Below are 115,343 nucleotides of genomic sequence, written 5' to 3'. Positions count from 1 at the left end.
TAATAAGCAAAATCCAGCGGGGTAGAATAAACCGGTAAATCAATAACATCGCCTTTAGGGGTAAAAACGTATACGCGATCATCAAATACTTGGCTGCGTACTTCATCCAGTATAGCGCCCGAATCTACCATTTCTTCTTGCCAGGAAATCAATTTTCGTAACCAAGCAATCCGACTTTCATAGCCTGCTCGCCCTACCGTAGTACCCTCCTTATATTTCCAATGAGCGGCAATGCCCAGTTCGGCATTTTCGTGCATTTGGTTAGTGCGAATTTGAACTTCTAATGTTTTTCCTCCTGGCCCCAAAACGACAGAATGAATGGATTGGTAACCATTCGGTTTAGGATTAGCGACATAATCTTCAAATTCATCAGGTAAGTGGCGGAAATGCGTGTGGACAATACCTAGCGCCGCATAACAGTCTTGTAAACGTTCCACGACAATACGAACCGCACGTACATCAAACAATTCGTCAAAGGTTAACGATTTCTTCTGCATTTTACGCCAAATGCTGTAGAGATGTTTTGGTCGACCGCAAATTTCAGCTTTAATGTCCTCATCTGCCATTGCTTTACGTAATGTCGTGGCAAAATTGGTGATAAATTGTTCGCGATCAATGCGGCGCTCATGCAATAATTTGGCGATTTTTTGATATTCAGTGGGATGCAAATAGCGGAAAGAAAGATCTTCTAGCTCCCATTTCATCTGACCAATACCCAGTCGATTGGCCAGGGGAGCGTAGATATTTGAACATTCTTTCGCTACCAATAGCCGCTCTTCTTCTGGCGCATTTTTCACTTCTCGTAGCTGCGTGATCCTTTCTGCCAACTTGATAACGACACAGCGAAAATCTTCGACCATCGCTAGCAACATACGTCGGACATTATCTACTTGATTGGCGTTTGTTGCATCATTATGAACCGCCCTCAATTGGCGAATAGCATCCATGTCGCGCACACCTCGAATCAATGCGGCAATATCTTTGCCATGCTTTTCGCTGAGTGTTTTTCCCTCCAGCAAATTGGTATTTACCAAAGGAAATAACAGTGCGGCGCACAGACTGTCATTATCCATACTCAGTGTGGCAAGAATTTCAACCATTTCCAGGCCACGCCACAGTAGCAATGAAGCCTCTGGATGATTTTTCGTCTTTTGTTCACAGTAATGCCAGGTTTCAGCGAGTTTTTTAGATGAATGTAAATTGCTTAGTCCTAAATTAGCGATCCAAGTGTCGAGAGAAAATTCACCTGTTGAATTCAAATGTGTCCTTCTGATAGCAACCATAATTTTCCTCTAAGAGCCTATACCCTTCGCCTTTCAAGTTACGGCGGCGTTAGCTGCGTGTGTTCGCCTCATCAGGTAGCCTGTCTATGCTCATCGGTCGGTCGCCCTTGCCGCCTTGCCGTAACTCGAAATTCATTGGGTATAATCCAGATCTTTTTCCTTTTCAGGCGCATTCAACAAATCTCATTAAATGTCGATATTGGCCGCTTTCAATGCATTTTCTTCGATAAATGCGCGCCGAGGCTCTACGGCATCCCCCATTAATGTAGTAAATAACTGGTCTGCAGCAATGGCATCCTTGACCATAACACGTAACATACGGCGATTCGCTGGATCCATCGTGGTTTCCCATAATTGGTCAGGATTCATTTCACCTAATCCTTTATAACGTTGAATAGTCAAACCGCGCCGAGACTCTTTTACTAGCCAATCTAGTGCCGCTTCAAAACTGTCAACAGCTAAGCGACGTCCCCCACGCTCGACGAAGGCATCTTGTTCCAGTAGGCCACGTAATTTTTCACCCAATTGACAAAGTTTTCGATATTCACCACTGTGGATGAAATCAAAATCTAGAGGGTAGTCAGTATCAACACCATGAGTACGGGTTCGTAATAGGGGTTCAAATAATTGGCGCTCGGTGTTTTCACGTACGATAGCGCTATAGTGGCTACCCTGTTGTTCATTTTGGTTTAATAAAATCACCAGCGAGTCGATCCATTGCTGAACAGTTTCTTTATTAGCCAATGTTTCTTGCAGTAAATTGGGTTGATAAATGAGATGATTCAACAAAGCGCGGGGATAGCGACGCTCCATACGGGCTATGATTTTTTGCACCGCATAGTGCTCTGTAATCAATTTCTCCAGTGCTTGACCCGCTAACGCAGGAGCATAAGCATTAGTATGTAACGCAGCGCCATCAAGGGCTAAGGATATCTGATATTGTTCCATTGCCTCATCATCTTTGATGTACTGCTCTTGTTTACCTTTTTTAACTTTATACAGTGGGGGCTGCGCGATGAAGACATGGCCACGTTCAATAATTTCGGGCATTTGACGGTAGAAAAAGGTCAACAACAACGTTCGGATGTGTGAACCATCGACATCGGCATCGGTCATGATAATAATGCTGTGATAGCGTAGTTTATCAGGATCATATTCGTCTCGCCCGATGCCACATCCCAGGGCGGTGATAAGTGTTGCCACTTCTTGTGAAGATAGCATTTTATCGAAGCGGGCTTTTTCTACATTGAGGATCTTACCCTTTAGCGGCAAAATCGCTTGATTTTTACGATTACGACCTTGTTTTGCCGAGCCACCTGCCGAATCACCTTCGACTAAATAGAGCTCCGATAGCGCCGGATCACGTTCTTGGCAGTCCGCCAGTTTACCCGGCAATCCGCCTAAATCTAAAGCGCCTTTACGCCTTGTCATTTCACGTGCTCTACGCGCCGCTTCACGTGCACGAGCTGCATCGATAATCTTATTAACGACAATTTTAGCGTCAGTCGGATTTTCTAATAAATACTCTATTAATTTTTCATTCATCAAAGTTTCAACGGCGGTTTTCACTTCTGATGAGACCAATTTGTCTTTTGTTTGTGAAGAGAATTTAGGATCAGGCACTTTAACCGAAACCACCGCGATCAAACCTTCACGAGCATCATCCCCTGTTGCGCTGATTTTTGTTTTTTTGTTGTAACCTTCTTTATCCATATAACTGTTCAAAGTACGTGTCATTGCCGTACGAAATCCCACCAGATGGGTGCCCCCATCACGTTGTGGAATATTATTAGTAAAACAGTAAATATTTTCTTGAAAACCATCATTCCACTGCAAAGCTACTTCTACACCGATGTCATCTTTTATAGTGGAAAAGTAAAAGATTTTAGGATGGATTGGATTTTTATTTTTATTTAAGTATTCAACAAAAGCCCTGATCCCCCCTTCATAATGAAAATGATCTTCTTTATTATCACGTTCATCATGCAATTTAATGGAAATACCCGAGTTAAGAAAAGACAGCTCTCGCAGTCGTTTTGCCAGGGGATCATATTGAAATTCGGTGTTATTGGTAAATGTCTGCAAACTGGGCCAGAATCGCACACGGGTTCCGGTTTGTGCTGTTTCACCAACGATTCGAAGGGGCGTCTGGGGCTCTCCCATCATATAAGTTTGTTCGTGAATTTTCCCTTCACGATGAATGACCAATTCTAGTTTTTCAGATAAAGCATTCACTACCGATATACCGACACCATGCAACCCGCCGGAGACTTTATAGGAATTATCATCGAATTTACCGCCAGCGTGTAACACTGTCATGATAACCTGCGCTGCGGAAACCCCTTCTTCTTCATGTAAACCAGTAGGGATCCCGCGCCCATCATCTTGTACAGATACTGAATTATCCATATGGATCTTAACGATGATCTCTTTACAATGGCCGGCAAGCGCTTCATCGATAGCGTTATCTACCACCTCGAATACCATGTGATGTAGACCAGTACCATCATCAGTATCGCCGATATACATGCCCGGACGCTTACGAACCGCGTCTAGTCCTTTTAATACCTTGATACTTGAAGAGTCATAAATATTTGACATCAACGTTTCTCGCTTATTTGTAATCCTGTGATTGAAACTCTATTTTGCCATGTTCGATACGGAACATCTTGCCTTTATTAGAGCCTATACCCTTCGCCTTTGAAGCCGCTGTGTTGTTGGCTGCGGGTGCTCGCCCTCATGGTATGTCTATGCTCATCGCTCTCACCCCCTGCCGCCTAGCGGTAACTTGAAGGACTGTGGGTATATTTAAAGACGCATTGGCATCACAATATAGGTGGTGATTTGATTTTCAATATTTTCAATTTGTACACTAGAAACCGAGTCAATCAGTAGCAGCTTGACTTTGTCGCATTTAAGCGCATTAAGGACATCCAGCAGATAACCTACATTGAAACTGATTTCAATATCCTCGCCCTGATAGTCGACATCGAGGGTTTCTTCTGCCTCTTCTTGCTCTGGATTATTTGCGGTAATTTTAAGTTTACCCGCGCTAATATGCAGCCGGACACCCCGGAATTTTGCATTGGATAAAATCGCCGCCCGTGAAAAGGCTTGTTTAAGTTGCTCACAGCTTGCAATAACTATTTTTGACGGATTTTTAGGAAAGACACGTTTATAGTCAGGGAAACGGCCATCAACTAATTTTGAGGTAAAAATAAAGCCATTGAGATGAACACGGATATTATTGCTGCCAATTTGTAGACACAACCTATCCTCGCCACCACTGAGTAAGCGCGCTAATTCGATGACAGCTTTACGTGGTACTATCACCGAATATTTTTTCAACTCTTGCGCGGTGTCTTTTTGAATTACAGAGGTTGAACAGACTGCCAAACGATGACCATCAGTGGTGATCGCACATAATTTTTCACCTTCAACTTCGAATAACATTCCATTGAGATAGTAGCGTACATCTTGATGCGCCATAGCAAATTGAGTTGAATCGATCAAACACTTTAAGGCTGCCGGTGAAACAGTTAATTCGACTTCTTTTTCTTTTTTCAAATCGGCCAGATTAGGAAAATCGCTAGCGGACAGTATGGAAAGCGAAAAACGGCTATGACCTGAACGTATTGATAAACGTTTAGTTTCTAGTGTCACGGTGATTTCAGCGTCTTCCGGCAAACCTCGACAAATATCGAAAAACTTGCGGGCGGGTACCGTAGTGGATCCAGTTTCAGTTTTATGAGACTGAGACAAAGCAATTGTTGCCACCATCTCAATTTCTAGGTCAGTACCGGTCAAGGTCAGTGTGTTGTCGCTAACTTGTAGCAGTAAATTAGCCAGAATCGGCAAGGCTGTACGTGCACTGAGCGGACCACTGACCTGTTGTAAGGGTTTGAGCAAATGTTCACGTTTAATAGTAAATTTCATGGCGCTTAGGCGGATAAGGTTCTAATTAGATTTAAGAAATCTTCTTTAAAATGGTGATTTTCTTCACGCAATTGTTCAATTTTTCGACAGGCATGCAACACCGTGGTATGGTCACGACCTCCAAATGCATTACCAATTTCAGGCAGACTATGGTTGGTTAATTCTTTGGCCATGGCCATGGCCATTTGACGCGGTCGTGCTACTGAACGAGAACGCCGTTTGGAAAGAAGATCGGTGACTTTAACTTTATAATATTCAGCGACCGTTCTTTGAATATTATCAATGGTAACAAGCTTTTCTTGCAATGCAAGTAAATCACACAGTGCTTCGCGCACAAAATCAATGGTGATTGCTCGGCCGGTAAAATTGGCATTAGCAATCACGCGGTTTAAGGCCCCTTCTAGTTCACGTACGTTAGAACGTAAACGTTTTGCGATAAAAAAAGCGACTTCATTCGGCAAAACAATATCATTCTCATCTGCTTTTTTCATCAAAATAGCGACACGGGTTTCAAGCTCTGGTGGATCAATGGCGACTGTCAGACCCCAACCAAAGCGAGATTTTAGCCGATCTGCCACGCCATTGATTTCTTTTGGATAACGATCTGATGTCAAAATAATTTGCTGATTGCCTTCCAATAATGTATTAAAAGTATGAAAAAATTCTTCCTGAGAACGTTCTTTGTTGGAAAAAAATTGAATATCATCAATGAGTAAAGCATCAAGTGAACGGTAATAACGTTTAAATTCTTCAATCGCATTGTTTTGTAGTGCTTTAACCATATCCTGCACAAAGCGTTCAGAGTGCATATACACTACTTTCGCTTTAGATTTATTAGCAATAATACCGTTACCCACTGCATGCAAAAGATGCGTTTTACCTAAACCGGTACAACCATACAGAAATAAGGGGTTATATGCTTTACCAGGGTTATCAGCAACCTGACGTGCGGCTGCTCGAGCCAACTGATTAGATTTTCCTTCTACAAAATTATCAAATGAATGCTTCGTGTTGATATTTGAACGGTAATCACGCTGAGGTTGCGTAAGCGCACTATCCCAACCAAGTCGCCCAGTGACATTGTGAGTGATAGGCACGATTGGTACACCAACACTGCTTATCGCCGACGGGTTAGTCGTTTGTATTACAGGTTTGTTCCCGACTTCAAAACGCAGCAAAGGAATATTTTCCCCGCAAAAATCATTAAGTAATCCATTGATATTGTTTAAATATTTATCGCGAACCCAGTCTAAAACAAAACGATTAGGGGCGTAAAGAGCTAGTGTGTTATCACTCAGTTCCGCCTGTAATGGGCGGATCCACATACTAAATTCTGTGGCAGGTAATTCTTCCTGCAATCGGGCAAGACATTGCTGCCAAAGCGAAAGTGACACGGTAAACTCCACTCTAACAAGACCAATAAAAAGAAATAAAAAGAATAGGCTATGAATTCATCATACGACAACGACCTGCTACGTGCTGTCCAATTTGGAGTATCGAGATCACCAACAGGGCAGAAGATCATAGCGCAAACGCAGCAATATATCTTCCCCTTAACTTGCAGATTCAAGCCTTTTTGTCGACAGACGATTTGCTGACAGGCGATCATTATACCGAAGCGGCTAATTCATCACAGTTTTATACCCAAAGGCTTTCAAGTTGCTGCTAGGTGGCCAGAGTGTGAGGCCGATGAGCGTAGACATACTCTAGCTGAATCATTTTAATTTGATTCAGGCGAACACCCGCCGCCAACAACGCGGCAGCTTGAAAGGCGAAGGGGATATGCCGTAAAACCTCGGTCTTCAAGGCGAGGAAGATGTCAATTACGGGCTAAAAAAATTCTCCGGATATGTTCTTGCGATTTGAACGGGAGTCAGTATAATCGCCGTCTTCGCCCTGTTATATTAGGTAAAATTGTTATGAAACGTACCTTTCAACCATCCGTATTGAAACGTAATCGCAGTCACGGTTTCCGTGCTCGTATGGCGACAAAAAATGGCCGTCAAGTGTTGGCACGCCGTAGAGCAAAAAGCCGTGCTCGCCTGACTGTGTCTAAGTAATTAAGCTCACCGTTTAAGTGGTTAAGTTAGCATTTCCTAGGGAGTTACGTTTGTTAACTCCTGCTAGTTTTGCTTTTGTTTTTCAACAGCCAAAACAGGCTGGTACACCGCAAATTACGTTCCTTGGCCGTATGAACGAATTAGGCCACCCTCGAATAGGTTTTGCCATTGCAAAAAAGCAGATTAAACGAGCACATGAGCGTAACCGGATTAGACGTCTAACCCGCGAAAGTTTTCGTTTGCGTCAGCATCAGTTGCCATCTATGGATTTTGTGGTGTTGGCTAAAAAAGGTGCCGTTGAGCTTGATAATTTGGTACTGGCGAAAATGTTAGAAAAATTATGGCATCGCTATTGTCGTTAATACCGCTAATTTGCCATGTTCTGATCGGACTGATTAAGGGATATCAGCGCATTATTAGCCCATTTTTGGAGCCTCGCTGCCGTTTTTATCCGACCTGTTCCGATTACGCAATTGAAGCCTTGATTAAGTTTGGCCTGCTAAAAGGCAGTGGGTTAACACTGAAGCGTGTATTAAAATGCCACCCTTTGAACCCAGGTGGCACTGATCTTGTGCCGCCAAAACCCGAAGATAATTTAGAGAACACTCACGATGGCTCCGCAACGTAATCTCCTCCTCATCGCTTTGTTGTTCGTCTCTTTCATGATCTGGCAAACGTGGCAAGTGGACAATAACCCACCATCCTTTCCCCAGACTGCGCAACAGAGTACGGATATGGCTAGTATGGCAAACCAAACGGCAGCTGATACTCAAAAGCAATTGATTAGAGTACAGACTGATGTATTGTCTTTGACCATTAATATGCGTGGAGGTGATATTGAACAGGCCAATTTACTCGCCTATCCAAATGTATTAGGTTCAGATAAGCCTTTTGAACTATTAGAAACCACCCCGGCTTTTATTTATCAAGCCCAAAGCGGTTTAACCGGCAAAAATGGGCCGGATAATCCTGCTAACGGGGCTCGCCCGTTATTTACGGCCACTCAGGATCACTTTGTACTGGCTGAAAACCAAGATGAATTACGTATCCCATTAACTTTCACTAGCCAAGAAGGCGTGATATTTACTAAAACCTTTGTGCTGAAGCGTAACGATTATGCGATTGGAGTGCATTATCGGGTTAAAAATACCTTGGCTACGCCCTTGGAATTCAGTTTATTTGGTCAATTGAAACAAAGTGTTAACTTGCCTCAATACCGCGATACCGGCAGTAGTAATTTTGCGTTGCAGACTTATCGTGGAGCGGCATACTCTTCCGATGAGACTAAATATAAAAAATACAGTTTTAGTGATATTGAAGAGACTAACTTAAATACGGTAACCCAAGGTGGCTGGGTTGCGATGTTACAGCAATATTTTGCCACTGCTTGGATCCCAGCTGCTCAAGAAACTCACACTTTCTACTCCAATAAGCTCAGCAATGGCCTGGCTGCTATTGGTTTTAAGAGTATGCCAGTGGTTATCCCTCCGGGGGAACAAAAAGATTTAGCAGCGACGTTATGGATCGGTCCAGAGATCCAGGACAAGATGGCAGCAATTGCCACTCATCTCGATTTGACGGTAGATTATGGTTGGTTATGGTTTATTTCTCAGCCATTGTTTAAGTTATTGCATTTTATTCAAGGTTTTATCGGTAATTGGGGTTTTTCCATTATTGTTATTACCTTTATTGTCCGTGGCATTATGTATCCACTGACAAAGGCTCAATATACTTCGATGGCAAAAATGCGGATGCTTCAACCCAAGCTTACCGAAATGCGTGAGCGTATCGGCGACGATAAGCAACGCATGAGCCAAGAAATGATGGCGTTGTATAAAACTGAACAGGTTAATCCGTTGGGCGGTTGTTTACCGCTACTGATTCAGATGCCGATTTTTCTAGCATTGTATTATATGTTGATGAGTTCGGTTGAACTGCGCCATGCCTCCTTTGTATTGTGGATCCATGACTTATCAGCGCAAGATCCTTACTATATCTTGCCGATTCTGATGGGTGTCACCATGTATTTTATTCAGAAGATGTCACCAACCACTATCACCGATCCTATGCAGCAAAAAATCATGACGTTTATGCCTGTTATTTTTACGGTATTTTTCTTATGGTTTCCCGCTGGTTTGGTGCTGTACTACATCGTCAGTAATTTGGTGACTATCTTGCAGCAATATTTGATTTATCATGGTTTAGAGAAACGCGGCTTACATCAACGCGAAAAAAAATGACTTGAAAGGCGAAGGGTATAAAACAGAAATTTCAGTGGAGCTTTGTATGAAAGTATCCTATGTTTTTATTTTTTTATTAGGTTTTATTTTATCATCTGAGCTCATTGCACAAGAAAAGCCAACGATTTATCTCATATCAAGCTCTAGTGAATATAACGAGGAAGTGATCCCTAGCATAATTACCATGTTCGAGGAAAAAGGGCATCTTGTGGATACTCGATACCTCGATCAACAGGTTTCTGATTTCGGTTATGTTAATACGGATAAAAGCAGAGCAAAGACCCTTATTAACGCCCTGACCGACGATAATGTTAAATATTTATGGTTTGTACGCGGTGGGGCAGGGGCATTAAATTTATTACCCTATCTTTATGCTGCTGAAGATAAGATAAAAAAATCCACGCCAAAAATTATCGTCGGGTTTAGTGATGTTACTGCCATCCATTATTTTATCAATAGACAGATAAAGTGGCCTTCTGTTCATGGGGTTTTGGCTTCTTTCAATAAAAACCTGTATGTTCCCAATGAAACAAAATCAGAAATCAGTAGGAATAGTGATGTAGAGGATATTTTTTCTTTAGCGGAAAAGGAGATTAAATATCGTGATGTGATACCACTGAATAATCAGGCTAGAAAAAATATTGCGGGTAAACTTTTTGGCGGCAACCTGACTTTATTACAATCTCTCTTCTCAACAAAATACGAAACGGTAAGCGCTGACGATATTTTCATTGTTGAAGATGTTGGTGTGACCTATCGTCAACTTGACCGCTCCTTACATCAATTGCTTTATAAAAATCAATTCAAACCTAAAGGCATCATCTTTGGGCAGTTTTATTCTCTTTCTGCTACAGATGAAGAGCGGTTAATATTTAAAACAGTGATTAAAGATTTTGCAGCTAAAGCACCTTATCCTGTTTACTATTACCCGCTCTTTGGACACGGCAAAACTAATAAACCACTGATTCTTTTTAATGATGTGAAGATCAACTGCAACAAAAATGATGAATATTGTTCTTTGACGCAGAAAAAAATGGCGTTATCGAATAAATCAAAATAGTTTTAGAAGCCACGAGGATCGCATAGAACGTTATAGTGGGGAAGATGTAAAAATGTTATTGCCCTGGCTGGCAAATAAAAAGGTAGATTTTACTTATAAATGGCGTATATTAGCCTCTTCCCTGGTATTAGGCCGGAATTGGCAACCTTTCTTCAGCTCAGGCTGCAGAAAGGTTTTTTTTTAATAGACTTCTTTCCAAACCGTAGCGAGTGAGGCTAATGCAAGGCGCTTGGCGCACAGCAACCTTCGTTGCCAAACATGAGGATTGCTCGCAGCGGGCACCGCAGGATCCGCGTCACGCAGTAGGTTTGGAAAGAGGTTTAATGATGGTGTCGTTGTGTATGCAACATATAATTAACGTCTACCTTGTAACCCAGATTAAAATTATCATTGAATGGATTGTAATGTAGTCCAATGATGTGACGTTCAATTAATGATGTTGACTCTAGCCATCTTATTAGTTCCGCCGGTCGGATAAACTTTTTCGCATCATGTGTCCCTTTCGGAACCAGGCGTAAAATATATTCCGCTGCAACTTTTGCCATTAACCAAGATTTAATATTGCGATTGATGGTAGAGAAGAAAACATGTCCCCCGGGTTTAACTAATTGCGCGCAAGCATGCACCACCGATGCGGGATCAGGAACATGTTCTAGCATCTCCATGCAAGTGACTAAATCGTATTGTTCCCTGTGGGTTTTTGTATGCTCTTCGACTGTTTGCTGAATGTAATTGAGTTGTACTTTATTTTCTAAGGCGTGCAATCGTGCTACTTGTAACGGTTCGCTACCCATGTCCAGTCCAGTCACCTCTGCACCTTCTCTGGCCATACTTTCTGCGAGAATACCGCCACCACAACCAACATCTAATACTTTCTTCGCAAAAATACCTTCTGCGCGTTGTAAAATATAGTTAAGGCGCAATGGATTAATGCGGTGAAGCGATTTTAAATCACCTTGTAAATCCCACCAGTGAGACGCGATGGCTGCAAATTTAGCTATTTCTTGTTGATCAATGTTAGGTGGATTATTGGTGAGTTTGGCGTGCATAAATCAGTATCTCTTGAATTGATCGTTGAGGAAAATTATACACATGAATTACTAAGAGCCATTTGAAATCTTTTGTGTTCGTCTGAGTATCATTCAAGAAGATTTGGAACAGGCTCTTAGTGCCCCTAATGTAAAATCATTCATTAGACCTCTTCGGAAACCTACTGCGTGATACGGATCCTGCGTTGTCCGGTGCGCGCAATCCTCATGTACTTTATGTTAACGAAGGTTGCTGTGCGCCGGGTGCCTTGACTCCGCATAACGAACTACGGTTTCCAAAGAGGTCTATTAAAAACAAATAAAACATTTTCGTGTAAATGACAGACAACGCTTTCTTTCACTTAATTATCATGCAAATAATAATCAAACATCAACACAGCTAGCGACCAAGGGTATGATCGGTTAACATTTGGCATCGTTTAATGCAAATCACGGTTAAAAATATTCTCTTATGGATAAAATGGCAAAAAAAATATTGGTAACGTGCGCATTACCCTACGCTAACGGCGCTATTCATCTTGGCCACATGCTTGAACACATTCAGGCTGATATATGGGTTCGCTATCAACGAATGCGTGGCAACGAGGTTTATTTTATCTGTGCGGATGATGCACATGGCACACCTATTATGTTAAAAGCACAGCAGCTAGGGCTAAAGCCAGAGCAAATGATTGCGGAAATGAGCCAGGAGCACCAACAGGATTTTGCTGGTTTCTCCATCAGCTATGATAATTATCACTCCAGCCATAGCGAAGAAAATCTGGAACTATCAAAGTTAATTTATTGTCGTTTGAAAGAAAAAGGCTATATCAAAAAGCGTATTATTTCTCAATTGTATGATCCTGAAAAAGAAATGTTCTTATCGGATCGCTTTGTGAAAGGCAGTTGCCCAAAGTGTCAATCCCCAGACCAATATGGTGATAATTGTGAAGCCTGTGGTGCAACATACAGCCCGATAGAGTTGATGGATCCAAAATCTACACTTTCTGGCGCTGTCCCCCTGATACGTGAATCTGAACATTTTTTTTTCGATCTACCTGCTTTTAGTGACATGCTGCAAAGTTGGATCCATTCAGGAACCTTGCAAGAACAAGTTGCCAATAAAATGCAGGAATGGTTTACATCAGGTCTACAGCAGTGGGATATAACGCGCGATGCACCCTATTTTGGTTTTGAAATACCCGATGCGCCTGGTAAATATTTTTACGTTTGGTTAGATGCTCCTATCGGTTATATGAGTGCATTTAAAAATCTCTGTAGCAAACGCAGCGATCTGGATTTTAATGCATTTTGGTGTGAAGGTGCGACTACTGATTTATATCATTTTATCGGTAAAGATATTGTGTATTTTCACAGTTTATTTTGGCCAGCGATGTTAGACGGAAGTGGTTTTCGTAAACCAACTAACTTATTTGTTCACGGTTATGTCACGGTTAATGGCGCTAAAATGTCTAAATCACGAGGCACTTTTATTAAAGCTAGCACTTATCTGAACTATTTTGATCCTGATTGTCTACGTTATTATTATGCGGCTAAGTTATCTTCTCGTATTGATGATATAGATTTAAATTTAGCAGACTTCGTGCAACGGGTTAATACCGATGTCGTTAATAAATTGGTCAATTTAGCTGCCCGCAATGCGAGTTTTATTAATAAAAAATTTGCTGGCAAGTTAGCGCATCAGCTTGCTGATGCGGCGCTGTATAAAACCTTTACTGATGCAGCTGTTACTATTGCACAAGCCTATGATAACCGTGAAAACGGTAAAGCTATCCGCGAAATTATGGCGTTGGCTGATTTAGCTAATCGTTATGTAGACGAACAGGCTCCCTGGGTGGTGGCAAAAGACGCGAGTCGCACCACAGATTTGCAAATGATTTGTTCTATGGGAATCAACTTATTTCGAGTACTGATGATCTACCTCAAACCTGTTATGCCAAGCTTAAGTACTCGCAGCCAAGCTTTTCTAAACAGTGAATTGGATTGGGATAAGCTTGCTTTCCCCTTGTTGAACCATCAAATAAATAAATTTAACGCCCTGTTTAACCGTATTGATTTAGATAAAGTTAACCAAATGGTCAATTCATCGAAAGAAAATCTTGAGAGTAAAACCGATGGAACTTGAATGCGAAAGTAAACGCCCACTTTATATTCCTTACACCGGCTCGATACTGCTGGAGTTTTCATTACTCAATAAGGGAAGCGCCTTTACAGAAGATGAACGTAGCCATTTTAATCTGCATGGTTTACTGCCCAAAGAAGTAGAAACAATAGAGGCTCAAACTCAGCGCGCCTATCAACAATATCAAGCGCTTAATAATGACAATGATAAACATATCTATCTACGTAGTATCCAAGACACTAACGAAACACTATTCTACCGCCTACTCGACACGCATCTTAGTGAAATGATGCCTATTATTTATACTCCTACTGTTGGTGAAGCTTGTAAAAATTTTTCGGCTATCTATCGGCGCGCACGAGGGTTATTTATCTCTTATCCTAACCGTGTTCAGATTGATGACATGTTACAAAATGCCACTAAACAAAATGTAAAAGTGATAGTGGTTACGGATGGTGAACGTATTCTTGGCTTAGGTGATCAAGGCATTGGTGGTATGGGGATCCCTATTGGTAAGCTTTCACTTTATACGGCTTGTGCCGGTATTAGTCCCGCCTATACATTGCCGGTGGTACTTGATGTTGGCACCAATAATGAAAAATTACAAAGCGATCCTCTGTATATGGGCTGGAAACATCGGCGTATTGAGGATGATAAATATGATGCTTTTGTTGATCTATTTATTCAAGCGATAAAACGTCGTTGGCCGAATGTACTCTTGCAATTTGAAGATTTTGCTCAAAAAAATGCCACCCGATTGTTAAATCGCTATCGTGATGAACTATGTTGTTTCAATGATGATATTCAAGGAACAGCGGCAGTGACACTCGGTAGTTTAATTGCCGCTAGTCGGGCGGCGGGCTGTCAGCTACGTGATCAAACCGTGGCTATCCTTGGTGCCGGTTCGGCGGGTTGTGGGATCGCGGAACAAATTATCGCGCAGATGCGGTCAGAAGGATTGAGTGAAGTAGAAGCCCGTGATCGGATCTTTATGGTAGACCGCTCTGGTTTAATGACTGATAAATCATCTCACTTACTCGATTTTCAAAGTAAATTGCAACAAAGCAGTGATAAGTTACAAAGCTGGGGCTTACCGGTTGATAAGATTTCCTTATTAGATGTGATACGTCATGCTAAACCTACCGTTTTAATTGGTGTCTCTGGTCAGCCAGGGCTGTTTGATGAAGAACTTATCCGCGCCATGTGCCATGATTGTAAACGTCCTATTATCATGCCATTATCCAACCCGACGTCAAAAGTTGAAGCGCTGCCAGAGAATATTATTACTTGGACAGAAGGCAGAGCAATTGTCGCGACTGGGAGTCCATTTCCACCAGTAAGCTACAAAGGACAACTTTACCCTATTGCCCAATGTAATAATTCTTATATTTTCCCCGGAATTGGTTTAGGTGTATTAGCATCAAACGCCCGTAAAGTCACTGATGGTATGTTGATGGCGGCAAGTCTTGCCCTGGCGGATCTTTCGCCATTGGCCATTGATGGGAAAGGTGCCTTATTGCCTGATATAAATGATATCCAAAAGGTATCAAAAGAGATTGCTATGCGGGTAGGTAAAAAAGCACAAGCAGAAGGGGTGGCAATAATGGTATCCGAGCAAGCTTTAGCTGAATCTATCAAAAGTAATTATTGGCGGCCACAATATCGTATGTATAAAAGAACCTCCTTTTGATCTTAGCGCCTGTTCGAAATCTTTTGCGCTCGCTGATACTTCGTCAAAAACGAGCTCAAAATGCTCATTTACGCTCTTCATTAAGTACAAAAAGGAACTACGCTTTTTCGCCCATTTTTTCCTTGTCTTAGCGTCGCTCAAGAAGATTTGGAATAGGCTCTTAGGCTGTCCACTGAAATAGAAGCCCGACACTGTGATCAGTATCACTCTTTAATGGAGATCCAGTGCTGGAGTGAGTCTTGCTTCATCCTGTTAGCTGCAGTAGCCTAGTGACAGATTCATTAAAGCAATGTGCGAAGGTGACATAATGTTAAAGCGTATAATAATTAGCTTATTAGTCATTTTCGGGTTTTTTATAATAATGGTGATAGCCATTGATCGTTGGGTGAGTTGGAAAACGACGCTTTATATCTATGAAGAAGTTCAATTATTACCACATCGAGAGGTTGGTGTGGTTTTAGGCACCGCAAAATATTATCGCAGGGGGGTAATTAATCAATTTTATCGCTACCGTATGCAGGGCGCACTTAATGCCTATAACAGCGGAAAAATAAGCTATTTATTACTGAGTGGTGATAACGCGCAGCGCAATTACAACGAACCGAAAACGATGCGCCGTGACTTGATCACTGCCGGTGTTGCTCCAGCTGACATCGTATTGGACTACGCCGGATTTCGTACCCTAGACTCTATTGTGCGGACACATAAAGTCTTCGCTACCAATGATTTTACTATTATTACTCAACGCTTTCATTGTGAACGGGCATTATTTATTGCGTTTTATATGGGTTTACAAGCGCAATGTTATGCTATCCCATCGCCTAAAAATATGTTTTTAGTTCGCATACGTGAAGTTTTTGCACGCTTTAGCACCTTTGTTGATCTCTACATTTTTAAACGTGAACCGCGCTTTCTTGGCCCAAAGATCCAAATTCCCGCGGTAATTATTCCCAGTGATACAGGATATCCTGAACTGAGTGAATTAGGGCGGGAAAGAGGCATAGAGAAAAGAAAAAATCATTAATTTGAATACGTTGAACGCAATCCTACTTCTTTAGGGGCGGTTCAAGCAAACGGTGTTGTCTAATTTTACACAATCTCTTCGATGCTTTAGCAGCATTTTCAGAAGGGGGTATTTGTTGATTTTTTATATAATCTCGTACGACATCTAAACTAGCTCCCCCGCAGGAAACAACACAGTAAAAGGGTGACCAAAAATGATTAGCCCATAGCATCTTGCGTACTCTTTCCCAATACTCTCGCCACATTATGTAAGAAGATTTGCTTTTTATTTAGAGCTAATCCAACTACCTGCGCAAAAAAAATTTTGTCGCAATGGATGGGATGCGCTCGATTTATTTGGAATGCTAAATGTGATGAGCATCGCTATTATTCGATTTATACGCGGAAATATTTTCCCCTTGGTACTTATGCTCCCGTCGATCAAAAAGCGGCGCAATTTAAATCAAAAAAATTAACCTCGTGGTTTTATCAGTATCCAGGTCAAATTATTCGTAATTCGGCAACGAATTGGTGTAATACTTATCAAAAATTCATGAAAGGTATTTGTGGGAAACCACGCCGCAAACGCAAGACCGATAAAGCCAGTATGTACCTGACGAGAGAAGTTTTTAGTTTCAATGTTGTTGGCATCGACCGCGGGGTTGTGGTACCGGCTCACAGTGACGATATCGCCTATGATTTCTCTGATGGGGCAAAGAAAAAAACAGATTAAGTATCTTCGCTACATAAAACGTTATCAACGCCAATTAGCGAAACAGGTAGAAGGCTCCGCGCAGCGCAATAAAACTAAGTTCACTCTTGCTAGAAAAAGATAGCCAATATAGCCAAATCATTTTAATTTGATTCTGTGTTGTCGTCGCTTGCCGTACTATTTGTACTGTTTGTGCTCTTCCGCCTTGAATCAAATCAGATTGCTTCGGCTATAATTACTGGGCGTGGAGCCAAACGTAAGACGGATAAGAGCAAGCTTTTATCCGCAGTTGGCAATGAAACGTCAAAAAAGACAAGATTACACGTTACTCCCGTAGCTGTTTGAGCTTAGAAGCTGGTGAGTAGTTTACTTAATCGTTATTATTAACTGCCCGTAAAAATTCTTGCCGCGTACTTTGATTAGATTTAAATAATCCACCGAGAGAAGTGGTGGTGGTTGCACTGGTTGCATCACAGATCCCTCTGGCTTTGACACAAAAATGAACCGCATCAATCGATACAGCTATATTTTCCGTATTAAGTAAAGTCTTTAACGCCAGAAAAATCTGTTGTGTTAGCCGCTCCTGCACTTGTGGCCGTTGAGAAAAGAAACGGACGATACGGTTAATCTTTGATAAACCAATAATACAATCTTTTGGAATGTAAGAAACGGTTGCTTTACCGTCAATGGCAACAAAATGATGTTCACAGGTACTCGTCAAGGTAATATTGCGGACTGTAATCATTTCATTGATTTTCATTTTATTTTCAATGAGAGTAATTTTAGGAAAATTAGCATAATCTAACCCGGAAAAAATCTCATCAACGTACATTTTAGCTATTCGATTCGGTGTTTCAGCCAAGCTATCATCGTCTAAATTAAGGTTAAGTAACCCCATAATTTCTTTCATACGCTCTTCAATACATTTTTTACGCGTTTTAGCATCTAACACTTTACCTGATAATGGTGTTTCAAGGCCTTCCTTTTTCAGCGTATCACGGACTTTTTCTGCTTCTTTATTCATTTTTTCTGCTTTTTTATTTATTTGGCTCGTTTCTTCACTTAGCAACGGCATTATTTTTTCCCACCGTTTTTTTAAATAAAAAAACCCCGCATTGCAGGGTTTTATACATAAGAAATTGATCCAGCTTATTGTTGCTGCTGAACAACCGCTTCTTTTTCACCTTTTACTTCGATTACTACGCGCCGATCTGGAGCCAAGCACTCAATCTTCGCTGCTCTTTTCATATCGTCACCACAAGTGGAGCCTGTTACTGGGTTTGCTTCACCCATACCCCGCGCTGATATTTTATCAGCTGGGATGCCTTTAGTAATCAGATAATCCATAACACTTTGTGCGCGTCTTTCAGACAGTGCTTGATTATATGCCTCTTTACCAATACGATCAGTATAACCTAACACCAGCACACTACCATTTTTAGGATTGATGCTGCTTAACTGGCTATACAGATCATTCAGCTGTGTCAGACCTTCTGGTTTTAGCTCAGACTTGTTAAAACTAAATAAAACATCCGCGTTCAACGTGAATCTCTCAGGCACTGCAGGCACAGGCGGAATCACCGGTACCGGTGCATCTTGAAAACGATACGCCACACCCAAACTTAGCATAGCGTTATCTGGACGCGCACCAATAGTCGCTTCATCGCCGATATTATTAACCCACTGGTAGTCCAAACGTGTTACCCAATTTTGGGTAAGGGCGTATTCAAGACCCACGGCAGCTACTGGAGAAACACCTATGTCATAATCTTTAATTTTTTTGCTAGGGTCGCCGAGGTTACCTGTAGAATCAGCGCGCCAAAGCATACCACCCAGACGAGTATAAACATCCAGATCTTCTAAGACCGGGTAGCTCAGTTTAGCTGCAAGTTGAACCCCATGTGCTTTAAAAGCGCCATTCTTGACATCGCCGCTGTAATGCATGCGACCAAACCAATCGTATCCCATTTCTAAGCCAAGATATTGGTTTATCTGATAGCCTAAAAATGCACCCGCACCGACTTGGTTTTTATTAGTTGAACCATTACCCACACCTTTGTAAGCATGGTTCATAAGTGTATCATGGTACCCAGACCAACCTACTTTAGCGCCAGCGTACCAAGTTTTATCGCTAGGGACGGCTTGCGCTACTGTAGCGAAACCAGCCAGTGCCACTGCTAATGCTATAGCTGTCTTTTTCATTTTACGCCTCGTTATCATCCAAATAGGCAATGAGCCTGAAACATTATTTAAGCTCTTGATTAAAATTTTCGCCAAGATTTTTATGCTCCCGTTTATGACGTTGCCAGTGTAATTTGGCATTATAAAGCAACCCCGGCGATGTAAAGTCTACAACGTAGTAGAAAACTTACAAGTATGATGTGGTAAAGCGCCCTAAAAAAACATGAAATTATATCTAAAGTTTAATGATTATCGTCATAAATTTAACGAATAAAGCTTGTTTTATCTATGTTTTATAGATGTTTTTTGTGCCATAAGATAATAAATTGTTAAAATTTTTTATCTCGAGCTGATGCCCGCTAAAAACGTCACTGTGAAATAGACTTTTTGTGCAAACCTATTGTGCGGCAGAAAACGCTGTGTTACAGGACATTCACAATCCTAATGTACTTGCATGTGCACAGCGGTTGCTGTGTGCCGTGCGCTTTAGAGCCTGTTCGAAATCTCTTGTACTCGCTGACACTTCGTCAAAAACGAGTTCAAAATGCTCATTTACTCTATGTAAACTGCGTTTTTTTGCCCATTTTCTCCTCGTTTGAGCGTCGCTCAAAAAAATTTGCGACAGGCTCTCCGCAAATTTTTTATTTTGACAGTCGACTCGCTAATATCTGATGCTCTGTTTTAGTCTATTTAGTCAATTTTATATCACTTAACCTGTATTTAAACATACTTTTCAGTGTTGTGTTGAAGATCAAGTCAATTTTTCAAAGCGCTTCGCAGAATTATGATGTAAGTAGATGAAAACGCACTTTGTATTTGGATACCTGGTGCATATTGCGTATTTTTTATGTTAGTTGTTCCTGTAACACTTATTACAACGGAATAGTGATTTTAATTCTACTAAAGGAGCAGTTAAATGAAGCACTTATCAGAAAAAATAATCGCTCGAATTAAGACAGATTTTACCTTTCTTGCGCCTATCACCTCTCGTTCACAGTTCGGGGGATATGGTTTGCTATCTAATAATGTCATGTTTGCACTTGTCTCCGAAGGTGAGCTTTATTTAAGAGCCAACGATAATGTTGAACACCTATTTATTGAGCGTAAAATGCCCAATTTAGTTTATGCTAAACGGGGAATACCCGTTTTATTGCGTTATTATTGGGTTGATCCAGCATTATGGATGGAAGATAACGATACCTTGATTAATTTTGTTCAACTTGCCTATCAGGGTGCTGTAACTGAAGCGCTAAATAAAAAACATAAAGCAATTAGGCTAAAAGATTTACCTAATTTAAGTATTGGTATTGAACGGTTACTATGGAGAGTTGGAATTAGAAATGTTAGTGAATTGCGACTTAAAGGCGCAAAATCAAGTTATTTACAACTCCGTGCACTCAAAAGTTCATTGGGTGTTAATATGCTGCTGGCACTGGCTGGAGCCATTAATGGTTATCATCATGCGGTATTACCCAAAATTCTCCGCCATGAATTACTTGAGTGGTTTGAGGGGATAAAGGAGCCGATAAGTGGCACTCATTAATCAAAAATCTTGAGTAGAAGATTTTAGATTAGTAGTGATGATTTCCTATACATCCTCATATTCATAATTTATTATTTAGCAAAATTCGCCGTAAACCCTCGCTGAATACGGGCGGGGATATAAAGTGAAAAGCCCGAGGGCTTAAGAATGGCTACATTAACGCCGCGCTGAATATCAAGCAGCAAAGCATATTTGATTACAGGCGGCGAGTCTCGTCGTTTCTGCCCATGGAGGCCTGCGTAAGAGCCTATTCGAAATCTTCTTTGAGCTGTGCTCAGACAAGGAAAAAACGAGCGAAAAAGCGCAGTTGTCTTTTTTGTACAAAACAAGAGAGTAAATGAGCATTTTGAGCTCGTTTTTGACGAAGTATCAGCGAGCACAAGAGATTTTGAATAGGCTCTAAACTTGTCATGCACAAGTGGCGGCCTTTGAAGTGAGAAGCCTCTCCCAATAGTGCGGGGAGCAGTCACCTAAAAGGATGGTTTATGATTTCCCTAGAAAATGTATCTAAGTGGTATGACAGTTTTCAAGTTTTAATAAACTGCTCTACTGAAGTAAAAAAGGGTGAAGTAGTAGTAGTTTGTGGCCCTTCAGGTTCAGGAAAATCCACTTTAATTAAGACGGTTAATGCCCTAGAGCCTATTCAAAAAGGAAATATTATCGTTAATGGTATTTCCATTAACGATAAAAATATCAATTTAGCACAATTACGATCTAAAATTGGCATGGTATTTCAGCACTTTGAACTATTTCCACACCTCTCTATTATTCAAAATCTGACTCTAGCACAGATGAAAGTACTCAAACGCAATAAAACTATTTCCCGTGAGAAAGGCATGCAATTATTAGACCGCGTGGGGCTTGCTTCTCATGCAGAAAAATTTTCAGCCCAATTGTCTGGTGGTCAGCAACAACGTGTCGCTATTGCAAGGGCGTTATGTATGGATCCTATTGCAATATTATTTGATGAACCTACCTCTGCACTCGATCCGGAAATGATTAATGAAGTATTGGATGTTATGGTTGAATTAGCGGATGAAGGCATGACTATGATGGTGGTAACCCACGAAATGGGTTTTGCTCGTAAAGTCGCTGATCGAGTTATTTTTATGGATGAAGGTAAAATTATTGAAGATAGTAATAAAAATGATTTTTTCAATTATCCGAAATCTGATCGTGCTAAAGATTTTTTGGCGAAAATTATACATTAAGCATATAAGCACGCTTTTTCTAAACTTAGAGGAGCGATGAACTTTGGTATGGTTGGCATCAATCATCAGTTATTCGCTGAAGCTTGTTGCTTTGTTTTCAACAAAACGCTGGCATTGCAGAATGAATAATCACATGAGGGAAGGAAAGATAAACATCCTAATGGAATTATGATGATGTCTCTAGTATGAAAAATGAAAATCATGTGGAAGGAGTGTGGTGTTTTTTATGTCTTTAAATTGTGTTCGGTGAGCGTCTTGTTTGGAGGTGTTTGAAGAGAAGGGGATAGCTATTGGGAGATATTTTTTCGCAAAAATTTCTTTTGCTACTAAAGTTAATAATGAATTTTTTTTGAATGTGCACCGAAATGGTCTGGGTCTGGAATGATGAATTTTGTGACAATAAAGCGATTGTAAACAAAACTATAAAATGCCAGAGGGGGTATAATCCCTTGTTGAAAAGTTTTGCTACTGACACCAAAAATAGACTCGTTGCTGATGACGAGCACCAGCAGAGTTTAACATGTAATAAAACGCCTCACCGCAAAACATTTTCTTGTTTTTGTGTTTTTTTTATTGTTTTTGCTCTTCTTTCTACATTTAGCATGTGTCTAGCGTCCCCGTTCCCTACACTTGAAATTGGAATTTTATTTTCTTTGCCCCACAGGGCGCAGGAAGAGAGCCAAAAGCTTTCTGGGGAGGTGACGCGCCGGTTAACCGCTCATTTTCCAGAGGATCCAACAAAAAACATCCCTCATATTTCGCTATTCCAATTAAAAATAGAGGAACGACGGTTGCCGCAATTGATTGAAAGGCTTTCCGTTTTTCTCGAAAAAAATACATTCTTGCCAACTCTGACGATGCGCTCTTCTCTAACCGATACCCAGGAAAATATTTTTTGGATTGTTGAAAAAGTTGATGCTGAAACGAGGCTGAATGATCTTCACACAAGCATCGTAGAGATAGCGAGGGTTTATCGTTCGAGTGATCTCATGGAACAGGTCAGTAGTACACTTGGCGCACTTTCACTAGACCAACGCAAAAAAGTTGAAAATTACGGAATTTTCTGGGGGATTCCAGGCAATCTCAATCCCCATATCACTCTTTTTTACGATTCAGGAGTAGACCGAAAAGATCAAAACAAGACATTCGTTTCTATACAAGATCTCATTGGAGAAATAGCTGTCACACCAGGGTTTGTTTTTACAGCTGAAAGTCTGGCTATTGGAAAGCTTGGGCGAGCTGGTAACGTTGAGGCGATCCTGCACAGGTTTGATAGAGGAGCTTAAAATCTCATTGAAAGTGCCTGAGATTGGGATCAACAAGTGTTTCAGCTTTGAGTGCTTTTTTGTGGAAACTGTAGTGCTTTTATTTATCTGCACAGGAGAGAGCACACACATTAATATTTAACATAATACTCCCGATTTTATATTAACGCTGCTAATTGTAATACCGCCGTTGTAAATGACTTTTAAAAATCGGGTCATCACTCACAAGGATTATAATAATGTTTTTCGGGTCAAGAAAAGCGTCATTTTCCAGATAGAAATAAACTTTAATTTGATTCTCCGCTAAAATTATAAATGAGCTTAAGAGATTGATTTATTTCCAGTAATATTAATCCTATTTAAAGGGCATAATATATGAATATGTATTTAGAAAAAGATATTGATTCTGATGTTGTATCCATTGTCAAGAGTCACCTAAATGAAGATCGTGACAGTAATAAAAATTTAATTAGTAACAGTTGGATTGAAAATAAATATAATTATGCTAAGCAATTAATTAGTCGCAGTAGAATAAAATGTGAATATCGCACTAATAAAATAGTGCGTCAAATTGAAGATCACTATGATGCTGCCAGCCGATTTATTGGACGGAATGAAATTAACTATTATTACCAACACGGCCGATTAATACGTCAAACTGAATCGAGTTATGATGCTAATTATCAACCTACGGGTTACAGTTCTTCCGCTGATTTTGGCAATGGTAAAGATTTTATTAGTATTGCACATCAAGGCTATCCACTCTCAGTAGACATGATCAGCGCCTTTGATACTGAAGCAGAATTTAATTTTACTTCAGCATTAAAGGCTGGCAATGATCACTGTGTTCAGCGTAATATTTTGGCTATACTCAATGCTTATTGATTGACGGTAATAGGTTAATCTTTAAAAATAGGATGCGTTATTTTCTTGTTCAACATAGGGAATGTTACGGTATGGATATATTTTTTGCCCGCAATGATGATACTAAATTTCGATTAGTGGTTCGGCAAGATGTGAATGAAGAACATGATGATACTGATCAACTAATCAGTAATAATTGGCTGGAAAAAGAATACGATGCGCAAGGAATACTCATCATTCAAAGTAAAATAAAATGTGAATATGAACATAACAAATTAATTCATCAGATTAAATATCAACATAGTCCCCGTGGTGAATTAATGGGGCATACTGAAACCTTTCTTGAATATGATTCAACGCAAAAATTGACCTATAAAAAAGAAATGATATTCAATGCGGAAAGTCAGATAATCGGTAAAAATGAATTTTACTATAATGAACTTGGTCAGATAAATTTCAGCAAAAAATTTGAATATACTGTGGGTATGTACAGCGCGGGTAAAAAAGCCGTTTTTAAAAGCAATAGTAAGTTTAGTTACGATATTGATCACCACGTATTAGAGGAAGAAACCAGCAGCTATTCTAATGGCCGGTTAGTTGAGATGTATAACATTGAATATTATGCTAATAAAATAGTCAGTAAAAATATTAGAATTTTTAACTATCAAGGGCAGCTGTTGAGTAAAAGTCTATATAAATACAACGATAAAGGTAAATTAGTTGAAGGCATTGAATTTGAATATGATAAGGATAATAACGTTGTTGGAAAATGTAGAATGTACTATGGCAGTGATAATAATATCGCCCGAAAAAAAATGTTTAAATACAATAGCGATAACCGTGTAATAGACGCCGGAGAATTTTGCTATGATGAAAAAGCACGGTTAACTTGTTACAAAAAATCTAAATACGATGATAGTAAAATTGTCGGCAGTAGCCATGATGATTATGATACAGCTGGCCTGCTGAAACAGGCGAGTCTATCTAAATATGCTGATCGACAATACATCGGATACGATGAATCCTTTTATAAATATGACAGTGATGGTCATGTGGTTAAGGTAAGCACGTGCAGGTATGATGCGAATGGAAAATTTACCGATCGCAGTGAGATTAAATACCAATATCATGATGGTAAAACGGTGCTCCAAACTGAACAGCGTTATGATGCGAATAACCGTCTTCTCAAAAGTAGTGAATCAGATTTCGGGGATGGTGCGGCATTTACTTCCGGCGATCTTAGAACTGACGCTACCCTTGCCAATAAAAAATTAACACAAGAGATCCATAGTTGGGTTAATGTCAGCAAACAGGCTGTCTCGATCAGCGCGCCTAATCCAGCCAGGCCACTTTTACACAGTATTGTTCAAGGATATACTGGCCAACATCGCTGACGAATTACCCCTTCATATAGCCGAATCATTAGACCTCTTTGGAAACCGCAGTGAGTGATGCGAAGTCACGGCGCACAGCAACCGGAATGTACATGCAGTACATGAGGATTACGCGCACCGGGCAACGCAGGATCCATTACGTAGCAGGTTTCGAAAGAAGTCTATTCTTTTGCTAGCCACTTTAACAAGGTATGCCCATGACCCGAAGGCACCATTGTTTGGTGCAGCCAAGGTAACAAGGTTTTCATCTGCTGCTCTAGTTTCCAGGGTGGATTAATCACAATCATACCTGAAGCCGTCATGCCATGATGGTTGCTGTCTGGCTGTACTGCTAACTCAATTTGTAGCATGTGTTTGATTTTACCGTTCTGTAGTGCTCGTAGCATATGTTTGATCCGTTGACGCAACACGACGGGATACCATATTGCGTAAATACCATTGGCAAAGCGTTGGTAGCCTTCTTGAAGGTGGGTGACGACATGTTGATAGTCAGTTTTTATTTCATAAGAGGGATCGATAAAAATCAATCCTCTGCGTGAAGCAGGGGGTAACTGTGATTTAAGCTGCGTATAGCCATCGACGCGCTGCACTTTTGCCTGCTTATTGTGAGCAAATTCTTTTCGTAGCAACGGGCAATCAGTGGGATGCAACTCGGTGAGGTGAATTTTATCGCCTGCCCGTAATAAATACTGAGCAATCAGCGGTGAGCCAGGATAATAGCGTAAATTGTTATCTTTGTTGCATGCTTTTATTGCGTCGAGATAACAGCAGATTTCCTTGGGGTGATTATCTGCTTGCCAAATTTTAGCGATCCCGGCCAAATATTCCCCCGTACGTCCGGCATGTTCACTCCGTAATTGATAACGCCCGGCGCCAGCATGGGTATCTAAGTATAAAAAATTTTTTTCTTTCTCTTTTAAATGCTCAATAATCAGGCTTTGAACGCTATGTTTTAAAACATCGGCGTGGTTACCTGCGTGAAAACTGTGGCGATAGCTCAACATGGTATTTTTATACTTTCCTATTTTTATAAGGTGTGTAGTGTACACAAAATACATAAGGATGGTGAGCACCGCGTTTGCATCTTGCGGTAGGCTCTTTAGAGGTAGGATAAAAAATCACTGACTTTATTTATGATAAAAAACGATAAACAGATTACTGATTATTGATTATTGATTATTGATTATTGATTATTGATCAATAATCAGTGATCAAGATGATATTAATTTGCTTTTATTGAATCTACTTTAGCATTCCTTGTAATTTTATCATGTCAGTTCTTATTGACCTCAGTAATCCTGCGATCTCACCCTTTTTTTCTGCCACTTCCTTCACTCTCTCGTTCTTTTTCTCATCGTTTTCAGCCAGATTGAAATTTTCTTGAGCATTTTCAATTTCTTTCATCGTGATTTCTGCTTTCCGTTTGTTGTCAAAAATGTTATTCACAAGCGTATTAGCTTCTTTATAAAGGTATCTATTATTGCTATTCACTTGAACTTGACTTTTAAAGTTTTTTAACCCCATGACCGCGTTGGTTTCTATCAATACTAAATAGTCTCTCGAATCCTGTACGTTTTTTATCAATTTTGCTAAATTTTCATCAGTCACTATGGTTTCAGATTTTTTTACTTCTTCAGAGCTCTCGTCAGCAGTGTGAAGTAGTACTCTTGGTGTTTGCTGAGTTTCTGATTTTTTATCAGTCACTATGGTTGCAGATTTTTTTACTTCTTCAGAGCTCTTGTCAGCAGTGTGAAGTAGTACTCTTGGTGTTTGCTTAGTTTCTAATCTTTCATTAGTCGCGGTGGTTACGGGTTCTTTTTTAGGGAGTTGGCTAGCTGTTTGAAGTGGTATTCCTGGTGTTTGCTGAGTTTGCTTTTCTACGGATACAACTTTTTTAAAGTTATCTCTAATATAATTTATGAAAGATTGAGCTGAACACTGTATTTTACATAATATTCTCTCGATAAATGTTAATCGTTTATCTGAATTGCCTACATTAATTATAGTGTTAGCACAAGGTGTTCCCTCTTTCACGCGTTTTTCACTCTGTACTTTTATGGCCGGATTTCCGCGGTTAATTTTCGATATGAATGGCATAATGATTTTCTCGTTGTTATTAATAATTAAGTGAGAACATTATGTTTATTTTTTGTTTGAAAAATACAAAAAATCGCTTATCGGATAAATAAATACCCTGACAAAAAATAAATAACTTTACTTATTTATAAAATTTTTTAAAGTGAAAAATATAAACAGAAAAAATAAATTAGCTTTATTTTTTCTGTTTATTCTAATACATAAAATTAATGCAGAAAAATCCTACTGGTTATCGCAATAACGATATATCGGCTATTTTTAAAAACAGGGCACGGAGTTTATTGAGTAACGTCAAGCGATTAATGCGCACGCTGTTATCTTCAACCATCACCATCACATTGTCGAAAAAACGATCTACCACTTCCCGCAATGCGGCTAATTTGCTTAATGCTTCCTGATAACGACCGCTGGCAAATAATGGCTCCAGCTGATCACTGAGCGCAATTAAATCCGTCGCCAATGTCAATTCTGCCGGATCGGTTAACAATGAAACATCAACATCATCAGGTAAAATATCCGTGGATTTGGCCAAAATATTAGACACCCGTTTATTGGCTGCCGTTAAAGCTACTGCGGCGTCTAGCGTGCGAAAATGGCTCACTGCTTTTATTCTGGCGTCAAAATCAGCGGGTTTGGTTGGATGGCATGCGAGCACCGCTTGGATGGTGTCAACACTGTGTCCTTCCTCTTGATACCATGCGCGAAAACGGCCTAGCATAAATTCAACTACCTCATTGACCCCCTTTTTATTGATCAGTTTGCTGCCGTAAAGGCGTTCCGCCTGTTGGCTGAGTGTTTGCAGATCTAACGGCAGCTTATTGAGCGTGATAATACGTAAAACACCCAAGGCGGCGCGCCTTAGTGCGAAGGGATCTTTATCACCCTTGGGCGGTTGGCCAATACCGAAAATACCGACTAAGGTGTCTATTTTATCGGCAATCGCTAACGCGCAGGAAACCGGTTTTGATGGCAATAGATCGCCGGAAAACCGGGGTAGATATTGTTCATAAAGTGCCAATGCGACCTGTTCATCTTCACCGTCGTGGCGCGCATAATGCATGCCCATCACCCCTTGTGTCTCAGTGAATTCGAATACCATATTGGTCATCAAATCACATTTAGATAATAAGCCTGCCCGGATCGCATGTGGAATATCTGCGCCAATCTGTTCAGCAATCCAACCGCTTAACGCTGAAATTCGATCGGTTTTATCCCGCAAGGTGCCCAGTTGCTGCTGAAATAATACGCTTTCTAAGCGAGGTAAATAATCTACCAAAGGTTTTTGCCGATCAGTGTTAAAGAAAAATTCAGCGTCTGCTAAACGGGGTCGGATGACTTTTTCGTTACCGGCGATGATCTGCTGTGGATCTTTAGAAGCGATATTGGCGACAAAGATAAAGTTTGATGACAATTGACCGACCTGATCATAAACCGGAAAGTATTTTTGATCCGCTTTCATGGTGTGCACCAGCGCTTCTGCCGGTACCAGCAAGAATTTTTTTTCAAAGCTGGCGGTGAGTACCACAGGCCATTCCACCAATGAAGTCACTTCTTCTAGCAGATCTTCATCTATATCAGCAATACCACCGAGGGTTTGCGCGGTTTGTTCAATTTGAGATTTGATTTGTGCTTTACGGGTTTCATAATCCGCAATCACTGATCCTCGTGTTAACAAGATTTGTGGATACTGTTCAGCGTTATCTAAGGTGAGTGTGGCTTCTCCCATAAAACGATGCCCTCGGATCAGGCGAGCAGAATCGACGCCGAGCAGGGTGCCAGGAATTAATTCATTACCTAACAATAGCGTCACCGTATGGACTGGGCGTACAAATTGCGTGCTTTTATCTCCCCACCGCATCAGTTTTGGGATCGGTAATTTACTTAGCGCGGTATTGACCAAACGGGGCAGCAGTGATGTTGCTGATTGACCTTTTATCTGTGCACGATACAGCAACCACTCGCCTTTTTCTGTACGCAGACGCTCAGCCTGATCGAGCGTAATGCCGCATCCACAGGCCCAGCTTTCTGCTGCTTTGGTTGCCTTGCCAAGGGCATCATAGGCTTGCGTTATCGCCGGCCCGCGCTTTTCTATTATCCGGTCGGCCTGTGTGGTACTGAGATCCGTTACTTGCAAGGCTAAACGACGCGGGGTAGCAAACCACTTCAGGTTGCCATGTGATAAATGGGCATCATTGAGTTCAGTGATAAAGTGATCGGCAAAAGATTGCGCTAAAGAGCGCAGCGCCTTCGGTGGTAGCTCTTCTGTGCCGATTTCTACCAGGAAAGTTTGTTTCGTCATCACTACCTCTTATCCTGATTTTTACACATAGGGAAACCTAATGCTGCACGGGCAGCATAATAGGCTTCAGCGACGGCTTTGGTGAGGGTACGAATACGTAAGATATAACGTTGGCGTTCAGTTACGGAAATGGCTTTTCTCGCATCGAGCAAATTAAAAGCATGTGCCGCTTTCAGAATGCGTTCATAGGCAGGCAGCGGTAACGGTTTTTCCAGTGCTAATAATGATTTCGCTTCTTTTTCATATTGATCAAAACAATAAAATAAAAAATCCACGTCGGCGTATTCGAAATTATAGCGAGATTGCTCTATTTCATTTTGGTGGTAGATATCACCGTAAGTGGTTTTACCTAATGGGCCATCGCACCAAACAAGATCGTAAACACTTTCTACGCCTTGGATGTACATGGCCAGTCGTTCCAAACCATAGGTTATTTCACCCGTCACCGGCTTACATTCCAACCCCCCAACTTGTTGAAAATAAGTAAATTGAGTGATTTCCATGCCATTGAGCCACACTTCCCACCCGAGCCCCCAGGCGCCCAGTGTGGGGTTTTCCCAATTATCTTCGACAAAACGAATATCGTGGATAGTGGGATCAATGCCCAATTGTTGTAACGAGCCTAAGTAAAGCTCTTGCATGTGTTCAGGTGAAGGTTTGATGATCACTTGAAACTGATAATAATGTTGTAGACGATTAGGATTTTCACCATAACGACCGTCAGTAGGGCGCCGCGAAGGTTGTACATAAGCCGCGGCTATGGGCTCGGGGCCAATGGCGCGTAGACAGGTCATGGGATGTGAAGTGCCGGCACCAATTTCTATATCCAGTGGTTGAATAATGGTACAACCTTGGTCTGCCCAATAGTCTTGTAGTGTCAGTATTAAGCGCTGAAAAGTTTGCTGATGAAATGGTGGCATAGTAAATCCGCACAGGAATCGAATGCGGCAGTATACCTTTTGGCAATAACATATGCAGCTCGGATCTACAGGTTTAAGCTTTATGGGCAAACGATGGAGAAACTTTTTTCTTCAACCTCTCCGCTGAGTTGCTTGATATTAGGTAACAGGATCGGCGTGCCGGGATAAACATTTTGGCTAGAGGGGATTTCTTGCTGGCTGTTAGGGACACGAAGATCATTAAAGCTGTTGTGTATTTTTCCCATGGCGGTCAGTTTTATTCCGCTTGGCTCCATGCATTGATATTCCCAGCGCTGAGTTTGTTGTGCAGATGCGGGTAAATGATGAATTAATACCCCATAAGCTACGCCAAAGGTTAGCGGCACGGTTATTTTTTTATCATCTATTCCCTTTATTTTAGTTTGTGTCACTGGCGTAATATAAAGACGATATAACGTTTCCTGTAGAGGCGTGGTTAAAGGAATTAAATTAATATGACGTTCTTGTTTTGCTCCTAAAGTAATACGTGTGGGATTAAATATCATTTCAGGATGTTGGATCTGGCCTATTGGTGTTTTATTTTCTGGATTCTTTCCGGGATTTTCAATACGCTCTAATATCACATTTAAATAAATAGGGATATCACCTTTATTAATCACTCGAATAGTCTGATCTTTTTCTAATCCTTCTACCGTAATTCGCGTTGGAATAGCAAGCAGTTGGGCGTGCGCTGCTGTAACGGAAAGCAATAGGGCGATTTTTAATAACAAACTTTTGAATAAGCCACTTTTTAATAAAAAATAAGGGAATATCATAATTTTTCCTGATGATTGAGGGTGGGTAAATCAGGCCGACAAAAATAGTAATAGTTGTGATGTTGGCGCATATCACAACTATAGCGCGCAGATTGGTTATGAATGCTGATGTATTTCAGCATCCGATGGGCATTCATGGAAAATAGGCCATTAGGGTGAATGACATCACCGGTTTCATCGATGATACCGGATATCGGTTGATGGTGAGCATCAACAAAAAAGCCATTGTAAAGTAAATTTAATTTGACATCGGCAGTGACTGAAAATACTTGACCAGGGTGCCCTCGTACTATGTCTGCTGGCAACTTCAGTGCCATATCGACATCACTACGACGCCAATCTGTGTGAGCAAAGCGGCGATCTTGATAGCGAGATACGGGTACTGCATAAGTTCCGCCATGTGCTACCGGGAAGCCTTCAACGTTAAAACTATAGGGGGTATCGGCTAAATTGGGTGTTTTTACCAGCATGGCTACACCGCTGTGATGACTAGATCCTAACGCGATACCACCGCTATTGGCGGCTAACATACCATCGTAATGCAAACGACTATTGATTACTTGATCATGGATGCCGACACGTAGCCAGCTATTCCCTCGGCTACCTAAGCGTTGAATATCGCTGCTGAAATGGTAATTTTTTCCAGTGATATCACTGTCGACACCAAAAATGGTAGCACCATAGTCATCAACTCGCTGTTGTTTATATTGCGCACTCATGGTGAGTTGTTTATCGCTGTAGGTATTATCAATATTGAGATTGATTTGATTAAAAGCGATAGCCGTATTGAGGAATATACTGTAATTATCGCCTCTTCTTTTTGCTGCTAGTGTAAAGAGGGTATTAAAAATCGGCTGAGTCCATTGCCAGCTTGCCTTGATGCTTTGCTCGACAGTGCGGTTGGTGTGATCAAAACGGTAACTAAGCTGAAATGCGCCGAAATTACGATGATAAGAAAGGATGCTATTTTTTCTGTCAGAAAGGTAAGTGGGAATAGAAGGGAGTTGGTAATAGGATAACGTCAGATAGCCTAGGGCGTGATTACCTGCCCTCAAACGGCCATAACTGCCTGCACTATTCCTGCTTGAAACTAATCCTAAGGTTGGATTAATTTGTATATTTTTAAAGCGCATGGGGCGTGATATATTCGTTTCCGCTATCCATTGATGATCGGTATCGCCGAGCAGTGTGACGTTGTACTGAAAGTAGCGATTATGTTGGCTACCGCCAAGTTGTAATAAATTGGCTTCATTTTGTCCTCGTCCAGCAGTGACGAACCAACCTTGATTATTTTGATAATCGACATTACTGATAGCTACGTTTTCTCTGCTAATTTCAGATCCGATGCTGTCGATTAACCGAATATCCAGCTGATAATACCCACTCGGCAATTGATTATAATTAATACTATTACGGCCTATTTGTGCAGGGATACGACGAATTAAATTTCCTTCACGATAAAGTTCATAATCACCACTGCGGGGAGCATAAAGTGTTAAAGCGTTGGCGGACGGTTTATTTTGCATGAGATAAGAATGACTACCCAGGGTAATAAACTGGTCTAACCAGGGATTAATCATGGTGTGGATCCGGCTTGCTTGACTGTCTAAATTATTTTTCTGGCCAGTACGTAGATAGGCTTGTGGAAAATTTTTCTGTAAATACCAAATACCAACCCTCTGACGGGTCAGAAAATGATTTTTCTGGCGCGTTGAGTTATGAAACCAATTAATATAACCAAACGATTGCATCGGTAAGCCAATATAGCCTTGTCCATTTACTGATAACATTCGATAATTATTGGCAGCTACCGCTAAATCAATGGATTGATTATGCACCAGCCCCCAGGTAGTGGTTGGCATCAGATTGCTACTTTTATTATTGGTGATATTAATGACTTGGTTAATTTTATCTAGCCTAATGAGATGGCCTGATAACACATAATCACAACCATCTTTACATTGTGTATAAGGAAATTCAGAGAAAATATTTTCTAATAAAATAATAGTTGATTCATCTACCCCATTATTACGATAAAATGGTTTATTGAAAGTCAGTCGCTGTAATTCCTCTGAAAAATAAAAGGCACCAGGTAACGGATTGCCATTGAAAACACCCAATAGCTGCATACTGTTATCATATTCGGCAGTAGAGAATCCTGTTGGCACCAAATATTCAATATCCGTTTCTTCGGCATTAATATTAAATGCTAATAATAAAAAACTAAGTATGATTTTATATTTATACTTAGACATTAAATATCCATTTTATGATTTTTAAAGTTAATAATTTTTAGTGTGTGTACTTGGCTATTATTATTTGAATAAATACAGCAGAATCAATATAACTACTGTATTTTTATTTCATTATTTAAACAGATTTTAACAATGAGTAAATTATGCAACTTCTTCAAGTTGTAATACTAAATCTCCTTTGAAAATGCCTTTTTTAGTGTCGCTAGAAGCACTTGCTTCTATTTTTAAAGCGCCACTGACTTTATTATTGACCGTATTATACAATGTGGGGCTGGCGACATTGAGTTCTTTACCATTAAAGTGAACTTTAATGTTAGCCAATTGCTGATCATCGTTAATAAGCTCTAGTGCTTTTCCTAATAAAACATTCAATCTGTTTTTACCGTTCATGCCAAGTGTTGTTATCTCAATATCTTGAGAGAATGTATAATAACCTGGTTTTTGAGCATCAGGTAACATTTTAATCTTAGTAATAGATTTACCGTCTATGGTCGTCATTTTTATATCGACAGAGGAGCTTACTTTTACCTCTATAGGAATGACACGTTCTTTTTTAATATTATCTGCACAAACAGAATGGCTCATTAAAGCCGCTGAGATTAAAGAAAATACCATTAATTTTTTCATAGTTGACACCTTAATTTTTTATAGAAGAAATAATAAAACTATATATTGTTACCATCAGCTGTGCTGGCATTTAAAACAATACATTTTTCATTTTTATTTTTCAATAAAATGCGGTGTAATTAAAATACATAAAATAGGTTATATATTTTTTATTTTTTAGTGATAATCCATTTTGTTATTATGATTTGCTTTTATATTGTAATTAATATTAAGTAGCTAAGATTATCGATTTCCATTACAATATAATTAATTTTTTTTGATGAGTTAACTTTGTCGTGTTGTTATTAATTATTACTACAGTTATATGGGCTTTTTCTTTTAGCTTGATTGGAGAGTATTTAGCAGGGCAGGTAGACAGCTGGTTTTCAGCGCTGATACGTGTGAGTTTGGCGACCTTAGTATTTTTGCCTTTTCTACGTTGGCGTATGCTTAATCTACGGATCATTTTTCTTTATATGACGGTGGGTGCTATTCAATTAGGTTTTATGTATCTCTTTAGTTTTCGTGCTTATCTCTATTTATCGGTAGCGGAATTTTTATTATTCACCGTAATGACACCCTTATATGTAACCCTTATTCACGATTTACTAAAACGTCAGCCGCTTAAATGGGGTTATGCGTCCAGTGCTGTGCTGGCGGTATTGGGGGCGCTAGTGATCCGCTATGATCGCCTAAATGAAGATTTTTGGTTTGGGTTATTGTTAGTCCAGGCTGCGAATATTTGTTTTGCCATTGGCCAAGTGGGTTACAAGCGCTTGATGGAAATTCATCCCATACCACAGCATAACGCTTTTGCTTGGTTCTATTTAGGGGCTTTAATAGTAACGCTTGTTGCCTGGTGTGCTTTTGGTAATCTTGAAAAACTACCCACGACGACAATGGAATGGGGGATCTTAGCCTGGTTAGGGATTATTGCTTCAGGGTTAGGTTATTTTATGTGGAATTATGGTGCCACTCAGACAGATGCTGGCACTTTAGGCATCATGAATAATTTACATATTCCTGCTGGATTATTAGTCAATTTTGTGCTCTGGCAAGCCCAGCCTGATTGGACTCGTTTTATTATTGGTGCAGGATTGATCGTGGTATCGCTGTGGATGCATGTGCGCTGGGTTATCCCACGCCCTTAGCGCCTATTCGAAATCTCTTGTGCTGGCTAATACTGTGTCAAAAAAAGGCAAAAATGCGCATTTATGTTATGTAAACTGCGCTTTTTCGTCCTTTTTTTCCTCAATTGAGTGTCGCACAAGAAGCCTAATGATATTAGTGAAACGATGCGGATTAATCCTTAGCTAAATCTTTATGGCTAAAACCATTGGTAATAGGATAACGTCGATCTTTACCAAAATCACGGCAAGTGATGCGTGGGCCAATAGCGGCTTGACGCCGTTTATGTTCATTGCTATCCACTAAATGGATCACCTTACGCACTGTTGCTTCGTCACAACCTTGTGCAACCAAATCAGTGACAGATTCATCTTTTTCAAGGTATCCCTCTAAAATCTTATCCAAAACAGCGTAAGGAGGTAACTGATCCTGATCGGTTTGATTTGGCGCCAATTCTGCCGAAGGGGGGCGATCAATCACGGCTTGCGGGATCACTTCTACACCATCGCGAGCATTACGGTATTTTGCTAATTTGAACACTAAGGTTTTGGAAACGTCTTTCAGCACATCAAAACCGCCTGCCATATCGCCGTACAAAGTGGAATAACCCACCGCCAATTCACTTTTATTCCCGGTGGTTAATACGATATGGCCAAATTTGTTAGCTATTGCCATTAAAAGCATCCCTCGGCAGCGGGCTTGTAAGTTTTCTTCTGTGGTATCTTTTTTTCTACCGGCAAAAAAAGGGGCTAATTGTCCCATCACTGCATCAAAAATGGGGTGAATATCAATTTCTTTTAATGCTATCTTTTGCTTCTGCGCTTGCTGTCTTGCATAGTTAATACTTTCTTCTGAGGTGTAACGGAACGGCATCATTAACGCTTGAACATTTTTAGCAGTTAAAGCATCAACCGCGATCGCTAAGGTCAACGCTGAATCTATCCCCCCAGATAGGCCAAGAATCGCTGTTTTAAAACCATTCTTATTAACATAATCACGTACCGCCATTACCAGTGCATCATAGATCTGCGCGAGTGGATGATCAGCGTCAATTGCTGTTTCTGCTATTTGCTGGCTCGCTAATTCTTTTAGGTTAAAAACAAGACTCTCTTCAGAAAAAGCTGCCAGGCGGTGGATTAAATCACCCTGCGCATTAAATACTTTTGAACAACCATCAAAAATTAATTCATCCTGAACACCGACTTGATTCAGATACACTAACGGCAGAGTAGTGCGCTTACAGTGGTTAATCAACAGCTGATTCCGAATGTAAGGTTTTTCACGGTGATAGGGTGAAGCGTTGATCGATAACAGCACCTCAGCCCCTAAATTTTTCAGTGCATCTACAGGATCGGGAGACCAAATATCTTCACAAATCAGCATCCCCAACCGGTAGCCTTTAAATTCGACAATACAGCTGGTATTGCCAGGAGTAAAATAACGTTTTTCATCAAAAACACTATGATTTGGCAGTAATTGTTTAAAATAGCGCCCGAGTAACTTCCCTTCAGAAAAAAAGGATAAAGCGTTATACAGTTGATCACCTTGTTTCCATGGATGCCCAACTAAAATTGCTGTGTGTACAGAAGCTTTCTGTAAACGCGCTAACTGCGTGATACAGAGCTGATTAAAATCAGCACGGAACAAAAGATCTTCTGGCGGATAGCCACATAGCGCTAATTCCGAAAACATGACCAAATCGGCGCGCCCTCTCTGTTGTTTCAAAGCGCGCAGTATGCGATCGGTATTGCCTTTAATGTCGCCTACTAACAAATTGAGTTGAGCTAAGGCAATGGAAAGTGATCTATTCATCATTTACTGTACTGTCTCCAATATGATAACGGTTGATACAACTGCTATTATTATGTAACCGATGTGATTATGTTGCTAACGTTAGCTCACCGCTATTGACCTTTTATTCATCTATACCCTTCGCCTTTGGAAGCTGCCGCGTTGTTGGCTGCGGGGATTTGCCCTCATCAGGTATAACATTTCATTATTATCATTAGGTTCATAAAGTCAGCCTGAGTTGCTATAAGCATAAAATCTATTCGCTCGTGCTTTCTTTGTCCATGTATTATTTAGCTCCAGGTCTTGAAGGCCATCAGGCAGAAAAAGTGCAGGGCTGCCACACTACAAAATCATCAAAAAATTCTTATCAATTTATAGATAGTATCCCGTCATTTTTACTAAATAAAAATTCAATTATTTTAATAAGATGCGATATTTTACCCTGTTTTTTCTGCAAAAATAAACTACATCATTCCTCAAAAACTTTGTTATATTTCTATGGTTTCTTGTTTTATTTTGATCTGCGTCTTGAGGTAATGTAATTATGAAAAAAGTAATGAAAAAAATAATAGGACTTTCAGTCTTAGCAGGATTGAGTGCGAATGCATTTGCTGAAGCGGGTCAGAGTACCCTTTCTGTTGGTTATGCTCACAGTGATCTTAAGTACAGCGACAGCCGTAAAGCTGATGATACGAACACTGTAAATGTTGAGGCGCGTGAGAGGCACGTCTCAGGTTTTAACGTAAAATACCGCTATGAGTTCACTGACCAGTGGGGTGCTATTACGTCCTTTACTCATGCTCAAACAAGTGGTACCCCTGGTATATCACTTAATGGCGAGGCAATTAAAGATGCTTCTGCCAGTTATAAATTGCAATATAATTCACTGATGATAGGCTCGACTTATCGTGTCAATGACTGGGTGAGCCTTTATGGGATGGTGGGTGCAAGTAATGGCCGCGTTCATCTTCATGCTGATAAGAATGTTCCTGGAGTGCAAGATAGTGCTCGCCGCCATAGCGAGAACAAATACGCCGTCGCTTGGTCAGCTGGTTTACAAGTGAACCCTCTCGAACAGCTTGCAGTGGATCTTTCTTTCGAGCAAAGTAACCCCGGTGAAATGAAGGCCAATACGGTTGTTCTTGGTTTAGGGTATACTTTTTAATTCAAGTTCCCTCTCATTTTATAGTGATAATGAATCCGCCAAACGGCGGATTTTTTATTAGGGCTCATTCGAAATCTTTTTTAGCGATGCTCATTTTTGACGAAGTATCAGCGAGAACAAGAGATTTCGAATAGGCTCTTAAACAAGCGGGCTCATCGTTAGGCAGAAAAAAAGGCTGCGCTACTCAGTGTGGCTTGTGGCATAATGCGCACATAATTTTATTGCCAATTTTCCGTTATTCAATCGAGAACAAGTCCCGTGCTAAGTACTAATAATATCACCATGCAATTCGGTAGTAAGCCATTGTTTGAAAACATTTCTGTAAAATTTTCCGGCGGTCACTGCTATGGATTAATCGGGGCTAATGGCTGTGGTAAATCCACTTTTATGAAGATCCTTGGCGGTGATCTAATCCCGAGTAACGGTAATTTTTTTCTTGACCCGAATGAACGTTTAGGCAAATTGCGCCAAGATCAATTTGCTTTCGAAGAATACAGCGTACTAGATACTGTCATCATGGGTCACACGGAGCTATGGGCGGTAAAATCCGAGCGCGACCGGATTTATGCATTAGCTGACATGAGCGAAGAAGACGGCTATAAAGTGGCCGATTTAGAAATCGCTTATGGTGAAATGGACGGTTATAGTGCCGAAGCGCGTGCGGGAGAATTATTGCTCGGTGTTGGTATTCCCATTGGACAACATTATGGTTTGATGAGTAAGGTTGCTCCAGGCTGGAAGTTACGTGTGTTGCTCGCACAGGCTTTATTTTCCAAACCCGACATTTTGTTGCTCGATGAGCCTACCAATAACCTGGATATTGATACTATTCGTTGGTTGGTACAAATATTAAACGAACGTAGCGATACCACCATGATCATCATCTCACATGATCGCTACTTCCTTAATACGGTTTGTACTCATATGGCGGATTTGGATTACGGTGAGCTAAGTATTTATCCAGGTAATTACGACGAATATATGATCGCTAAGACGCAAGCGCGAGAACGTTTGTTATCGGATAATGCGAAGAAAAAAGCACAAATTTCTGAACTGCAAGCTTTCGTCAGCCGCTTTAGCGCCAATGCTTCTAAATCCAAACAAGCGACGGCTCGGGCGCGTAAAATGGATAAAATCCAACTAAACGAAGTGAAAGCCTCTAGTCGCCAAAATCCGTTTATTCGCTTTGAGCAGGATAAAAAATTATTTCGTATGGCGTTAGAAGTTCAAAACTTGAGTAAAAGTTTTGATCAAACCGCTTTGTTTAATAAATTTAATTTGATGGTAGAAACGGGCGAAAAAATTGCTATTTTGGGAACCAATGGTATCGGAAAATCTACCCTCCTGAAAACACTGCTTGGCGAGCTAGCCCCTGATTCTGGTACCGTAAAATGGTCAGAAAATAGCAATATTGGCTATTATGCACAGGATCATGCCACTGATTTTGCGTGTGATATGACGGTTTTTGACTGGATGAGCCAGTGGAAACAGGAAAAGGATGATGAGCAGGCAGTACGCAGTATACTCGGGCGTCTATTATTTAGTCAGGACGATATTAAGAAAAAAGTGAGTGTGCTTTCTGGTGGTGAAAAGGGGCGTATGCTGTTTGGTAAATTGATGATGATGAAACCAAATATTTTGGTGATGGACGAACCAACAAATCATTTAGATATGGAGTCTATCGAATCTTTGAATATGGCGTTAGACATGTATCAAGGCACTTTACTGTTTGTTTCTCACGACCGTGAATTTGTGAGTTCGCTGGCGACAAGGATCATCGAAATGAAGGAAAACAAGGTGATCGATTTTGCCGGTAACTACGAAGATTACCTCCGCATGCAAGGCATTGGAGCCTAATTGAAATAAAAATTTTATCGCTTATTTTTTGATGTGAATTAACATCATTGTTGCAAGGTGCAGTTTTAAGGAATTAGCATGCCCGTTATTACTCTTACTGATGGCAGTCAGCGTTGTTATGATCACGCGGTTTCCGCGTTTGATGTTGCTCTTGATATCGCCCCGAGTTTAGCTAAAGCTTGTGTTGCCGCTCGGATCAACGGTAAATTAGCTGATGCTTGTGATTTGATAGAGGCGGATGCTCAACTGGCCATCATCACGATGAAGGAAAATGAAGCGCTAGAAATTATCCGCCATTCTTGCGCACATTTGCTAGGGCATGCCATAAAACAACTTTGGCCAGATACTAAAATGGCGATCGGCCCGGTAATAGACAATGGTTTTTATTATGACGTTGATTTGCAACATCCACTGACAGAGGAGCATTTGGCGTTATTAGAAAAGCGTATGCATGATTTAGCGTCTAGCAATTATGATGTCATTAAGAAAAAAGTCAGTTGGCAAGAGGCGCGTGACGCTTTTCTAGCGCGGGGTGAGAGCTATAAAACATTAATTTTAGATGAAAATATTAGCCGTGATGATCATCCTGCTTTATATCATCATCAAGAATATATTGATATGTGTCGTGGTCCTCATGTGCCAAACATGCGTTTTTGCCATCATTTCAAATTACAAAAAATCTCGGGTGCCTACTGGCGTGGTGATAGTAAAAATAAGATGTTGCAACGCATTTACGGTACCGCCTGGAGTGATAAAAAACAGCTAAATGCTTATTTACAAAAAATAGAAGAAGCCGCCAAACGTGATCACAGAAAAATCGGTAAGCAGCTCGACCTCTATCATATGCAAGAAGAAGCACCCGGCATGGTATTCTGGCATCATAATGGCTGGACGATTTTCCGTGAGCTAGAAAGTTTTGTCCGTGCTAAGCTGCAAGAATATCAATATCAGGAAGTGAAAGGGCCGTTGATGATGGATCGCCTGCTGTGGGAGAAAACGGGTCATTGGGAGAACTATGCGGAAAATATGTTTACCACATCATCAGAAAATCGTGAGTATTGCATTAAACCGATGAACTGCCCGGGACACGTACAAATATTCAACCAAGGATTGAAATCTTACCGTGATTTACCGCTGCGGATGGCGGAATTTGGCAGTTGTCATCGTAACGAATCCTCAGGTGCTTTACACGGCTTAATGCGTGTGCGGGCTTTTACACAAGATGATGCGCATATTTTTTGTACAGAACAACAAGTCCGCGCTGAAGTCAATAATTGTATTGCAATGATCTACGACATGTACCGTGTATTTGGTTTTGAAAAAATCGTTGTTAAGCTTTCGACAAGACCGGAAAAACGGATTGGTAATGATGAAATATGGACGGCGGCAGAAAACGATCTCGCTGCTGCATTGACTGAAAATGGCATCGCCTTTGATTGGCAACCAGGCGAAGGGGCGTTTTACGGACCAAAAATTGAATTCACTTTACATGATTGTTTGGATCGCGCCTGGCAGTGTGGTACTGTACAGCTCGATTTTTCATTACCGAGCCGTTTGGGCGCGTCTTATATCGATGAAAATAGTCAACGGACAGTACCGGTGATGATTCACCGCGCTATCTTGGGCTCGATAGAACGTTTTATTGGTATCCTGATCGAAGAATATGCTGGATGCTTTCCTACGTGGCTTGCTCCAGTGCAAGCTGTTGTAATAAATATCACTGATAAGCACGTAGATTATGTTAAAAAAATAACCACCGCATTGCAGCATGCAGGGATTCGGGTAAAAACAGACTTGAGAAATGAAAAGGTTGGCCTTAAAATCCGTGAGCACACGTTGCGTCGGGTTCCTTATATGTTGATTTGTGGTGATAAAGAAGTTGAATCAGGTAATAAGGTTTCAGTCCGTACCCTCGGTACTCGAACGCGTAGTGGTGCTTATCACAGTAAAGATCTGGGGAGTTGTGATCTTGATGTCATTATAGAGCGGTTATTGACAGAGATTAGCAGCCGTTGTCTTCATCAACTGGAGGAATAAAGTATTAGTACTAAAGGCGGAAAACGAGTTCAAACAGTACGACTTAATCGTATTAATAGAGAGATAACGGTAAAAGAGGTTCGCTTAACAGGCGTCGATGGTGAGCAAATTGGTGTTGTCACCTTAAACGAGGCTCTTGAGAAAGCGGAGGAGGCTGGTGTTGATTTGGTGGAAATTAGTCCCAACGCCGAGCCACCTGTTTGTCGTATCATGGATTACGGCAAATTTCTCTATGTGAAAAGTAAGACAGCACAAGAGCAAAAAAAGAAGCAAAAAGTTGTTCAGATCAAGGAAATAAAATTTCGACCCGGTACTGATGAAGGCGACTATAAGGTAAAACTACGCAACCTAATACGCTTTTTGGAAGATGGTGATAAGACTAAAATCACTTTGCGGTTCCGTGGTCGTGAAATGGCGCACCAGCAAATCGGTATAGACGTGCTTAATCGTCTCAAAGAGGATTTGAGTGAATGGGCTGTAGTCGAATCTTTCCCCAGTCGGGTTGAAGGCCGTCAGATGGTTATGGTACTTGCGCCTAAGAAGAAACAGTAAGGCATTAATTTCTTGCAGCAATTTTATCTCCTTTTAGTTTGAATGGAAGATGTAAAGTTGCTCTGTAAGATTTTGTCCAAGTAATAAGTGGTTGATATATACCTAATAGAGTTTCGAGTTACGGCAAGGCGGCAATCAATTGAATCCCAGGAGTGTACAGTTAATACATGGCTGGGGTGAATGAGAGCAGCTAACGCGCTTCTGTAACTTGAAAGGCGAAGGGTATTATAAAGCTGCTTGTTCGCCTGCTGTTGTTTAATCAACAATGCGAAGTGGATACATTCAATGTCAAAGTTAAAAATGAAAACCGTCCGTGGTGCCGCTAAACGCTTTAAAAAAACCGCCAGTGGTGGTTTTAAGCGTAAGCACGCTAACTTACGTCATATTCTGACCAAAAAATCGACTAAACGTAAACGTCATCTACGTCCAAAAGGCCTGATATCTAAAAATGATCTGGGTCTGGTTGTGGCGTGTTTGCCGTATGCATAAATGATTTTAATTCTGAATATAAGACGATAGGAGAGATAAATGGCTCGCGTAAAACGGGGTGTGGTGGCACGTGCACGGCACAAAAAAATATTAAAACAGGCGAAAGGTTATTACGGTGCTCGTTCGCGTGTATATCGTGTGGCTTTTCAAGCAGTCATTAAAGCAGGGCAATACGCTTATCGGGATCGTCGGCAACGGAAGCGCCAGTTTCGTCAGCTATGGATTACTCGGATCAATGCAGAAGCGCGTCAAAATGGCTTGTCTTATAGCCGCTTTATCAACGGCCTTAAAAAGGCATCGATCGAAATTGACCGTAAAATCTTAGCTGATATCGCTGTATTTGACAAAATAGCCTTTACCGCTTTGGCTAAAAAAGCAGCATTGGCGCTGGCGTAGATCCAGAGACGAGATAAATAAAAAAAGAGGGATCTCATCGCCTTCTTTTTTTTCATCAAAGATAACGGATCCTTTGCGAAAGGATAATGGCTTCACAAGCTGCCTGATGAAAAATAGCGCTGAACCTCCCCTGTGGAGGTTTTTTTATGTTTTGGCTGATGTATCATCACTTAGAACCTGTCCGAAATCTCTTGTGTGATATTTTAGACTTTTTGCATAACCTACTGCGAGGTGTGAATGCTGAGGAGCACAGACAGTACAAATAGTACGGCAAGCGCCGACAACACAGAATCAAATGTATATATTGCGGTCGCTGTGCGCCGAGCGCCTTGACTTCACGCCCTTCGCTACGGTTTTGCAAGCAGTCTTTTGTCAAAAAAGGACTCAAAATGCGCATTTACGTCCTTGTTTTTATACCAAAGAAGGCAATTGCGCTTTTTTGCCTATTGCGCAGCTCAAGGAAGATTTCGAATGGGCTCTTATAACAGAGGCTATAGCTTTTAGACAACTGTCAAATGGCCATGCCAGGCCAGAGGGAAAGGAAAAATGCCGCATTTTGCAGAACGGGTTGCTAAGGTTAAGGCATCCATAGAGAATGCCAAAGATATGACCACATTGGATTCAATACGTATTGAATATCTAGGTAAAAAAGGTCACTTTGCCGCTGAAATGAAGCGGTTAGCTGATCTACCAAATGAAGATCGTCCCGCCGCCGGTGCTGTTATTAATCAGGCAAAAGAAGAAATAGGGCAAATGCTTAGCACTCACAGAAAAAAGTTAGAAGCAGTAGCACTCAATGCCCGTCTGGCGGAAGAAAAAATTGATATTTCATTGCCCGGGCGGCGTACAGAGAATGGTGGTTTGCATCCAGTTACTCGCACTACTGATCGTATTGAAACTTTTTTTAGTGAATTGGGCTTCGCCGTTGAAACAGGGCCTGAAATTGAAGATGATTACCATAATTTTGACGCGCTGAATATTCCTGCCCATCATCCGGCACGCGCTGATCATGATACTTTTTGGTTTGATAGTACCCGTTTGTTGCGAACACAGACTTCCGGAGTGCAAATCCGCGCCATGAAAGCCGCGCAGGAAGACCAAAATCGACCGATTTCGATGCGAATTATCGCTCCTGGACGTGTTTATCGTAATGATTATGATCAGACTCATACTCCCATGTTCCATCAAATGGAAGGTTTGGTTGTAGATCGTAATATTAATTTTGCCAATCTGAAGGCGACTATTGATAATTTCTTGAAAAATTTTTTTGAAGGAGATCGGGAAGTTAGATTCCGTCCGTCTTACTTTCCATTTACTGAACCCTCTGCTGAAGTTGATGTAATGGGAACAAATGGTAAGTGGCTTGAGGTACTCGGTTGTGGCATGGTGCATCCCAACGTGTTACGTAATGTGGGAATTGATCCGGAGATCTATTCAGCTTTTGCTTTCGGTATGGGGATAGAACGCCTCACGATGCTACGTTACGGCGTCACTGATTTACGCGCATTTTTTGACAATGATTTGCGTTTCCTCAAACAGTTTAAGTAAGGCGGGATCTTTTTATGAAGTTCAGTGAACTTTGGTTACGTGAATGGGTAAACCCTGATAATACTAGTGGTGAGCCATTATCCAGCGAGCAGTTAGCTGATCAAATTACTATGGCAGGCTTGGAAGTTGAGAGCATTAATAAAGTAGCGGGTGATTTTCATGGTGTAGTTATCGGTCATGTTGTTGAATGTGCTCAACATCCTAATGCTGATAAACTGCGAGTAACAAAAGTTGATATTGGCACTGCTCATTTCTTGGATATTGTCTGCGGCGCACCCAATTGTCGTCAAGGATTGAAAGTGGCGGTGGCAACTGTAGGCGCCGTGTTGCCGATGGGGTATGAGATCAAAACCGCTAAATTACGTGGTGTTCTTTCAGCAGGTATGCTGTGCTCATCCTCTGAATTGGATCTTTGTGAAGAGCAAGAAGGGATTCTCGAATTACCTGTAACAGCCCCAATAGGTATGGATCTTCGTGATTTTTTACAATTAAACGATAATATTATAGAAATTAATGTAACGCCGAATCGTGCTGATTGTTTAAGTATTATTGGTATAGCGCGTGACTTGGCAGCGATTTATCAATTGCCACTTACAGAACCCGATATTATTCCGATAACTGCCACGATCAAAGAAAAGTTGCCAATTACCGTCTTAGCAGCAGCGGCCTGTCCTCGTTATCTTGGGCGAATAGTTAAGGGAATTAATTTGTCTGCTGTCATCCCACAATGGATGAGTAACAAATTGCGTCACTGTGGTATTCGCTCTATTAATCCGGTTGTTGATATTACTAATTATGTGATGTTAGAACTGGGGCAACCTATGCACGCTTTTGATTTAGATCGCATTGATAGTGAAATTACGGTTCGTTTTGCGGTTGAGGGTGAAAAGCTCGTATTATTGGATGGTAGTGAAGCTATCTTAAATACAGAGACATTAGTTATTGCCGATCGACAAAAGGTATTAGCGATGGCGGGTATCTTTGGTGGTGTGTATTCTGGTGTCAGTGAACAAACTAGCAGTGTATTGTTAGAATGTGCTTTCTTTAATCCATTGGCCATTGCTGGGCGGGCTCGTCATTATGGTTTACATACTCAAGCTTCTCATCGCTATGAGCGTGGAGTTGATCCAGCATTGCAATATAAAGCACTGGAAAGGGCAACCCGTTTATTGATTGATATCTGCGGCGGTGAGGTAGGTTCGATTATTGACGTAACGACCGGTGAGGAGCTGCCGAAGCCGGCTATCATTACGCTAAGATACAAAAAATTGTGTCATTTACTGGGTCATGTTATTCCCAGAGAGCTTGTGAATGCTATCTTACATCGTTTAGGTTGCCAAGTGACAGAACAGGAAAATAGTTGTCAAATTGTGGCACCGAGTTGGCGTTTTGATATGCAGATTGAAGAGGATCTGATCGAAGAAATAGCACGTATTGACGGCTATAATAATATTCCAAATAAGCCGATAAATGCTGCTTTGCTCATGACGGCACATAATGAGGGAGATTTGTCACTTAAACGGGTGAAGACGTTGTTGGTTGACCGAGGCTATCAGGAGGCGATTACTTACAGTTTTGTTGATCCTGAAATACAAACTTTATTGCATCCAAAGCAAGAAGCCTTGATTTTGCGAAATCCGATTGCGGCTAATATGTCCGCTATGCGTTTATCACTGTTAACAGGTTTACTCACTACGGTGTTTTATAATCAAAATCGACAGCAGACACGCTTGCGTATGTTTGAAAGTGGTCTACGCTTTATTCCTGATAATTCAGAAGAATTAAATGTTAGACAGGATCTCATGCTGGCTGGCGTCATCACCGGTGATTCTTGCGGAGAGCACTGGGATATTCGCACTCAGGCGGTGGATTTTTTTGATCTAAAGGGGGATCTAGAAGCGATTCTGGAGCTGACTGGCCGATTATCTGATGTACAATTTTGTGCTGAATCTACCCCCCATCCGGCGTTGCATCCGGGGCAAAGTGCAACTATTTATTTATCTGGTGAATCTATTGGTTTTATTGGCGTTATCCATCCAGCTTTAGAAGCTAAATTAGGTTTAAACAGTCGCACTATTGTATTTGAATTACAATGGAATAAGTTAGCAAACTGCGTAATTCCTGGTGCGCGTGAGGTTTCTCGCTTTCCAGCAAACCGTCGTGACATTGCTATAGTCGTGACTGAGAATGTCCTCGCAGCAGATATTTTAGCAGAATGTAGGAAAATTAGCGTAAATCAGATAGTTGGCGTAAACTTATTTGATGTATACAGAGGACAAGGTGTGGCAGAGGGGTATAAAAGCCTTGCGATTAGCCTGATATTGCAAGATACCGTCCGAACACTGGCGGAAGAGGAGATTGCAGCTACCGTTGAAAAATGTGTAGTGGCTTTAGAAAAAAAATTCCAAGCATCCTTGAGGGATTAAATTTATGGCACTGACCAAAGAAGACATTGCTGAATATCTTACGGAAAAACTGGGTATTGATAAACCGATAGCTAAGCAATTGGTCGAAAGTTTTTTTGAGGAAATCCCTTTAGTCTTGAAAGAAGAAAAACAACTGAAAATATCTCGTTTTGGTAATTTTTGTGTACGATATAAGCTGCAACGACCGGGTCGCAACCCAAAAACGGGTGAAGGTATACCCATTAGCGCCCGTTCCGTTGTGACATTCAAACCTGGACAACCGCTGAAAGAGAAGGTGGAGCAGCCTTCATTAAAATAAAGGTCATCTTTCATCAAGTAAGAGTAGGCGACTCCTTCTCTTCTCGTGTCTTAGAGCCTATTCGAAATCTCTTGTGCTCGCTGATACTTCGTCAAAAACGAGCTCAAAATGTTCATTTACGCTATGTAAACTGCACTCTTTCGCTCATTCTTTCTTCGTCTGAGCGTCGCTCAAGAAGATTTGGAACAGGCTCTTAGAAAAATTCGCCGTAAACCCTCGTCTAATGCGGGCGGGGAGCAGTCACAAGATGAATATCTATGCAGTCGTTTGATGTAGTTATTGCTGGTGGTGGAATAGTAGGCATGGCTTTGACCGCCGGTTTATGCCGCAGTGGTTTACGCGTTGCTTTATTGGAACGATGTCCTATTGAAGAGACATTACATGCCCTCCTCGATGATCACTCAGCGTTGAGAGTATCAGCTATTAATGCTGCCAGCGAAAGATTGCTACAACATCTTGATGTTTGGGATAGTATTGTAGCGTTACGCGTCAGTCCTTATCGTGAAATGGAGGTTTGGGATAAGGATAGTTGTGGAAAAATTTCTTTTCATGCTGATGAGTACGGTTTCAATCACCTTGGGCATATCATAGAAAACCGTGTCATTTTGCAGGCATTATGGCAACAGATTAGTCAGTTAGCTAATGTTACTTTGTTGATACCCGCCGTCCCAAAACAAATCGCTTGGGGTGAAAATGAAGCTTTTATTACTTTGAGCGATGAACGGGTACTGAGTACTCGTTTGGTGATTGGTGCTGATGGCGCCAATTCATGGCTTCGTCAGCATGCTGATATTCCGCAAACATTTTGGCACTATGGTCATAGTGCACTAGTAGCAACCATCCGCAGCGAAGTTTCACATCAATCTAAAGCCCGTCAGGTTTTCCATGGTGAAGGTATTTTGGCCTTTTTGCCGTTATCTGATCCTTATCAATGTTCCATTGTGTGGTCATTACCTCCGTTACAGGCCACAGAGCTTGCTCAAATGCCCGCGCAACAATTTAATCGTGAACTTGCGACAACATTTGATATGCGCTTAGGGTTGTGTCAGTTAGAAAGTGAACGCCAAATTTTTCCGCTAATAGCTCGCTATGCTCGTTGTTTTGCCTCTCACCGTTTAGCATTGGTGGGGGATGCCGCGCATACTGTACATCCGTTGGCAGGACAAGGCGTGAATCTGGGGCTGATGGATATTGCAGAACTCATTGATGAACTTAACCGTTTACACCGTCAAGGCAAAGATATCGGTCAGTATCTTTATCTGCGTCGTTATGAACGTCGCCGTAAGCAAAGTGCAGCGTTGATATTTGCTGGTATGCAAGGTTTTCGTGAATTGTTTGCTGCTAATCATCCTGTATCAAAATGGTTACGAGATATGGGATTAATTTTGGCAGATAAACTGCCAGGGATAAAACCCAAGCTATTGCGTCATGCTATGGGGCTCAATGATATACCGAATTGGTTGAACATAGATAAGTAATTTAGTGTTAGAGCCTGTTAGAAATCTCTTTAGACTTTTTGCATAATCTGCTGCGTGGTGTGAATTCGGTGTTGCACGGTGGTCGCAATCCTCATGTACTCGCCTGGTTATAGCCGAATCATTTTAATTTGATTCTGTATTGTCGTCGTTTCCCGTACTATTTGTACTGTCTGCGCTCCTCCGCCTTGAATCAAATTAAAATGATTCGGCTATGGCACTGTTAACAAAGTGAGTATTGAGATAAGCTCCGCTTTTTGTGGGGTTGTTAAGGATGAAAAACAGACATTATCCGATCAAAGCGTCCGATTTTATAAAAGAAATCGAGCCTCATATTCTTAAATATTACAAGCGTCCAGGCAGACCCACGGGTATCAGTCATTATCACTTTTTCTCGGCAGTGTTATACGTATTGAGAACCGGTATCCCTTGGCGTGACGTGCCTACTTTTTATGGCCACTGGCATACGATTTACACACGTTTTAAACGCTGGAGTGAGAATGGGTTATTCTGGCATTTGCTTTATCTATTGCAGAAAAAAAGAAAATCAGCCTTGACTGCGTCTGGATAGACAGCACCACAGTGAGCCTACACCGCCACGGCTCAGGGAGTTTAAAAAAAAAGGAGTTCAGTCGATAGGGCGCGGTCGCAAAGGAATGAGTACTAAAATTCATGTCGGCCTTTCAGGCGATTATCTCAGGAGTGTTTGTTTATTCTTACGGACAACGTACCGATATGAAAGTTTTTCCTATTTTGTGGGCAAAAGGAGACTGGAGACAGATAAACGATGTTATCGCGGATAAAGGCTACGATTTTTATGATGTCAAAAAGCTTATTCGTGATAGCAGAAAATACCCGGTTATCCCTCGCCGCCAAGGCGCGATTTATCCCGGTATCCCGCCAAAAGATAAAGAAAAATATAAAACACGTAATGCCATTGAACGTTTCTTCGGCAAAATAAAAGAACAGAAAAGACTCGCTTTACGCTTTGATAAGCTGGATGTCACCTTCTTTTCTTTCTTCGCCATCGCTTGTCTTAAGGTTTTTAAATTACTTTGTTAACAGTGCCATAACGAAAGCTTGCTGTGCGCCGTGCGCCTTGACTTCACCCCCTTGCTACGGTTTTGCAAGCCGTCTTTTGTCAAAAACGCGCTCAAAATATGCATTTATACCGTTCGCCTTTGAAGCCGCCGCGTTGTTGGCTGCGGGTGCTCGCCTTCATGGTATGTCTACGATCATCGGTCGGTCGCCCTGGCCGCCTAGCGGCAACTTCAAAGACGAACGGTATATATCCTTGTTTTTGCATAAAAAATTTTGTTTTTTTGCTCATGGCTCCTCGTCTTAGCGCCGCTCAACGAAGATTTCGAATAGGCTATTAGCAGGTGGTATCACACCCCTATGACACGCACATAGCCTCCAGGAACCGCAGTAATCCATCCGGCCAGTTCTAGCTCCAGCAGCTTAATAACAAGTTCTGATACCGACTGATCGACACGTTCTGCAATGATATCAACTGGTGTCACATCATATTCTATATGAGCCAATACATCAGCAAAGGGTAATGTCATCTGCTCTTTTGGCAAAGAAGGTTTTTCAGACGGAGGCAGCCATTGGAAGGAACCGCCAAGCTGTTCAATAATATCCTGTGGATCATTAGCTAGATATGCTCCTTGCTGAATCAACCAATGTACCCCCGTGCTGGTTGGACTCCCCAAAGGACCTGGCAATGCAAATACATCACGCCCTTGTTCCAAGGCGTAACGTGCGGTGATAAGAGATCCACTTTTAAGCGACGCTTCAACTACCACCACAGCAGCACTTAATCCACTGATAATCCGATTACGTCGTGGGAAATGTGTGGCCAGCGGTGGCGAGGTGACTAAAAATTCAGAAACCAAAGCACCGCCCTGTTCCACGATACGATGGGCAAGTCCATAATGGTGCCGTGGATAAATATTTTCTAACCCACTGCCAAGCACGGCAATGGTTTTACCTTGAACAGATAATGCTGAGTGATGACAGATTCCATCAATACCAGTGGCTAAACCACTGGTAATAACCAAACCCTGTTCTATTAGTTTTTCTGTAAAATACCTTGCCCAGCGCTCACCATAGTGGCTGAAATTACGACTACCGACCATCGCAATCTGTAATTGAGAGACGACAGAGATATCACCCGTAATGAAAAGTAACAATGGGGCTGAAGATATATGGCTTAATCTCTGTGGATAAGTTGGATATCCGTAAATAAGCATATGATGATCAGGATGCTCTAACCAAGCCAATGTGGCAGCAATATAATGCGCACTGGCGTGGATAAATTGTTGAGATTGCGATTCATCTAACCCCACAGCCGTTAATACATCAGAATGAATATCAGCGTAAGCGATTAAATGTTTAGCAATAGTACAGCTTCTTGCGACTGCTAGCCCTTTAACCATACTCATGCGTAGCCATATTTCTGCTGTCAGCATAGCGATTCCTGGCTGATTACGTTGTATTTTATTTACCGTAACGTCGTTCCTACCTGTACTTCTTTTTTCTTCAATAAACTTTTTCTTTCGGAAGACAATACTGTCAATTGACACCAAAAATGTCTAGAATAAAAATCATAGTGAATTCAATTTTTAGAAACAGATCTCAACTTTATATGTCAATATTAAAAATATTACATTTCCCAGATGTACAGCTCCGCAAAATCGCTAAGCCAGTTGAGAAAATTGATGCGAATATCGAGCGGATCGTAGATGATATGTTCGATACCATGTACGCAGAGGAAGGTATTGGTTTAGCCGCTACACAGGTCGATATCCATAAACAGATAATCGTTATTCATATCCCTGATGACCGTGATCAAAATGAAAGGATAGAAGCTCATTATCGCCCCTTGGTGCTAATCAACCCTGAATTATTGGAAGAAAGTGGTGAAACGGGCATTAAAGAGGGGTGCTTATCCATTCCTGGCGTGCGGGCGTGGGTAAAAAGGTCGGAAAAAGTCAAGATTAGAGCACTTGATCGTGATGGCAACTCTTTTACACTCGAAGCCGATGGTTTGTTGGCAATTTGTATTCAACACGAGATGGATCATTTGAAAGGTAAGCTTTTTATTGATTATTTATCACCGCTTAAATTTCAACTCATCCAGAAAAAAATAGAAAAAAATAGAAAGAAAGCACAACGTGACACACAATAATCAGACTAAATTCCTTGCAAAGATCATAATGCGTTATCGATTTTTTTAATTCAAGAGGTTTTCTGTGCTCGATTTTTTGCGGATTATTTTCGCTGGTACTCCTGATTTTGCAGCGTATCACCTTAATAGGCTGTTATCTTCTCAACATCAAGTCGTTGGTGTGTTAACTCAACCGGATCGGCCTGCTGGTAGAGGAAACAATTTAACTGCCAGCCCAGTAAAAATATTAGCGCAACAGCATGGAATACCGGTCTACCAACCGATATCACTACGCCCTGAAGAAAATCAACATATCGTTATGGATCTTGTGACTAATCAGCAAGCTGACATCATGGTAGTGGTTGCTTATGGTCTTATTTTACCTGCAGCGGTGCTAAATATGCCGCGTTTAGGTTGTATCAATGTTCATGGCTCTTTATTGCCACGTTGGCGTGGTGCCGCCCCGATTCAACGTGCATTATGGGCTGGTGATCAGGAGAGCGGCATAAGTATCATGCAGATGGATGTCGGCTTAGATACTGGAGACATACTCCATAAAAGTGTTTGTACTATACAATCCGATGACACTAGTGCCACTTTATACAACAAACTGTCCATTATTGGCTCCGAAGCATTGTTGGCCACGCTGCAACAATTTGCAGATAATCAAGTTCGAGCTGAAATACAAAATGAACAGCAAATCACTTACGCTGAAAAATTAACTAAAAAAGAAGCGAAACTCAATTGGTCACTTTCAGCTTTACAGTTAGAACGCTGTATTCGTGCATTTAATCCATGGCCAGTCAGTTATTTTATTGTTGATCAACATTTAATAAAGGTTTGGCAAGCACAGGTGTTAACCAGTATCGACAATGTTAAACCTGGCACTATTATCCATGCGGATAAAAAAGGTATTCAAGTAGCTACCGCTGAGGGTGTGCTTAACATCACAAAATTACAGATTGCAGGTAAAAAAGCCATGTCGGCCGCCGATGTGCTAAATGCTCGCCGAGAATGGTTTACCATTGGGCGTAGATTGACGTAGTTATTCTTTCTTTTTTATTTATTAGATTTTTTTTAAAACTGTATCTCGTGGTGCAAAATCAAGGCGCACGGCGCGCAGCCACCTTCGTTGATACAAGTACATGAGGATTGCGAGCACCACGCAACGCAGAAATTCATACCACGCAGTAGGTTATGCAAGAAATCTCAAGTATCAGCGAGCACAAGAGATTTAGAATAGGCTCTAAGAGGTCTATTGAATTTTATCCGGTGTGCCGTAAATTCTCGGCCTTCAGGTCAAGGATATAAGGCCTGGTTTTCCAACTAACCTGTGTTAAAATGCCGCGGCTAACAGCGAAAGCTTCGGCATAGCTGTGACGGCAATCAGTACCGCAGGGCATACGGGACTTTAAGCCTGTAGAGAGTCGGCGCAGTTAGGCCGCTCGAGGAAGCAGGAACCCACTGAAGCGAGTCAGGCTTCGGTCTGAACGCGGTAGGAATCCTCGCCATTTAGTGCGGGGAGGATGTCAACAAACTGTAAGGCTATGAAAACTACTTATAACATTCGTGCTATCGCCGCTAAAGTAATCAACAACGTATTAAATAAAGGGAAGTCACTGAGTGTTGTGCTGCCAGCATTACAACAAAATATTTCTGATAAAGATCGCACTTTATTGCAAGAGTTATGTTTTGGCACTTTACGGGTTTTACCTACACTTGAATTTTGTATTCAGCAGTTAATGGTTCGCCCAATGGCAGGAAAAAAACGCATTTTGCATTATTTACTGATGATAGGTATTTATCAACTTATTCATACTCGTATTCCAGCCCACGCCGCGTTGGCTGAAACCGTTGCTGGAGCGACAACGTTAAAGTGGCCACAATTAAAAGGATTAGTTAATGGTGTCTTACGCCAGTTTCAGCGTCAGCAGATAATGTTGTTGGAACAGGCGACGAATGATAACAGCCACTATCTGCATCCCAGCTGGTTATTGAAGCGTATTAAAAAAGCCTATCCTGAGCAATGGCAACAGATTGTTGTGGCTAATAATGCAAAACCACCCATGTGGCTTAGGGTCAATCGTATACATCATTCTCGTAGTCAATATTTAGCGCTGTTGCAACAAGCCGGAGTTGAGGCGACATCTCACCCCGTTTACGCTGATGCTATTCGTTTAACACTTCCTCGTCCTGTTGGTCAGCTGCCTGGATTTTCTCAGGGCTGGGTTACGGTTCAAGATGCATCTGCACAGGGATGTATCGATCTACTTGATCCGCAAAATGGTGAATATATCTTAGACTTATGTGCTGCGCCAGGAGGAAAAACGACTTATATTCTTGAAGTAGCACCCAAAGCTGAAGTGTTAGCCGTTGATATCGATAAGCAACGCTTGCGTTGTGTTAAAGAAAATTTACAACGTTTGCAGCTACAAGCCAGAATAAAAATCGGAGATGGCCGCACACCTGATATATGGTGTGGTGATCAATTATTTGATCGAATCTTGCTGGATGCCCCTTGTTCCGCCACCGGTGTAATACGTCGACACCCTGATATCAAGTGGTTACGTCGTGACAGTGATATCGCTGAATTGACTAAATTACAAGCTGAAATTATGGATGCTATTTGGCCAAAATTAAAAAGGGGAGGCATCATGGTATATGCTACTTGTTCCATTTTACCCGAAGAAAATCAAAAACAAATTGCGTCATTCTTAGCGCGACAACCGAGTGCGCAATGGATCAAAACGAGCCCAGTAGATACCTTTGGTAAGCAACAGCTGCCTCATCCTGAAGAGGGTGATGGCTTCTTTTTTGCAAAAATGATGAAAAATTAATTTTTCATCAATATACCCAATGAATTTCAGAGTAATCTTAATGCAATGAAAATAATCATTCTTGGATCGGGACAAGTAGGTGAAACGTTAGCGAAAAACTTGGTCGGTGAAAATAATGACATTACTGTTGTCGACATTGATGCCAGTCGCCTACGGCAACTACAAGATAAATTTGATCTACGTGTAGTACAGGGACAGGGCTCTTATCCGCGTGTATTGCGTGAAGCCGGTGCTGAAGACGCGGATATGTTAGTCGCAGTGACTAACTCCGATGAGACGAATATGATCGCTTGTCAAATCGCTTACTTATTATTTAAAACACCCAATCGTATTGCTCGTATTCGTTCACCTGAATATGTCCGTGAAGTAGATAAACTTTTTCAACCGACAGGGATTGTGATTGATCACTTGATTTCACCGGAGCAATTGGTTATTGATTATATTTATAAATTGATTGAATATCCTGGTGCTCTGCAAGTTGTTAATTTTGCTGAAGGAAAAGTAAGTATTGTCGCGGTAAAAGCACAGTATGGTGGTGCGTTAGTGGGTAATGATCTTGCCTCTTTACGTGAACGAGCCCCTCATATTGATACCCGTATTGCCGCTATATTCCGTCAAAATCAACCCATACGACCGCAGGGCTCGACCGTTATTGAAGCGGGTGATGAAGTCTTTTTTATCGTCGCTTCACAACATATTCGAACAGTGATGAGCGAACTGCAACGCCCCGAAAAACCGTACACACGGATTATGATTGTTGGTGGTGGCAATGTTGGGTCAGGTTTAGCGCTAAAACTAGAAAATGATTACAAAGTAAAATTAATTGAAAGTAATCTATCTCGATCTGAAGAATTGGCAGAAATACTTCATAAAACAACAGTGTACTATGGTGATGCCTCGGATCAGGAACTGTTAGCAGAAGAGCATATAGACCAAGTCGACGTTTTTATTACCCTGACTAATAATGATGAGGTTAATATCATGTCTGCTATGCTAGCAAAACATATGGGAGCCAAGAAAGCGATGGTTCTAATTCAGCGTAATGCTTACGTTGATCTGGTGCAAAATAATACCATAGACATTGTAATCTCACCACAACAAGCGACCATCTCCGCATTATTAGGTCATGTACGTAAAGCGGATATTGTCAGCGTTTCTTCTTTACGCCGTGGTATCGCTGAAGCGATCGAAGCCATTGCTCATGGTGATAAAAGTACCTCTAAAGTTATTGGACGTACTGTTGAGAAGATCGAATTACCACCTGGTACAACCATTGGGGCTATTGTGCGGGGTGATGAAGTCATTATTGCGAATAGTCATTTTATTATTCAACAAGGTGATCATGTCATTATGTTTATCACCGATAAAAAATTCATTCCCGCCGTTGAAAAACTATTTCAACCCAGTCCATTTTTTCTATAAGAGCTCTGTTAGAGCCTATTCGAAATCTCTTGTGCTTGCTAATACTTCGTCAAAAACTCGCTCAAAATGCTCATTTACGCTATGTAAACTGCGCTTTTTCGCCCATTTTTTCATTAATTGAGCTTTGCTAAAGAAGATTTCGAATGGGCTCTCAGAAATTTCCTTTGAGCTGCACTCAATTGATGAATATCAGTGGGTTGAACCTAAGATGCCTTGATTTCATATCCGGAACGGTTTTCCCAAAACAGGATTTTTCAATAAGTTTAATACATCACCCTATTTCACTTGATATTATCAGTAAACTTGTATGATAATAATTCTCGAATTGAGAATCATTTTTATTATCATTAATTACTAATAATGGAGAAGTGGCCTTTGCGTGTTTCATCTTTAAGTTTAATCGTCGTTTGTGCACTACCATTATTCACTTATGCTGCAAACGATATTATGAATAACAGCAATAATAGTCGACTGACGGAAGAGCAAAAAAAGCAACACAATAAGAATGAAACAATGACCATAGTAGCGACAGGTAATTCCCGTGACAGCTTTAGCGCCCCTATGATGGTTACTGTTATTAAGGGTGATACAGCTACAAGCCACAGCGCATTTTCTGCTATTGATATGCTACGCGCGATCCCCGGGATCACGCTGTCCGGCAGTGGCCGCACTAATGGTCAAGAAATCAGCATGCGTGGTTATGATAGCAAAGGTGTATTGACATTGGTAGACGGCGTTCGTCAGGGTATTGACACCGTTCATACTAGCAGTATTTTTCTTGATCCTAGCCTGATAAAACAGGCTGAAATTGTGCGCGGCCCTTCAGCATTGCTCTATGGTGGGAGTGCCTTAGGGGGGGTGGTTTCGTATCAAACCGTTGATGCAGCGGATTTACTCCTGCCTGATCAAAACGTGGGTTATCGGGTGTTTGGTCTCGGAGCTACTGGTAATCACAGTCTAGCTATGGGGGGCAGTGTATTCGGTAAAACGGCCAATTTGGACGGTCTGATCACTTTTAGCACCCGTGATATTGGTAATATTAATCAAGGTAAACATTTTTCAGCGCCAAATAACGAGAGTATTAATAACGTAATGACCAAAGGAACTTGGGCTATAGATGATAATCAATCTCTCAACGCTAACTTGCGTTACTACAATAATCGCTCTCGAGAGCCAGAGAACCCACAACAATCTGAAATCACTGCAAAAAATAAAATGACCAAGCGTTCAACCTTGCAGCGCGATGCACAATTAAGTTATCGATTAAATCCACAAGATTTAGCCTGGTTGGATACCACTACGGCATTGTATTACTCTGATCTTAATATTCATGATCTTGTCCTGAAAGAAGGCGAAAAAGGTTATGAACAAATCACCCGTGGCGTTAAGTTAGAAAACCGTAGCCGATTTTTCACTCACAGCCCAGCATCACATTTATTGACCTATGGCACGGAAGCGTATCAGCAGAAACAAAATCCTAGTGGTCTGGCGGAAAGCTTTCCAGCGGCAAAAATTAATGTCAATTCGGTTTGGGCACAAGACGAGATGACCCTGCGTGATCTACCTGTCTCTCTTTTGTTAGGGACTCGTTTTGACCGCTATCATGCCGAAAATAAAAAAAATCCAGATGTATCGGCGGATAAATGGTCATCCCGGGGAGCGATCACCGTCACACCTACCGACTGGTTGATGATGTTTGGCTCTTATGCACAGGCTTTCCGCGCGCCAAAAATGGGTGAGATATACAATGATTCAAAACATTACCCTCTCATTGAAGAAGATCCTATTACACATAGACGTAAAGTAGTAGGTTGGAATACTTGGCAACCGAATCCTCATTTAAAACCGGAAACCAACGCCACTCAAGAATATGGTTTCGGCTTGCAATTCGACAATGTATTGGCTAACAACGATGCATGGCAATTTAAAGCCAGTTACTTTGATACACAAGCGAAGGACTACATTTACGTTGATGTCCAGCATTACTACACAAAAGCCAAAAATATTAGACAGGCCAAAATCTGGGGTTGGGATGTCATGATGAATTACCAAACAGATTGGTTCAGCTGGGATCTCGCTTACAACCGTACTCGAGGTAAAAATCAAGAGAGCGGAAATTATATTGCTAGTATTAATCCGGATACTCTCACGAGTAGACTTGATCTCCCTATAGCGAGGACAGGATTTTCTACCGGTTGGGTACTCACTGCAGCAAAAGATAACCACTTCATGGTTACTCCTCCAAGAATCAGACCCGAGATAAAACCACAGGCGGGCTATGGCGTGAACGATTTTTATCTCAGCTATAAAGGCCAAGGCCATTTTCAAGGAATGACGGCAACCGCGGTGTTAGCTAATGCTTTCGATAAACAATACGCTTCACCACAGGGTATTCCACAAGATGGGCGCAGTGCGAAACTATTTATCAGTTATCAATGGTAATTAAAAAGGACATCATCATGAAATCCTCGCTATACCTGCAATATCTTAAAGAAAAACAGCAATATCCAGGCATGTCGACCGCCAATATCGCCAAAATGCTCAATGTCAGTGAAGCCGCCCTCGCGCATGCGCGGGTAGGACATGATGCACAACGGCTACAAGTCAATGCGCTAACGTTATTAACTAAGTTAGAAAATATCGGTCTTGTCAAATCGACGACGGCTAATCGATATGCCATCCAGCAGATGATAGGTCGTTATAAAAACCAGAAATATACTCCTCACGGAGGGATTATACTCAACCCACGCGATTTGGATCTCCGTCTGTTTTTAGACAAGTGGGACAGTATATTTGTCATGCGAGAAAAAGATGAAAGACAAGGTGAACAGCAAAGTATCCATTTTTATGATGTAGAGGGTAATGCGGTACATAGCGTTTCTCTTACTGATGAAAGCCAGCATTCCCATTGGCAAAAGTTAATAGAAGAATACACTAGCCCTGATAATCCTGAACTGTTGCTGCAATCGTTATCTCCCTCTCAGAAAAACAGCATTGATATCAACAATGCCGCCCAGATTGAAGATGAATGGCGTAAGATGACAGATATTCACCAATTCTTCCGATTACTAGAACGGCATAATGTGACTCGTCAGCAGTTATTCCGTGTGGTTGCTGACGATCTGGCCTATCAAGTTGAGCGGGGAGCCTTACTGCAAATTCTTAATGCTGCTCATCAACAGCAGAATGAGATTATGATTTTCGTTAGTAACGGCGCTTGTATACAAATTTTTACCGGATTGATTGAACAAAATGTAACACAGCAAAAAACAATAGGAGAAGGTTGGATCAGCGTCAATAATCAGCGTTTTACTCTGCAGTTGCATGAAAGTGCGATCGCCGAAAGCTGGATCACGCGCAAACCAACCAAAGATGGTTTTGTCACCAGTTTGGAATTATTTGCCGCAGATGGCACCCAAATTGCTCAATTATTTGGGCAGCGCCATGAAGGGCAGCCCGAGCAGAGTCAATGGCGTGAACAATTGTCAGCCCTGCCTGTTAAAAAGGATGTCGCTGCATGAAAATTTGGCTACTGCCGTTGCTCTTGGCATTGCCATTGTTCAATGCTGTTGCAGAGCGTATCGTCACTATTGGCGGTGACGTTTCCGAAATTACCTACGCCTTAGGCGTAGGTTCAAAAATAGTGGCGCGTGACAGCACCAGCTTAACGCCATCAGCAATAAAATCATTGCCGAATATAGGCTATATGCGTCAAATCAATGCAGAAGGTATTCTCGCGATGAAACCGACGTTAGTGCTAAGCAGTGCACTTGCTGGGTCTCCATTGGCGTTGAAACAAATTGTCGACAGCGGTGTTAAAGTGGTCTCTATTCCTAGTGATACCACCTTGAATGCCGTATCTGAAAAAATTAGCCTTATCTCTACTGCCGTCAATCAGATTGATCAAGGGAAACAGCTGGCGCAAAAGTATCAACAAGAAATAGCAGAGATTGATAATAGCCCTATCGCTGTACGGATGTTGTTTATTATGAGTTATGGCGGCAGCGCGCCCTTGGCGGCAGGGCAAAATACCGCAGCGGATGCCATGATATGCGCGACAGGTGCTCAAAATGCCATGCAAGGATTTGAGCGTTATCGGCCGCTCTCTCAAGAAGGGTTGATTGCGAGTGCACCAGACTTGATTCTGGTCACCACGGATGGGCTAGAATCTCTTGGGGGCGTGGATAAAATCTGGCAACTTCCTGGAATAGCACTAACTCCCGCGGGTAAACATCGACGAATAGTGACATTCGACGATATGGCTTTACTTGGCTTTGGTCTACAAACGCCGGCGGTTATTAAACAATTAAGACAGGCGGGGGAACTGAGTCTATGAGAGCAGCTATGCCGCCTCGGTATACCTTGGGCGGTTTATTTGTATTGTTGATTTTACTTATCATCGGATCAAGCAATTTGGGTGCACTGCCGCTTTCTTTTCGTACGCTATGGCACAGTTCATTCGATGACATCGCTTGGCAAATTTGGCTCAATATTCGGTTGCCCCGTGTGCTATTAGCGATTTTAATTGGTTTTGCGTTAGCAACCTCTGGTGCGGTTATGCAGGGACTATTCCGTAATCCTTTGGCTGATCCTGGTTTATTAGGCATTAGCAGTGGAGCCGCATTATTCGTCGCGCTGGTTATCGTCATGCCATTTACTTTTTCTATCATTTTTTACAGCCATGTTATCGCCGCTTTTATTGGTGGTTTACTGATTTCTTTGCTTATTTTATCTTTCAGCCGCACGGGGCAGGGCAGGTTATCAAGTTTATTATTGATCGGTATCGCCATCAATGCGCTCTGTGGTGCTGCTGTTGGTATTTTGAGTTATTTTAGTAATGATCAGCAACTGCGCCAATTTTCTTTATGGATGATGGGCAGCCTGAGTCAGGTTCAGTGGCCTATGTTAGGACTCGCCGCCGCATTTATTATTCCAACCATGGTAATCACACTATTACAAGCGCATAAACTCAATTTATTGCAACTTGGTGATGAAGAAGCTCATTATCTTGGTATTAATATCCAGCAAACGAAAAGCCGATTTCTCTTACTCAGCACCTTATTGGTCAGTACTGCTGTCGCGTTGAGTGGTATTATTGGTTTTATTGGCTTAGTTATTCCACATTTGATCCGAATGCATTTAGGTGCCGATCACCGTTGGTTATTGCCTGGTGCCGCTTTAGGCGGTGCTTGCTTACTCCTCAGTGCCGATACTTTAGCGCGAACTTTAGTCGCACCGTCAGAAATGCCAGTTGGATTGATTACCAGTTTGATAGGCGGCCCCTATTTTTTATGGCTAATATTACGCCAACAGGAACCGCTTAGTGGATAATTCTTTGACCCCAAACTTATTAGAGAATAGGTTTTTGGATAATCCGGCGTTAATCCAAGCACAACATCTTTACTATCATGTTGGCAAATGTAATCTAATTAAAAATGTCTCTCTGCATATCAATAGCGGTGAAATAGTTGCCATTATTGGACCAAATGGCGCAGGGAAATCTACCTTGCTGCGTTTATTGAGTGGTTATTTATCTGCTGATAGTGGAACTTGTTACCTTTTTGATAAACCTTCGCATCATTGGTTCCTCCCTCTATTAGCTAAAGTGCGCGCTCTAATGCCTCAGTCTAGCGCGCTAGAATTCCCATTTACTGTTGAACAGGTGGTGGCTATGGGGCGAGCGCCCCATGGTGCACAAACAAAGATCGAGCAGCAAAAAATAATACAACAGGTGATGGAGCAAACCGATTGTAAAACGCTGGCCAGTCGTGACTATCGAAAATTGTCGGTTGGAGAGCAACAACGAGTACAGCTAGCAAGAGCATTAGCTCAACTTTGGCATCCTCGTCCCACCCCCTGTTGTTTATTTCTTGATGAACCCACTTCTGCACTGGATTTGCATCATCAACAGCATACGTTACGTTTGTTACGACGACTTACCCAGCAACAATCTTTAGCCGTTTGCTGCATTTTGCATGATCTCAATTTAGCGGCGCTTTATGCCAATCGAATTATGCTGCTCCACAGGGGAGAGCTTGTCGCCTCTGGTTTACCCCACGAAGTATTGCGTAGCGACGTACTAACTCATTGGTATCAAACTGATTTAGGCATTTATCAGCATCCAGAAAACCAGTTACCGCAAGTATTTTTACGTCGATAAAATTAACGGTCTATACCCTTCGCCTTTGAAGTCGCCGCGTTGTTGGCTGCGGGTGCTCGCCGGATCGCGTAGTATGGCACTGTTAACAAAGTGAGTATTGAGATAAGCTCCGCTTTTTGTGGGGTTGTTAAGGATGAAAAACAGACATTATCCGATCAAAGCGTCCGATTTTATAAAAGAAATCGAGCCTCATATTCTTAAATATTACAAGCGTCCAGGCAGACCCACGGGTATCAGTCATTATCACTTTTTCTCGGCAGTGTTATACGTATTGAGAACCGGTATCCTTTGGCGTGACGTGCCTACTTTTTATGGCCACTGGCATACGATTTACACACGTTTTAAACGCTGGAGTGAGAATGGGTTATTCTGGCATTTGCTTTATCTATTGCAGAAAAAAAGAAAATCAGCCTTGACTGCGTCTGGATAGACAGCACCACAGTGAGCCTACACCGCCACGGCTCAGGGAGTTTAAAAAAAAAGGAGTTCAGTCGATAGGGCGCGGTCGCAAAGGAATGAGTACTAAAATTCATGTCGGCCTTTCAGGCGATTATCTCAGGAGTGTTTGTTTATTCTTACGGACAACGTACCGATATGAAAGTTTTTCCTATTTTGTGGGCAAAAGGAGACTGGAGACAGATAAACGATGTTATCGCGGATAAAGGCTACGATTTTTATGATGTCAAAAAGCTTATTCGTGATAGCAGAAAATACCCGGTTATCCCTCGCCGCCAAGGCGCGATTTATCCCGGTATCCCGCCAAAAGATAAAGAAAAATATAAAACACGTAATGCCATTGAACGTTTCTTCGGCAAAATAAAAGAACACAAAAGACTCGCTTTACGCTTTGATAAGCTGGATGTCACCTTCTTTTCTTTTTTCGCCATCGCTTGTCTTAAGGTTTTTAAATTACTTTGTTAACAGTACCATAGCCACAGTGCTTCCAGTTACCTCAGGCGAAGGGTATAACGTGGATTGCATGCATCATCCTTTCCATGTTGATGAACCGACTTCATCTGTGAGCAAAATCAACAAGACATCTTTACTAATGCCATGACTATCCTCTCTTAAAATACGGATGTATATCTTAATACAAGTTGGAGGCATTACCTTTTATTGATTATAGTAGACTCAAATTTACACATCGAATTGCTACCCGCTTCGCAATTATGAACACTTATGTTTTTTAGGCTTTCACATGTTAAACTGAGTCACTTATACTAAAAAATATACTTCATCCGGAGAGCGAACATGGCCAGTAGAGGCGTCAACAAAGTAATTTTGGTTGGAAATTTGGGTCAAGATCCAGAAGTTCGTTACATGACGAATGGTAATGCAGTTACCAACATCACCTTAGCCACTTCCGAAAGTTGGCGTGATAAAGCAACGGGTGAGCAAAAAGAAAAAACAGAATGGCATCGGGTCGTTCTGTTCGGTAAATTGGCAGAAGTTGCAGGCGAGTACTTACGGAAAGGTTCACAAGTCTACATTGAAGGTACTTTGCAAACACGTAAATGGCAAGATCAGAGCGGCCAGGATCGTTATACCACCGAAGTAGTGGTTAATGTTGGTGGTATCATGCAAATGCTGGGTGGACGTCAAGGAGGAGGAGCTTCTTCATCTGAATCAACCTCTTCAATAAGTCATGGAGGAAATGCAACGGCACCCACATTCGATAGTGGCCAACCGTTTAGCGATAACAAGCCTTCACGTTTGGATTCGGATATAAAACCGAAGCGCCCTCAAGAGCCTATAGCCACATTTGATGATGAAATTCCATTCTAACGGCTTAATACGAAATATTCTTTAGCAAAATTCGCGTAACCCTTTGCCGAATGCGGGCGGGGAGTAGTCTTAGATGCTAAGAGCCAGTTTGAAATCTTCTTTGAACGGCGCTAGGACGAGGATCCATAAGCAAAAAAACGTAGTTTTTCTATGCAAAAACAAGGACGTAAATGCGTATTGTTAACCTTTATTGACAAAGGTCAGAGTGGAAAAAATCTCTAACAACATTTATTTTTTTACCTGTAAAAATTACTAGGATCGTTTCATGACAAATCTGTCGTTAACTTCACCTTTGCCACAGTTTTCAGCCATTCATCCAGAAAACATTGTATCCAGGGTGCAGGCCGTGTTAGAGGAGTGTCGCCAAGCAGTTGACAATATAGTCGCGCATCCAGGTTCTTTTGTTTGGGACAATCTCTGTCAACCACTTGCTGAACTTGATAATCGACTTTCATGCCTTTGGTCTCCCGTTAGTCATCTGAATGCGGTAAAAAATAATGTAGAGTTACGAGAGGCCTACGAACAATGTTTACCATTGTTATCTGAATTCAGTACATGGCTAGGGCAGCACAAAAAACTATATCAAGCCTATCTTAGCTTGCAAACAGGGCCAACCTTCTCTGATCTGAATACAGCACAGCGTAAAGTCGTTGAAAACATGCTACGGGATTTCAAATTATCAGGTATTGACCTCGCATCTGAGCAACAAGAACGTTACGGAAAAATTGCCGCTCGTTTATCTGAACTTGCTTCTACCTATAGTAATAATGTACTCGATGCAACTATGGGTTGGAGCAAATTAATTACCGATATTAATCAATTAAAAGGCCTGCCAGAAAGCGCCTTAGCCGCAGCAAAAATGATGGCAGAAGCTAAACAGCAGGAAGGTTGGTTATTCACGCTAGATATGCCAAGTTATTTGCCAGTTTTGACTTATGCTGATAATTCAGAACTACGGAAAGAAATGTATTCTGCATTTATTACCCGTGCCTCGGATCAAGGGCCAAATGCCGGTAAATGGGATAACAATGAAATCATGGAGGAGATGCTGGGGTTGCGTCACGAACTGGCGCAATTGCTAGGGTTTGCCAGCTATGCAGATAAATCGCTGGCAACCAAGATGGCCGATAATCCACAAGAAGTACTGCGCTTTTTAACCGATTTGGCGAAACGCGCTCGTCCACAAGCGGAAAAGGAGCTAGCACAGTTACGTGTGTTCGCTAAGCAACAGGATGATGTTAGTGAACTGGCCGCCTGGGATATCACCTATTATGCGGAAAAACAAAAACAACATTTATTCTCAATCAACGATGAACAACTGCGCCCATATTTTCCTGTAGAAGGCGTACTGAAAGGTCTCTTTGAAGTAGTCAAACGAATTTATGGTACTGATATTAAAGAGCGGCAAGGTGTCGATGTGTGGCATCCAGATGTCCGCTTCTTCGATTTGTTCGATGCTAATGGAGTATTGTGCGGTAGTTTTTATTTAGATCTTTACGCCCGCGAAAATAAACGAAATGGGGCTTGGATGGATAGTTATGTCGATAGCTTTCGTTTATCCAATGGTGAATGGCAAAAACCAGTAGCCTATTTAACCTGTAATTTTAATGGCTCTGTAGGTGATACTCCTGCTTTATTTACCCATGATGAAGTGGTCACCCTCTTTCATGAATTTGGCCACGGCCTGCATCATATGCTCACTAAAATTGATATTTCTGGTGTATCTGGTATCAATGGAGTGCCTTGGGATGCAGTGGAATTACCTAGCCAATTTATGGAAAACTGGTGCTGGGAACCGCAAGCATTAGCATTTATTTCTGGTCATTATCAAACACAGGCACCTTTGCCTCAAGAGATGCTCGACAAATTATTGGCCGTGAAAAATTATCACGCAGGACTATTTATTTTGCGTCAATTAGAATTAGGTCTATTCGATTTCCGTCTGCATTATGAATATGATCCGGTGAAAGGGGCGCAAATTCTGCCCATTTTGAATGAAGTGAGAAAAAAGGTAGCAATCACTCCGGCGCCAACCTGGGGACGCTTTCCACACTCTTTCAATCATATTTTTTCTGGGGGATATGCAGCTGGTTATTATAGCTATTTATGGGCGGAAGTTTTATCAGCTGATGCTTTTTCCCGTTTTAAAGAAGAAGGGATTTTTAATTCTGTTACCGGGCAATCTTTTCTCGAGAATATATTATCGCTTGGCGGTTCGGAAGAGCCTATGATTTTATTCAAGCGCTTTCGGGGACGTGAGCCGCGGTTAGATGCAATGCTGCGTGATTACGGTATTCAATATGATGATGTAAAAAATAGTGCTATCCAAAATAACGTTATTTAACAATTGTGTCTTCCGCTGTTTGTGTTTAGCGGATAAGAGCTGCGTGTATCAACCCAAGCGAGTGCTGTAGAATCGACTTACGGGGTGGCAGAAGTTCAATCTATAGCGGCCTATTTGGCTGAGTAGTTCACTACGAAAAGATTCGGAACAAAAATAGACTGTTGAGAGACTATTCTAAATCTTCTTAAGCGACGCTCAATTAATAGACCTCTTTGGAAACCGTAGTTCGTTATGCGGAGTCAAGGCGCCCGCGGCGCACAGCAACCTTCGTTAACTACAAGTACATGGGGATTGCGCGCACTGGGCAACGCAGGATCTGTGTTACGCGGTAGATTTCGAGAGCGGCCTATTGCAATCTAAATCATATTCCAGATGAGTAAGATGAATATTTGTTTATTATGCGAGCCAGATGTTGATCCTAAAGCCTTATCAACGTTAGCTGAGCGTTGGGGGATCACTTCCGACGATAAGGCTATTATGGCATTGGTGCTAACGCCTGATAGACTTGAACTACGTAAAAGAGATGAAAAAAAGCTACATGGTATTTATGTGGATTTTGTTTCCGGGACTATGGCACACCGGCGTTGTTTCGGCGGAGGGCGGAGTGAAGCGGTAGCTAAAGCAGTAGGTATCAAAAAAAATTATCGGCCAACGGTAGTAGACGCAACGGCAGGACTCGGGCGAGATGCTTTTGTGTTAGCTTCATTGGGTTGTAATGTCAAAATGCTGGAACGGCATCCAGTTGTTGCTGCACTGCTAGACGATGGTTTGCAACGTGGCTATCAAGATGCCGAAATTGGTTTGTGGTTACGTGAAAGAATGACCTTACTGCATGCATCCAGTTTTACTAGTCTTTTGACAGGCCTAGCTAACACAGTCTCCCGGCCGGATGTGGTGTATCTTGACCCTATGTATCCTCCCCGTGCCAAAAGTGCATTGGTAAAAAAAGAAATGCGTATTTTCCAGTCATTAGTAGGCGCCGATGAAGATGCGGATAATTTATTAGCGCCTGCTTGTGCCTTAGCACTCAAGCGGGTAGTGGTTAAACGTCCTGCTTATGCACCTCCTTTAGCTGGGATCTGTACACAAGCAAAGATTCTCACTAAAAATCATAGGTTTGATCTCTACTTATACCCGCAGTCCTTCAAATTGCCGCTAGGCGGTTAGGGCGTGAGACCGATGAGCGTAGACATTACGTGATTCGGTGAGCCGCCGCCGCCAACAACGCGGCGGCTTTAAAGGCGAAGGGGATAAATCACGAATTATCATCGATATCCAAACGGGTTAAACCCTCGTATGCTAAAAAATAAACAAGCGGTCTTTATCCAACTCAATCAGTATATAAAAACTTATCCGCCTGTGGCGCATATTATACGTGCTGTCGATCGTTTTAACGATCGGCTGGGTAGCCAATTCGGTGCTGCCATCACTTACTTTTCGGTTTTATCTTTAATTCCAATGTTAATGGTATCTTTTGCCGTCACAGGTTTTTTTTTAGCTTCCAATCCTTTCTTATTGACCGAATTAATGGAAAAAATCGTTAATAGCGTGAGTGATCCCACGCTGGCAACTACACTGAAGAATATCGTCAATACTGCTGTGAAACAACGTACCACTGTTGGCTTAACCGGTTTGTCTATTGCTCTTTATTCTGGAATCAGTTGGATAGGTAGTTTACGTGAAGCTATCCGTGCTCAATCGCGTGATGTCTGGGAACGGAGCAGTGATGATAAAGAAAAGTTTTATTTCCGTTATATCAAAGATTTTATCTCGCTTATTGGTTTGCTGATAGCCTTAATCATTACACTCTCACTGACTTCGATTGCCGGTTCAGCGCAAGTGATGATTATAAATACGCTGGGTTTAAATGGAATTGAATGGTTACGACCACTTATGACCTTAGTCACTCTAGCTATTTCTATTACAGCCAACTGTTTATTGTTTATTTGGATTTTATGGATACTGCCTCGTCATCATCCTCAAAAAAAAGCCTTATTACGAGGTACTCTTATTGCCGCACTCGGTTTTGAGATCATTAAATTTGTTATGACGATGATGTTACCTTATCTTACCAGTTCTCCTTCTGGCGCAGTTTTTGGCCCAGTACTTGGGCTAATGGCATTTTTCTATTTTTTTGCACGCTTGACTTTGTTTTGTAGCGCCTGGATTGCTACAGCACAATATCCAAATAATACAATTGAGTCAGATAACCATCAGCAAATATCAAATACAGACTAAATAGTAGCAGGATTAGTTATAGCCAAATCATTTTAACTTGATTCTGTGTTGTCATCGCTTACCGTACTATTTGTACTGTCTGTGCTCCTCAGCATTGAATAAAATTAGACTGATTCGGCTATAATGTACCACGGAACCTGGCATTTGCGCTCCAGTGGTTTTTACAAGATAGTCTATTATCATGCTTTAAATTATTACCACATGTTAGCTAGCGCCGCGACTATTCCTAAAGGTGAATACATAAAACGGGGGATCTTCACCGAGGGCAATAAAGAAGAACCAGTCGCAGGCATTAACGCCATTGTTTCTGCTAATCGAGTCACTCCATTGTAAAATTCATTAGCCTTTTTTTGCTCGTAAGGTGAAGGCTGAGTTGACCTAGGAAAAGACAGTGCTAATGGATTTAATCGTAGAGGAGGAGCATGTAATTGAGAACTGAATATTCCTATCTTTTCAGGAGTAGTTGCATTTTTTTGTGTAGAGGAAATATTACTATCTGCAACTTCAGTATCGTTAATATTAAAAACAGAATTCTTTATCGTGATATTCATACTATGGCTCTCTATATTTTTGTTAACTATAATTCAATATATAAAAAAGATATTTTTTATATTACTTCTTTGCTAATAAATAAAAATATCTAGGCTAATTTTTACGTGCTTACAATATTTTGAACGCATTTTCAATAAAATAGTATCGTGTAAAATAAATTCAGAATAGGTTATAAATTTTCCTTTTATAATGACTTCTAAAATCCAGTAAATATCATCTTTTCCAAATAGAAAAATTCGGCGATAATATTAATTCCTTTTTGTATTTTCTTCTTTTTTTTTCTGTACGGTAGGTTTTTGGGCAGTGCATATTGGCATGCGTTAAAGTCAGGTACCTTGGGGTATCATCCAAATTTTACAATTGTCAGGGATCGGATTAGCAAGTGCTAAAGTTGGTATTGATAATATTTTTAAAGAAATATTTATTTTCTTCATTTGATTACCTCCTATTTTAGACTAATGTTATTTGAAGTGCGCTAATTTTAGCTCCCATTAAATATAGCCATAATAATTGTTATTTTCCATTTCAATTAAAAAAATCATATCGATCAATTGGTGAAAGAGCTCTCAAATGCCAGAAATAGATCAAATATTATCGTCATCCGGATCTGCTCAATCAGATGGAAATACATCCTCTTCGCAGGAAAATGTTGCCTCATCCCTGTCAGTTCACTCTGTAAAGAATAATGATGCCAAGCTTCTGCTAGAGACGGCTGAGAGTTCGAAAGAATTAGCCGCTTGCCATTTTCTGATTAGTGCTTTTAAATATGCTCGGATTAAAAATCAAGGAAGGGTGGGGAGTGATGACATGTGGGCCATTGATGCTTTCCTTTCGGATCAAGGTTTCCCACCGCCAACTCAGGCAATGAGCAATCCTTCTGAAAGCACTCCATCTTTTGCGCCAGGCGGCAGCGCAGCAGGCAACCAGTCGCCAGATCCCGGTGCTCCCTCTGCTAGGACAGGGGACGATTTATAGCGTTAAACATATAGCCAAATCAGTTTAATTTGATTCTGCGTTGTCGTCGCTTGCCGTACTATTTGTACTGTCTGCACTCCTCCGCCTTGAATCAAATTAAACTGATTCGGCTATAACTCCGATAGTTCTATATCCTTTGCCTTTGAAGCCGTTGTGTTGTTGGCTGCGGGTGTTCGCCCGAATCATATATAGCCAGCATTGCTTGACAAAAATACTCAAAAATTTGTGTTAACTGCGTCAGCCAATTCGGCTAGCAATTTCTCGCTATCTTCCCAATTTAAACAAGGATCAGTGATAGATTGTCCATATGTTAAGGTTTTTCCAGCAGTGATTTCCTGCGCCCCTTCCTTTATAAAACTTTCTACCATTACACCGACTATTGCTGATTGGCCCGAGTGGCACGAGCGGATTTGATGGCCTATGTTTTTTGCTACCTTTAGCTGGTTACAATAGTCATTTTCACAATTGCCGTGACTGACATCAACCATCAAATAGGGCGATAATTGACATTTCCGTAATTTCTGACAAGCGGCACTAATATCAGTTGGGTAATAGTTTGGTTTTTGTCCTCCTCGTAAAATGATATGACCCGACTGGTTGCCTGATGTTTGGTATATTGCCATTTGGCCTCTGTGATCGGGCGATAGTAATACATGACGATTGCTTGCAGCCCGTACGGCATCAATGGCGATATCAACATTGCCGTCAGTGCCGTTTTTAAAACCAATTGGACAGGGCAGGGATGAAGCCATTTTTCGGTGGATTTGGCTCTCTGTTGTACGTGCACCAATGGCTCCCCAACTGATCAAATCGACAATATATTGGCCGGTGAACATATCTAAGAATTCGGTCGCGGTGGGTAAACCTAGCTCATTTATTTTTATTAATAAATCTCTGGCTGATCGGAGGCCTTGATTAACGTTATAACTGCCATCCAGCTGCGGATCAAAAATCATACCTTTCCAGCCAACAACGGTACGAGGTTTTTCGAAATAAGTTCGCATCACAATTTCCAACCGATCTTGATACTGATTGCGTAGTACAGAAAGACGGGTGGCATAGTCGAAGGCTGACTGAGGATCATGAATAGAGCAGGGGCCAATAACAACTAATAGACGCCGATCCTCTCCTATTAGAATTTTTTTGATCCGATTACGTGACGCTGTCACGTAATCGGTGATAGCGTCAGAAGTCGGTAATTCCGTTGTCAGCTGTTGTGGCGTGATCAAGCTATCGATGCGCGCTGTTTGCCGCTCATCTTCTTTGGACATTATGAATCTCTACAAAATGCTGTATATAGGTGATTATGACGGCTAGTTTACCATCCAATCGACTGTCAAAGTAAGGTGTGATTTATGCCAGTACATTCTTAGCGCTATACCCTTCGCCTTTCAAGTTACGGTGGCGTTGGCAGCGATCTCTCATCCTCTGTTATGTACCGATTCGATTGATTGTCGCCTTGCCGTAACTCGAAATTCATGGGGTATAAAGAAGATTTTGAATAGGCTATTTTTTAACAAAAGAAATGATCAATTCTCCTGGTTTGACTTCTAGCCCTTTAGCCAGTTTTTTGGCGATGGCTTCTGCGGTGCTTTTATCTGCATTAAGCACGTAAACAGGCTGTTGATTAAAATATAATTTTAATGATTGATTGAGGTAGGGTATGAGCATTTTTATGGCCGATCCCATTTGTTCCGGCTGTACAACATAATCGGTTAAAGTGATCTCTTTGAGAAAGATAGCGCCTTTGTCACCATCAAATAATGGTTGGGTTTTCAACGTGAGTGTAATGTCTGCATTTTGTGATCCTAGCAGCGAGCCAATAACCACTTTAGCATTAGCGGTGAGTTGTATTTCGTTTGGCGCGGGGTGCCCAATTTGGCTTTTTAATTGGCTAAGGGTTATTTGGGCATCAAGTAGGCCAGGAAGCCCGATTTGTTTTTGATAATTGTTTTGCCGCTGTAAAGCCTGATTAATTTTTTGTTCACTGATGCTATATTGCATCAAAGATTTATAATTTATCATTGTTACGGTAAAAAGCAGCACTAGCGCAACATAAAGTACTTTTTTCATTATCATCTCATGTAAAGAAATGCTTTTAATAGCGGGGTGGTTAATGGGCATATTATGCCTGATATGAAAGCCTGCAGAAAGTCTATAGCCGAATCAGTTTGATCGCCTTGAGATGCATCGGTGAACTATTAGCACTACATTGGAAAATATGAATCTACTAAAATCTTTGGCGACAGTGAGTTCTATGACTATGTTCTCACGTGTATTGGGCTTCATCCGTGATGCGGTTTTGGCAAGAGTCTTCGGTGCAGGTATGACTACCGATGCTTTTTTTGTGGCTTTTAAATTGCCCAATTTGTTGCGCCGTATTTTTGCTGAAGGGGCGTTTTCACAGGCGTTTGTTCCTATTCTGGCTGAATATAAGAGCCAGCAAGGAGAAGAGGCGGCTCGCACTTTTGTCGCTTATGTGGCGGGATTATTAACATTGGTGCTAGCAATGGTTACCGTATTGGGTATGTTGGCGGCACCTTGGATTATTTTTATCACAGCTCCCGGTTTTGTCGATACTCCCGATCAATTTATGCTGACGTCTGCATTATTACGTATCACTTTTCCTTATATTTTGTTGATCTCACTCGCTTCATTAGTTGCTGCGATCCTCAATACCTGGAACCGTTTTTCTATTCCGGCTTTTGCTCCGGCTTTTTTAAATATCAGCATGATTGGTTTTGCTTTATTTGCTGCCCCCTATTTTCAACCGCCAGTGTTAGCATTGGCCTGGGCTGTGGTATTAGGTGGTGTGCTGCAATTGGGTTATCAATTACCGTATTTGAAAAAAATAGGCATGCTGGTATTACCGCGATTAGATTTGCGTAATGTTGGAGTGTGGCGGGTAATCAGACAAATGGGACCTGCTATTTTCGGGGTTTCTGTTAGCCAGATTTCGTTGATCATTAATACTATTTTTGCTTCTTTTTTGGTCTCAGGCTCTGTTTCTTGGATGTATTATGCGGATCGTCTCATGGAATTTCCCGCTGGGGTGTTAGGCGTGGCGTTAGGGACTATCTTATTGCCTTCGTTAGCGAAAAGTTTTTCCGCCGGTGATCATAATGCCTATTCGCGTTTAATGGATTGGGGATTACGCCTTTGTTTTTTGCTGGCATTACCCTGTACTATGGCGTTAGCTATTATCGCTAAGCCACTGATAATCGTTTTATTTCAATATGGTCAATTTAGTGCGTTTGATGCACTGATGACACAACGAGCGCTGGTGGCTTATTCCGTCGGTTTAATGGGTTTGATAGTGGTTAAAGTGTTGGCTCCCGGGTTTTATTCTCGCCAAGATATAAAAACCCCAGTCAGAGTTGCTATTGTTAGCTTAATTGCGACACAGATCATGAATTTACTTTTGATTACCCCTCTACAACATGCAGGGTTGTCATTATCTATCGGTCTTGGCGCTTGTGTGAATGCCAGTTTATTGTATTGGCAATTACGTAAACAAAAAATTTATCAACCACAACCCGGTTGGGGGATGTTTTTGGGCAAATTACTGATCGCCGTATTGATAATGTGTATGGTATTGCTCGTGACTTTATCGCTAATGCCCCCTTGGGATAATGATGGGATGTTGTATCGATTACTGCGTTTGTCTGGCGTGGTGTTTGTGGGGGCGGGATCTTATTTTTTAGCGCTCGGATTATTAGGATTCAGAACACGCGATTTTTCTCGAACTATCGCGTGAAATAAAGAAAAGATTGCGAGCACCGCGTAACGCCAAATTCACACCACGCAGTAGCGTTCCTTCGCCTTGAATCAAATTAAACTGATTCGGCTATATCAGCGCCGCTCAAGAAGATTTCAAACAGGCTCATCACATTTTTTCAACCGTTTGGATCCCTAAGACATCTAAACCTTGTTTTAGTGTTTTAGCGGTTAACAGCGCAAGTTTAAGGCGGCTTTGACAAGTTTGCTCGTTGCCTGCATTTAAAATAGGGCAATGTTCGTAGAAGCTGGAGAATAAAACGGCGAGATTATATAAATAGCTACACATAACGTGAGGCGTGCCATCTCGTGCAACTGTGGTAATGATTTCTTCAAATTGCAATAAACTCGTTGTTAATGCGGCCTCACGATCTTCGGTAATGATCACCGGTAAATTCAAATATTCTTCATCGATGGCAGCGCGTTTAAAAATTGAAATGATTCGAGTATAAGCATATTGAATATAAGGCGCGGTGTTGCCATCAAAAGTTAACATATTATCCCAATCGAAGATGTAATCAGTGGTACGATTTTTAGATAAATCGGCGTATTTCAACGCCCCGATACCAACAGCATCAGCGATCTGTTTTAATTCTTGAGGGGATATGTCTGGATTTTTTTCACGAATCAACTTACCGGCGCGTTCAATGGCTTCATCCAAGAGATCAGCTAGCTTTATGTTCTCGCCTGTGCGGCTTTTAAAAGGCTTACCGTCTTTACCCAACATCATACCGAACATATGATGCTCCAGGGGCATTGATTCGGGAACATAACCTGCTTGACGCGCGATCTGCCAAATTTGTGTTAGATGCTGATGTTGACGAGAGTCCGTGTAATAAAGGATCCTATCAGCACCAAGCGTTTGGTAGCGGTATTTGGCGCAGGCAATGTCCGTGGTGGCATAAAGATAACCACCGTCTTCTTTCTGGACGATGACGCCCATCGGCTCGCCTTTTTTGTTTTTGTATTCACCGACGAATACCACTGTGGCACCGTTACTCTCTACCGCTAATCCTTTCGTTTTTAGATCTGTAATTATACCCGGTAGCATTGGGTTATAGAGGCTTTCTCCCATTATGTCTTCTTTGGTGAGTGTGACATGCAAACGTTGATAGGACAGTTGATTTTGTTCCATCGTGATATCAACCAGTTTGCGCCACATGCTACGGCAATGTTCGTCGCCCGCTTGTAATTTCACCACATACGCCCGCGCGTGTTGCGCAAATTCGTTATCTTCGTCGTAATTTTTTTTTGCCGCCCGGTAAAATTTTTCGAGATCGGATAGCGCCATATCATCGGCGTTTTCACGCTGCATTTTTTCTAAATAAGCAATTAACATCCCAAATTGCGTTCCCCAATCACCGACATGATTAGCACGAATGACATTATGCCCAAGCAATGTGAGTGTGCGAGCCGTGGCATCACCGATGATGGTGGAACGAAGATGACCGACGTGCATTTCTTTGGCGATGTTGGGCGCTGAATAGTCGATAACAATGGTTTGTGGTATGACGGGGGTGAGGCCTAATTTTGGCGCTTTTAATATGTGGTCAACTTGTGTGGCCAACCATTGCCGATCGAGAAAAATATTGATAAAACCTGGCCCCGCGATTTCAATTTTTTGCGCGATACCTGCTAGGTCTAACCGTTGAACGATTTTATCCGCCAATTGACGAGGCGGTATATTCAACATTTTAGCGACACTCATCACCGCATTAGCTTGATAATCGCCAAATTGCGGTTTAGCCGATTGGCGAACCTGAGCATCTGTATCTGGGGAAGCCCCTGCGGCAATCATTGCCTGATTAATTTTATTTGAAAGAAGTGCCTGAATATTCACCGAATTACCTTAATGAAAGAAAAACTACACTTGCTATGCCTTGCTGGCGATGATTTTAACACCCACTTTACTAACGCGCTCAGCGTTCATTTCAGCAATGGTCCAAATTAAACCATCCCATTCAACTTGATCACCAATAACCGGTTTTCCTCCCAACAGATGAATAACAAATTGCCCTAGGGTTTGTTGGTTATCGGCGCCTTCTTCTAAATTTAGGCCATAAATATGGGAGATTGCTTCCAGTTTGGCATCGGCTTCTAGAATAAAATCACCAAAAAATCGTTCATCAAGCTGAATGCTCGGTGTTTTGCTAAAAAGTTTACCTAGGGCAGGTAAATCATGTTCATGGCCGATAACACATAAAATATCACCTTCTTTTAAGCGAGTTTTACCGGTGGGATGTAGTAGATCTTTGCCACGAAATAGGGCTGCTATACGTGTTTTTTTTGGCATTTCTAAATCACGAAGCGCGGCTCCGATACACCATTTATCGGAGCTGAGTTGATAAACAAACTGTTCCCATTGATTATTAATATCAATGTCTAAGCCGACACGTGAAACGGGTGCGAGTGCCGGTGGCACAACCAGTTTCGTTTTACGTGCGGCAAACGATAAAGTGGTTCCTTGCAGTAACAGAGATACCAATACGACAAAAAAGGCCACATTAAAAAATAAATGTGCGTTGGATAATCCTGCCATCATGGGGAAAACCGCTAGAATGACAGGCACCGCGCCGCGTAATCCCACCCACGAAATAAAGATGCGTTCGCGGAGATTAAAACTGCGAAACGGCAACAATCCGATGAAAACTGAAATGGGTCGCGCGAATAAAATCATCCATAGGGAAAGTATTAACGCGGGGATAGCGATGAGCAATAACTCACTTGGATTAAGAAGTAAACCCAATACAATAAACATACCTATTTGACTGAGCCAAGCAAGTCCATCGAATGTTTGCAAGATACCATAGCGGTTACGTATGGGTCGGTTACCTAATGTTAATCCACAAAGATATACCGCTAGAATGCCGCTGCCATTGATTGCCGTGGTTAAGGCAAATATAGCAATCCCTCCGCTGACGGCGAGCAGGGGATAAAGTCCATTAGCCAGTTCCATGCGGTTGATGAGTGACAGTAAAAGAAAACCACCGCCTAGACCAATCAATATTCCTAAACCAAATTGCTGTAATAAATGAACTAAAAATATCCAACTTAAGTGGCTTTCTCCGGCTGAAATCATGGCGATTAAGGTAATAGTCAGAAAAACTGCCATGGGATCGTTGCTGCCAGATTCGATCTCCAAAGTCGCGCTGACTCGTTCATTGAGCCCTTTTCCGCCCAATAAAGAAAATACCGCCGCGGCATCAGTGGAACCAATAATAGCGCCAATTAATAAGCCTTGAATAATATCTAAATTAAATAACCAAGCGGCGGCCAATCCTGTCAAACCTGCGGTAATGACCACACCAATGGTCGCCAGTGAGAGTGCCGGCCACAATGCAACCCGAAACGACGATGCTCGCGTGCGCATACCACCGTCGAGTAAGATTACCGCCAGTGCTAAATTGCTCACCAGATAAGCAACAGGATAATTATCGAAGGGTATGCCGCCAATGCCGTCGCCTCCTGCTAACATGCCGATAGCGAGGAAGATGACCAAAATTGGAATGCCTAAGCGGGACGATAATGAACTCAGTAAGATACTCGCTCCCACCAATGCTGCACCAATCAAGAAAAGGTTGTTGATAGTGATGGCGTCCAAAGTGGGTGAGCTCCTGGATGGGTAGAATGATGAATGAAAGCTATTGTATTGATACCGGATGAAATAGGATTATACACGTAAACGTGTAAATGCAAGTTAAAGGAAACATTTAATTTAAATAATTAAATCAATACATCTTGACCAGAACAGAATAGGGTTTTAATTATACATCGAAGGTTGCCCTGCTGGTCGAGTTTTAAAACGTCTGTGTAACCACATATACTGATCGATGGCGCCAATAATCTGTTTTTCTACCAGCTTATTCATAAAAGCTGCTGTTTCTATTTTATTGCCTATCGGGAAATTTTCCACTTCGGGTTGTATGATAACCTGATAGCCCTTACCATTAGCTAAACGATGTGGAGTAAAGGGAATGACTGCCGCTTTAGCCATACTGATTAATAAATAGCTACCGGTGGTGGTTGCTGCCTGATCAACGGCAAATAAAGGAACAAACACGCTGTTACGCGGGCCATAGTCATGATCTGGAGCATACCAAATAATTTCGCCTTGTTTTAGATTGCGCACCATGTCTTTGAGATCTTTACGATCAATTACTGCCTTATTAGAGCGTAGCCTACCCCAAGTTTGTATCCACTCCATCACTTTATTGTTATGGGGTCGGTAAACACCAATGCCAGGTATGTTTATGCCAATAATACGTGCTCCTAGTTCTAAGGTGAAAAAATGTAGGCCAACCAGTAATACCCCTTGGTTTTGATATTTTAATTTGGCTTGCTGAAGATGTTCTAGCCCGCTAATCGAACTCCAGCGTTTAATACGCCAATCTGGCCAAAACCATGCCATGCCTGTTTCGAATAAACCGAGTCCAGCGGCCTCAAAATTTTTTTTGACTAGCTGATCACGATCAGTTTTAGACATATCAGGAAAGCAAAGCGCTAGATTTCTTTGTGTAATAGACAGCCTCCTTTTAAGAAAATGCATCGAAAAACGCCCAAGCAAAGTACCGAGGCGATAAATGACAGGGTAGGGAAGCAGTACTAACAGGTAAAGAAGGCTTAGACCGAACCAGGTGAGCCAATAGCGTGGGTGGAGTAGTGAACGGTTAAAAGGAGGGGGTTGTTGTATCATATGTTTTCAGTATCATAAATTAACAGTGAGTATATACCCTTTGTCTTTGAAGTTGCCTTCGGCTGCCAGTGACCGACCGATGAGCGTGGACATACCATGAAGGCGAACACCCGCAGCCAACAGCTTCAAAGACGAAGGGTATGAGTTGCAAGAAGTCTATTTTAGCAATGTCGTAAGCACTTTAGCAAAATTCGCCGTAAATCCTCGCTCAAATAGGGAGAGGAGCAGTCTAATAATATTAATCATCTCAGAAAAAACAGGAAATCACCCTATGTCTGTGTTACATAATCGTATTTCTAATAAGGAACTTAAAGCGCGCATGTTGCTGGAAACGAAGCCACGCACCACGGTTTCTTTTTATCGATACTTTACCTTGGCAGAGCCGCAGGTATTCCGCGATCATCTCTATCGTCAATTTGTTAAATTAGGGGTGTTTGGCCGGATTTATGTTGCTAATGAAGGGATAAATGCGCAAATCAGTGTACCTACTGAGCGTTATGATGATTTTAAAAATACGTTATTTAACGCCCATCCGGCATTAGAGCAAATACGTTTAAATGTGGCACTTGAAGATGATGGTAAGTCATTTTGGGTACTACGGATGAAAGTGCGTCAGCGTATAGTCGCCGATGGCATTGAGGATGAGAATTTCAATCCAGCCAATACAGGCCACTATCTCCAAGCCGATCAGGTTAATCAGATGCTTGATGATCCTAATACACTTTTTGTTGATATGCGTAATCATTATGAATACGAAGTGGGGCATTTTGAAAATGCGATAGAAGTTCCTTCTGATACTTTTCGTGAACAATTGCCAATGGTTGTTGATATGCTACAAAAGGATAAACAGAAAAATATTGTCATGTATTGCACCGGCGGGATCCGTTGTGAAAAGGCCAGTGCGTATATGCGTTATAGTGGTTTTAAACATGTCTATCATGTTGAGGGGGGGATTATTGAATATGTTCGTAAAGCGAAAGAGCAGAGCTTAGCTTTAAGATTTAAAGGCAAAAATTTTGTTTTTGACGAACGAATGGGGGAACGTATTTCGAATGATATCATCGCGCATTGCCATCAATGTGGTGAACGCTGTGATACACATACAAACTGTAAAAATGCAGGGTGCCATTTGTTATTTATCCAGTGCTCTCATTGTCAGCAAAAATTGGCAGGATGTTGTAGTAAAATTTGTCAAGAAGAGTTAGCGCTACCGATTGAGGAGCAACATCGCCGTCGTGCTGGGCACCAAAACGGCATGAAGATTTTTAACAAGTCTAAGCAATTATTACAGACTAATATGCCTATGTTATCGTCGACGAAACTTGATCAGTAAAAACAGAGTGCCGTTAACATCATTATTTGATGTTACGCTTTGTTGAGGTACTAGAACTTAAAAATAGTTTATCAGTATAAATATTTTAAAATATTGTAGATAAAGCATAATTCCAGTCTATTCCTTACCTTTATTTTTTCTGTTATATGTCTCTTATAGCAATAGACGGTACTATCACTGATATTTAATTTTTTGGCGATACAACAGTTAGGCATCTTAGTTATCCAATAATAGATTACGCTTTGTTCCTGCGGACTAAAAAACGGCACTAGACAAAAATTCGATGGATTGTAGTAAGCCATTTTGGCACTATTTAGACGTGTAATGCGATTTAATAATGCCGGCAAGCGTTTTTTGGCTAAGATAGAAACGGTATTCGTCAGTGGAACCGGTGTATCACTAAATGGGTAAGCGGTATTAAGATAAATATACATTTTCTTGTTACCACAACAATGTATAAATTCTTCTAACAAAGGACAGCGGCCACCATAACTACAGTATTGTGTTAAATTAACTATTACGATATCTGGATCAAAATCTTGTATGCTGAATGAAGCCTGCTCGATGGTTGCTGTCTCCATCAATTTTACTGCAGGGTTATTATTTAAATAAGCATGAACACCGCAACGAGTGTAATAACACTCATCGATAATTAATATTTTCATAGCACAACATCCTTGCTTCACGAGTAAGTATAGGAATCAATCCATGCTCCCGAGTACTGATTAGCAATTTTAAAACCCGCTTATAATTGGATAGCTTGAATTAATCATTGAGTTTATTTAATCAATCGACCTGAAAAATATAGCCTAAATAATAAAATTTACTACTGAAAATTTAGCACCATGTCAAATATATTGTGCTTATTTTTTGCAAAACGAAGGGGTGTGATGCTGCATATCGATATATTGCGCCAATTTAATTGTTATTAATTGACCAATCCATCTTTTGCCCGGCTAAGAAAGGAATAATAGAGGTTTTTCCTGTATTGATTTCTATCGGCTGGAGTGGCGAAGGTGTTTTTACTAATGTAATAACATCTTCGTTTGGATCCAAGCCATAAAAATGAGGGCCATTGCGTGAACAAAATGCTTCTAAATGTTCCAGCGCGTTTAGTTCTTCAAATACCGTGGCGTAAATGGGCAATGCGACAGGGGCATTAAATATTCCCGCACAGCCACAGGCTGATTCTTTACGATCTTTGGTATGGGGAGCGGAGTCAGTACCAAGAAAAAAACGATTGCTGCCACTGGCGACGGCCGCCCGCAATGCTTCTTGGTGGCGACTGCGTTTTAATATCGGCAAACAATATAGATGAGGACGAATACCGCCAACCAACATATCATTACGATTAAACATCAAATGTTGTGGGGTAATGGTCGCGGCAATACAATCGCCTCCAGCTAAGACATAATCAACGGCTTCTGCGGTGGTGATATGCTCAAATACGATTTTTAATGTGGGACATTTTTTACGAATGGGCTCTAATATGTCGTCGATAAATCGTGCCTCACGATCAAAAATATCTATTTCTTTGTTTGTTACTTCACCATGAACCAACAGGGGCATCCCCAGTTCTTGCATTTTTTCAAATAACGGATAGAGAGCAGGAATATCAGTCACGCCCTGATTAGAATTGGTGGTGGCGTTAGCAGGATAAAGCTTAGCAGCAGTAAAAACGTTTTCTTTAAAACCTTTCTCCAGTTCCTCGGGCAGTGTGCTGTTTGTTAGATAGCATGTCATTAATGGCGTGAACTTATGTCCGCAAGGGAGTGCAGCCAAAATACGATTTTTATAAGCTATCGCCTTATCAACGGTTGTGATCGGCTCTTCTAAATTTGGCATCACTATTGCCCGAGCAAAAACCTGACTGGTGTAAGGCAGAACGGTTTTGAGTATGTCATTATCACGTAAGTGCAGGTGCCAGTCATCTGGGCGGCGAATTTTTAATTCTTTGGACTTTGTAGTCATTGAAGTGGCTCACTGTTGATAATAGAAGGAAGGACAATCCCGCCTTAAAAGAGCGGGGTTGTGAGTATGTCATTTTCTGTGTTTAGCAACCGCGTTATTTCGATAATGCTGGCCTAGTTGCTGGTGCGCCTGCTTGGTTAATTGCGGCATGAGCGCCGGCAGAGCCTTTACCAATAAAGTCAAATGAAGCTCTTTTCCAATCACTTTGGATTGGAATTGGCGCGGGTTGGACATAGTCTGCTGCAGGTGCTCTAGTCATAGGTGCGCTAGCATGATGTTTAAATAATATTGCCGATGGATATGAATGCTCTGGTTTTGTGATCACCTCTGCTTCAGGTTCATTAACCAAAGGCGGGATAACAATGACTGGGATTTGTGATTTGATAGTATTTTCTACTATTAGTAGAGGCGATTCAGTTACCATAGGCTCTTGTTGTTCTGTTGGTGCTACTGGATCACTTTGGTTTACTAATGGGTAATTTATCCACACTTTGCCAGAAGCCATTTCTGGTGATGCGAAAGCACCTGCTAATGGCATAGAGGATTGAGTGGGATAACGTTCATCACGATAGCGGCGACGACGTTGGCCACTAACACGAAGATGACGAGGTGAACGACGCGAGCGGCGTGGCATGCCATTCTCGTTGTTAGTACTGTCATGAGTGATTTCGTCACTCTCTGTAACCGTTGTTGAAATCATCATTGCAGGTAATGGTTTCAGGTCTCTTTTAAGATTATCGATTGACGTGTTTTCAATAAGGTTAACCTCGGCAACAGGGATATCTCTCTCTTTCTTTTGCAGAGTAGCGGTATTATCAGCGTCTATTTTATCAACAGAATGACAACGTATTTTTTGGGTCAACGGGCGCTGTTGACGACGAGGCATAACTGTTCGTTGCGGTTCTTCGTCAAGTTGATTTGTTTCTACCGCTATAGGGAGAGGTATTTTAATCTCTGTTGTTAATACTTTACGTTTATCATTTTGTTGTCGACGCGGTTGTGGATTTTTACGCTGTGTTTTATTGGTATCTACTGTGGTGTCAACCACTGCAGGAGTGGGTGATGTTTGCCGTTTGTTATGGCGTTGTTCTCGATTTCCTTCACTTTCTTCACGGACATTACGTTCTCCCCGATCTTTACGTCCGTTGCCTTGACGTCTTAGATCTCGGCGCTCATTATGGCGCGTTTCAGTAACATTAGGTGCGACATGTTTAACTGATTTTTCTTCTTGGGATTGAGGCGAAGGAGTAAACCAGGCTTTTAAATGATGGAATAGTCGCTGTAGGAGATTCATTGACGTGTCATCAAAAAGTGATGATGTCACTGATTTAGTACGCATTTGCCTCGGCGTCATTGATGCTGTATTTGCCGATTTCTTAACAGCAGTTATTTCAGGGGATGAGGAAGCTTCAGGCAGTGGCAAGGCGGATAATGCAGGTTGTTCTCGCTGTTTACGTTCGTTGAGTGTTTCCTCTTTGGATGCTGTTGCTCCTGCAGTATACTGTTGTGCCAGCATATAACTAATGGTTGTGTTTTCTTCACCTTTACGGATCCGTGATACGGAGTAATTTGGTGTTTGCATATTTTCTGTAGGAATAATAATAGCCCGAACACCGTTAGTCCGATTTTCGATTGCGTTAATGGAGTCACGTTTTTCGTTGATAAGATAAGAGGCAATTGGAACCGGAACGATGGCATGAACTTTGACTGTATTTTCTTTTAGTGCTTCTTCTTCAATTAAACGTAAAATTGATAGCGATAAAGATTCATTGTCGCGAATACTACCGGTACCAGTACAGCGAGGACAGACGTGATGGCTTGATTCTCCTAGCGATGGATTGAGGCGCTGACGGGACATTTCCAACAAGCCGAAACGAGAAATACGACCAATTTGAATACGAGCCCGATCTTGATGTACGGCCTCACGTAGGCGTTGCTCGACGTCACGCTGATGACGTATTGGCGTCATATCAATAAAATCGATCACGATCAATCCACCGAGATCACGTAAACGAAGTTGGCGTGCAATTTCCTCGGCAGCCTCTAAATTGGTATTCCGTGCCGTTTCTTCAATATCCCCGCCCTTCGTTGCACGAGCTGAATTAATGTCGATAGCAGTTAATGCTTCGGTGGTATCCACAACGATAGAGCCACCAGATGGTAAACGTACTTCACGCTGAAAGGCTGATTCGATTTGCGATTCAATTTGATAATGACTAAATAAGGGCGTTTCCCCAGTATAGAGTTTCATTTTTTCTTTAAAATCAGGGCGACCTAGAGCAGTAATATGTTTTTCGGCGAGCTCGAGGGTGTTGGGATTATCAATCAGTATCTCGCCGAGATCCTGGCGCAGATAATCACGAAAAGCCCGAACGATGACGTTACTTTCTTGATGGATTAAAAACGGTGCTGGGCGTCCTTCGGCCGCTTTTTTAATTGCCTCCCAATGTTTTAAGCGGAGTGACAAATCCCATTGTAGGGCTTCTGTATCTTTACCAAGCCCCGCAGTGCGAATGATAAGCCCCATACCATCAGGCAATTCTAACGTCGATAAAGTGGCTTTAAGTCCTATACGTTCTTCCCCTTCGATCCGACGAGAAATCCCGCCTGCTCGTGGATTATTGGGCATAAGAACTAAAAAACAGCCTGCTAAGCTGACAAAAGTAGTTAATGCAGCACCTTTATTACCACGTTCTTCTTTGTCTATCTGAACGATAACCTCTTGGCCTTCATGCAGAACATCTTTAATTTTAGGGCGTCTGTTAGAAGAATGATCACGAGGGAAGTACTCGCGGGAGATTTCTTTTAATGGCAAAAAGCCATGTCTTTCTGCACCATAGTCAACAAAAGCGGCCTCTAGGCTCGGTTCAATTCGAGTGATTTTACCTTTGTAAATATTTGCTTTTTTTTGTTCATGACCTGGGCTTTCAATGTCCAAATCATAAAGCTGTTGTCCGTTTACCAGTGCAACCCGCAACTCCTCCTGCTGAGTCGCGTTAATCAACATTCTTTTCATCTTGACTTACTCGTTCTTTTTTATATTGGCATTAAAACTGCGGAGAAATAACCTTTCATGGCCGAATAAACAGAGCAAACAAGGTCTTTTAACGGCACTGCTAACTTGACTATGACGTCTACCTAAATTTAGGGCTATTATCTCGATAGACCTACTCTTCCTTTTGAAAAATAGCGCCTTTAAGTATAGGCTCGCTTTAATAAATTAATTTTCCGGATTTGGTGGCTCCCCGCAGCCCGCTCATCGCTTGATTTCACACTACGTCTTATGCCATTGCTGCGTTTTTGTATGATCAGGCAAACTTCATTATTTCATTGCTGATAGTGATATAGCAAGGTGACTTTGCTGCTCTAAGCAAAGATTATGTTAACCGCATCCTATACCCTTTATCCCCTTCGCCTTTGAAGCCGCCGCGTTGTTGGCTGCGGGTGTTCGCCTTCATGGTATGTCTACGTACGCTCATCGGTCGGTCGCCTTGGCCGCCTAGCGGCAACTTCAAAGACGAAGGGGATACACTCCTGGGATGCGATTGATTGCCGCCTTGCCGTAACTTGAAATTCATTGGGTATAGTTAGTAATCATTAATTGTTAAACTAGACCTCTTTCCAAACCTGCTCCGTGACGCGGATCCTGTGTTGCCCAGAGCGCGCAATCCTCATGTACTTCATGTACACTCCGGTTGCCGTGCGCCTTGACTTCGCATAACGAACTACGGTTTGGAAAGAGGTCTATTAAATAAAAATAGCGTATAAACGTATTTTTAATCGACAATTTAGTAGTTAAGCACAGAAAAAGGAGTGTCGCTAATTACTTGGTATATTTAGGATTACTAATTATGAAAACGGATAATCCATCAGTACAATTAATCGACATTGCTGCCGATGACGTTGATCAACGGATTGATAACTTTTTGCTCGCCAGATTAAAAGGTGTGCCGAAAAGTATGATTTATCGCATTGTACGAAAAGGAGAAGTGCGCGTTAACAAAGGGAGAATTAAACCAGAATATAAATTACAGAATGGTGATCGAATACGTATCCCACCGGTGCGAGTGGCCGAACGTGAAACCAGAACACTCTCGGTAAAACTGAATAAAATTTCATCACTCGCCGCCCGTATTTTGTTTGAAGATGATGCTTTGTTGATATTGAATAAACCTTTTGGAATCGCAGTGCATGGTGGAAGTGGGGTGGATTTTGGCGTAATAGAAGCATTACGAGCGCTACGGCCTGAAGCCCGTTTTTTAGAGTTGGTACACCGTTTAGATCGTGATACGTCAGGTGTATTGTTGATCGCCAAAAAACGCTCTGCTTTGCGCGCATTACACGAACAATTACGTCTTAAAAAAATACAAAAAGATTATTTAGCATTGGTAAAAGGTCATTGGCCATCTAGCTGTAAAAAAGTACAGGCACCTTTATTGAAAAATGTGCTACAAAATGGTGGCCGAGTGGTGAAAGTTAGCAGTGAAGGTAAAGTATCAGAAACACACTTTAAGGTTGAAGAGCGTTTTGAACATGCCACTTTGCTGAAAGCGAGTCCGATAACCGGCAGGACACATCAGATCCGTGTACATACTTTGCATAGAGGTCATCCGATTGCTTTTGATAACCGTTATGGTGATCGAGAATTTGATCGTCATCTGCAAAATACTGGCCTCAATCGCTTATTTTTGCATGCGGCGACATTATGCTGTCAACATCCGTTGGGAGGAACTTTATGTATCGAAGCACCTTTGGATGATCAATTACGTCATTGCCTGCAAATTTTACGTAAAAAAAACCCTTTTCTTTGACTTTAAATTATCCGGTATGCCGTAAAATCTCGGCTTTTAGAGCCAGGGATATACCCTTCGCCTTTAGAAGTTGCCTTCGGCTGCCAGAGCGACCGACCGATGAGCGTAGATATACCATGAGGGCGAGCACTCACAGCCAACAACGCGGTGGCTTCAAAGGCGAAGGGTATATAAGGCATGGTTTTCCAGCTAACCTGGTGTTAGAATGCGCGGCTAGCAGCGAAAACTTCGTCATAGCTATGACGGCAATCAGTAGCAGGGCATGCTTAACGCCACACTGAATATCAGGCAGCAAAGCATATTTGAATTACAGGCGGCGGATCTCGTCGTTTCTGCCCATGGAGGCCGAGTAAGAGCTTATTCGAAATCTGCTTTGAGCTGCGCTTAGACAAGGAAAAAACGAGTGAAAAAGCGCAGTTGTCTTTTTTGTACAAAACAAGAGATTTCGAATAGGCTCTGGACTTGTCATACACAAGTGGCGGTCTGTGAAGTGGGAAGCCTCGCCCAATAGGACGGGGAGCAGTCACTATGGCGATCTTATGCAAAATGTAAAATTACCTCCGACAGTTAATGTACTTCGTAGTGCTCAAAAGCGTTTAGATTATGTTGGCGTCTATTTTGCCGAGCAGTTAACCCGTGTTGCTGAGGCTGTGGTGAGTTTAGATAGTCATGTTGATGTTTCTTTATCGTTTGCGCTTGATGATCAAGGGTTAGCGGTTATTACGGGTAATGTTGGGGTTAACGTAACATTGCTATGTCAGCGTTGTGGGGGCACCTTGCCTCATTATATTCGTACCAGCTACTGCTTCAGTCCTATCGTTAATAAGAAGCAGGGTAGTGATGAATGGATTACAACATTACCGGCGGCGTACGAGCCTATTGATGTTAATGAATTGGGTGAAGTGGATTTACTGGCAATGATTGAAGATGAAATTATTCTTTCACTGCCGATAGTACCTATGCATGAATCTAAACACTGTGATGTCTCTGCCACGGAAATGATATTTGGTGAACTACCTGAAGAGACAAACCACGCTAATCCATTTGCTGTATTAAAAAATTTAAAGAAAAAAATTAAGGAGTAACCATGGCCGTACAACAAAATAAACCCACTCGTTCTAAACGTGGTATGCGTCGTTCACATGACGCTTTGACTGTTGGCACGCTTTCTAAAGATCAAACCTCCGATGAAATTCACCTACGCCACCATGTGACAAAGGAAGGATATTACCGTGGTAGAAAGGTTATTTTTCCAACAGTACACTTATCGACCAAAAAATCAGTGGTTGAAACGCTAGCAATTAGAGTGGATGCAGCGAAGAAAAAGTGCCTAGCAAAAGATGTCGCATCGTGAAGACTAAAAAAATCAAATATTAAATGGAATAGAATAGAGCGTTGGCATAAGGTCAGCGTTTTTATTTTTATGAGACTGCTTGCAGGGGTAGCTATTTAATTCACAACTCAAGTTGTTGCTAATGGCAAAACCTATCGCTGTTATACCCACAGCCCTTCAAGTTGCCGCTAGGCGGCCAGAGGGGTGAGACCGGATCAGCGTAGACATACTACGTGATTCGGGTGAACACCGCAGCCAACAACGCGGTAGCTTCAAAGGCGAAGGGTATAAAGCATGCCTTTGCCGATTTTTTATGATAGTAAAGTGTGACAATAGACCTCTTTCCAAACCGTAGTTCGTTATGCGAAGTCAAGGCGTCCGGCGCACAGCAACCTTCATTGCCATAAGTACATGAGGATTGCGAGCACCGGGCAACGCAGGATCCGCGTCACCTAGTAGGTTTGGAAAGAGGTCTAATAAAGGGTAGCCGATAATAAAATGAACACTAAGATTCTCGGGACGGGGAGTTATCTGCCCGCAGAAGTACGCAGTAATGCGGACTTAGAAAAGATGGTGGATACCACCAACGATTGGATTGTGACTCGTACTGGTATAAAGGAAAGACGGATAGCCAAAGCTCATGAAACCGTGGCTAGCATGGGGTGCCATGCTGCCAAAAAAGCATTAGAGATGGCACAAAAAGTACGAAAACCCAAAAAATTCGATGAAAATGACATTGGTTTAATTATTGTCGCTACGACTTCTTCGAGTCACGCTTTTCCGAGCTCAGCCTGCCAAATACAGCAAATGTTAGGAATTAAAGATGCTATTTCTTTTGATCTAGCAGCGGCCTGCTCTGGCTTCATTTATGCTCTCAGTGTTGCTGATAAATTTATCAAAAGTGGTACGGTAAAAAATGCTTTGGTGATTGGTTCTGATGCCCTTAGCCGTATGCTTGATGAACAAGATCGTGGCACAGTCATTTTATTTGGTGATGGTGCCGGAGCGGTGGTGTTAAGCGCATCAACAGGCTCTGATATTGATCGCACCCTACCATCCGATATTCTTTCAACACATTTGCATGCCGATGGTCGCTCTGGGAATCTATTGGCACTGCCTCATCAGCATTCTCAAGATCAGCCCGCCTATCTCACTATGAAAGGGTGTGAGGTGTTTAAAATTGCAGTTAATGAATTAGCGAAGATTATCGATGAAACGCTAAAGGCGAATGATATCTGTCATAGCCAACTAGATTGGTTGATACCTCATCAAGCTAACTTACGTATTATTAAAGCAACGGCTGAAAAATTAAAAATGGACATGAAAAAAGTGGTGATCACCTTAGATCAGCATGGTAACACTTCTGCCGCGTCGGTGCCTTCTGCGTTAGATGCAGCAGTGCGTGACGGACGGATTCAACGCGGGCAACTGTTACTGCTGGAAGCCTTTGGTGGTGGCCTTACCTGGGGTTCAGCGTTGATTCGTTTTTGATTTACAAAACAGGTGAATAGCAATGTCAAAATTCGCGATAGTTTTTCCAGGACAAGGCTCTCAGGCAGTGGGGATGTTAGCGGAGCTAGCGGCTCAATTTCCACTTGTTAAAGAAACATTCAATGAAGCCTCATCGGTATTAGGTTACGATTTGTGGCAATTAGTGCAACAAGGGTCGATAGAAGAGTTAAATAAAACTTGGCACACCCAGCCTGCATTGCTTGCTGCCTCGGTGGCTATTTGGCGGCTTTGGAATGCGCTACGAGAACAGCATAAAGTGAATCATCCTATTATCATGGCGGGTCACAGTTTAGGTGAATACTCTGCTTTAGTTTGCGCGGGAGTGTTAAATTTTAAACAAGCTATCAGCTTGGTTGAACTGCGTGGTAAATTGATGCAAGAAGCGGTACCTGTAGGCACTGGTGCCATGTCTGCCATTATTGGTTTAGATAATGATACCGTTGAGCAAGTTTGTGCCGCATCAGCGCAAGGGCAGGTAGTATCACCGGTTAATTTTAACTCAGCCAATCAAGTGGTTATCGCTGGCAACAAAGCAGCGGTAGCGAGAGCAGAGCTTGCCTGTAAACAGGCGGGTGCAAAGCGCGTGTTATCCTTACCCATTAGTGTTCCTTCTCACTGCATACTAATGAAACCTGCTGCAGACAAAATGGCTGTTGCGCTTGAGAAAGTCACCTTCAATCCACCTCATTATTCAGTGGTAAATAATGTAGATGTTCGGGTAGAAAGATCACCGACGGTTATTCGTAACGCTTTGGTACGTCAAATTTATAGTCCGGTTCGTTGGGTAGAGTCTGTTAAATATATTGAAAAACAAGGTGTTGAACGTTTGCTAGAAATGGGGCCAGGTAGTGTTTTGAGTGGTTTGAGCAAACGTATTGTTACTAGATTGGTGACAGAATCAGTCAATGATGTTGCCTCGTTGGTATCTGCGTTAAAACATTAATTAGAAAGAGGATGACATGAGCTTTGGAGGAAAAATTGCCTTGGTAACGGGTGCCAGCCGTGGTATAGGTCAGGGCATAGCAAAGTTATTGGCTGAACGTGGTGCCACGGTTATTGGTACTGCAACCAGTGAAGAGGGGGTGAAAAAGATAAATGATTACCTGATAGATAAAGGTAAAGGTTTTGTATTGAATATTAGTGATTGTGTGTCGATCAATAAATTCGTGGAAGAGGTTATTGCTGAATATAAATCAATTGATATATTGGTGAATAATGCAGGCATTACCTGTGACAGCTTGTTGCTGCGCATGAAAGATGACGACTGGTGTAATATTTTAGAAACTAATTTGACTTCCGTATTTCGCTTATCAAAAGCGGTACTGCATAATATGATGAAAAAACGTTTTGGTCGTATTATCACTATTGGTTCGGTGGTGGGTTGTACTGGTAATGCGGGACAGGCTAGCTATGCGGCTACTAAAGCGGGTATTATTGGTTTCAGTAAGTCGTTAGCACGTGAAGTGGCTTCACGTGGTATTACGGTTAACGTGGTCGCACCGGGTTTTATCGAAACCGATATGACCAAAAAATTGACATCTGAGCAACGTGCAGGCATTTTAGAGCAAATTCCTGCTGGTCAGCTTGGGAAAGTTGAAGAAATTGCCAGCGCTGTTGCATTTTTGGCATCAGAAGAAGCAAGTTATATTTCTGGTGAAACCTTACATGTTAATGGCGGCATGTACATGAGCTAAATCAGGTGAAAATTATTCGCGTTATTTGGGATGAAACTCACATAATAAGGTAGAATAATGGTTTGAATAGCCGAGATTTAGTTGCATCTTTTTCAACATTTTATAAACTACGAAATCCATCGCATAAGCGAGTTTTGATAGGAAATTTAAGAACATGAGTGCTATCGAAGAACGTGTTAAGAAAATCATCGTTGAACAACTGGGTGTTAGGGAAGGAGAAGTGGTAAATCATGCTTCTTTCGTGGAAGATCTTGGCGCTGATTCTCTGGACACTGTCGAATTAGTAATGGCTCTGGAAGAAGAATTTGAGACTGAAATTCCAGATGAAGAAGCAGAAAAAATAACTACTGTGCAAGCCGCGATTGATTATATTACGTCTCACCAACTGTAAACGAACATATCTAGGCGGTCATTCGACCGCCTAAGTTTTATAACATCAACCTTTAACTTCCTTAATTTTGGAGGACAGCCTTGTCTAAGCGTCGAGTGGTTGTAACCGGACTGGGCATGTTATCTCCTGTCGGTAATACCGTTGAATGTGCGTGGAAAAATGTGCTTGCAGGTCAGAGCGGCATATCCCTGATTACAGATTTTGATACCAGTGCCTATACCACAAAATTTGCCGGTTTAATAAAAGATTTTAATTCTGAAGATTTTGATTTGCCTAAAAAAGATGCCCGTAAAATGGATACCTTTATACAGTACGGCGTTGCTGCTGGCATACGAGCTATGGAGGACTGTGGTCTTAAGGTCACTGAAGAGAATAGCGTACGTATTGGTGCCGCCATTGGTTCTGGTATTGGTGGCTTAACTTTTATTGAAAAAAATCATAGTATTCTGATGAGTTGTGGGCCCCGAAAAATCAGCCCGAGTTTTGTGCCTTCAACCATTGTGAATATGATCACAGGTCACTTAAGTATTAAATACAGCCTTCGTGGGCCGAGCATTTCTATATCAACCGCTTGTACGTCAGGTGTGCACAATATTGGCCATGCAGCGCGTATTATTGCTTACAACGACGCTGATGTGATGTTTGCGGGTGGCGCAGAAAAAGCCAGTACTCCGCTGGGTATTGGTGGTTTTGGCGCTGCTCGCGCGTTGTCAACGCGCAATGATAGTCCGATAACAGCCAGTCGCCCTTGGGATAAAGATCGTGATGGTTTTGTTTTGGGTGATGGTGCCGGTATCTTGGTATTAGAAGAATATGAGCATGCAAAAAATCGGGGCGCGAAAATTTATGCCGAAGTGATGGGTTTTGGCATGAGCAGCGACGCTTACCATATGACTGCACCTCCGGAAAAGGGGACAGGTGCTGCGTTAGCGATGCAAAACGCATTGCGTGATGCAGGTCTCGAGCCCTCGCAAATCGGTTATATTAACGCGCATGGCACCTCTACTATGGTGGGTGATAAAGCAGAAACGGAAGCGATGAAAGCGGTTTTCGGCAAAAAGGCGATTAAAATACCGATCAGTTCGACAAAATCAATGACCGGGCATCTGTTAGGGGCAGCCGGGGCGATAGAGTCTATCTTTTCTATTTTAGCGTTGTGTGACCAAATGATCCCGCCAACCATTAATTTGCATAATCCAGATGTAGAATGTGATTTAGATTTTGTCCCGCATGAAGCTCGTAAGGTAGAGATAGAGGAATTAAAATACAGTTTGTGTAATTCCTTTGGTTTTGGTGGCACTAATGGCTCTTTGATTTTTGGTAAATTAGAGGCTGAATCTTAGTCAAAAATACACTTAAAATGCTCATTTACTTTAGTAAATTGAGCGTTTTGCCTGTTTTCATTCCATTGTAGACCTTGTTATACCGTTCGCCTTTGAAGCCGCCGCGTTGTTGGCTGCGGGTGCTCGCCGAATCACGTAGTATGTCTACGCTCATCGGTCTCACTCCCTGGCCGCCTAGCGGCAACTTCAAAGGCGAACGGTATACTTATTAATTTTGTTGAGCAGTAAACAAATGCTCATTTGTTGAATGAGTAATGCTTTTTGTTCCACCTGAATTTACTTCATTTGTTTCAGTGGCTAAGAATGAAGACATGCCAGCTATCAGTTTATCGATATTTTCGCCATTCATTTCATGTTTTTCTGCCTTATTAGTGGGGATCCTCTGAGTTGCCGGCATCTGGCCAAGGTAAGGATCCCCCTCTTCATCAATGTCTAATTGATAAAAATCGCCTAATTTATCCATGATAACAATATGCCGGTAACCTGCATCACGCATAAAATGGCTAATACGGATCACAACGTCACCGATATTGGCATCTAAGTTCGTGCCAGCCAGAATAATATCATCTCCCTCTTGGTATATTTGATTCAACTGCGCCAGAGATATCGTGTGGAGTAGTAACAGATCTAATTGAGGGGAGGCTTGCGCGTCCTGATTATCGATACAAATTTTTCTGACAGTGCCTTTTTCATGATAAATATGGTAAATATCAGCCCCTGCTCCCCCTATCAGGGTATCGTCGCCACGACGGCTATGTAGCTGATTATCTAAGCTATTACCCAGAATATGATCATTAAAGGGAGTGTCTTCCGCGATTAATGACATAAACTCAGGCAGCACGATTTTGCTGTTACCTAGCGTGATCGCGCCGGGTTCGTCACCATTATGCTTTTGTAAATGAATAGAATAATCGGCGGGGAGGTTTTTGAAAAAATCAATGCTGCTGCTTCTGCGATCATGCAGCGTACTGTATTGTGCATTGAACTGCGATAAAAAGAGCCAATGATTATCGTCATCATTCCTCTTGATTATTTTTGGCCATTGAGGAAACAACAGCATGCCGTCACGGGTTGAAAAAATAGCCTGTTTGGCCAGTGTGAGTTGATCTGGGGTATCGGCAGAAGCTTGATAGATATCCATGAGTTTTAACCGGGTTTCGCTAGCATTGTCGTTACGCAGTAAGATTTCTATCCCATATCGGTTGTTTTCTGTATTGGTTTGGATCAACTGAATGGAAAGGATCTGATCGAGATGATATTCGAGCATGATATTACTGGCTTCTGGGGTCGATTCATCCAGTGATAGGCTTTCATCAATAGCGATAACACTTGCCGATGTCTGTGTATTTTGCAAAATATGGTAGCTGTCTATCCCACGGCCACCATCAGCATAACCTTTTGTTAACACTAAAATATCATCACCTCCACCGCCATATAAACGGTCATCACCCCCTCTGCCATCGAGGTAATTATTATGCTGATTGCCGGTTAAAATATCGTCGCTTTCAGCGTGCCCTATAGCATGCTCAATGTGGTTGATGGTAGCAACTAACGCGGTTTGCCCACGGTAGCGAACCGTCCCTTGGTTAAGATCAATGTCATAACCGCTGCCGATAACTGGTTTTCGACTGGCAACAATGCTGTCATTATTATCTATGCCTCCTTTTAATGTGCTGGGCTCTGTTGGTGCTCCTTTGCCCTCTAAATAAAATACATTCGTTAATTGCCCCCCTTGATAGTTTTTACGGCCTATATAGTGTCGTCATGAGATCTTGAGCCATAGAGCAAGGCATCGTATTTGTACAGCAGCGAGAAAAGAGGAGGTATTTTTTGCATAACGAGTAGCAATACCTCGCCAGCGCTTTAGGTGCAGAAAAGCATTTTCCACGAGATGTCGATGCTTGTAGAGCGCTTTATCGTACTCACGTTGAATTTTACGATTCTTTTTAGGTGGTATTACGATTTGCATGCCGGCTTCTTCTGCTTTTTTAATGATGTTATCACTGTCATAGCCCTTGTCAGCCAACAGATATTCTGCTGCAATACCTTTGGTTAAATTCGTTGCTTGCTGACAATCTGCTGTGGTACCTGATGTAATAAAAATTCTGACCGGCATACCATGCGCATCCACGGCCAGATGTATCTTACTGTTGAGCCCCCTTTTGTGCGCTCCATATCCTGATTACCGCCTTTTGCGCCTGCTGCATGAGGGTGAACTTTGCTATGAGTGGCATCAATCATCAGCCATTCAAAATCTGGCTCCACAATCAGCGCTTCGAGCAGAGACTCCCATAGCCCCTTGTCACGCCAGCGGCAAAACCGGCGATGAGTATTTTTCCAACCGCCATAATCAGGCGGTAAATCACGCCAGGGAGCGCCGGTTCTCAATATCCAGAAAACAGCATTAATAAACTGCCTGTTATCTCTGGCTATGCCACCCCAAGTGCCTTTTCTCCCCGGGAGATGAGCTTCCAATAGGCTCCAAACATGATCGGATATATCGTGGCGGCGATGGGCTAAATTCATTCCCGAATCATCTTTCATTATTGAATCATCTCAACAGTTGTCGTTATTTGTTACATGATAATATATTTTTTATTACGTGACGACACTACTTAGCCCTACTTGAAAAATATTTTTTTTATTTTTATCGCCGATGGCGGTATCGTTACCTTCACCGAGATTAAAAAGGATCGCGTTGTCTTTTGTTTCGATCTCCATTTCGTCCGATTGAGGGCGCTCTTTTTTTCTTACATTCGGCGTCAGGCCATTCTGTGGCTGGTTGGCATCAATAAAATCATCGACGTCCCGTAAATTAATCGGTGTGAAATAATGGTATTGGCTGTCGACTTCTGAAAAATAAAGTTCAAAAAGAGGATATTTAGCGGCATACTTTTTCTTTACTTGGTTTATTTCTTCTGGGCGTATTTTATCTTCTCCCCCGCGTGGCAGCATTTTACGCCTTTTTTGCCCTCTGACTATTTTATGTCCAGTGACTTGATATAGGAATAAGTAGCGGTAAGGGCGTTCTTGTAAATCAAAATCACCACGACTGTAATAAAGGGTATGAATACCTTGAGGCAATGTGCTAGCGATTTCTTTTTCGGCCTGTTGATCTAACAGGCGATCATAATGTTGCCTGAATTTTTCTTTCTCTACTCGATTTTCTACCTCCGGGCGCAGAGGGGCTCCCATGAATAATTGAACATAATTATCTAGGGTTTCGCCAATGCTTAATCGGGTATATTTTTCCGTCTCTTGCAGCATCCGCACCGTGTTATAGGTTTGAGACAGGCCAAAAATAGCCATGTTGACTGCCAGACCCACGGGTCCTGCCGCTGCCGCAATTCTTCCGCCTACACTGAACGCCACACCACTACTGATCCCGACAGCAGCACTGAGCGTCGATAAGGATCCGTTAACGATGAGATCTTGCCTGCGGTCAGGATCCTGTTCGGACGAGAGCCGCGTAAATGAATCGGTAGCATGATAAATATCGAAACCGCTAGATAATACAGCTAGTACAGTAGGACTCCCTTTTAGTAATTTTTTTCCTGCATGAGAGCTCATTTGGCCACGCTGTGAACCTAATCTCGCTGTTAAATCGCCAAGCGCATCCGTTACACTGTCCACCCCGATAGCTGCAATGGCTAAATTGCGCTCTAAAGTTAGATCTTTTCTTTGTTTTGGCGTCAGATCGTCCCGATCTAACCACATTTTGTATTGCCTGAGAGTGGAAATGACACCCCAGCGACCCTGTATTTGCATCAGACTGCTCATGTAGCGACTCCCCTGGTATAGATGGCGCACCTCAGGACGAGTAGTAACAGTACGAGGGGTCATATCGATCTCTGGTTCACGCGGTGATTGAAGGGGCTGCTGGGTTGGCAGAAGATGATTTTTCATCAAATCAAAAGTCTGTTCTAGACGTGTTTTTAGGCTGATTTTTTCGACTAATTGACCCTGTTTATTCCATCTGAATACTGTTTTATGTTGTGAGGCTTTATGGTGCCAATGACCTGATTTGGCATCTTGCGTTATTTTACTGCCTGCTTTGAGGGCACCAATCCCTTCAGCAACAGAGAGGATGGTTGAACGTGCGGCGATATCAGTACGGATCCCCCGTTGATCAAGTTGTTGTGCCAGATCTTTGGCAAAAGGAACCAAACAGCAACCCACTAGGCTAATGTAGTTAGCAGCACTGTTAACACCGTATTGAGCACTGAATTTTCTATTAAAGTGCGTCAGCCTTATCGCCAATGCTTGCGCTGTTGTATCCGCCATAGTGTCGACCATAGTATCGCCCATCCTGTGCTGATCAGAGAAGGCGTCTCCACCGTGCCCGACCAATTGCCAACGTATTTTTCCACTCAGTTGAGTGGGATCACCATAAACCACCCGATAATCGCCCTTATTATTTAGCTGAACGAATACCGAATTGCGGTGCTTACTCGCCAAGCTTGCTGCTGCATTCACACAATATCTATCATCTTCAAGTTGAATGATGATTTGGCTTTGGTAATGGCTGTCTCCTCCGTTATTAATTTTGATAACCAGTGGCTTTTCCCAAGCATGATCCGCCTGGTATATCGCTTTTATATCCGCTAATCGCTCTAGCTGTAAGTTGTCGATATAATTTTTATCGCCAAATTTAGCCAACATAAAAAATTCGGCATCTGGCCAGATCGCGTCTTGATTATCTCTTATTTTTGCGATGGCAGATTGCAGATAGTCCATCGCTTGTTGCGCGCGGGCGTTAGGTTGCGGCTCGATCAATTCTTGATAATGATAACCAAGGTGTATGGTTTTTTCCCTGTCATCTAAAAACACTTTATTGAGTATGTGCTGATCCTGAGCATGCAACAATAAGCGTTTAAATTCTGCAAAGTCTTCTGCTGAGGTCAATTTTACCTGATAGGTGCTAGCAAAATCGGCCAAGTTTATCGGTGGTGAGGCACCTGAAAAACGTGATTTCGGTTGTAGATGTAGATAGGGATCAGTCTGTACGGCTCGGATCATGGCATCGGTTAAGCCTAAATTGTCACCATGCGCTTCATTAAATGCATAAAGATAAAGTTGATTCGCCAGCGCTGGCCTGGTTGCGGCAATATCGTTTATCACTGTTTTGAAATGTGCCATGTCGGCAGAAAAAAGCGCGCTATTAAGTTGATCGACTAATTTTGAAAAGGCGGCATTACGCTGAGGATCAGGCTGTTTGGCAATATAATCCCTCAGTTGATTTTTTAGGATAAAAGCGGTTTGAGTCTTTTCGATGCCCCGTGTGTTATGTAGTTTATCCAGTGTCATCAGGATAGGCTGGTATCCCGTTTTTATAAAAGACATTGGTATGATCTTTAACAGATCATCACGAGACATCACACGCCGAAATTTACCCTGCAAACTGCTGCTGGTGGTCGTTAACCAAGAGTGGGTTCTATCTTCTTCGGTACTACCATTAAATTGTTCAAAGAGATCTTGATCAAAGGAGACGCGAGGATCTGAATCAAACCAACGTTGAGATAATTTTTTTAGTCCCTGTGTTACCGCTCCCGGTCCGCTAATACTGATAGTCGCTCTGGCTTCAGGCAAAAGACCATCTAGACGATAATTGATTGCAGGCGTGGCATCAAAATCATCACTTCCACTGCCATAATCACGTTTGAACTGATGGGCGTAGCCGAGTATTTTCTCTTGATTAATATCGGTATATTGCTGGATATCAACCAAATCTAGGTCTTCTAATCGATGATAATTATTGGTTATATATTGCATCAGGGTGGTTAATGATGCGCTGTTTGCCGGTGCCACTATTCCGGCATTAGATCCCGTGAAAAATATTTTTGCGCGCCGCAGCCCGTCAGGCAATATCTTTTGTGGCGCTAATGCCTGGAAAAAATCTCGAGGGGAATGACCTTTATTACGAATACAGCTCCGCATTTTATCTACTAAAATGGCATGATCCGCGCTGCGTTTTGCAAATATGGCAACATAATCTTGATATTGACCCTTCTCAGCCAACGCCGTTCGCGCAGGAAAATCTGCCTGTAAATGTTCCAGTACTAATTGGGTTTGCAAAAGAGCGATATTGCCTTCTTGCAATCTCTTCATTTCTGTGATGATTTCTGTATTAAAGAGATCGGGTTTCCATTGAGGTAAAAAATCAACATCAAAATAAACCCCGCCTTGTTGATTGAGTATTTGCAGCCGTAAAAGATCAGAAGCTGCCGCGGTATTTTGCCGCAGCGCCAATTCTTGGTAATAATATTTTTTATCTATTCCCTGATCTAATACCGTATTAATATCTTGCAGAATATAATCGGAGCCGGCATTGGCGATAAAATTATTAAAAGAGGCTTGGTTGTCCGCCATGATATGTTCTAAATTTTCTCTCGATCCGCCTAATCGCCGGCAAATAAAGTCTAATGCTGCCTGATCGAAAGTTTGATTATTTTTGAGTGCTTGAGTTATTTCGCTATAGGCTTGGTTTTGTAATTGGATCACCTTATCAACCCAATCAATTTCACCGATAAAGGTATTTTTTGCGGCAAAATCTTTGATGTGTTTCGCTAACGGATAAACCAACAGCGCGTTAGGATCATACCAAATTTTTATACGGTAGCCCTGCTGTCCTTTATTGGTCTCTCCCCAGGCCTTAATATAATCTTGCTGTATTTTTCCTAGCTGCCCGAGCCAAATAAAATGTAAATTTTTAGGCACTGTTTGTTGCAGCGCCGGTATATTTGCCAGTGCTATGCAACGTTGCTGAACGCTGGTTAATAACGTCCGTATTGCTTGCGGAGCCGGGTCGGTATTTTTTTCAATAGCCTGGTAGAGAGATTGATTAATTTGTTGGAGTAATTGGAATTCTTGTTGGGAGTTTTTAATAGGGTTGAACGATGCGTGATAATTTTCGAGTGTCGCTATTATTTTTTGATAGGCTGGATCGGTTATTAGTATATCTTCATCTAATTTACTCATTAATTCTTTTGCAGTCATTAAAGCCGTCATAGTTATGTCCTTATATCAATTTGATCCATTTTCCTAAAGGTAGAGATTTTATTGTTGATTTTTTCAACAAATTTTGCGGTTGGCGTAACATTCATTGATGCATTTTTGTTATATTACATTTACTCACACAAAAAATTTCGAACAGGCTCCAAGAGTCAATGTGCTATGACGATAAGAAAAAAATACCCCCAGGTACTGATTATTTTAGTATTGCTCTGTTTAGCGTTATCAGTCGTGTTAAGTTTAGGCTATCTGAAAATAAAAAATTTTGCCGATAGTCGCTTAGCGATCAAGCAGGAAACGCTTTTTACGTTACCCTCGGGTAGCGGAAGGGTAGCGTTCGAGGCGTTACTATTACAGCAGCAGGTGATAGCCCCCTCCTCATTATTCTCCTGGTTACTGCACATCGAACCTGAGTTGGCTAAATTTAAAGCGGGCACCTACCGTTTGATGCCTGAGATGACGGTTAGAGACATGCTGAATTTATTGGCTAGCGGTAAAGAAGCCCAATTTTTTATTCTTTTTATTGAAGGCAGTACTTTTAAGGATTGGCTGAATAAATTACAGGGTGCGGACTATGTAAAACAGCAATTAATAGGAAAAAACAATGCTGATATTGCCTCGTTGCTGGCGTTGGAAAGTAATGCACCGCTCGAAGGGTGGTTTTATCCCGATACTTATTCGTATACTGCGGGAACCACTGACATCAGTTTACTCAAACGTGCCCACGAAAAAATGGCCAAAGTCGTTGCTGAGATTTGGCAAGGGCGTGATGAATTACTGCCTTATAAAACGCCGAATGATTTAGTGGTGATGGCGTCAATTATAGAAAAAGAGAGTGCTATCAATGATGAACGTCACATTGTTGCATCGGTGTTTGTCAACCGTTTGCGATTGGGAATGCGATTGCAAGCCGATCCTACGGTGATTTATGGTATGGGTGAAAACTACAAAGGCAAACTCACACGTAAAGATTTGCTGACTACTACCCTGTATAATACCTATACCAATAGTGGATTACCTCCAACCGCTATTGCTATGCCGAGCTTAGTTTCGCTAAATGCCGCGGCTCATCCGGCTAAGACGCAATATCTTTATTTTGTCGCCGACGGTCAGGGAGGGCATAAATTTAGTGCTGATTTAGCCCAGCATAATGATGCAGTTCGTATTTATCGTCAGGGCTTGAAGGACAAAAATGCACAGTAAAATGATAACCGGTAAATTTATCGTGATTGAAGGCCTGGAAGGCGCAGGAAAAACGACGGCGGGAGAGACAGTGGCTCAAGTCTTACGTGCTCACGGGATTAATGATATTGTTCAGCCCCGTGAGCCTGGCGGCACGCCGGTGGCAGAAAAATTACGTGAACTGATAAAACAGCGTATAGATTCTGATCCTCTCACAGATAAAGCAGAAGTTTTAATGTTATATGCTGCTCGAGTGCAGTTGATCGAAAATGTTATTAAACCCGCGTTAGCGCGTGGGGCTTGGGTAGTGGGTGATCGTCATGATTTATCATCCCAAGCTTACCAAGGAGGCGGGCGGGGCGTTGATAGCAAATGGATGGCTTCATTACGTGATAGTCTGCTGGGCTCCTTTCGTCCTGATTTGACATTATATTTAGATATTTCTCCTGAGCAGGGATTAGCGCGTGTTAGATTGCGTGGGTCTCCTGATCGTATTGAACAAGAATCTCTGGCATTTTTTACCCGGGTTCATGAGCGTTATCTGAAATTGGTGGCAGGCGATAGCAATATTAAAATGATTAATGCGGCGCAACCACTTGTAAAGGTGAGTGCTGAAATTCGGCGAGAACTTGAAAAATGGTTGGAAATGAATGGGTTTGGAGAAAGGGATGTCTGAATAAGACAATATACCCAATACTCGCTACGGTTTCGAAAGAGGTTTAAGAAATTAATGATGACTTGGTATCCCTGGCTCACCGCTTCCTATCACCAATTGCTCAATCAGCACATCACCGGGCGTGGTCATCATGCACTATTGTTACATGCGTTGCCTGGAAACGGGGCAGAGTCGTTGTTTTATGGATTGAGTCGATGGTTAATGTGTCAGCAAAAGCAAAACGACAAAAGTTGTGGTCGCTGCCACAGTTGTTGCTTAATGCTGGCGGGTAATCATCCTGATTATTATCACCTGATGCCAGAAAAAGGTAAAACACGTTTGGGTATCGAATCCATCAGGCAAATTACAGAAAAGCTTTCTTCTTATGCTCAACAGGGCGGTGCGAAAGTGATTTTGTTGCCTCAGGTTGAACAATTGACGGATATTGCGGTAAACGCATTGTTAAAAACCTTGGAAGATCCTCCTGAAGAAACCTATTTTGTGCTGGGGTGTTATCAGCCATCTCGTGTTTTGGCTACTTTACGTAGCCGTTGTTTTTATTGGCATCTAGCGAGTCCGGATCCCGGTTTAAGTGTGCGGTGGTTAAGTGATCAGGTCATGGCCGAATCGACTGTGATCTTGACGGCACTGCGGCTGACTAATGGCGCGCCCTTGGCGGCGAAACAATTGCTAGAGCCAGCACATTGGCAGCAGCGCACGGTTTGCTGTACCGCGTTGTCTCGGGCTCTTTTTTCTGGTGATATGTTGTCATTATTGCCACAATTGCATCATGATGAGGTCAATGAGCGTTTGCATTGGCTCATCTCTTTGTTACTCGATGCGCTGAAATGGCAGCATCGATCAGGAGATTTTATTGTTAATCAGGATCAACTGCCATTAGTGCAACAATTGATGCAGAAATTATCCATTGAGGCGCTATTAAAATCCGTGAACCAATGGATGTATTGCCGTCATCAGTTGTTGTCGATTGTTGGGTTAAATCGTGAATTAGTGATTACTGAACAGTTGCTGAATTGGGAAAATATGCTGTCATAATCTGCGATTTTGTCTTTTTATTTATTTTTTAGCGCCTATAGTGACGTTCAGACGAGGAAAATAGGCTTTTATCAAGAGTTGATACACTATGTTATTAATTGATTCTCATTGCCATCTCGATAGCTTGGATTATCAGCGATTGCATGCCGATGTTGATGATGTGCTAGCTAAAGCTAAGGCACGTGATGTGGGTTTTGTTTTGGCGGTAGCCACTACCTTACCGGGTTTTAGCGCTATGGTGGAGTTGATCGGTGAACGTAAAAATGTCGCATTTTCTTGTGGTGTACATCCCCTCTATCTTAAAGAAAGTTATGATGATCAAAAATTGTTAAAACTGGCTTCTGCGAGCAAGGTAGTCGCATTAGGGGAAACGGGGCTGGATTATTCTTACCAAAAAGATAATATTGCGCAGCAGCAGGCATCATTTCGTCAACATATTCGTATCGGTCGTGAGTTAAATAAACCGGTGATTGTGCATACTCGTGCGGCAACTGAGGATACGTTGGCTATTTTACAGCAAGAAAATGCACGAGATTCACGAGATTGTAGGGGGGTTTTACACTGTTTTACTGAAGATCAAGCGACTGCGAAAAAGTTACTGGATTTAGGATTCTATTTGTCATTTTCTGGGATTGTGACTTTTCGTAATTCTGACGCGTTACGCGAGGTTGTACGCTATGTTCCATTAGACCGCCTGCTAATTGAAACTGATTCACCTTATTTAGCACCGGTTCCGAACCGAGGAAAAGAAAATCAACCGGCTTATGTTCGTGATATTGCTGAATATATCGCCGTGCTAAAAAAAATCAGCTTGGAAGAATTGGCAGAGGAAACCACTAAAAATTTTTCTAAATTGTTTCAAATTGACAGATCAAGATTGGAATATTTTGGTAATCAATAAATTTTTTGTAACTACTATTTACGCCTTTTTAAGGCGTAATTTATTACTAAACCTAGTAACGTGTTTATACCCTTCGCCTTTCAAGTTACGGCTTTGTTGTCTGCGGGTGCTCGCCGAATCACGTAGTTGTCTACGCTCATCGGTCGGTCGCCCTGGCCGTAACTCGAAATTCATTGGGTATATGTCCTTTGGCGTAAATTAGTCTATTAATTTGTAATTTATTACAAAAAGCGATACCAATACTGGAAATTTTTTTCTTTGTTTATAGAAACGTGATTATCATCAAACATTAAAAAGACAATTTATTTTACTCTTCGTAATAACCAAAGAGCGCTAAAGATGCTCAGTTTAGTAAAGGATTACCTGTTTTTGTAACGAGGAATAAGAAACAATAAAAAATTATTTATTATTAACCAGGAGTATATTTCATTATGTTTAGAAACGCATTTGCAAGCCTACAAAAAGTGGGTAAATCGCTAATGCTACCGGTATCCGTATTACCTATCGCCGGTATTTTACTGGGGGTAGGTTCCGCTGATTTTAGCTGGTTACCTGCGGTAGTCTCTCACGTCATGGCAGAAGCGGGTGGTTCCGTATTTGCTAACATGCCATTAATTTTTGCTATCGGGGTTGCATTAGGTTTTACTAACAATGATGGTGTTTCGGCTTTAGCTGCTGTTGTGGCCTATGGCATTATGGTGAAAACCATAGCTGTAATTGCGCCATTGATCTTGCATATGCCTGCGGATGAAATTTCTGGCAAGCGTTTGGCTGATACCGGGGTATTAGGTGGGATAGCAGCAGGTGCAGTTGCCGCTTATATGTTTAATCGTTTTTATCGGATTAAATTACCCGAATACTTAGGGTTTTTTGCCGGTAAACGTTTTGTCCCTATTATTTCTGGTTTTTCGGCTATTTTATTAGGAGGGATGTTGGCCTTCATCTGGCCACCGATAGGTAATGCGGTACAAACTTTTTCACAGTGGGCTGCTTATCAGAATTCGGTAGCGGCGTTTGCTATTTATGGTGTTGTAGAACGTGCCCTGGTTCCCTTCGGTCTTCATCATATATGGAATGTTCCTTTTCAGATGCAAATTGGAGAATATATTAATTCGGCTGGGCAGGTATTTCACGGTGATATTCCGCGTTATATCGCCGGTGATCCAACGGCGGGGAAATTATCAGGTGGCTTTTTATTTAAAATGTATGGTTTGCCCGCCGCTGCTATTGCAATTTGGCATTCCGCTAAACCTGAAAACCGAGCTAAAGTCGGCGGCATCATGATTTCGGCCGCACTCACCGCATTTTTGACGGGTATCACTGAACCGATAGAATTCACTTTTATGTTTGTGGCTCCGGTTCTGTACGCGATTCATGCCATTTTAGCGGGGTTAGCTTTCCCCATTTGTATTTTACTTGGCATGCGCGATGGTACGAGTTTCTCTCATGGATTGATTGATTTTATCGTACTGAGTGGTAACAGCAGTCGGATCTGGTTATTTCCTTTAGTTGGTATTTGTTATGGTTTCGTTTATTACATTATTTTTCGATTGCTGATCGTGAAATTAGATCTCAAAACTCCCGGTCGTGAAAGTGAATCAGATGAGCAAATGTTGCGGAGTGGCTCTGAAATGTCTGCGGCACTGGTTGCCACCTTTGGTGGTAAAAAAAATATTCTTAACTTAGATGCCTGTATTACTCGTTTACGTGTCAGTGTGGAAGATATTACTAAAGTAGATCAAGCGGGTTTGAAAAAGCTTGGCGCTGCTGGTGTTGTGGTTTCAGGCTCTGGAGTGCAAGCTATTTTTGGTACTAAATCAGATAATTTAAAAACGGATATGGATGAATATATTCGTGATAATTGATTTTGTTATACCCACAGTCTTTGACGTTGCCGCTAGGCGGCCAAGGGCGTGAGACCGATGAACCTACCATGAGGGCGCGAACCCCGCAGCCAACAACGCGGCGGCTTCAAAGGCGAAGGGTATATCCGGTATGCCGTAAAACCACGGCTCCTCCCCTTCCTCTAATTAACTAAAAAACAAGGCACTAACTACCATCGCTGCAGTTATACCCAATGAATTTCTAGTTACGGCAAGGCGGCCAGGGCGACCGACCGATGAGCGTAGACAACTACGTGATTCGGCGAGCACCCGCAGACAACAAAGCCGTAACTTGAAAGGCGAAAGGTATAGTGCCGATCCCCTTTGATCCGTTACTCCATTTGCAAAGAAATATTAACTATGACTGAAGAAATGATTTTTAGTAAAATTATACACCGTGAAATACCTGCCGATATTGTGTATCAAGATGATTTGGTAACCGCATTCCGTGATATTGCTTGCCAAGCCCCTACCCATATTTTGATTGTTCCTAATAAACTTATTCCTACGCTAGATGAGGTTGCTGAAGAAGATGAGATTATTTTAGGGCGCATGATGTTGGTTGCGACTAAAATAGCTAAGAGAGAAGGGATTGCGGAAAAGGGGTATCGATTGATTGTCAATTGTAAGGATAATGCCGGCCAAGAAGTTTACCATCTTCACATGCATCTGTTGGGTGGTAAGCCACTAGGCTCTTTATTGGGATCTTGTTAATAGACTTCTTGAAACACTAGACCTCTTTCGAAACCGTAGTTTGTTATGCGAGGTCAAGGCGCCCGGCGCACAGCAACCTTCGTTAACATACAGTACATGAGGATTGCGCGCACCGGGCAACGCGGGATTCGCATAACGCAGCAGGTTTCGAAAGAGGTCTACTGACGAGGTGACGCAAATTTTAGCTTATACTCTTCGCCTTTGAAGCCGCCGCGTTGTTGGCTGTGAGCCCTCGCCCGAATCACGTAGTCTGTCTACGCTCATCGGGTCTCACGCCCTGGCCGCCTAGCGGCAACTTCAAAGTCGGAGGGTATATACGTCGCTGACGTTTTTGATTGGAGTGCGATTAATGAAAAGATATGGGTTTATAGTATCTGGTCTGATTACATTGACGTTGATAGGGTGTTCATGGCAGCAAGATACTGATCATCATCAAAATGTTCCGCCTCCTCCCGTTACTATCAAACCGCTAAAACCCCCCATATCAGAATCAGAATCAGAGACTGAGACAGCTCCCCCCCCGGTGGTGGAAAAGGTGCCGCCATTGCCAAAAATGCGCGTGTTCAATTGGGCGGCCAGTATCGAACCTCTGGTTGATAATATGTTGAATGTGAATAATGTCGTGGCAGGCAGTGTATTGTTGTTAGATAGTGTAAAAAATAGTACCAACGGGCAATTGCAGAGTGCAAAGGCGACCGAAGCACTGCACCAAAAACTGGCTTCAAACAAAAAATTTGTGCTAATTTCAGCGAATCAATTGGCGGCAGCTAAGAAAAAGCTCGGATTATCAGAAAATGATAGTTTGGGATCACGTACTAAGGCCATTGGTTTGGCACGTTCTGTCGGTGCTCAATATGTACTTTATAGTAATATCAAAGGAAATGTAAAAGCTCCGACCATCGATATACAATTGATGCTGGTAGAAACCGGTGAAATTCTTTGGTCAGGTGAGGGCGTTATCGGGCATTAATGCATTTTAAATGGGGAGGATTATTTTGATAGTACCTAAGAAAAAAATAGTCATTATTGGTGGAGGGGCAGGAGGATTAGAATTGGCTACCCGTTTGGGTCATAAACTGGGGCGTAGCAAAAAAGCACAAATTATTTTGGTTGATCGTAATCCAAGTCATTTGTGGAAACCTTTGCTACATGAAGTGGCAACGGGCTCTTTGGATGATGGTGTTGATGCCCTGAGTTACCTAGCACATGCTCGTAACCACTATTTCAATTTTCAATTTGGATCTTTAACCGATATTGATCGGGAGCAATGTAATATTACATTAGCGGATATTTGTGACACCCAAGGTGATGTTCTCGTAGGTGAACGAAAATTATCCTATGATATTTTAGTGATGGCATTGGGGAGTGTATCCAATGATTTTGCTACGCCAGGGGTGAAAGAGCATTGTATTTTTCTTGATAATTCACAACAAGCACATCATTTTCATAGCCAAATGTTAAATTTATTTTTGAAATATTCAGCAACAAAGGCGAAAAAAGAAAAAGTTAATATCACTATTGTTGGAGGGGGGGCTACCGGGGTTGAGTTGTCAGCAGAATTACATAATGCGGTAAAACAGTTAACCAGTTATGGATTTGAAGGTTTGGATCACCAAGCGCTGAATGTTACTTTGGTTGAGGCCGGTGAGCGTATTTTACCTGTTTTACCTCCCCGTATTTCTTTGTCCGCACAGCAAGAATTGGTTAAATTGGGAGTGAATGTATTAACCCAAACGAGGGTTACCCGTGCTGATAGGGAGGGTTTGTACACCGAAGATAATCAATTAATTAAAGGTGATCTCATGGTTTGGGCAGCCGGTATTAAAGCGCCGGATTTTATGAAAGAGATTGCAGGGTTGGAAACAAATCGCATTAATCAGCTGGTTGTTGAGCCGACGTTACAAACGACCCGTGACGCCAATATTTTTGCTATTGGCGATTGTGCGTCTTGCCCACAGCCAACCGGTGTGTTTGTACCTCCTCGGGCTCAATCTGCCCACCAGATGGCAAGTCACTGTTACCGTAATATTTTAGCGTTGCTAGCAGAGCGGGGATTAAAGCCTTATATATACAAAGATCATGGCTCTTTAGTGTCGTTATCCAAATTTACCACTATCGGTAGCTTGATGGGTAATTTGCTGCGAGGTTCAATGATGATAGAGGGGCGGTTAGCGCGTATTTTTTATATTTCTCTTTATCGTATGCATCAAGTTGCCTTGCATGGTTATATCCAGACCAGTTTGATGATGCTGGTGGGGGGGATTAATCGGGTTATTCGTCCTCGTTTAAAATTACATTGATTTTTATAAATGAGGCATTTTAAAAAACAAATTAATTATTTTTATTGTTATTATATTTTTTTATATTATTGTTATAATTGTTTTACTTCAACAGGGCATGATTTATACCCCATGAATTTTGAGTTACGGCAAGGCTGCGATCAATCGAATCGGTACATGAAAGAGGATGAGTGATCGTTGCCAACACCCCGCGTAATTTGAAAGGTGAAGGGTATAAATGCGTTAATTTAAAATGGGTTTCTCGTGATAAAATCAATGTTATTAGGTGTAGGTATTGGTATTGTTGTTGCTGTGGGTATAGCTGCTGTTGCGAGTATGAGCTTTTTCTCAAAAGATCCGCTTTATGCAACAGCTTTTATGAGATAGGTGAACGACTCCAGCTCAACGGCTAGGCTGCAATGGATTGAGCTTGCCGCATTCTAAAGCAAGTACATTGACTCGCTTGGGGCTGGTACAGGCAGCCCTTATCAGCTAAATTTTTTATAAAATCATCACCGATTTCTTTCCGTAGGAAGCGGAAGATGAGGGCAGTGCCCGATAACATCCATGTTGTTTCTGCTTTAACTTTTCATCGATGTTTGAATATTTTTTCAGGCGCTTATCGAAAAAGAAGTGACGCAAGATGTAATTTGCAACGTTATACAACGTGTGAGCCTTACCGCAAGTAGATTTGATTAGCTTGTAGTATTATAGCCGAATCATTTTAATTTGATTCTGTGTTGTCGTCGTTTACCGTACTATTTGTACTGTCTGTGCTCCTCCACCTTGAATCAAATTAAAATGATTCGGCTATATCATCCGATTTTCTGATCAAGATGCGCTCAACTCTTACAAAGAGCATCTCCTCTCCCTGTTAAAATTATCACGGTATTGGATATCGATTTATTCATTCAGGTATTATTTTTTATTAATAAAAATAATATATTCGTCTATTGCACAGGCGTCACTGATTATATTTAATATTTAAATATCAAATAATAAAATAACGAAAGAACATAATGATTACTATGTTTTATAAAAAAATATTAATTAATAATTGGCAGATTTTTTTATATTAATTAAGGACTATGAATAAAAAAAACAAAAAAATGTCAATATATTTGATAGTAAAAATTAATATTTAAAGTAATATTTATGTATAAATTATAGCAAGAGGTGAGGAGTATGATTAATGATTTTCAGGATGCTGTTAAAAAATTATGTCAGCGCTTTTCATTGGAGAAACCAAAAAATAATGAGGGGATTTTTAGTTTAAAAATTGGTGAGCAAGGGATCCACATTACCGAATATCCAAAAAATAAAATTTTAATGTTTGCTCATATTGAACAAGCTAAAATTGACGGCCATGTTACATTATTTCAGAAAAATATGTTCAGCGAAGTATTACTGAAACCTGTTTTAAGTCAAGAAGATAATACTAATGATTGGGTATTATGGAATCGACAAGATCTTCATGAAAGTAGCATAGAAACATTGTATCAACAGCTTGAATTATTAAGTTATTCTAGTGATGAACTTTTAATGGGGAGCACTATTACACAAAAAGAAAAATCTTCTAAGGGAGCGAAAATGGATATTAGACATTGCTGCAAAAATTAGTTACGAGTCGGATATCATTATTAATAATATTTTTTAATTATAATATTATGGAGAAGAAATATGACAGCAATTAGCGCAAATATAGCAACATCTATTGCAAGTGCAGTTATCGAAAATGGAATCAATAGTGGTATTAGTAGTGTTGCTGGAAAAGAGGTCACTATTTTCGATAACAATAACAATGCATCTCGTATAATGAATACTGTTCTAAATATTAGTGAGAATCTTATAAAAATAGCGGGTAATTTTCTAGAGAAAGCAGGAGTAAATTTATTAAATAAGCTTGAACAAAAAATTACCCAATTTTTTAGTAATTGGATCTTCGGTGGTGGTACTTCTGCCGATTAATATATTTATTGTAAAATATAAACATTAAATAAATTATCATTTTTTATAATATTCAGGGAAAAATTAATAAATAAATGGACTTTAATATTTAATATGAGCGTGTTTAGCATATACCCTTCGTCTTTCAAGTTACGGCGGCGTTGACAGCGATCACTTATCCTCTGTCATGTACTGATTCGATTGATTGCCGCCTTGCCGTAACTCGAAATTTATCGGGTATAGGCTCATAGGTTTCACGCCCTGGCTGCCTAGCGGCAACTTGAAAGACTGTGGGTATAAAGCACGCTCATATTTTGTTTTTTGCAATTAATTTATAACAACTTAATCGTAATCGCGTGACTGTGACATACGTTGCTGTTCCTCTTTTTCAGCAATCACGGCGTTAATTTCTTCCATCAGCTCCTCGACATTGGCGGTGGGAGTACTATCGACAAAATAACCTGTTAGTTGAGTTTCGGGGGATAATTTTCCATCTTGATATAATGCCCACATTTCTTTGGCATCTTGCCGAGCAAGCAGTTGGGGGGCAAACTGGCCATAGAAACGTGTTAAATTATTAACATCCCTTTCTAGCATGGATTTGGCGTGATTATTAGCAGCTGCATTGACTACCTGAGGTAAATCAATAATCACTGGCCCATTAGCGTCAACCAACACATTAAATTCAGATAAATCACCATGAATCAATCCAGCGCATAACATGCGAACTACTGATTGAAGTATCATTTGGTAGTCAACTATCGCTTCTTCCTGGGTCAGCGAAACATCACTCAACCGTGGTGCGGCTAATCCGGTTTCATCAGTAATGAGTTCCATCAATAAAACGCCATCAGTGCAACCATAGGGTTGAGGAACCCGCACACCGGAATTGGCTAATACATAAAGTGCATCGACTTCAGCTGTTTGCCAAATTTTCTCTTGTTGCTTACGGCCAAATTTAGAACCTTTCGCCATTGCGCGCGCACTACGGCTGTTACGTACTTTACGTCCTTCTTTATATTGTACCGCTTGCTTGAAGCTACGCTCTTCTGCTTCTTTGTAAACTTTCGCACAACGGATTTTAGAACCACAGCGGACGACATACACATCGGCTTCTTTGCCGCTTTTTAATTGGCGGATGACTTCATCAACCAAGCCATCATCTACCAGAGGTTGGATTCGTTTTGGAATTTTCATGGCGCCCTTATGCCTTATTGGAATGATTTTGGTTGAATTTTGCTTAAAATCTGTTCGAGATCCTCTTTAGTGTCACTCAAATGATGAGAAATAGGCGAAAAAATACAGGGGCTCTTTTATAGAATATCAGGCTGTAAATGAATATGTTGAGTCTTTTTGCCTTAGAGCCGGTTCTAAATCTCTTGTGCTCGCTGATACTTTGTCAAAATGCTCATTAAATTGAGTGCTAGAGGGGATTATAAATCTAAATGATTATTGATGTCATACTGCTGAGCTCACTAACAGCAAAGTCAATTATCGTAATGCAAGTAGAGTAAAGCTATTGTTGATGTTATTGTTGAAATTCTTCGTCATAGGCAGGCGCGCAAAAAAATCACTGATATATATCCTTCGCCTTTGAAGCCGCCGCGTTGTTGGCTGCGGGTGCTCGCCTTCATGGTATGTCCACGCTCATCGGCCGGTCGCCATGGCAGCCGAAGGCAACTTCAAAGGCGAAGGGTATATACATGATTAAAATTGCCAGCGTATCCAAGTAAACAAAACATTTCCTTCGTTATAAGGCGATGGAAGATAAGTGCTCTGCAATACAATTCTATTATATTCAATAGAAAAAAGAGGTAATGCGAGTGGTAATGGCAGATAATGGTATTCATGTCGAGCGGTAATGCTGGCAGTGAATCCGATACCAAAACGCCACTGATTTCTTTTCTTTGGTATCCACATTTTCTGGTAACCATAGCCGACAATAGGTTGAGGCTTAGTATGTGAATCCATAAAAATCATGGCATATAAGGCATGCCAGTTATCATTTTGATCATAACGATACTTGCCATAGCCAATCCCCCATGCTCTTTCATTATAATTGCTAATTTTTTCTTTATCATAGGCCCAACGGTTGTGCCAGGCGTTTAGAGGGATATAAAGTTCATTATCAGGTGCATTCCAGGTTAAAGCGATGTTATTTTTTAGCTTTTGCCATGGAGTTTTTTTATTGATTGTTGGATCTGTTATGTCTGTATTGCTATAAACAGGATAGCTAGCGCTTAATATCAGTGCTGTAAAAAACAGAGTGCGTGTTACTAAGTAGCTAAAATCCATTATGTATATCTCTCTACTGAGAATGTAAGATAAAATCAGCTTATCCTTGCATTTATTTTAATAATAAAATAAACATGATTTTTACTATTTTTATAAAATGGCAATTTGGTGTTGATTTTTTTTATTAACATTCAAGGTAAAGTATAGTCAGTATAATAATATTTTAAGAAATTAAGTTTTTTGTCGTTCTATACCAGAGTGCTCGTTAGTGTATTTCATACAGTGAAAAACCACGAATAGAATCGAATATAATAATTAGCTTGATTATTAGGTTATATTAAATATATTTTAAATAAATAGATTTGATATTAAATTTTAACGAATTTCATTATATTTTTTGTGGGTTGGGTATCAAATATGTGTAATGTGAATAATGATGGTTAAAATCGCTTGCCAACGTATTCAGAGTGTGTAATAACCAGTATGGGTAAAACGAGGTACAGTTCTGTCTATGTGCGGCATTATGAGTCAAGAAGTTTTGAATAAAGACGTTATCGTTGAATCTGCTTCTCTGCTGATCTTTATCTTAGTGCCTCAAACAGTAACGACTGAAGTTTGTCTATAATAGTAGTGCCTACGGGCAAGTTAAACAATGCAAAGGAAATATTTAAGATGTCTAAGATAAAAGGTTCAGTTAAGTGGTTCAATGAGTCTAAAGGTTTTGGTTTTATTACGCCGGAGGATGGTAGTAAAGATGTGTTTGTACACTTTTCTGCCATTCAGGCAAACGGGTTTAAAACCTTAGCGGAAGGCCAAAGCGTAGAATTTGAAATTACTGAGGGACAAAAAGGACCATCGGCGACTGATGTTAAGCCCATTTAACTGATCAACGCTTAAATATAAAACCCGTCATAAGACGGGTTTTTTTGTTTGTTTAGCCTTAACCAGTACTAATGACATTGAACTTTAATGGCTAGGCCTCCACGGGAGGTTTCACGGTATTTCGCGTTCATATCTTTACCCGTTTCAAACATAGTTTCGATCACTTGGTCGAGTGATACGCGCGGTTTGTTGGTACGATGCATTGCCATACGCGCAGAATTAATGGCTTTTACTGCTGCAATGGCATTACGCTCAATACAGGGTACTTGAACCTGTCCGGCAACCGGATCACAAGTGAGGCCAAGATTATGCTCCATGCCAATTTCAGCGGCGATACACACTTGCTCGGGGCTAGCCCCCATCAATTCAGCCAGCCCGGCAGCGGCCATTGAACAAGCCACACCGACTTCACCTTGGCAACCGACTTCGGCTCCTGAGATCGAGGCATTAGTTTTATATAAGATACCAATCGCCCCGGCGGTAAGAAAGTAACGGATAAAAAGTGCTAGT

At 41.6% G+C, this 115,343-nt stretch carries 101 protein-coding genes and 3 pseudogenes (2 of these 104 cut by a window edge); 67 read left to right on the top strand and 37 right to left on the bottom strand.

Annotation, left to right across the window (positions count from 1 at the left end):
- The 4 genes from relA to dnaA all read right to left on the bottom strand — a co-directional run.
- Positions 1 to 1,283 carry the 5' portion of a GTP diphosphokinase gene (gene relA / locus AACL30_RS13115; RefSeq protein ID WP_339056895.1) on the bottom strand. 946 nt of this gene lie to the left of the window's left edge, so 1,283 of the gene's 2,229 nt are visible here — the first part of the coding sequence; its start codon is at positions 1,281 to 1,283; its stop codon lies off the left edge, out of view.
- 186 nt (positions 1,284 to 1,469) lie between these two features.
- Positions 1,470 to 3,884 carry a DNA topoisomerase (ATP-hydrolyzing) subunit B gene (gene gyrB / locus AACL30_RS13110; RefSeq protein ID WP_006705045.1) on the bottom strand — a complete coding sequence of 805 codons (2,415 nt, stop codon included), beginning with the start codon at positions 3,882 to 3,884 and terminating at the stop codon, positions 1,470 to 1,472.
- A 207-nt stretch (positions 3,885 to 4,091) separates the two neighbouring features.
- Positions 4,092 to 5,219 (bottom strand): DNA polymerase III subunit beta, encoded by a 1,128-nt coding sequence (gene dnaN, locus AACL30_RS13105; RefSeq protein WP_339056894.1) that lies wholly within the window; start codon positions 5,217 to 5,219, stop codon positions 4,092 to 4,094.
- A 5-nt stretch (positions 5,220 to 5,224) separates the two neighbouring features.
- Complete coding sequence (dnaA, locus tag AACL30_RS13100; protein ID WP_039907714.1) at positions 5,225 to 6,613, bottom strand: chromosomal replication initiator protein DnaA; 1,389 nt, start codon at positions 6,611 to 6,613, stop codon at positions 5,225 to 5,227.
- Positions 6,614 to 7,138: 525 nt separating this feature from the next.
- Here dnaA and rpmH point away from each other — a divergent pair.
- From rpmH to AACL30_RS13075, 5 genes are read left to right on the top strand one after another with little or no spacing between them, the layout of a single operon-like run.
- Positions 7,139 to 7,279, top strand: a complete 141-nt coding sequence (rpmH, locus tag AACL30_RS13095; RefSeq protein WP_004871828.1) for a 50S ribosomal protein L34 — start codon at positions 7,139 to 7,141, stop codon at positions 7,277 to 7,279.
- A gap of 17 nt (positions 7,280 to 7,296) precedes the next feature.
- Positions 7,297 to 7,641, top strand: a complete 345-nt coding sequence (gene rnpA / locus AACL30_RS13090) for a ribonuclease P protein component (protein ID WP_339056893.1) — start codon at positions 7,297 to 7,299, stop codon at positions 7,639 to 7,641.
- Positions 7,620 to 7,907, top strand: a complete 288-nt coding sequence (yidD, locus tag AACL30_RS13085; RefSeq protein WP_339056892.1) for a membrane protein insertion efficiency factor YidD — start codon at positions 7,620 to 7,622, stop codon at positions 7,905 to 7,907. Before rnpA ends, yidD begins: the two co-directional genes overlap by 22 nt.
- On the top strand, positions 7,891 to 9,519 hold the full coding sequence (yidC, locus tag AACL30_RS13080; RefSeq protein WP_339056891.1) for a membrane protein insertase YidC: 1,629 nt from the start codon (positions 7,891 to 7,893) through the stop codon (positions 9,517 to 9,519). The genes yidD and yidC overlap by 17 nt, the downstream gene beginning before the upstream one ends.
- Positions 9,520 to 9,565: 46 nt before the next feature.
- Entirely contained in the window at positions 9,566 to 10,579 is a 1,014-nt protein-coding gene (locus AACL30_RS13075; RefSeq protein ID WP_339056890.1) for an LD-carboxypeptidase, read from the top strand.
- 320 nt (positions 10,580 to 10,899) lie between these two features.
- Here AACL30_RS13075 and ubiG read toward each other — a convergent pair whose 3' ends face one another.
- Positions 10,900 to 11,628, bottom strand: a complete 729-nt coding sequence (ubiG, locus tag AACL30_RS13070; RefSeq protein ID WP_339056889.1) for a bifunctional 2-polyprenyl-6-hydroxyphenol methylase/3-demethylubiquinol 3-O-methyltransferase UbiG — start codon at positions 11,626 to 11,628, stop codon at positions 10,900 to 10,902.
- 451 nt (positions 11,629 to 12,079) lie between these two features.
- Between ubiG and metG the strand changes: the two are divergent.
- From metG to sanA, 3 genes and pseudogenes are all read left to right on the top strand, one after another.
- Positions 12,080 to 13,729: pseudogene (metG, locus tag AACL30_RS13065) on the top strand (methionine--tRNA ligase); the annotation flags it as partial.
- Positions 13,730 to 13,742: 13 nt separating this feature from the next.
- Positions 13,743 to 15,440 carry an NAD-dependent malic enzyme gene (locus AACL30_RS13060; RefSeq protein ID WP_339056888.1) on the top strand — a complete coding sequence of 566 codons (1,698 nt, stop codon included), beginning with the start codon at positions 13,743 to 13,745 and terminating at the stop codon, positions 15,438 to 15,440.
- 307 nt (positions 15,441 to 15,747) lie between these two features.
- A complete protein-coding gene (gene sanA / locus AACL30_RS13055) occupies positions 15,748 to 16,464 on the top strand; it encodes an outer membrane permeability protein SanA (RefSeq protein ID WP_339056887.1) in 717 nt (238 codons plus the stop codon).
- A 22-nt stretch (positions 16,465 to 16,486) separates the two neighbouring features.
- Here the strand turns inward: sanA and AACL30_RS13050 are convergent, their stop codons facing one another.
- On the bottom strand, positions 16,487 to 16,732 hold the full coding sequence (locus AACL30_RS13050) for a transposase (protein ID WP_339058480.1): 246 nt from the start codon (positions 16,730 to 16,732) through the stop codon (positions 16,487 to 16,489).
- On the opposite strand from AACL30_RS13050, the gene AACL30_RS13045 reads away from it, so the two are divergent.
- A complete protein-coding gene (locus AACL30_RS13045) occupies positions 16,669 to 17,175 on the top strand; it encodes a helix-turn-helix domain-containing protein (RefSeq protein ID WP_422389606.1) in 507 nt (168 codons plus the stop codon). The genes AACL30_RS13050 and AACL30_RS13045 overlap by 64 nt on opposite strands.
- A 349-nt stretch (positions 17,176 to 17,524) precedes the next feature.
- Here AACL30_RS13045 and folE read toward each other — a convergent pair whose 3' ends face one another.
- Together folE and ompA are read right to left on the bottom strand one after the other, a co-directional pair.
- On the bottom strand, positions 17,525 to 18,178 hold the full coding sequence (gene folE, locus AACL30_RS13040; RefSeq protein WP_339058479.1) for a GTP cyclohydrolase I FolE: 654 nt from the start codon (positions 18,176 to 18,178) through the stop codon (positions 17,525 to 17,527).
- Positions 18,179 to 18,303: 125 nt separating this feature from the next.
- Complete coding sequence (gene ompA / locus AACL30_RS13035) at positions 18,304 to 19,356, bottom strand: porin OmpA (RefSeq protein WP_339056885.1); 1,053 nt, start codon at positions 19,354 to 19,356, stop codon at positions 18,304 to 18,306.
- An 895-nt stretch (positions 19,357 to 20,251) separates the two neighbouring features.
- On the opposite strand from ompA, the gene AACL30_RS13030 reads away from it, so the two are divergent.
- From AACL30_RS13030 to AACL30_RS13010, 5 genes are all read left to right on the top strand, one after another.
- Positions 20,252 to 20,878, top strand: coding sequence for a TfoX/Sxy family DNA transformation protein (locus AACL30_RS13030; protein WP_339056884.1), 627 nt, complete (start codon positions 20,252 to 20,254; stop codon positions 20,876 to 20,878).
- Between the two features lie 485 nt (positions 20,879 to 21,363).
- Positions 21,364 to 22,089 carry an amino acid ABC transporter ATP-binding protein gene (locus AACL30_RS13025; RefSeq protein ID WP_339056883.1) on the top strand — a complete coding sequence of 242 codons (726 nt, stop codon included), beginning with the start codon at positions 21,364 to 21,366 and terminating at the stop codon, positions 22,087 to 22,089.
- A 452-nt stretch (positions 22,090 to 22,541) separates the two neighbouring features.
- Complete coding sequence (locus tag AACL30_RS13020; RefSeq protein ID WP_339056882.1) at positions 22,542 to 23,375, top strand: hypothetical protein; 834 nt, start codon at positions 22,542 to 22,544, stop codon at positions 23,373 to 23,375.
- A 354-nt stretch (positions 23,376 to 23,729) separates the two neighbouring features.
- Complete coding sequence (locus tag AACL30_RS13015) at positions 23,730 to 24,239, top strand: hypothetical protein (RefSeq protein ID WP_339056881.1); 510 nt, start codon at positions 23,730 to 23,732, stop codon at positions 24,237 to 24,239.
- 71 nt (positions 24,240 to 24,310) lie between these two features.
- Positions 24,311 to 25,612: a hypothetical protein gene (locus tag AACL30_RS13010; protein WP_339056880.1), complete on the top strand. Its 1,302-nt coding sequence runs from the start codon at positions 24,311 to 24,313 to the stop codon at positions 25,610 to 25,612.
- Positions 25,613 to 25,773: 161 nt separating this feature from the next.
- Here AACL30_RS13010 and AACL30_RS13005 read toward each other — a convergent pair whose 3' ends face one another.
- The 7 genes from AACL30_RS13005 to AACL30_RS12975 all read right to left on the bottom strand — a co-directional run bounded on the left by AACL30_RS13005 (position 25,774) and on the right by AACL30_RS12975 (position 34,604).
- Complete coding sequence (locus AACL30_RS13005) at positions 25,774 to 26,616, bottom strand: 23S rRNA (adenine(2030)-N(6))-methyltransferase RlmJ (protein WP_339056879.1); 843 nt, start codon at positions 26,614 to 26,616, stop codon at positions 25,774 to 25,776.
- 238 nt (positions 26,617 to 26,854) lie between these two features.
- Positions 26,855 to 27,709 carry a hypothetical protein gene (locus AACL30_RS13000; RefSeq protein WP_339056878.1) on the bottom strand — a complete coding sequence of 285 codons (855 nt, stop codon included), beginning with the start codon at positions 27,707 to 27,709 and terminating at the stop codon, positions 26,855 to 26,857.
- A gap of 229 nt (positions 27,710 to 27,938) precedes the next feature.
- On the bottom strand, positions 27,939 to 30,008 hold the full coding sequence (glyS, locus tag AACL30_RS12995; protein WP_339056877.1) for a glycine--tRNA ligase subunit beta: 2,070 nt from the start codon (positions 30,006 to 30,008) through the stop codon (positions 27,939 to 27,941).
- 2 nt (positions 30,009 to 30,010) lie between these two features.
- Positions 30,011 to 30,928, bottom strand: a complete 918-nt coding sequence (gene glyQ, locus AACL30_RS12990) for a glycine--tRNA ligase subunit alpha (protein WP_339056876.1) — start codon at positions 30,926 to 30,928, stop codon at positions 30,011 to 30,013.
- Between the two features lie 80 nt (positions 30,929 to 31,008).
- Positions 31,009 to 31,722 carry a fimbria/pilus periplasmic chaperone gene (locus tag AACL30_RS12985; RefSeq protein ID WP_339056875.1) on the bottom strand — a complete coding sequence of 238 codons (714 nt, stop codon included), beginning with the start codon at positions 31,720 to 31,722 and terminating at the stop codon, positions 31,009 to 31,011.
- Complete coding sequence (locus AACL30_RS12980) at positions 31,719 to 33,977, bottom strand: TcfC E-set like domain-containing protein (protein ID WP_339056874.1); 2,259 nt, start codon at positions 33,975 to 33,977, stop codon at positions 31,719 to 31,721. Before AACL30_RS12980 ends, AACL30_RS12985 begins: the two co-directional genes overlap by 4 nt.
- Before the next feature lie 141 nt (positions 33,978 to 34,118).
- Entirely contained in the window at positions 34,119 to 34,604 is a 486-nt protein-coding gene (locus tag AACL30_RS12975; RefSeq protein ID WP_176487987.1) for a CS1 type fimbrial major subunit, read from the bottom strand.
- Between the two features lie 275 nt (positions 34,605 to 34,879).
- On the opposite strand from AACL30_RS12975, the gene AACL30_RS12970 reads away from it, so the two are divergent.
- Entirely contained in the window at positions 34,880 to 35,734 is an 855-nt protein-coding gene (locus AACL30_RS12970) for a carboxylate/amino acid/amine transporter (RefSeq protein ID WP_339056873.1), read from the top strand.
- Between the two features lie 151 nt (positions 35,735 to 35,885).
- On the opposite strand, the gene AACL30_RS12965 is transcribed toward AACL30_RS12970, so the two are convergent.
- Complete coding sequence (locus tag AACL30_RS12965; RefSeq protein WP_339058478.1) at positions 35,886 to 37,523, bottom strand: NAD+ synthase; 1,638 nt, start codon at positions 37,521 to 37,523, stop codon at positions 35,886 to 35,888.
- Positions 37,524 to 38,046: 523 nt separating this feature from the next.
- Here AACL30_RS12965 and AACL30_RS12960 point away from each other — a divergent pair.
- The 12 genes from AACL30_RS12960 to AACL30_RS12905 all read left to right on the top strand — a co-directional run bounded on the left by AACL30_RS12960 (position 38,047) and on the right by AACL30_RS12905 (position 50,807).
- A complete protein-coding gene (locus AACL30_RS12960) occupies positions 38,047 to 38,667 on the top strand; it encodes an Ail/Lom family outer membrane beta-barrel protein (protein ID WP_339056872.1) in 621 nt (206 codons plus the stop codon).
- Positions 38,668 to 38,925: 258 nt separating this feature from the next.
- Positions 38,926 to 40,524 carry an ABC-F family ATPase gene (locus AACL30_RS12955; RefSeq protein ID WP_339056871.1) on the top strand — a complete coding sequence of 533 codons (1,599 nt, stop codon included), beginning with the start codon at positions 38,926 to 38,928 and terminating at the stop codon, positions 40,522 to 40,524.
- A 78-nt stretch (positions 40,525 to 40,602) separates the two neighbouring features.
- Positions 40,603 to 42,561 (top strand): threonine--tRNA ligase, encoded by a 1,959-nt coding sequence (gene thrS, locus AACL30_RS12950; protein WP_339056870.1) that lies wholly within the window; start codon positions 40,603 to 40,605, stop codon positions 42,559 to 42,561.
- 3 nt (positions 42,562 to 42,564) lie between these two features.
- The gene (gene infC / locus AACL30_RS12945; RefSeq protein WP_339058477.1) at positions 42,565 to 43,113 is read left to right on the top strand and encodes a translation initiation factor IF-3; all 549 of its coding nucleotides are present in this window, start codon (positions 42,565 to 42,567) and stop codon (positions 43,111 to 43,113) included.
- A 285-nt stretch (positions 43,114 to 43,398) separates the two neighbouring features.
- Positions 43,399 to 43,602: a 50S ribosomal protein L35 gene (gene rpmI / locus AACL30_RS12940; RefSeq protein ID WP_006705486.1), complete on the top strand. Its 204-nt coding sequence runs from the start codon at positions 43,399 to 43,401 to the stop codon at positions 43,600 to 43,602.
- Positions 43,603 to 43,641: 39 nt separating this feature from the next.
- Positions 43,642 to 43,998 (top strand): 50S ribosomal protein L20, encoded by a 357-nt coding sequence (gene rplT, locus AACL30_RS12935; protein WP_006705487.1) that lies wholly within the window; start codon positions 43,642 to 43,644, stop codon positions 43,996 to 43,998.
- A gap of 546 nt (positions 43,999 to 44,544) precedes the next feature.
- On the top strand, positions 44,545 to 45,546 hold the full coding sequence (gene pheS / locus AACL30_RS12930) for a phenylalanine--tRNA ligase subunit alpha (RefSeq protein WP_339056869.1): 1,002 nt from the start codon (positions 44,545 to 44,547) through the stop codon (positions 45,544 to 45,546).
- Positions 45,547 to 45,560: 14 nt separating this feature from the next.
- Entirely contained in the window at positions 45,561 to 47,972 is a 2,412-nt protein-coding gene (gene pheT, locus AACL30_RS12925) for a phenylalanine--tRNA ligase subunit beta (protein ID WP_339056868.1), read from the top strand.
- Between the two features lie 4 nt (positions 47,973 to 47,976).
- Entirely contained in the window at positions 47,977 to 48,270 is a 294-nt protein-coding gene (locus AACL30_RS12920) for an integration host factor subunit alpha (RefSeq protein WP_339056867.1), read from the top strand.
- 257 nt (positions 48,271 to 48,527) lie between these two features.
- Complete coding sequence (gene ubiI / locus AACL30_RS12915; RefSeq protein ID WP_339056866.1) at positions 48,528 to 49,748, top strand: FAD-dependent 2-octaprenylphenol hydroxylase; 1,221 nt, start codon at positions 48,528 to 48,530, stop codon at positions 49,746 to 49,748.
- 271 nt (positions 49,749 to 50,019) lie between these two features.
- On the top strand, positions 50,020 to 50,316 hold the full coding sequence (locus AACL30_RS12910; RefSeq protein WP_339056865.1) for a transposase: 297 nt from the start codon (positions 50,020 to 50,022) through the stop codon (positions 50,314 to 50,316).
- A gap of 101 nt (positions 50,317 to 50,417) precedes the next feature.
- Entirely contained in the window at positions 50,418 to 50,807 is a 390-nt protein-coding gene (locus AACL30_RS12905) for a transposase (RefSeq protein WP_339056864.1), read from the top strand.
- 91 nt (positions 50,808 to 50,898) lie between these two features.
- Here AACL30_RS12905 and AACL30_RS12900 read toward each other — a convergent pair whose 3' ends face one another.
- Entirely contained in the window at positions 50,899 to 51,075 is a 177-nt protein-coding gene (locus AACL30_RS12900) for a hypothetical protein (protein ID WP_339056863.1), read from the bottom strand.
- Between the two features lie 58 nt (positions 51,076 to 51,133).
- Positions 51,134 to 52,219, bottom strand: a complete 1,086-nt coding sequence (gene dprA / locus AACL30_RS12895) for a DNA-protecting protein DprA (protein ID WP_339058476.1) — start codon at positions 52,217 to 52,219, stop codon at positions 51,134 to 51,136.
- A 176-nt stretch (positions 52,220 to 52,395) separates the two neighbouring features.
- On the opposite strand from dprA, the gene def reads away from it, so the two are divergent.
- The 15 genes from def to yhjD all read left to right on the top strand — a co-directional run bounded on the left by def (position 52,396) and on the right by yhjD (position 69,703).
- The gene (gene def / locus AACL30_RS12890; RefSeq protein WP_339058475.1) at positions 52,396 to 52,938 is read left to right on the top strand and encodes a peptide deformylase; all 543 of its coding nucleotides are present in this window, start codon (positions 52,396 to 52,398) and stop codon (positions 52,936 to 52,938) included.
- 64 nt (positions 52,939 to 53,002) lie between these two features.
- The gene (gene fmt / locus AACL30_RS12885) at positions 53,003 to 53,962 is read left to right on the top strand and encodes a methionyl-tRNA formyltransferase (RefSeq protein ID WP_339056862.1); all 960 of its coding nucleotides are present in this window, start codon (positions 53,003 to 53,005) and stop codon (positions 53,960 to 53,962) included.
- Between the two features lie 502 nt (positions 53,963 to 54,464).
- Positions 54,465 to 55,754 (top strand): 16S rRNA (cytosine(967)-C(5))-methyltransferase RsmB, encoded by a 1,290-nt coding sequence (rsmB, locus tag AACL30_RS12880; RefSeq protein WP_339056861.1) that lies wholly within the window; start codon positions 54,465 to 54,467, stop codon positions 55,752 to 55,754.
- Between the two features lie 45 nt (positions 55,755 to 55,799).
- Positions 55,800 to 57,176, top strand: coding sequence for a Trk system potassium transporter TrkA (gene trkA / locus AACL30_RS12875; protein ID WP_339056860.1), 1,377 nt, complete (start codon positions 55,800 to 55,802; stop codon positions 57,174 to 57,176).
- Positions 57,177 to 57,536: 360 nt separating this feature from the next.
- Positions 57,537 to 59,618, top strand: coding sequence for a TonB-dependent hemoglobin/transferrin/lactoferrin family receptor (locus AACL30_RS12870; RefSeq protein ID WP_339056859.1), 2,082 nt, complete (start codon positions 57,537 to 57,539; stop codon positions 59,616 to 59,618).
- Between the two features lie 17 nt (positions 59,619 to 59,635).
- Positions 59,636 to 60,697 carry a hemin-degrading factor gene (locus AACL30_RS12865; RefSeq protein WP_339058474.1) on the top strand — a complete coding sequence of 354 codons (1,062 nt, stop codon included), beginning with the start codon at positions 59,636 to 59,638 and terminating at the stop codon, positions 60,695 to 60,697.
- Positions 60,694 to 61,512 carry a heme/hemin ABC transporter substrate-binding protein gene (locus tag AACL30_RS12860; protein WP_339056858.1) on the top strand — a complete coding sequence of 273 codons (819 nt, stop codon included), beginning with the start codon at positions 60,694 to 60,696 and terminating at the stop codon, positions 61,510 to 61,512. Before AACL30_RS12865 ends, AACL30_RS12860 begins: the two co-directional genes overlap by 4 nt.
- Entirely contained in the window at positions 61,509 to 62,507 is a 999-nt protein-coding gene (locus AACL30_RS12855; RefSeq protein WP_339056857.1) for an iron ABC transporter permease, read from the top strand. The genes AACL30_RS12860 and AACL30_RS12855 overlap by 4 nt, the downstream gene beginning before the upstream one ends.
- Positions 62,500 to 63,336: a heme ABC transporter ATP-binding protein gene (locus AACL30_RS12850; RefSeq protein WP_422389550.1), complete on the top strand. Its 837-nt coding sequence runs from the start codon at positions 62,500 to 62,502 to the stop codon at positions 63,334 to 63,336. The genes AACL30_RS12855 and AACL30_RS12850 overlap by 8 nt, the downstream gene beginning before the upstream one ends.
- 133 nt (positions 63,337 to 63,469) lie before the next feature.
- Positions 63,470 to 63,766 carry a transposase gene (locus tag AACL30_RS12845; protein WP_339056855.1) on the top strand — a complete coding sequence of 99 codons (297 nt, stop codon included), beginning with the start codon at positions 63,470 to 63,472 and terminating at the stop codon, positions 63,764 to 63,766.
- Between the two features lie 101 nt (positions 63,767 to 63,867).
- Entirely contained in the window at positions 63,868 to 64,257 is a 390-nt protein-coding gene (locus AACL30_RS12840) for a transposase (protein ID WP_339056854.1), read from the top strand.
- Positions 64,258 to 64,587: 330 nt separating this feature from the next.
- The gene (locus AACL30_RS12835; RefSeq protein ID WP_339056853.1) at positions 64,588 to 65,121 is read left to right on the top strand and encodes a single-stranded DNA-binding protein; all 534 of its coding nucleotides are present in this window, start codon (positions 64,588 to 64,590) and stop codon (positions 65,119 to 65,121) included.
- A 265-nt stretch (positions 65,122 to 65,386) separates the two neighbouring features.
- Positions 65,387 to 67,465 carry an oligopeptidase A gene (prlC, locus tag AACL30_RS12830; RefSeq protein ID WP_339056852.1) on the top strand — a complete coding sequence of 693 codons (2,079 nt, stop codon included), beginning with the start codon at positions 65,387 to 65,389 and terminating at the stop codon, positions 67,463 to 67,465.
- A 372-nt stretch (positions 67,466 to 67,837) separates the two neighbouring features.
- Positions 67,838 to 68,632, top strand: coding sequence for a 16S rRNA (guanine(1516)-N(2))-methyltransferase RsmJ (rsmJ, locus tag AACL30_RS12825; RefSeq protein ID WP_339056851.1), 795 nt, complete (start codon positions 67,838 to 67,840; stop codon positions 68,630 to 68,632).
- A 129-nt stretch (positions 68,633 to 68,761) separates the two neighbouring features.
- Positions 68,762 to 69,703 carry an inner membrane protein YhjD gene (gene yhjD, locus AACL30_RS12820; protein WP_339056850.1) on the top strand — a complete coding sequence of 314 codons (942 nt, stop codon included), beginning with the start codon at positions 68,762 to 68,764 and terminating at the stop codon, positions 69,701 to 69,703.
- A 194-nt stretch (positions 69,704 to 69,897) separates the two neighbouring features.
- Here the strand turns inward: yhjD and AACL30_RS12815 are convergent, their stop codons facing one another.
- The gene (locus tag AACL30_RS12815; RefSeq protein WP_339056849.1) at positions 69,898 to 70,254 is read right to left on the bottom strand and encodes a hypothetical protein; all 357 of its coding nucleotides are present in this window, start codon (positions 70,252 to 70,254) and stop codon (positions 69,898 to 69,900) included.
- 571 nt (positions 70,255 to 70,825) lie between these two features.
- Between AACL30_RS12815 and AACL30_RS12810 the strand changes: the two genes are divergently transcribed.
- Positions 70,826 to 71,230, top strand: coding sequence for a hypothetical protein (locus AACL30_RS12810; protein ID WP_339056848.1), 405 nt, complete (start codon positions 70,826 to 70,828; stop codon positions 71,228 to 71,230).
- A 215-nt stretch (positions 71,231 to 71,445) separates the two neighbouring features.
- Here AACL30_RS12810 and AACL30_RS12805 read toward each other — a convergent pair whose 3' ends face one another.
- A complete protein-coding gene (locus tag AACL30_RS12805) occupies positions 71,446 to 72,501 on the bottom strand; it encodes a 3-deoxy-7-phosphoheptulonate synthase (protein WP_339056847.1) in 1,056 nt (351 codons plus the stop codon).
- 235 nt (positions 72,502 to 72,736) lie between these two features.
- Positions 72,737 to 73,303, bottom strand: coding sequence for a lipoprotein (locus AACL30_RS12800; RefSeq protein ID WP_339056846.1), 567 nt, complete (start codon positions 73,301 to 73,303; stop codon positions 72,737 to 72,739).
- 148 nt (positions 73,304 to 73,451) lie between these two features.
- Between AACL30_RS12800 and murJ the strand changes: the two genes are divergently transcribed.
- Positions 73,452 to 74,987 (top strand): murein biosynthesis integral membrane protein MurJ, encoded by a 1,536-nt coding sequence (gene murJ, locus AACL30_RS12795; RefSeq protein WP_339056845.1) that lies wholly within the window; start codon positions 73,452 to 73,454, stop codon positions 74,985 to 74,987.
- 129 nt (positions 74,988 to 75,116) lie between these two features.
- Here the strand turns inward: murJ and argS are convergent, their stop codons facing one another.
- The 3 genes from argS to lpxL form a co-directional block, all read right to left on the bottom strand.
- Entirely contained in the window at positions 75,117 to 76,847 is a 1,731-nt protein-coding gene (gene argS / locus AACL30_RS12790; protein ID WP_339056844.1) for an arginine--tRNA ligase, read from the bottom strand.
- 33 nt (positions 76,848 to 76,880) lie between these two features.
- The gene (locus tag AACL30_RS12785; RefSeq protein ID WP_006704510.1) at positions 76,881 to 78,608 is read right to left on the bottom strand and encodes a potassium/proton antiporter; all 1,728 of its coding nucleotides are present in this window, start codon (positions 78,606 to 78,608) and stop codon (positions 76,881 to 76,883) included.
- Between the two features lie 159 nt (positions 78,609 to 78,767).
- Complete coding sequence (gene lpxL, locus AACL30_RS12780; RefSeq protein ID WP_339056843.1) at positions 78,768 to 79,700, bottom strand: LpxL/LpxP family Kdo(2)-lipid IV(A) lauroyl/palmitoleoyl acyltransferase; 933 nt, start codon at positions 79,698 to 79,700, stop codon at positions 78,768 to 78,770.
- Positions 79,701 to 79,971: 271 nt separating this feature from the next.
- Here lpxL and AACL30_RS12775 point away from each other — a divergent pair, with 271 nt between their 5' ends.
- Positions 79,972 to 81,033: a rhodanese-related sulfurtransferase gene (locus tag AACL30_RS12775; RefSeq protein WP_339056842.1), complete on the top strand. Its 1,062-nt coding sequence runs from the start codon at positions 79,972 to 79,974 to the stop codon at positions 81,031 to 81,033.
- Between the two features lie 71 nt (positions 81,034 to 81,104).
- On the opposite strand, the gene AACL30_RS12770 is transcribed toward AACL30_RS12775, so the two are convergent.
- The 4 genes from AACL30_RS12770 to AACL30_RS12755 all read right to left on the bottom strand — a co-directional run bounded on the left by AACL30_RS12770 (position 81,105) and on the right by AACL30_RS12755 (position 86,582).
- Complete coding sequence (locus AACL30_RS12770) at positions 81,105 to 81,698, bottom strand: response regulator transcription factor (RefSeq protein ID WP_339056841.1); 594 nt, start codon at positions 81,696 to 81,698, stop codon at positions 81,105 to 81,107.
- A gap of 253 nt (positions 81,699 to 81,951) precedes the next feature.
- Positions 81,952 to 83,004: a dihydroorotase gene (pyrC, locus tag AACL30_RS12765; RefSeq protein ID WP_339056840.1), complete on the bottom strand. Its 1,053-nt coding sequence runs from the start codon at positions 83,002 to 83,004 to the stop codon at positions 81,952 to 81,954.
- 94 nt (positions 83,005 to 83,098) lie between these two features.
- Positions 83,099 to 86,020: a ribonuclease E gene (gene rne, locus AACL30_RS12760; protein WP_339056839.1), complete on the bottom strand. Its 2,922-nt coding sequence runs from the start codon at positions 86,018 to 86,020 to the stop codon at positions 83,099 to 83,101.
- A gap of 361 nt (positions 86,021 to 86,381) precedes the next feature.
- The gene (locus AACL30_RS12755) at positions 86,382 to 86,582 is read right to left on the bottom strand and encodes a hypothetical protein (RefSeq protein WP_339056838.1); all 201 of its coding nucleotides are present in this window, start codon (positions 86,580 to 86,582) and stop codon (positions 86,382 to 86,384) included.
- Positions 86,583 to 86,855: 273 nt separating this feature from the next.
- Between AACL30_RS12755 and rluC the strand changes: the two genes are divergently transcribed.
- The 9 genes and pseudogenes from rluC (at position 86,856) to fabF (ending at position 94,088) form a co-directional block, all read left to right on the top strand.
- A complete protein-coding gene (gene rluC, locus AACL30_RS12750; RefSeq protein WP_339056837.1) occupies positions 86,856 to 87,815 on the top strand; it encodes a 23S rRNA pseudouridine(955/2504/2580) synthase RluC in 960 nt (319 codons plus the stop codon).
- A gap of 116 nt (positions 87,816 to 87,931) precedes the next feature.
- Positions 87,932 to 88,096 (top strand): hypothetical protein, encoded by a 165-nt coding sequence (locus AACL30_RS12745; protein ID WP_339056836.1) that lies wholly within the window; start codon positions 87,932 to 87,934, stop codon positions 88,094 to 88,096.
- Positions 88,097 to 88,354: 258 nt separating this feature from the next.
- Positions 88,355 to 88,900 carry a 23S rRNA accumulation protein YceD gene (yceD, locus tag AACL30_RS12740; protein ID WP_339058473.1) on the top strand — a complete coding sequence of 182 codons (546 nt, stop codon included), beginning with the start codon at positions 88,355 to 88,357 and terminating at the stop codon, positions 88,898 to 88,900.
- A gap of 2 nt (positions 88,901 to 88,902) precedes the next feature.
- A pseudogene (gene rpmF, locus AACL30_RS12735) lies at positions 88,903 to 89,064 on the top strand (50S ribosomal protein L32); the annotation flags it as partial.
- A gap of 582 nt (positions 89,065 to 89,646) precedes the next feature.
- Entirely contained in the window at positions 89,647 to 90,639 is a 993-nt protein-coding gene (locus AACL30_RS12730) for a beta-ketoacyl-ACP synthase III (protein WP_339056835.1), read from the top strand.
- A gap of 22 nt (positions 90,640 to 90,661) precedes the next feature.
- Positions 90,662 to 91,603, top strand: a complete 942-nt coding sequence (fabD, locus tag AACL30_RS12725; RefSeq protein ID WP_339056834.1) for an ACP S-malonyltransferase — start codon at positions 90,662 to 90,664, stop codon at positions 91,601 to 91,603.
- A gap of 16 nt (positions 91,604 to 91,619) precedes the next feature.
- The gene (fabG, locus tag AACL30_RS12720; RefSeq protein WP_339056833.1) at positions 91,620 to 92,354 is read left to right on the top strand and encodes a 3-oxoacyl-ACP reductase FabG; all 735 of its coding nucleotides are present in this window, start codon (positions 91,620 to 91,622) and stop codon (positions 92,352 to 92,354) included.
- A 154-nt stretch (positions 92,355 to 92,508) separates the two neighbouring features.
- Complete coding sequence (gene acpP, locus AACL30_RS12715) at positions 92,509 to 92,745, top strand: acyl carrier protein (protein ID WP_339056832.1); 237 nt, start codon at positions 92,509 to 92,511, stop codon at positions 92,743 to 92,745.
- A gap of 80 nt (positions 92,746 to 92,825) precedes the next feature.
- The gene (fabF, locus tag AACL30_RS12710; protein WP_339056831.1) at positions 92,826 to 94,088 is read left to right on the top strand and encodes a beta-ketoacyl-ACP synthase II; all 1,263 of its coding nucleotides are present in this window, start codon (positions 92,826 to 92,828) and stop codon (positions 94,086 to 94,088) included.
- A 25-nt stretch (positions 94,089 to 94,113) separates the two neighbouring features.
- On the opposite strand, the gene AACL30_RS12705 is transcribed toward fabF, so the two are convergent.
- The 5 genes and pseudogenes from AACL30_RS12705 to AACL30_RS12690 form a co-directional block, all read right to left on the bottom strand.
- Positions 94,114 to 94,278 (bottom strand): hypothetical protein, encoded by a 165-nt coding sequence (locus tag AACL30_RS12705; protein ID WP_339056830.1) that lies wholly within the window; start codon positions 94,276 to 94,278, stop codon positions 94,114 to 94,116.
- An 18-nt stretch (positions 94,279 to 94,296) separates the two neighbouring features.
- Positions 94,297 to 95,496 (bottom strand): hypothetical protein, encoded by a 1,200-nt coding sequence (locus AACL30_RS12700; RefSeq protein WP_339056829.1) that lies wholly within the window; start codon positions 95,494 to 95,496, stop codon positions 94,297 to 94,299.
- Positions 95,497 to 95,508: 12 nt separating this feature from the next.
- Positions 95,509 to 95,583, bottom strand: a pseudogene (locus tag AACL30_RS16555) (hypothetical protein); the annotation flags it as partial.
- A gap of 267 nt (positions 95,584 to 95,850) precedes the next feature.
- Positions 95,851 to 96,614, bottom strand: a protein-coding gene (locus AACL30_RS12695) for an IS5 family transposase (protein ID WP_422389587.1) whose coding sequence is annotated in 2 segments (ribosomal slippage) — positions 95,851 to 96,254 and positions 96,254 to 96,614 — 765 coding nt in all. Because the reading frame shifts where the segments join, the coding sequence is not laid out codon by codon here.
- A gap of 72 nt (positions 96,615 to 96,686) precedes the next feature.
- Entirely contained in the window at positions 96,687 to 101,096 is a 4,410-nt protein-coding gene (locus AACL30_RS12690; protein WP_339056828.1) for a TcdA/TcdB catalytic glycosyltransferase domain-containing protein, read from the bottom strand.
- 171 nt (positions 101,097 to 101,267) lie between these two features.
- Between AACL30_RS12690 and mltG the strand changes: the two genes are divergently transcribed.
- From mltG to AACL30_RS12670, 4 genes are all read left to right on the top strand, one after another.
- Positions 101,268 to 102,302, top strand: a complete 1,035-nt coding sequence (gene mltG, locus AACL30_RS12685; RefSeq protein ID WP_339058472.1) for an endolytic transglycosylase MltG — start codon at positions 101,268 to 101,270, stop codon at positions 102,300 to 102,302.
- A 4-nt stretch (positions 102,303 to 102,306) separates the two neighbouring features.
- Positions 102,307 to 102,957, top strand: a complete 651-nt coding sequence (gene tmk / locus AACL30_RS12680; RefSeq protein ID WP_339058471.1) for a dTMP kinase — start codon at positions 102,307 to 102,309, stop codon at positions 102,955 to 102,957.
- Positions 102,958 to 103,014: 57 nt separating this feature from the next.
- Complete coding sequence (gene holB, locus AACL30_RS12675) at positions 103,015 to 103,992, top strand: DNA polymerase III subunit delta' (protein ID WP_339056827.1); 978 nt, start codon at positions 103,015 to 103,017, stop codon at positions 103,990 to 103,992.
- Between the two features lie 88 nt (positions 103,993 to 104,080).
- Positions 104,081 to 104,893 (top strand): metal-dependent hydrolase, encoded by an 813-nt coding sequence (locus AACL30_RS12670; RefSeq protein WP_339056826.1) that lies wholly within the window; start codon positions 104,081 to 104,083, stop codon positions 104,891 to 104,893.
- A gap of 18 nt (positions 104,894 to 104,911) precedes the next feature.
- Here AACL30_RS12670 and AACL30_RS12665 read toward each other — a convergent pair whose 3' ends face one another.
- Positions 104,912 to 105,067 (bottom strand): hypothetical protein, encoded by a 156-nt coding sequence (locus AACL30_RS12665; RefSeq protein WP_339056825.1) that lies wholly within the window; start codon positions 105,065 to 105,067, stop codon positions 104,912 to 104,914.
- 257 nt (positions 105,068 to 105,324) lie between these two features.
- Here AACL30_RS12665 and ptsG point away from each other — a divergent pair, with 257 nt between their 5' ends.
- From ptsG to AACL30_RS12630, 7 genes are all read left to right on the top strand, one after another.
- A complete protein-coding gene (gene ptsG / locus AACL30_RS12660; RefSeq protein WP_176488534.1) occupies positions 105,325 to 106,758 on the top strand; it encodes a PTS glucose transporter subunit IIBC in 1,434 nt (477 codons plus the stop codon).
- Positions 106,759 to 107,136: 378 nt separating this feature from the next.
- Positions 107,137 to 107,490 (top strand): HIT domain-containing protein, encoded by a 354-nt coding sequence (locus AACL30_RS12655; RefSeq protein WP_339056824.1) that lies wholly within the window; start codon positions 107,137 to 107,139, stop codon positions 107,488 to 107,490.
- A 349-nt stretch (positions 107,491 to 107,839) separates the two neighbouring features.
- On the top strand, positions 107,840 to 108,460 hold the full coding sequence (lpoB, locus tag AACL30_RS12650) for a penicillin-binding protein activator LpoB (protein WP_339056823.1): 621 nt from the start codon (positions 107,840 to 107,842) through the stop codon (positions 108,458 to 108,460).
- 25 nt (positions 108,461 to 108,485) lie between these two features.
- The gene (locus AACL30_RS12645) at positions 108,486 to 109,790 is read left to right on the top strand and encodes an NAD(P)/FAD-dependent oxidoreductase (RefSeq protein ID WP_339056822.1); all 1,305 of its coding nucleotides are present in this window, start codon (positions 108,486 to 108,488) and stop codon (positions 109,788 to 109,790) included.
- 243 nt (positions 109,791 to 110,033) lie between these two features.
- Positions 110,034 to 110,156, top strand: coding sequence for a hypothetical protein (locus tag AACL30_RS12640; RefSeq protein WP_339058513.1), 123 nt, complete (start codon positions 110,034 to 110,036; stop codon positions 110,154 to 110,156).
- A 798-nt stretch (positions 110,157 to 110,954) separates the two neighbouring features.
- Positions 110,955 to 111,389 (top strand): CesT family type III secretion system chaperone, encoded by a 435-nt coding sequence (locus AACL30_RS12635; protein WP_339056821.1) that lies wholly within the window; start codon positions 110,955 to 110,957, stop codon positions 111,387 to 111,389.
- Between the two features lie 60 nt (positions 111,390 to 111,449).
- Entirely contained in the window at positions 111,450 to 111,737 is a 288-nt protein-coding gene (locus AACL30_RS12630; protein ID WP_339056820.1) for a hypothetical protein, read from the top strand.
- 321 nt (positions 111,738 to 112,058) lie between these two features.
- Here the strand turns inward: AACL30_RS12630 and AACL30_RS12625 are convergent, their stop codons facing one another.
- Both AACL30_RS12625 and pagP read right to left on the bottom strand, forming a co-directional pair.
- Positions 112,059 to 112,913, bottom strand: coding sequence for a PA4780 family RIO1-like protein kinase (locus tag AACL30_RS12625; protein WP_339056819.1), 855 nt, complete (start codon positions 112,911 to 112,913; stop codon positions 112,059 to 112,061).
- A gap of 510 nt (positions 112,914 to 113,423) precedes the next feature.
- Positions 113,424 to 114,011, bottom strand: coding sequence for a lipid IV(A) palmitoyltransferase PagP (gene pagP, locus AACL30_RS12620; RefSeq protein ID WP_006704686.1), 588 nt, complete (start codon positions 114,009 to 114,011; stop codon positions 113,424 to 113,426).
- A gap of 451 nt (positions 114,012 to 114,462) precedes the next feature.
- Between pagP and AACL30_RS12615 the strand changes: the two genes are divergently transcribed.
- Complete coding sequence (locus tag AACL30_RS12615; RefSeq protein WP_268904657.1) at positions 114,463 to 114,576, top strand: DUF2627 domain-containing protein; 114 nt, start codon at positions 114,463 to 114,465, stop codon at positions 114,574 to 114,576.
- Positions 114,577 to 114,623: 47 nt separating this feature from the next.
- The gene (gene cspE, locus AACL30_RS12610; protein WP_339056817.1) at positions 114,624 to 114,833 is read left to right on the top strand and encodes a transcription antiterminator/RNA stability regulator CspE; all 210 of its coding nucleotides are present in this window, start codon (positions 114,624 to 114,626) and stop codon (positions 114,831 to 114,833) included.
- A gap of 68 nt (positions 114,834 to 114,901) precedes the next feature.
- Here cspE and AACL30_RS12605 read toward each other — a convergent pair whose 3' ends face one another.
- Positions 114,902 to 115,343 carry the final stretch of an L-serine ammonia-lyase gene (locus AACL30_RS12605; protein ID WP_339056816.1) on the bottom strand. 992 nt of this gene lie beyond the right edge of the window, so 442 of the gene's 1,434 nt are visible here — the last part of the coding sequence; its start codon lies beyond the right edge, outside the window — the gene reads right to left on this strand; the stop codon is at positions 114,902 to 114,904.

Origin of the sequence: Candidatus Regiella endosymbiont of Tuberolachnus salignus (genome assembly GCF_964020115.1) — a bacterium.
Taxonomy (GTDB): Bacteria; Pseudomonadota; Gammaproteobacteria; order Enterobacterales; family Enterobacteriaceae; genus Regiella; species Regiella insecticola.
This window is presented reverse-complemented; position numbering and strand designations above follow the sequence as displayed.

Bases quoted from the DNA above. Each gene is read 5' to 3' on its own strand.
- AACL30_RS12845 (WP_339056855.1), top strand. From the start codon at position 63,470: ATGAAAAACAGACATTATCCGATCAAAGCGTCCGATTTTATAAAAGAA.
- AACL30_RS12730 (WP_339056835.1), top strand. From the start codon at position 89,647: ATGAACACTAAGATTCTCGGGACGGGGAGTTATCTGCCCGCAGAAGTA.
- gyrB (WP_006705045.1), bottom strand. From the start codon at position 3,884: ATGTCAAATATTTATGACTCTTCAAGTATCAAGGTATTAAAAGGACTA.
- AACL30_RS12860 (WP_339056858.1), top strand. From the start codon at position 60,694: ATGAAAATTTGGCTACTGCCGTTGCTCTTGGCATTGCCATTGTTCAAT.
- AACL30_RS13025 (WP_339056883.1), top strand. From the start codon at position 21,364: ATGATTTCCCTAGAAAATGTATCTAAGTGGTATGACAGTTTTCAAGTT.
- pyrC (WP_339056840.1), bottom strand. From the start codon at position 83,004: ATGACTACAAAGTCCAAAGAATTAAAAATTCGCCGCCCAGATGACTGG.
- AACL30_RS13030 (WP_339056884.1), top strand. From the start codon at position 20,252: ATGAAGCACTTATCAGAAAAAATAATCGCTCGAATTAAGACAGATTTT.
- AACL30_RS12855 (WP_339056857.1), top strand. From the start codon at position 61,509: ATGAGAGCAGCTATGCCGCCTCGGTATACCTTGGGCGGTTTATTTGTA.
- yidC (WP_339056891.1), top strand. From the start codon at position 7,891: ATGGCTCCGCAACGTAATCTCCTCCTCATCGCTTTGTTGTTCGTCTCT.
- AACL30_RS12745 (WP_339056836.1), top strand. From the start codon at position 87,932: ATGAGGGCGAGCACTCACAGCCAACAACGCGGTGGCTTCAAAGGCGAA.
- AACL30_RS12810 (WP_339056848.1), top strand. From the start codon at position 70,826: ATGCCAGAAATAGATCAAATATTATCGTCATCCGGATCTGCTCAATCA.
- yceD (WP_339058473.1), top strand. From the start codon at position 88,355: ATGCAAAATGTAAAATTACCTCCGACAGTTAATGTACTTCGTAGTGCT.
- prlC (WP_339056852.1), top strand. From the start codon at position 65,387: ATGACAAATCTGTCGTTAACTTCACCTTTGCCACAGTTTTCAGCCATT.
- rpmI (WP_006705486.1), top strand. From the start codon at position 43,399: ATGTCAAAGTTAAAAATGAAAACCGTCCGTGGTGCCGCTAAACGCTTT.
- AACL30_RS12905 (WP_339056864.1), top strand. From the start codon at position 50,418: ATGTCGGCCTTTCAGGCGATTATCTCAGGAGTGTTTGTTTATTCTTAC.
- dnaN (WP_339056894.1), bottom strand. From the start codon at position 5,219: ATGAAATTTACTATTAAACGTGAACATTTGCTCAAACCCTTACAACAG.
- AACL30_RS13075 (WP_339056890.1), top strand. From the start codon at position 9,566: ATGAAAGTATCCTATGTTTTTATTTTTTTATTAGGTTTTATTTTATCA.
- AACL30_RS12775 (WP_339056842.1), top strand. From the start codon at position 79,972: ATGTCTGTGTTACATAATCGTATTTCTAATAAGGAACTTAAAGCGCGC.
- glyQ (WP_339056876.1), bottom strand. From the start codon at position 30,928: ATGCCACCATTTCATCAGCAAACTTTTCAGCGCTTAATACTGACACTA.
- rsmJ (WP_339056851.1), top strand. From the start codon at position 67,838: ATGAGTAAGATGAATATTTGTTTATTATGCGAGCCAGATGTTGATCCT.
- rluC (WP_339056837.1), top strand. From the start codon at position 86,856: ATGAAAACGGATAATCCATCAGTACAATTAATCGACATTGCTGCCGAT.
- trkA (WP_339056860.1), top strand. From the start codon at position 55,800: ATGAAAATAATCATTCTTGGATCGGGACAAGTAGGTGAAACGTTAGCG.
- murJ (WP_339056845.1), top strand. From the start codon at position 73,452: ATGAATCTACTAAAATCTTTGGCGACAGTGAGTTCTATGACTATGTTC.
- AACL30_RS12835 (WP_339056853.1), top strand. From the start codon at position 64,588: ATGGCCAGTAGAGGCGTCAACAAAGTAATTTTGGTTGGAAATTTGGGT.
- pheS (WP_339056869.1), top strand. From the start codon at position 44,545: ATGCCGCATTTTGCAGAACGGGTTGCTAAGGTTAAGGCATCCATAGAG.
- AACL30_RS12980 (WP_339056874.1), bottom strand. From the start codon at position 33,977: ATGTCTAAGTATAAATATAAAATCATACTTAGTTTTTTATTATTAGCA.
- ubiI (WP_339056866.1), top strand. From the start codon at position 48,528: ATGCAGTCGTTTGATGTAGTTATTGCTGGTGGTGGAATAGTAGGCATG.
- AACL30_RS12815 (WP_339056849.1), bottom strand. From the start codon at position 70,254: ATGAATATCACGATAAAGAATTCTGTTTTTAATATTAACGATACTGAA.
- dprA (WP_339058476.1), bottom strand. From the start codon at position 52,219: ATGCTGACAGCAGAAATATGGCTACGCATGAGTATGGTTAAAGGGCTA.
- pheT (WP_339056868.1), top strand. From the start codon at position 45,561: ATGAAGTTCAGTGAACTTTGGTTACGTGAATGGGTAAACCCTGATAAT.
- AACL30_RS12755 (WP_339056838.1), bottom strand. From the start codon at position 86,582: ATGAATTTCAAGTTACGGCAAGGCGGCAATCAATCGCATCCCAGGAGT.
- ptsG (WP_176488534.1), top strand. From the start codon at position 105,325: ATGTTTAGAAACGCATTTGCAAGCCTACAAAAAGTGGGTAAATCGCTA.
- rpmH (WP_004871828.1), top strand. From the start codon at position 7,139: ATGAAACGTACCTTTCAACCATCCGTATTGAAACGTAATCGCAGTCAC.
- AACL30_RS12690 (WP_339056828.1), bottom strand. From the start codon at position 101,096: ATGACGGCTTTAATGACTGCAAAAGAATTAATGAGTAAATTAGATGAA.
- AACL30_RS12655 (WP_339056824.1), top strand. From the start codon at position 107,137: ATGACTGAAGAAATGATTTTTAGTAAAATTATACACCGTGAAATACCT.
- folE (WP_339058479.1), bottom strand. From the start codon at position 18,178: ATGAATAAAGAAGCAGAAAAAGTCCGTGATACGCTGAAAAAGGAAGGC.
- AACL30_RS12960 (WP_339056872.1), top strand. From the start codon at position 38,047: ATGAAAAAAGTAATGAAAAAAATAATAGGACTTTCAGTCTTAGCAGGA.
- fabG (WP_339056833.1), top strand. From the start codon at position 91,620: ATGAGCTTTGGAGGAAAAATTGCCTTGGTAACGGGTGCCAGCCGTGGT.
- AACL30_RS12865 (WP_339058474.1), top strand. From the start codon at position 59,636: ATGAAATCCTCGCTATACCTGCAATATCTTAAAGAAAAACAGCAATAT.
- AACL30_RS13060 (WP_339056888.1), top strand. From the start codon at position 13,743: ATGGAACTTGAATGCGAAAGTAAACGCCCACTTTATATTCCTTACACC.
- AACL30_RS13015 (WP_339056881.1), top strand. From the start codon at position 23,730: ATGAATATGTATTTAGAAAAAGATATTGATTCTGATGTTGTATCCATT.
- rsmB (WP_339056861.1), top strand. From the start codon at position 54,465: ATGAAAACTACTTATAACATTCGTGCTATCGCCGCTAAAGTAATCAAC.
- pagP (WP_006704686.1), bottom strand. From the start codon at position 114,011: ATGGATTTTAGCTACTTAGTAACACGCACTCTGTTTTTTACAGCACTG.
- holB (WP_339056827.1), top strand. From the start codon at position 103,015: ATGACTTGGTATCCCTGGCTCACCGCTTCCTATCACCAATTGCTCAAT.
- fabD (WP_339056834.1), top strand. From the start codon at position 90,662: ATGTCAAAATTCGCGATAGTTTTTCCAGGACAAGGCTCTCAGGCAGTG.
- AACL30_RS12665 (WP_339056825.1), bottom strand. From the start codon at position 105,067: ATGAATTTCGAGTTACGGCCAGGGCGACCGACCGATGAGCGTAGACAA.
- AACL30_RS13000 (WP_339056878.1), bottom strand. From the start codon at position 27,709: ATGCCATTCATATCGAAAATTAACCGCGGAAATCCGGCCATAAAAGTA.
- lpoB (WP_339056823.1), top strand. From the start codon at position 107,840: ATGAAAAGATATGGGTTTATAGTATCTGGTCTGATTACATTGACGTTG.
- AACL30_RS13005 (WP_339056879.1), bottom strand. From the start codon at position 26,616: ATGTTGAGCTATCGCCACAGTTTTCACGCAGGTAACCACGCCGATGTT.
- yidD (WP_339056892.1), top strand. From the start codon at position 7,620: ATGGCATCGCTATTGTCGTTAATACCGCTAATTTGCCATGTTCTGATC.
- AACL30_RS12805 (WP_339056847.1), bottom strand. From the start codon at position 72,501: ATGTCCAAAGAAGATGAGCGGCAAACAGCGCGCATCGATAGCTTGATC.
- AACL30_RS12615 (WP_268904657.1), top strand. From the start codon at position 114,463: ATGTGCGGCATTATGAGTCAAGAAGTTTTGAATAAAGACGTTATCGTT.
- AACL30_RS12910 (WP_339056865.1), top strand. From the start codon at position 50,020: ATGAAAAACAGACATTATCCGATCAAAGCGTCCGATTTTATAAAAGAA.
- AACL30_RS12900 (WP_339056863.1), bottom strand. From the start codon at position 51,075: ATGAGCAAAAAAACAAAATTTTTTATGCAAAAACAAGGATATATACCG.
- yhjD (WP_339056850.1), top strand. From the start codon at position 68,762: ATGCTAAAAAATAAACAAGCGGTCTTTATCCAACTCAATCAGTATATA.
- ubiG (WP_339056889.1), bottom strand. From the start codon at position 11,628: ATGCACGCCAAACTCACCAATAATCCACCTAACATTGATCAACAAGAA.
- AACL30_RS12625 (WP_339056819.1), bottom strand. From the start codon at position 112,913: ATGAAAATTCCAAAACGAATCCAACCTCTGGTAGATGATGGCTTGGTT.
- AACL30_RS12635 (WP_339056821.1), top strand. From the start codon at position 110,955: ATGATTAATGATTTTCAGGATGCTGTTAAAAAATTATGTCAGCGCTTT.
- glyS (WP_339056877.1), bottom strand. From the start codon at position 30,008: ATGACGAAACAAACTTTCCTGGTAGAAATCGGCACAGAAGAGCTACCA.
- def (WP_339058475.1), top strand. From the start codon at position 52,396: ATGTCAATATTAAAAATATTACATTTCCCAGATGTACAGCTCCGCAAA.
- AACL30_RS12670 (WP_339056826.1), top strand. From the start codon at position 104,081: ATGTTATTAATTGATTCTCATTGCCATCTCGATAGCTTGGATTATCAG.
- rplT (WP_006705487.1), top strand. From the start codon at position 43,642: ATGGCTCGCGTAAAACGGGGTGTGGTGGCACGTGCACGGCACAAAAAA.
- lpxL (WP_339056843.1), bottom strand. From the start codon at position 79,700: ATGATACAACAACCCCCTCCTTTTAACCGTTCACTACTCCACCCACGC.
- AACL30_RS12985 (WP_339056875.1), bottom strand. From the start codon at position 31,722: ATGATATTCCCTTATTTTTTATTAAAAAGTGGCTTATTCAAAAGTTTG.
- AACL30_RS12965 (WP_339058478.1), bottom strand. From the start codon at position 37,523: ATGAATAGATCACTTTCCATTGCCTTAGCTCAACTCAATTTGTTAGTA.
- AACL30_RS13010 (WP_339056880.1), top strand. From the start codon at position 24,311: ATGGATATATTTTTTGCCCGCAATGATGATACTAAATTTCGATTAGTG.
- cspE (WP_339056817.1), top strand. From the start codon at position 114,624: ATGTCTAAGATAAAAGGTTCAGTTAAGTGGTTCAATGAGTCTAAAGGT.
- acpP (WP_339056832.1), top strand. From the start codon at position 92,509: ATGAGTGCTATCGAAGAACGTGTTAAGAAAATCATCGTTGAACAACTG.
- rne (WP_339056839.1), bottom strand. From the start codon at position 86,020: ATGAAAAGAATGTTGATTAACGCGACTCAGCAGGAGGAGTTGCGGGTT.
- AACL30_RS12870 (WP_339056859.1), top strand. From the start codon at position 57,537: ATGGAGAAGTGGCCTTTGCGTGTTTCATCTTTAAGTTTAATCGTCGTT.
- AACL30_RS12800 (WP_339056846.1), bottom strand. From the start codon at position 73,303: ATGAAAAAAGTACTTTATGTTGCGCTAGTGCTGCTTTTTACCGTAACA.
- AACL30_RS12920 (WP_339056867.1), top strand. From the start codon at position 47,977: ATGGCACTGACCAAAGAAGACATTGCTGAATATCTTACGGAAAAACTG.
- thrS (WP_339056870.1), top strand. From the start codon at position 40,603: ATGCCCGTTATTACTCTTACTGATGGCAGTCAGCGTTGTTATGATCAC.
- AACL30_RS12840 (WP_339056854.1), top strand. From the start codon at position 63,868: ATGTCGGCCTTTCAGGCGATTATCTCAGGAGTGTTTGTTTATTCTTAC.
- AACL30_RS12770 (WP_339056841.1), bottom strand. From the start codon at position 81,698: ATGAAAATATTAATTATCGATGAGTGTTATTACACTCGTTGCGGTGTT.
- ompA (WP_339056885.1), bottom strand. From the start codon at position 19,356: ATGAAAAAGACAGCTATAGCATTAGCAGTGGCACTGGCTGGTTTCGCT.
- AACL30_RS12630 (WP_339056820.1), top strand. From the start codon at position 111,450: ATGACAGCAATTAGCGCAAATATAGCAACATCTATTGCAAGTGCAGTT.
- AACL30_RS12975 (WP_176487987.1), bottom strand. From the start codon at position 34,604: ATGAAAAAATTAATGGTATTTTCTTTAATCTCAGCGGCTTTAATGAGC.
- sanA (WP_339056887.1), top strand. From the start codon at position 15,748: ATGTTAAAGCGTATAATAATTAGCTTATTAGTCATTTTCGGGTTTTTT.